Source organism: Arthrobacter sp. 05N425, assembly GCF_056397125.1.
This window is the reverse complement of the sequence record NZ_JBFTMU010000001.1, coordinates 283,670-399,012: the sequence shown is the minus strand read 5'-3', so window position 1 is coordinate 399,012 and position 115,343 is coordinate 283,670. Positions and strand designations below refer to the sequence as shown.

The 115,343-nt window shown below is 67.8% G+C and carries 104 protein-coding genes, 2 tRNA genes and 2 pseudogenes (2 of these 108 running past the window's edge); 65 read left to right on the top strand and 43 right to left on the bottom strand.

Going from position 1 to position 115,343, the window contains the following annotated elements:
* The 7 genes from AC1DGE_RS01820 to nusB all read left to right on the top strand — a co-directional run.
* A protein-coding gene (locus AC1DGE_RS01820) for a shikimate dehydrogenase (RefSeq protein WP_476916887.1) crosses the window boundary here: on the top strand, positions 1–188 show its 3' portion. Its footprint begins 697 nt before the window's first position; the window shows 188 of its 885 coding nt (coding positions 698–885); the start codon falls outside the window, past its left edge; it ends in the stop codon at positions 186–188.
* Between the two features lie 26 nt (positions 189–214).
* Positions 215–1,414 (top strand): chorismate synthase, encoded by a 1,200-nt coding sequence (aroC, locus tag AC1DGE_RS01815; RefSeq protein WP_441417708.1) that lies wholly within the window; start codon positions 215–217, stop codon positions 1,412–1,414.
* Entirely contained in the window at positions 1,414–2,013 is a 600-nt protein-coding gene (locus AC1DGE_RS01810) for a shikimate kinase (RefSeq protein ID WP_476916775.1), read from the top strand. The genes aroC and AC1DGE_RS01810 overlap by 1 nt, the downstream gene beginning before the upstream one ends.
* Positions 2,010–3,101: a 3-dehydroquinate synthase gene (aroB, locus tag AC1DGE_RS01805; protein WP_476916774.1), complete on the top strand. Its 1,092-nt coding sequence runs from the start codon at positions 2,010–2,012 to the stop codon at positions 3,099–3,101. Before AC1DGE_RS01810 ends, aroB begins: the two co-directional genes overlap by 4 nt.
* Positions 3,101–3,619 (top strand): tetratricopeptide repeat protein, encoded by a 519-nt coding sequence (locus AC1DGE_RS01800; RefSeq protein WP_476908790.1) that lies wholly within the window; start codon positions 3,101–3,103, stop codon positions 3,617–3,619. The genes aroB and AC1DGE_RS01800 overlap by 1 nt, the downstream gene beginning before the upstream one ends.
* Positions 3,620–3,774: 155 nt before the next feature.
* The gene (efp, locus tag AC1DGE_RS01795; RefSeq protein ID WP_018773146.1) at positions 3,775–4,338 is read left to right on the top strand and encodes an elongation factor P; all 564 of its coding nucleotides are present in this window, start codon (positions 3,775–3,777) and stop codon (positions 4,336–4,338) included.
* On the top strand, positions 4,338–4,748 hold the full coding sequence (gene nusB / locus AC1DGE_RS01790) for a transcription antitermination factor NusB (protein ID WP_441417711.1): 411 nt from the start codon (positions 4,338–4,340) through the stop codon (positions 4,746–4,748). The genes efp and nusB overlap by 1 nt, the downstream gene beginning before the upstream one ends.
* 94 nt (positions 4,749–4,842) lie before the next feature.
* On the opposite strand, the gene AC1DGE_RS01785 is transcribed toward nusB, so the two are convergent.
* Positions 4,843–6,132 carry a PrsW family intramembrane metalloprotease gene (locus tag AC1DGE_RS01785; RefSeq protein ID WP_476916773.1) on the bottom strand — a complete coding sequence of 430 codons (1,290 nt, stop codon included), beginning with the start codon at positions 6,130–6,132 and terminating at the stop codon, positions 4,843–4,845.
* Between the two features lie 168 nt (positions 6,133–6,300).
* On the opposite strand from AC1DGE_RS01785, the gene pyrR reads away from it, so the two are divergent.
* The 13 genes from pyrR (at position 6,301) to AC1DGE_RS01720 (ending at position 21,931) form a co-directional block, all read left to right on the top strand.
* Positions 6,301–6,900, top strand: coding sequence for a bifunctional pyr operon transcriptional regulator/uracil phosphoribosyltransferase PyrR (gene pyrR, locus AC1DGE_RS01780; protein ID WP_441417713.1), 600 nt, complete (start codon positions 6,301–6,303; stop codon positions 6,898–6,900).
* Complete coding sequence (locus AC1DGE_RS01775) at positions 6,897–7,904, top strand: aspartate carbamoyltransferase catalytic subunit (RefSeq protein WP_476892473.1); 1,008 nt, start codon at positions 6,897–6,899, stop codon at positions 7,902–7,904. Before pyrR ends, AC1DGE_RS01775 begins: the two co-directional genes overlap by 4 nt.
* Positions 7,904–9,277: a dihydroorotase gene (locus AC1DGE_RS01770; protein WP_476916772.1), complete on the top strand. Its 1,374-nt coding sequence runs from the start codon at positions 7,904–7,906 to the stop codon at positions 9,275–9,277. Before AC1DGE_RS01775 ends, AC1DGE_RS01770 begins: the two co-directional genes overlap by 1 nt.
* On the top strand, positions 9,277–9,795 hold the full coding sequence (locus tag AC1DGE_RS01765) for a PH-like domain-containing protein (protein WP_441417716.1): 519 nt from the start codon (positions 9,277–9,279) through the stop codon (positions 9,793–9,795). The genes AC1DGE_RS01770 and AC1DGE_RS01765 overlap by 1 nt, the downstream gene beginning before the upstream one ends.
* Positions 9,796–9,892: 97 nt before the next feature.
* Positions 9,893–11,131 carry a glutamine-hydrolyzing carbamoyl-phosphate synthase small subunit gene (carA, locus tag AC1DGE_RS01760; RefSeq protein ID WP_441417717.1) on the top strand — a complete coding sequence of 413 codons (1,239 nt, stop codon included), beginning with the start codon at positions 9,893–9,895 and terminating at the stop codon, positions 11,129–11,131.
* Positions 11,131–14,457 (top strand): carbamoyl-phosphate synthase large subunit, encoded by a 3,327-nt coding sequence (carB, locus tag AC1DGE_RS01755; RefSeq protein WP_441417718.1) that lies wholly within the window; start codon positions 11,131–11,133, stop codon positions 14,455–14,457. Before carA ends, carB begins: the two co-directional genes overlap by 1 nt.
* Positions 14,450–15,331: an orotidine-5'-phosphate decarboxylase gene (pyrF, locus tag AC1DGE_RS01750; protein WP_476916771.1), complete on the top strand. Its 882-nt coding sequence runs from the start codon at positions 14,450–14,452 to the stop codon at positions 15,329–15,331. The genes carB and pyrF overlap by 8 nt, the downstream gene beginning before the upstream one ends.
* A gap of 399 nt (positions 15,332–15,730) precedes the next feature.
* The gene (gene mihF, locus AC1DGE_RS01745; protein ID WP_441417720.1) at positions 15,731–16,048 is read left to right on the top strand and encodes an integration host factor, actinobacterial type; all 318 of its coding nucleotides are present in this window, start codon (positions 15,731–15,733) and stop codon (positions 16,046–16,048) included.
* A gap of 39 nt (positions 16,049–16,087) precedes the next feature.
* Positions 16,088–16,660, top strand: a complete 573-nt coding sequence (gmk, locus tag AC1DGE_RS01740) for a guanylate kinase (RefSeq protein ID WP_441417721.1) — start codon at positions 16,088–16,090, stop codon at positions 16,658–16,660.
* A 39-nt stretch (positions 16,661–16,699) separates the two neighbouring features.
* Positions 16,700–16,963, top strand: coding sequence for a DNA-directed RNA polymerase subunit omega (gene rpoZ / locus AC1DGE_RS01735; protein ID WP_138769242.1), 264 nt, complete (start codon positions 16,700–16,702; stop codon positions 16,961–16,963).
* A gap of 26 nt (positions 16,964–16,989) precedes the next feature.
* Positions 16,990–18,270 (top strand): bifunctional phosphopantothenoylcysteine decarboxylase/phosphopantothenate synthase, encoded by a 1,281-nt coding sequence (locus AC1DGE_RS01730; RefSeq protein WP_476916770.1) that lies wholly within the window; start codon positions 16,990–16,992, stop codon positions 18,268–18,270.
* Between the two features lie 79 nt (positions 18,271–18,349).
* A complete protein-coding gene (metK, locus tag AC1DGE_RS01725; protein WP_441417723.1) occupies positions 18,350–19,585 on the top strand; it encodes a methionine adenosyltransferase in 1,236 nt (411 codons plus the stop codon).
* 192 nt (positions 19,586–19,777) lie between these two features.
* Entirely contained in the window at positions 19,778–21,931 is a 2,154-nt protein-coding gene (locus AC1DGE_RS01720) for a primosomal protein N' (protein ID WP_476916769.1), read from the top strand.
* Between the two features lie 99 nt (positions 21,932–22,030).
* Here the strand turns inward: AC1DGE_RS01720 and AC1DGE_RS01715 are convergent, their stop codons facing one another.
* The 4 genes from AC1DGE_RS01715 to AC1DGE_RS01700 are packed head-to-tail and all read right to left on the bottom strand — an operon-like array spanning position 22,031 to position 25,934.
* Positions 22,031–23,116, bottom strand: a complete 1,086-nt coding sequence (locus AC1DGE_RS01715) for a glycosyltransferase family 4 protein (RefSeq protein WP_476916768.1) — start codon at positions 23,114–23,116, stop codon at positions 22,031–22,033.
* Positions 23,113–24,042, bottom strand: coding sequence for an alpha/beta fold hydrolase (locus tag AC1DGE_RS01710; RefSeq protein WP_476892480.1), 930 nt, complete (start codon positions 24,040–24,042; stop codon positions 23,113–23,115). Before AC1DGE_RS01710 ends, AC1DGE_RS01715 begins: the two co-directional genes overlap by 4 nt.
* 11 nt (positions 24,043–24,053) lie before the next feature.
* A complete protein-coding gene (locus AC1DGE_RS01705; protein WP_441417727.1) occupies positions 24,054–24,923 on the bottom strand; it encodes an aldo/keto reductase in 870 nt (289 codons plus the stop codon).
* Positions 24,924–24,971: 48 nt separating this feature from the next.
* On the bottom strand, positions 24,972–25,934 hold the full coding sequence (locus tag AC1DGE_RS01700; RefSeq protein ID WP_476916767.1) for a sugar-binding transcriptional regulator: 963 nt from the start codon (positions 25,932–25,934) through the stop codon (positions 24,972–24,974).
* 125 nt (positions 25,935–26,059) lie between these two features.
* Here AC1DGE_RS01700 and AC1DGE_RS01695 point away from each other — a divergent pair, with 125 nt between their 5' ends.
* The 6 genes from AC1DGE_RS01695 to AC1DGE_RS01670 all read left to right on the top strand — a co-directional run bounded on the left by AC1DGE_RS01695 (position 26,060) and on the right by AC1DGE_RS01670 (position 35,347).
* A complete protein-coding gene (locus AC1DGE_RS01695; protein ID WP_476916766.1) occupies positions 26,060–27,874 on the top strand; it encodes a glycerol-3-phosphate dehydrogenase/oxidase in 1,815 nt (604 codons plus the stop codon).
* 158 nt (positions 27,875–28,032) lie between these two features.
* On the top strand, positions 28,033–28,782 hold the full coding sequence (locus AC1DGE_RS01690; protein WP_441417730.1) for an MIP/aquaporin family protein: 750 nt from the start codon (positions 28,033–28,035) through the stop codon (positions 28,780–28,782).
* Positions 28,783–28,863: 81 nt separating this feature from the next.
* A complete protein-coding gene (gene glpK / locus AC1DGE_RS01685) occupies positions 28,864–30,378 on the top strand; it encodes a glycerol kinase GlpK (protein WP_476916765.1) in 1,515 nt (504 codons plus the stop codon).
* Positions 30,379–30,730: 352 nt separating this feature from the next.
* Positions 30,731–33,259: a leucine--tRNA ligase gene (leuS, locus tag AC1DGE_RS01680; protein WP_476916764.1), complete on the top strand. Its 2,529-nt coding sequence runs from the start codon at positions 30,731–30,733 to the stop codon at positions 33,257–33,259.
* 71 nt (positions 33,260–33,330) lie between these two features.
* The gene (locus AC1DGE_RS01675; RefSeq protein WP_441417733.1) at positions 33,331–34,374 is read left to right on the top strand and encodes a DegV family protein; all 1,044 of its coding nucleotides are present in this window, start codon (positions 33,331–33,333) and stop codon (positions 34,372–34,374) included.
* Between the two features lie 106 nt (positions 34,375–34,480).
* A complete protein-coding gene (locus AC1DGE_RS01670) occupies positions 34,481–35,347 on the top strand; it encodes a ComEA family DNA-binding protein (protein WP_476916763.1) in 867 nt (288 codons plus the stop codon).
* Between the two features lie 575 nt (positions 35,348–35,922).
* Here the strand turns inward: AC1DGE_RS01670 and AC1DGE_RS01665 are convergent.
* Positions 35,923–36,024, bottom strand: a tRNA-Val gene (locus AC1DGE_RS01665).
* Between AC1DGE_RS01665 and AC1DGE_RS01660 the strand changes: the two genes are divergently transcribed.
* Together AC1DGE_RS01660 and holA are read left to right on the top strand one after the other, a co-directional pair.
* Positions 36,009–37,367 (top strand): ComEC/Rec2 family competence protein, encoded by a 1,359-nt coding sequence (locus AC1DGE_RS01660; RefSeq protein ID WP_476916762.1) that lies wholly within the window; start codon positions 36,009–36,011, stop codon positions 37,365–37,367. The two genes, AC1DGE_RS01665 and AC1DGE_RS01660, sit on opposite strands and share 16 nt — an antisense overlap.
* Positions 37,301–38,314, top strand: coding sequence for a DNA polymerase III subunit delta (gene holA, locus AC1DGE_RS01655; protein WP_175321051.1), 1,014 nt, complete (start codon positions 37,301–37,303; stop codon positions 38,312–38,314). The genes AC1DGE_RS01660 and holA overlap by 67 nt, the downstream gene beginning before the upstream one ends.
* A gap of 186 nt (positions 38,315–38,500) precedes the next feature.
* On the opposite strand, the gene rpsT is transcribed toward holA, so the two are convergent.
* Together rpsT and AC1DGE_RS01645 are read right to left on the bottom strand one after the other, a co-directional pair.
* Positions 38,501–38,761, bottom strand: a complete 261-nt coding sequence (gene rpsT / locus AC1DGE_RS01650; RefSeq protein ID WP_056739236.1) for a 30S ribosomal protein S20 — start codon at positions 38,759–38,761, stop codon at positions 38,501–38,503.
* 222 nt (positions 38,762–38,983) lie between these two features.
* A complete protein-coding gene (locus tag AC1DGE_RS01645) occupies positions 38,984–39,535 on the bottom strand; it encodes a type II toxin-antitoxin system PemK/MazF family toxin (RefSeq protein WP_476916761.1) in 552 nt (183 codons plus the stop codon).
* A gap of 245 nt (positions 39,536–39,780) precedes the next feature.
* Here AC1DGE_RS01645 and lepA point away from each other — a divergent pair, with 245 nt between their 5' ends.
* Complete coding sequence (lepA, locus tag AC1DGE_RS01640; RefSeq protein ID WP_476908796.1) at positions 39,781–41,634, top strand: translation elongation factor 4; 1,854 nt, start codon at positions 39,781–39,783, stop codon at positions 41,632–41,634.
* 2 nt (positions 41,635–41,636) lie between these two features.
* A complete protein-coding gene (gene hemW / locus AC1DGE_RS01635) occupies positions 41,637–42,875 on the top strand; it encodes a radical SAM family heme chaperone HemW (protein WP_476908797.1) in 1,239 nt (412 codons plus the stop codon).
* A 69-nt stretch (positions 42,876–42,944) separates the two neighbouring features.
* Here hemW and AC1DGE_RS01630 read toward each other — a convergent pair whose 3' ends face one another.
* On the bottom strand, positions 42,945–43,364 hold the full coding sequence (locus tag AC1DGE_RS01630; RefSeq protein WP_441417740.1) for a DUF4870 domain-containing protein: 420 nt from the start codon (positions 43,362–43,364) through the stop codon (positions 42,945–42,947).
* Positions 43,365–43,486: 122 nt separating this feature from the next.
* Entirely contained in the window at positions 43,487–44,341 is an 855-nt protein-coding gene (locus AC1DGE_RS01625; RefSeq protein WP_476916760.1) for a DUF3097 domain-containing protein, read from the bottom strand.
* 232 nt (positions 44,342–44,573) lie between these two features.
* Here AC1DGE_RS01625 and hrcA point away from each other — a divergent pair, with 232 nt between their 5' ends.
* The 3 genes from hrcA to AC1DGE_RS01610 all read left to right on the top strand — a co-directional run bounded on the left by hrcA (position 44,574) and on the right by AC1DGE_RS01610 (position 47,568).
* Positions 44,574–45,587 (top strand): heat-inducible transcriptional repressor HrcA, encoded by a 1,014-nt coding sequence (gene hrcA, locus AC1DGE_RS01620; RefSeq protein ID WP_476892484.1) that lies wholly within the window; start codon positions 44,574–44,576, stop codon positions 45,585–45,587.
* A gap of 80 nt (positions 45,588–45,667) precedes the next feature.
* The gene (dnaJ, locus tag AC1DGE_RS01615; protein ID WP_476908799.1) at positions 45,668–46,795 is read left to right on the top strand and encodes a molecular chaperone DnaJ; all 1,128 of its coding nucleotides are present in this window, start codon (positions 45,668–45,670) and stop codon (positions 46,793–46,795) included.
* 2 nt (positions 46,796–46,797) lie between these two features.
* Positions 46,798–47,568: a 16S rRNA (uracil(1498)-N(3))-methyltransferase gene (locus AC1DGE_RS01610; RefSeq protein WP_476892485.1), complete on the top strand. Its 771-nt coding sequence runs from the start codon at positions 46,798–46,800 to the stop codon at positions 47,566–47,568.
* A gap of 74 nt (positions 47,569–47,642) precedes the next feature.
* On the opposite strand, the gene AC1DGE_RS01605 is transcribed toward AC1DGE_RS01610, so the two are convergent.
* Positions 47,643–48,578, bottom strand: a complete 936-nt coding sequence (locus tag AC1DGE_RS01605; RefSeq protein WP_476916759.1) for a GerMN domain-containing protein — start codon at positions 48,576–48,578, stop codon at positions 47,643–47,645.
* Positions 48,579–48,895: 317 nt separating this feature from the next.
* Here AC1DGE_RS01605 and AC1DGE_RS01600 point away from each other — a divergent pair, with 317 nt between their 5' ends.
* The 5 genes and pseudogenes from AC1DGE_RS01600 to AC1DGE_RS01580 form a co-directional block, all read left to right on the top strand.
* The gene (locus tag AC1DGE_RS01600) at positions 48,896–49,984 is read left to right on the top strand and encodes a PhoH family protein (RefSeq protein WP_476916758.1); all 1,089 of its coding nucleotides are present in this window, start codon (positions 48,896–48,898) and stop codon (positions 49,982–49,984) included.
* Complete coding sequence (gene ybeY, locus AC1DGE_RS01595) at positions 49,981–50,454, top strand: rRNA maturation RNase YbeY (protein WP_175321062.1); 474 nt, start codon at positions 49,981–49,983, stop codon at positions 50,452–50,454. Before AC1DGE_RS01600 ends, ybeY begins: the two co-directional genes overlap by 4 nt.
* Positions 50,451–51,782, top strand: a complete 1,332-nt coding sequence (locus tag AC1DGE_RS01590) for a hemolysin family protein (protein ID WP_476916757.1) — start codon at positions 50,451–50,453, stop codon at positions 51,780–51,782. Before ybeY ends, AC1DGE_RS01590 begins: the two co-directional genes overlap by 4 nt.
* Positions 51,766–52,725: a GTPase Era gene (gene era, locus AC1DGE_RS01585; RefSeq protein ID WP_175321064.1), complete on the top strand. Its 960-nt coding sequence runs from the start codon at positions 51,766–51,768 to the stop codon at positions 52,723–52,725. Before AC1DGE_RS01590 ends, era begins: the two co-directional genes overlap by 17 nt.
* Positions 52,726–52,868: 143 nt before the next feature.
* Positions 52,869–54,308, top strand: a pseudogene (locus AC1DGE_RS01580) (LCP family protein); the annotation flags it as partial.
* Between the two features lie 72 nt (positions 54,309–54,380).
* Here the strand turns inward: AC1DGE_RS01580 and AC1DGE_RS01575 are convergent.
* A complete protein-coding gene (locus tag AC1DGE_RS01575; RefSeq protein ID WP_476916756.1) occupies positions 54,381–56,333 on the bottom strand; it encodes a M13 family metallopeptidase in 1,953 nt (650 codons plus the stop codon).
* A gap of 252 nt (positions 56,334–56,585) precedes the next feature.
* On the opposite strand from AC1DGE_RS01575, the gene leuA reads away from it, so the two are divergent.
* The 3 genes from leuA (at position 56,586) to AC1DGE_RS01560 (ending at position 60,026) form a co-directional block, all read left to right on the top strand.
* On the top strand, positions 56,586–58,325 hold the full coding sequence (leuA, locus tag AC1DGE_RS01570) for a 2-isopropylmalate synthase (RefSeq protein WP_441417751.1): 1,740 nt from the start codon (positions 56,586–56,588) through the stop codon (positions 58,323–58,325).
* A gap of 97 nt (positions 58,326–58,422) precedes the next feature.
* Entirely contained in the window at positions 58,423–59,178 is a 756-nt protein-coding gene (gene recO, locus AC1DGE_RS01565) for a DNA repair protein RecO (protein WP_441417752.1), read from the top strand.
* A gap of 2 nt (positions 59,179–59,180) precedes the next feature.
* Positions 59,181–60,026 (top strand): isoprenyl transferase, encoded by an 846-nt coding sequence (locus tag AC1DGE_RS01560; RefSeq protein WP_441417753.1) that lies wholly within the window; start codon positions 59,181–59,183, stop codon positions 60,024–60,026.
* 61 nt (positions 60,027–60,087) lie between these two features.
* On the opposite strand, the gene AC1DGE_RS01555 is transcribed toward AC1DGE_RS01560, so the two are convergent.
* Genes AC1DGE_RS01555 through AC1DGE_RS01545 form a run of 3 tightly spaced genes read right to left on the bottom strand, consistent with a single transcriptional unit; the run spans position 60,088 to position 63,812 of the window.
* Positions 60,088–61,113 (bottom strand): alpha/beta hydrolase, encoded by a 1,026-nt coding sequence (locus AC1DGE_RS01555; protein ID WP_476916755.1) that lies wholly within the window; start codon positions 61,111–61,113, stop codon positions 60,088–60,090.
* Positions 61,110–62,096 (bottom strand): alpha/beta hydrolase, encoded by a 987-nt coding sequence (locus tag AC1DGE_RS01550; RefSeq protein WP_476916754.1) that lies wholly within the window; start codon positions 62,094–62,096, stop codon positions 61,110–61,112. The genes AC1DGE_RS01555 and AC1DGE_RS01550 overlap by 4 nt, the downstream gene beginning before the upstream one ends.
* Before the next feature lie 21 nt (positions 62,097–62,117).
* A complete protein-coding gene (locus AC1DGE_RS01545; RefSeq protein ID WP_476916753.1) occupies positions 62,118–63,812 on the bottom strand; it encodes an FAD-binding dehydrogenase in 1,695 nt (564 codons plus the stop codon).
* A gap of 78 nt (positions 63,813–63,890) precedes the next feature.
* Between AC1DGE_RS01545 and AC1DGE_RS01540 the strand changes: the two genes are divergently transcribed.
* Positions 63,891–64,964 (top strand): quinone-dependent dihydroorotate dehydrogenase, encoded by a 1,074-nt coding sequence (locus AC1DGE_RS01540; RefSeq protein WP_476916752.1) that lies wholly within the window; start codon positions 63,891–63,893, stop codon positions 64,962–64,964.
* 111 nt (positions 64,965–65,075) lie between these two features.
* On the opposite strand, the gene AC1DGE_RS01535 is transcribed toward AC1DGE_RS01540, so the two are convergent.
* Both AC1DGE_RS01535 and AC1DGE_RS01530 read right to left on the bottom strand, forming a co-directional pair.
* Positions 65,076–65,675: a DUF3043 domain-containing protein gene (locus AC1DGE_RS01535; protein ID WP_175323623.1), complete on the bottom strand. Its 600-nt coding sequence runs from the start codon at positions 65,673–65,675 to the stop codon at positions 65,076–65,078.
* Between the two features lie 220 nt (positions 65,676–65,895).
* Positions 65,896–66,315: a hypothetical protein gene (locus AC1DGE_RS01530; RefSeq protein ID WP_476916751.1), complete on the bottom strand. Its 420-nt coding sequence runs from the start codon at positions 66,313–66,315 to the stop codon at positions 65,896–65,898.
* Positions 66,316–66,333: 18 nt separating this feature from the next.
* Here AC1DGE_RS01530 and AC1DGE_RS01525 point away from each other — a divergent pair.
* From AC1DGE_RS01525 to AC1DGE_RS01495, 7 genes and pseudogenes are all read left to right on the top strand, one after another.
* Positions 66,334–66,900 (top strand): annotated as a pseudogene (locus AC1DGE_RS01525) (peptidase dimerization domain-containing protein); the annotation flags it as partial.
* A gap of 140 nt (positions 66,901–67,040) precedes the next feature.
* Positions 67,041–67,120, top strand: a tRNA-OTHER gene (locus tag AC1DGE_RS01520).
* Positions 67,121–67,143: 23 nt separating this feature from the next.
* Positions 67,144–67,287 (top strand): hypothetical protein, encoded by a 144-nt coding sequence (locus AC1DGE_RS01515; RefSeq protein ID WP_476916750.1) that lies wholly within the window; start codon positions 67,144–67,146, stop codon positions 67,285–67,287.
* A 208-nt stretch (positions 67,288–67,495) separates the two neighbouring features.
* Positions 67,496–67,885: a HesB/IscA family protein gene (locus AC1DGE_RS01510; RefSeq protein ID WP_138769282.1), complete on the top strand. Its 390-nt coding sequence runs from the start codon at positions 67,496–67,498 to the stop codon at positions 67,883–67,885.
* A gap of 205 nt (positions 67,886–68,090) precedes the next feature.
* Complete coding sequence (gene ctaC, locus AC1DGE_RS01505) at positions 68,091–68,963, top strand: aa3-type cytochrome oxidase subunit II (RefSeq protein WP_476916749.1); 873 nt, start codon at positions 68,091–68,093, stop codon at positions 68,961–68,963.
* Positions 68,964–68,975: 12 nt separating this feature from the next.
* Complete coding sequence (gene ctaD, locus AC1DGE_RS01500; RefSeq protein WP_441417761.1) at positions 68,976–70,700, top strand: aa3-type cytochrome oxidase subunit I; 1,725 nt, start codon at positions 68,976–68,978, stop codon at positions 70,698–70,700.
* Positions 70,697–71,098 (top strand): cytochrome c oxidase subunit 4, encoded by a 402-nt coding sequence (locus AC1DGE_RS01495; protein ID WP_441417762.1) that lies wholly within the window; start codon positions 70,697–70,699, stop codon positions 71,096–71,098. The genes ctaD and AC1DGE_RS01495 overlap by 4 nt, the downstream gene beginning before the upstream one ends.
* A 90-nt stretch (positions 71,099–71,188) precedes the next feature.
* On the opposite strand, the gene AC1DGE_RS01490 is transcribed toward AC1DGE_RS01495, so the two are convergent.
* Positions 71,189–71,479 carry an HPr family phosphocarrier protein gene (locus tag AC1DGE_RS01490; protein ID WP_441417763.1) on the bottom strand — a complete coding sequence of 97 codons (291 nt, stop codon included), beginning with the start codon at positions 71,477–71,479 and terminating at the stop codon, positions 71,189–71,191.
* A gap of 228 nt (positions 71,480–71,707) precedes the next feature.
* Here AC1DGE_RS01490 and AC1DGE_RS01485 point away from each other — a divergent pair, with 228 nt between their 5' ends.
* Entirely contained in the window at positions 71,708–72,475 is a 768-nt protein-coding gene (locus AC1DGE_RS01485) for a GntR family transcriptional regulator (RefSeq protein WP_441417882.1), read from the top strand.
* Positions 72,476–72,554: 79 nt separating this feature from the next.
* Here the strand turns inward: AC1DGE_RS01485 and qcrB are convergent, their stop codons facing one another.
* The 4 genes from qcrB to ctaE form a co-directional block, all read right to left on the bottom strand.
* The gene (gene qcrB / locus AC1DGE_RS01480) at positions 72,555–74,234 is read right to left on the bottom strand and encodes a cytochrome bc1 complex cytochrome b subunit (RefSeq protein WP_476916748.1); all 1,680 of its coding nucleotides are present in this window, start codon (positions 74,232–74,234) and stop codon (positions 72,555–72,557) included.
* The gene (qcrA, locus tag AC1DGE_RS01475; RefSeq protein WP_441417765.1) at positions 74,212–75,282 is read right to left on the bottom strand and encodes a cytochrome bc1 complex Rieske iron-sulfur subunit; all 1,071 of its coding nucleotides are present in this window, start codon (positions 75,280–75,282) and stop codon (positions 74,212–74,214) included. Before qcrA ends, qcrB begins: the two co-directional genes overlap by 23 nt.
* A gap of 101 nt (positions 75,283–75,383) precedes the next feature.
* Positions 75,384–76,172, bottom strand: coding sequence for a cytochrome bc1 complex diheme cytochrome c subunit (qcrC, locus tag AC1DGE_RS01470; protein ID WP_138769290.1), 789 nt, complete (start codon positions 76,170–76,172; stop codon positions 75,384–75,386).
* A gap of 86 nt (positions 76,173–76,258) precedes the next feature.
* A complete protein-coding gene (ctaE, locus tag AC1DGE_RS01465) occupies positions 76,259–76,933 on the bottom strand; it encodes an aa3-type cytochrome oxidase subunit III (protein WP_217500973.1) in 675 nt (224 codons plus the stop codon).
* Positions 76,934–77,045: 112 nt separating this feature from the next.
* Between ctaE and trpD the strand changes: the two genes are divergently transcribed.
* Positions 77,046–78,104: an anthranilate phosphoribosyltransferase gene (gene trpD / locus AC1DGE_RS01460; RefSeq protein WP_476892501.1), complete on the top strand. Its 1,059-nt coding sequence runs from the start codon at positions 77,046–77,048 to the stop codon at positions 78,102–78,104.
* A gap of 40 nt (positions 78,105–78,144) precedes the next feature.
* Here trpD and AC1DGE_RS01455 read toward each other — a convergent pair whose 3' ends face one another.
* A complete protein-coding gene (locus tag AC1DGE_RS01455) occupies positions 78,145–78,426 on the bottom strand; it encodes an Lrp/AsnC family transcriptional regulator (RefSeq protein WP_146337532.1) in 282 nt (93 codons plus the stop codon).
* 87 nt (positions 78,427–78,513) lie between these two features.
* On the bottom strand, positions 78,514–78,930 hold the full coding sequence (locus AC1DGE_RS01450; protein WP_476916747.1) for a DUF3054 domain-containing protein: 417 nt from the start codon (positions 78,928–78,930) through the stop codon (positions 78,514–78,516).
* Between the two features lie 89 nt (positions 78,931–79,019).
* On the opposite strand from AC1DGE_RS01450, the gene AC1DGE_RS01445 reads away from it, so the two are divergent.
* From AC1DGE_RS01445 to AC1DGE_RS01425, 5 genes are all read left to right on the top strand, one after another.
* Positions 79,020–79,571 (top strand): cysteine hydrolase family protein, encoded by a 552-nt coding sequence (locus AC1DGE_RS01445; RefSeq protein ID WP_476916746.1) that lies wholly within the window; start codon positions 79,020–79,022, stop codon positions 79,569–79,571.
* 22 nt (positions 79,572–79,593) lie between these two features.
* On the top strand, positions 79,594–80,136 hold the full coding sequence (locus AC1DGE_RS01440; RefSeq protein WP_476916745.1) for a GNAT family N-acetyltransferase: 543 nt from the start codon (positions 79,594–79,596) through the stop codon (positions 80,134–80,136).
* 233 nt (positions 80,137–80,369) lie between these two features.
* Entirely contained in the window at positions 80,370–81,032 is a 663-nt protein-coding gene (locus AC1DGE_RS01435; RefSeq protein WP_476916744.1) for a hypothetical protein, read from the top strand.
* Positions 81,033–81,167: 135 nt separating this feature from the next.
* Positions 81,168–82,154 carry a methyltransferase family protein gene (locus AC1DGE_RS01430; protein ID WP_476916743.1) on the top strand — a complete coding sequence of 329 codons (987 nt, stop codon included), beginning with the start codon at positions 81,168–81,170 and terminating at the stop codon, positions 82,152–82,154.
* A 580-nt stretch (positions 82,155–82,734) separates the two neighbouring features.
* Positions 82,735–83,148, top strand: coding sequence for a hypothetical protein (locus AC1DGE_RS01425; protein ID WP_476892507.1), 414 nt, complete (start codon positions 82,735–82,737; stop codon positions 83,146–83,148).
* A gap of 769 nt (positions 83,149–83,917) precedes the next feature.
* Here the strand turns inward: AC1DGE_RS01425 and AC1DGE_RS01420 are convergent.
* Positions 83,918–86,326: an ATP-binding cassette domain-containing protein gene (locus AC1DGE_RS01420; protein WP_476892508.1), complete on the bottom strand. Its 2,409-nt coding sequence runs from the start codon at positions 86,324–86,326 to the stop codon at positions 83,918–83,920.
* 161 nt (positions 86,327–86,487) lie between these two features.
* On the opposite strand from AC1DGE_RS01420, the gene AC1DGE_RS01415 reads away from it, so the two are divergent.
* From AC1DGE_RS01415 to AC1DGE_RS01405, 3 genes are read left to right on the top strand one after another with little or no spacing between them, the layout of a single operon-like run.
* Entirely contained in the window at positions 86,488–87,738 is a 1,251-nt protein-coding gene (locus AC1DGE_RS01415) for a type III polyketide synthase (RefSeq protein ID WP_476892509.1), read from the top strand.
* A gap of 11 nt (positions 87,739–87,749) precedes the next feature.
* Positions 87,750–88,466, top strand: a complete 717-nt coding sequence (locus AC1DGE_RS01410) for a class I SAM-dependent methyltransferase (protein ID WP_441417775.1) — start codon at positions 87,750–87,752, stop codon at positions 88,464–88,466.
* A complete protein-coding gene (locus tag AC1DGE_RS01405; RefSeq protein ID WP_476892510.1) occupies positions 88,463–89,614 on the top strand; it encodes an FAD-dependent oxidoreductase in 1,152 nt (383 codons plus the stop codon). The genes AC1DGE_RS01410 and AC1DGE_RS01405 overlap by 4 nt, the downstream gene beginning before the upstream one ends.
* 15 nt (positions 89,615–89,629) lie before the next feature.
* Here the strand turns inward: AC1DGE_RS01405 and AC1DGE_RS01400 are convergent, their stop codons facing one another.
* Complete coding sequence (locus tag AC1DGE_RS01400; protein WP_476892511.1) at positions 89,630–90,031, bottom strand: nuclear transport factor 2 family protein; 402 nt, start codon at positions 90,029–90,031, stop codon at positions 89,630–89,632.
* 66 nt (positions 90,032–90,097) lie between these two features.
* Here AC1DGE_RS01400 and AC1DGE_RS01395 point away from each other — a divergent pair, with 66 nt between their 5' ends.
* The gene (locus AC1DGE_RS01395; RefSeq protein WP_476892512.1) at positions 90,098–91,045 is read left to right on the top strand and encodes a hypothetical protein; all 948 of its coding nucleotides are present in this window, start codon (positions 90,098–90,100) and stop codon (positions 91,043–91,045) included.
* A gap of 9 nt (positions 91,046–91,054) precedes the next feature.
* Positions 91,055–91,750, top strand: coding sequence for a peptide deformylase (locus AC1DGE_RS01390; protein ID WP_476892513.1), 696 nt, complete (start codon positions 91,055–91,057; stop codon positions 91,748–91,750).
* On the opposite strand, the gene AC1DGE_RS01385 is transcribed toward AC1DGE_RS01390, so the two are convergent.
* A complete protein-coding gene (locus tag AC1DGE_RS01385; RefSeq protein ID WP_476892514.1) occupies positions 91,747–93,828 on the bottom strand; it encodes a S9 family peptidase in 2,082 nt (693 codons plus the stop codon). The genes AC1DGE_RS01390 and AC1DGE_RS01385 overlap by 4 nt on opposite strands.
* Positions 93,829–93,938: 110 nt before the next feature.
* Between AC1DGE_RS01385 and AC1DGE_RS01380 the strand changes: the two genes are divergently transcribed.
* The 4 genes from AC1DGE_RS01380 to AC1DGE_RS01365 all read left to right on the top strand — a co-directional run bounded on the left by AC1DGE_RS01380 (position 93,939) and on the right by AC1DGE_RS01365 (position 97,194).
* Positions 93,939–94,808, top strand: a complete 870-nt coding sequence (locus AC1DGE_RS01380) for a methyltransferase domain-containing protein (protein WP_476892515.1) — start codon at positions 93,939–93,941, stop codon at positions 94,806–94,808.
* Positions 94,809–94,933: 125 nt separating this feature from the next.
* Positions 94,934–95,419 carry an NfeD family protein gene (locus AC1DGE_RS01375; protein WP_441417883.1) on the top strand — a complete coding sequence of 162 codons (486 nt, stop codon included), beginning with the start codon at positions 94,934–94,936 and terminating at the stop codon, positions 95,417–95,419.
* Between the two features lie 124 nt (positions 95,420–95,543).
* The gene (locus AC1DGE_RS01370) at positions 95,544–96,515 is read left to right on the top strand and encodes an SPFH domain-containing protein (RefSeq protein ID WP_476892516.1); all 972 of its coding nucleotides are present in this window, start codon (positions 95,544–95,546) and stop codon (positions 96,513–96,515) included.
* A 331-nt stretch (positions 96,516–96,846) separates the two neighbouring features.
* Positions 96,847–97,194, top strand: a complete 348-nt coding sequence (locus AC1DGE_RS01365; RefSeq protein ID WP_026266329.1) for an RNA polymerase-binding protein RbpA — start codon at positions 96,847–96,849, stop codon at positions 97,192–97,194.
* 74 nt (positions 97,195–97,268) lie between these two features.
* Here AC1DGE_RS01365 and AC1DGE_RS01360 read toward each other — a convergent pair whose 3' ends face one another.
* The 16 genes from AC1DGE_RS01360 to AC1DGE_RS01285 all read right to left on the bottom strand — a co-directional run.
* Positions 97,269–98,006 carry a polyprenol monophosphomannose synthase gene (locus AC1DGE_RS01360; protein WP_441417783.1) on the bottom strand — a complete coding sequence of 246 codons (738 nt, stop codon included), beginning with the start codon at positions 98,004–98,006 and terminating at the stop codon, positions 97,269–97,271.
* A gap of 240 nt (positions 98,007–98,246) precedes the next feature.
* Positions 98,247–99,920 (bottom strand): amidohydrolase, encoded by a 1,674-nt coding sequence (locus tag AC1DGE_RS01355; RefSeq protein WP_476892517.1) that lies wholly within the window; start codon positions 99,918–99,920, stop codon positions 98,247–98,249.
* A 97-nt stretch (positions 99,921–100,017) separates the two neighbouring features.
* A complete protein-coding gene (locus AC1DGE_RS01350; RefSeq protein ID WP_476892518.1) occupies positions 100,018–102,918 on the bottom strand; it encodes a DEAD/DEAH box helicase in 2,901 nt (966 codons plus the stop codon).
* Between the two features lie 24 nt (positions 102,919–102,942).
* Entirely contained in the window at positions 102,943–103,737 is a 795-nt protein-coding gene (gene tatC / locus AC1DGE_RS01345; protein ID WP_441417884.1) for a twin-arginine translocase subunit TatC, read from the bottom strand.
* 48 nt (positions 103,738–103,785) lie between these two features.
* On the bottom strand, positions 103,786–104,055 hold the full coding sequence (gene tatA, locus AC1DGE_RS01340) for a Sec-independent protein translocase subunit TatA (RefSeq protein ID WP_441417786.1): 270 nt from the start codon (positions 104,053–104,055) through the stop codon (positions 103,786–103,788).
* A gap of 35 nt (positions 104,056–104,090) precedes the next feature.
* The gene (locus AC1DGE_RS01335; protein ID WP_476908818.1) at positions 104,091–104,489 is read right to left on the bottom strand and encodes a hypothetical protein; all 399 of its coding nucleotides are present in this window, start codon (positions 104,487–104,489) and stop codon (positions 104,091–104,093) included.
* Between the two features lie 5 nt (positions 104,490–104,494).
* Positions 104,495–106,522 carry a helix-turn-helix transcriptional regulator gene (locus AC1DGE_RS01330; RefSeq protein ID WP_441417788.1) on the bottom strand — a complete coding sequence of 676 codons (2,028 nt, stop codon included), beginning with the start codon at positions 106,520–106,522 and terminating at the stop codon, positions 104,495–104,497.
* 160 nt (positions 106,523–106,682) lie between these two features.
* On the bottom strand, positions 106,683–107,078 hold the full coding sequence (locus AC1DGE_RS01325; protein WP_441417789.1) for an FKBP-type peptidyl-prolyl cis-trans isomerase: 396 nt from the start codon (positions 107,076–107,078) through the stop codon (positions 106,683–106,685).
* A gap of 39 nt (positions 107,079–107,117) precedes the next feature.
* Positions 107,118–108,053, bottom strand: a complete 936-nt coding sequence (locus AC1DGE_RS01320) for an FKBP-type peptidyl-prolyl cis-trans isomerase (RefSeq protein WP_476908819.1) — start codon at positions 108,051–108,053, stop codon at positions 107,118–107,120.
* A 112-nt stretch (positions 108,054–108,165) separates the two neighbouring features.
* On the bottom strand, positions 108,166–109,530 hold the full coding sequence (gene pafA, locus AC1DGE_RS01315; protein WP_441417791.1) for a Pup--protein ligase: 1,365 nt from the start codon (positions 109,528–109,530) through the stop codon (positions 108,166–108,168).
* Position 109,531: 1 nt separating this feature from the next.
* Positions 109,532–110,239 (bottom strand): proteasome subunit alpha, encoded by a 708-nt coding sequence (prcA, locus tag AC1DGE_RS01310; protein ID WP_175323655.1) that lies wholly within the window; start codon positions 110,237–110,239, stop codon positions 109,532–109,534.
* A gap of 1 nt (position 110,240) precedes the next feature.
* Positions 110,241–111,068 carry a proteasome subunit beta gene (gene prcB, locus AC1DGE_RS01305; RefSeq protein ID WP_441417792.1) on the bottom strand — a complete coding sequence of 276 codons (828 nt, stop codon included), beginning with the start codon at positions 111,066–111,068 and terminating at the stop codon, positions 110,241–110,243.
* A 110-nt stretch (positions 111,069–111,178) separates the two neighbouring features.
* Positions 111,179–111,379: a ubiquitin-like protein Pup gene (locus AC1DGE_RS01300; RefSeq protein ID WP_146337557.1), complete on the bottom strand. Its 201-nt coding sequence runs from the start codon at positions 111,377–111,379 to the stop codon at positions 111,179–111,181.
* A gap of 111 nt (positions 111,380–111,490) precedes the next feature.
* A complete protein-coding gene (gene dop / locus AC1DGE_RS01295) occupies positions 111,491–113,101 on the bottom strand; it encodes a depupylase/deamidase Dop (RefSeq protein WP_476916886.1) in 1,611 nt (536 codons plus the stop codon).
* A gap of 47 nt (positions 113,102–113,148) precedes the next feature.
* On the bottom strand, positions 113,149–114,963 hold the full coding sequence (gene arc / locus AC1DGE_RS01290; protein ID WP_441417886.1) for a proteasome ATPase: 1,815 nt from the start codon (positions 114,961–114,963) through the stop codon (positions 113,149–113,151).
* A gap of 81 nt (positions 114,964–115,044) precedes the next feature.
* Positions 115,045–115,343, bottom strand: partial view of a tRNA (adenine-N1)-methyltransferase gene (locus AC1DGE_RS01285; RefSeq protein ID WP_441417793.1) — the final stretch only. It continues 841 nt past the right edge of the window; the window shows 299 of its 1,140 coding nt (coding positions 842–1,140); its start codon lies off the right edge, out of view; its stop codon occupies positions 115,045–115,047.

The window sequence follows — 115,343 nt, the reverse complement described above, 5'->3', positions numbered from 1 at the left end:
ACCCGTGGCCGAGCCGAATCGCCGCGGCCTGGGCGGACGCGGGCGGTCGGGTGGTCCCCGGCCTGGAAATGCTGCTGTACCAGGCGGTGGAGCAGGTCCGCCATTTCACCGGCCTCCAAGGACCCGTGCCGGAGGAGGTCATAGATGTGATGTGTGACGCAGTCGGGGTACCCCGACGGGTGTTCTAAGTGCCTTGCATGGCAGGATGGATTCTATGTTGCGTTGGTTGACTGCCGGAGAATCCCATGGTCCGGCCCTGGTCGGAATTATCGAAGGCGTCCCCGCAGGTGTTGAACTCACCAGCGACCGGATCGTCGAAGCGCTGGCCCGCCGGCGCCTCGGTTACGGCCGCGGCGCCCGGATGAAGTTCGAACAGGACGCGGTGACGGTCCTGGGCGGTGTGCGCCATGGCCTGACCCAGGGCGGCCCCGTCGCTATCCAGGTCGGCAACACCGAGTGGCCCAAATGGGAGCAGATCATGTCTGCGGACCCGGTGGACCCCGAGGCCCTCGCGGACCAGGCCCGCAACGCACCGCTGACCCGGCCTCGGCCGGGCCACGCCGACTTCACCGGCATGCAGAAGTACGGCTTTGACGAGGCCCGCCCGGTCCTGGAGCGCGCCAGCGCCCGGGAGACCGCCACCCGCGTGGCCCTGGGCGCCGTCGCTTCCGCGTTCCTCAATCAGCTCGGCATCGAACTCGTCTCCCACACGGTGTCCATTGCCAGCGTTTCCGTCCCGGAGGGCCGGCCGCTGCCGCTGCCGGACAACGTGCTGGCCCTCGACGCCGACCCGCTGCGCTGTTTCGACCGCGAGACCTCGGACGCCATGGTCGCGGAGGTGGACATGGCGCACAAGGAAGGCGAAACCCTCGGCGGCGTCGTCGAAGTCCTCGCCTACGGCCTGCCCCCCGGATTGGGCAGCTACGTCCACTGGGACCGGCGCCTCGACTCGCGCCTCGCTGCCGCCCTAATGGGCATCCAGGCAATCAAGGGCGTGGAGGTCGGCGACGGCTTCCTCACCGCTGCGCGCCGCGGCTCGGCTGCCCACGATGAAATCGTCAAGGACGCCGACGGCAGGATCATCCGCACGTCCAACCGGGCCGGCGGCATCGAAGGCGGCATGAGCATCGGCGACGTGCTCCGCGTCCGCGCCGCCATGAAGCCGATCGCGACGGTGCCGCGCGCGCTCAAGACTGTCGACATCAGCACCGGCGAGGCCGCCAAGGCACACCACCAGCGCTCGGACGTCTGTGCGGTCCCGGCCGCCGGCGTGGTGGCGGAGGCCATGGTGGCGCTGGTCCTCGCCGAAGCGGTCACGGAAAAGTTCGGCGGCGACTCCGTGCAGGAGACCGCCCGCAACATCAAGGGTTACCTGGACAACATTCCGGCGTCCCTGGACTCGATCGGGCACTAGTGCCGGGTCGTCACGCAGCGCGTAAGTCACTGGACCGCCCGGTCGCCCTGATCGGCCCGATGGCGGTCGGCAAGTCCGCTATCGGGCAGCAGCTCGCCCAGCAGCTCGGCGCCCGCTTCGTCGACACCGACGTCGAAGTGGTCGCCCAGCACGGCACCATCGCGGACATTTTCGCCTGCCGCGGCGAAAACGCGTTCCGCGAACTGGAAGCCCGGGCCGTCGCCAAGGCGATCGAGGAGGCCGCAGGCACCAACACCGTCATCTCCCTCGGCGGCGGGGCTGTGCTGGACTCCGGAACGCAGCAGCTGCTGGCCAGCTGCACCGTGGTCTACCTCGAATGCGATGCCGACACCGTCTCCGAGCGGATTGCCCGGAACTCCGGGCGTCCCCTCCTGGCAGGCGACGCGATGGAACGCTGGCGGACGCTGTTCGCCACCCGCCAGCCGGTCTATGAACGCCTCGCGGACCTGACCCTCGATGTCCGGAGCGGTTCCGTCCAGGAGCTCGCGCGCCGGCTTGAAGATGCGCTGGAGCAGCTCGCCGCCGCCCCAACCGCGGCAACGCGCACCCCCGCAGCCACAAGGAAAGTTGAAAAGTGAGCACCGAATCAACCGTCATCAAAGTCACCGGACACGCTCCGGCGGAGAACTACGACGTCGTCGTCGGCCGCGGATTGCTGGCTAAGCTGCCCGGGCTGCTGGGGGAGCGCGTCAAGCGCGTCCTCGTCGTCCACCCGCGCGCCCTGCGGCTCACCGGTGACGCCGTCCGCGAGGAGCTCGCCACCGCCGGCTTCACGGCGCTGACGGCCGAAATTCCGGACGCCGAAGAAGGCAAGCACATCGAGGTGGCGTCGTTCTGCTGGCAGGTGCTGGGCCAGAACGACTTCACCCGCTCGGACGCAATCGTCGCCGTCGGCGGGGGAGCGGTGACCGACCTCGCCGGCTTCGTCGCGGCGACCTGGCTGCGCGGCGTGAAGGTCATCCACATGCCCACGAGCCTGCTCGGCATGGTGGACGCCGCCGTCGGCGGCAAGACCGGCATCAATACCGCCGAGGGGAAGAACCTGGTGGGCGTCTTCCACCCGCCGGCGGGCGTCCTCGCCGACCTGGACACGCTGGACACGCTGCCGAAGAACGAGATGATCTCCGGCATGGCCGAGGTCATCAAGTGCGGCTTCATCGCCGACCCGGCCATCCTCGACCTGATTGAAAAGGACCCCGCCGCGGTCTCGGACCCGCGCTCCGAAACCGTGCGCGAACTGATCGAACGCGCCATCGCGGTCAAGGCCCGGGTCGTCTCCGAGGACCTGAAGGAAACCGGACAGCGCGAGATCCTCAACTACGGCCACACCCTGGGCCACGCGATTGAACTCGCCGAACGCTACTCCTGGCGGCACGGCGCCGCCGTCTCGGTGGGCATGATGTTCGCCGCGGAACTGGCCCGCAGCGTCGGCCGGCTCAGCGACGCCGACGCCGACCGGCATCGGAGCATCCTGGAGAGCCTCGGTCTGCCCATCACCTACCGGCGCGACCGCTGGCAGGCGTTGCTGGACGGCATGCGGCGGGACAAGAAGTCCCGCGGCGACCTGCTGCGCTTCGTGGTGCTCGACGGCGTCGGGCGCCCGGGCATCCTGGACGTGCCGGACACCTCGCTGCTCTTCGCGGCGTACCAGGAAATCGCGTCCTGATGATCAGCGACAGCGGTGGCACGAGCGAGTGGCCCGACGGCGGGTTCCCCGGCATCCGGATCAACCCGGAAACCCTCATGCCGCAGGTGGTCAACGGGGAAGCCTGCGCCGCGGCGCTGGCGGCCTCAACGGACGCCACGGACCTGATCTTCGTGCGCCTCGTGGAAGGGCACCCGGGCGAGGCCGCCGAGCTGCTCGCCGAGGCCCGGTACAAGGACCCGGATTCGTTCCGGCTGCGGATGTTCGAGGCGGAAGTCCTGCGGGTGTCGCACCGCTTCGACCGCGCCGTAGAGCTTTACCGCCAGCTCCTCGCCGAAGCCCAGGGCACTCCTGACGAGGCCGTGGTCCGGCAGCACCTTGGCCGGTCCTACTTCGCCGCCGGCAACATCGCGGCCGCCGTCGAGTCCTTCGCCAAGGCGCTGGACCTGCGGGTGGCGGGCTCGGCTGATGCCGCGCTGATCTACTCCTCGACCGTGGCGCTGCAGCGCGCCCGGGACGTGCTGGACCTGGCCTGCTAGGGGCCGTTCCTGGCCCGTCCGGCAGCGCACCGGCAAAACCGGTAGAATGGTTTTTGGATTTTTGATAAATACGCGCTGGCGGGCCGGATCGGCATGCCTGCCTGGCATAAGCGGCTGGCGGCTAGAACCAGTCAACAAAGAAACCTGAGGATACTGTGGCAACCACTAACGACATCAAGAACGGAACCGTGCTGAAGCTTGAGGGCCAGCTTTGGAACATCATCGAGTTCCAGCACGTCAAGCCCGGCAAGGGCGGCGCTTTCGTCCGCACCAAGATGCGCAACGTGATGTCCGGCAAGGTCGTCGACAAGACCTTCAACGCCGGGCTCAAGATCGAGACCGCCACGGTTGACCGCCGCGACTACCAGTACCTGTACCAGGACGGGGCCGACTTCGTGTTCATGGACACCTCGGACTTCGACCAGCTCACCGTGTCCGCCGCTACCGTCGGCGACGCCACCAACTTCATGCTCGAGAACCAGATGGTCAACATCGCCATCCACGAGGGCAACCCGCTTTACATCGAACTGCCGCCGAGCGTCGTGCTGGAAATCACCTACACCGAGCCGGGCCTGCAGGGCGACCGCTCCTCGGCCGGCACCAAGCCCGCGACCCTCGAGACCGGCTACGAGATCCAGGTGCCGCTGTTCGTCGAGAACAACACCAAGGTCAAGGTCGACACCCGCGACGGCAGCTACCTTGGCCGGGTCAACGACTAGTGAGTGCACGCGGTAAGGCCCGTAACCGGGCCCTGGATGTTCTCTTCGAGGCGGAGCAGCGCTCCGTCTCCGCATTCGATGTGCTGCGTTCCCGTCGTGAACAGACGGATCAGATCATCAACCCCTACACCCTGGAAATCGTTGAGGGGGTCGTGTCCCACCAGGCCGCGATCGACGAATTCCTCGAAACCTACTCGCAGGGCTGGTCGCTGGAGCGGATGCCCTCGGTTGACCGCATCATTCTGCGGATCGGGACCTGGGAACTGCTCTACAACGACGACGTTCCCGACGGCGTCGCCGTGAGCGAGGCCGTGGCGCTGGCCAAGACGCTCTCCACGGACGAGTCGCCGTCGTTTATCAACGGCCTGCTGGGCCGCCTGCAGCAGCTGAAGCCCTCGCTGCTGGCCTGATGGCCGTTCCATAAGGGCCGGTGCCCGCCCCACGGCGGACACCGGCCCTTGGCGTATCCCGGCCCGCTTTCCCTCTAGGCTTGCCCTCCGGGGGTTAGCGCAGGACGGCGTCGCGCAAGGCCAGGATCTCGCCGAGCTGGTGCTGTTCGTCAAGCTGATGCGCCGCCACGTCCCGGCCGCTGAGGATCCGCTGCCGGATGATGGCCAGCCGGGTGGCGGCCTGCAGGAAAGCCTTCATCTGCGGGGCCCGGCCGATCGTCCTGGCCCAGCGCAGGGCCGAGCGGCGCCCGGCGGGAGTCGCCAGCATGGCCACCTCCTGGCCGGTGAACCAGCCGGCCGCCGCGTACTCCTGCAGCCGTTGGCGGGTCAGCCGGCGTTCCGCCACGCGCAGCAGCACCACGACCAGGACGGCGAGCAGGAAGATCGGCACCTGGACCAGGATGTACTGCGCCAGGAAATTCTGGCCCATTGAGTTCCAGCCGCTATGCAGCAACATGGCGGGGACCAGGCCCACCGGGAAGGCGAGCAGCGTCAGGCCGGAGTGCCAGCGCCGCGCCGCGAAGCCCAGGATGAGCCCGGTCGTGCCGGTGAAAATGGCATGCGCGAACGGGGACATCACGCCGCGCAGGAAGAACACGACCGCCAGGTCCGTGCCCGGAGTGCTGGACTCGGCGATGGCCCGGCCGAAGTACAGGATGTTCTCGGTGAAAGCGAAACCGCCGGCAACCGTGAACGCAAAGACGACGCCGTCGACCGGACCGTCGAATTGTTTGCGCGCGAAGAGCAGGAGCAGCAAGAGACCGAGTGACTTCGCGAATTCCTCCACCACCGGGGCCTGTACCGTGACGGCGAACGTCCGGTAGTCCAGCCCGGACGCGGGACCCGCGGCGAGCGAGAAGAACGGTTGGATCAGCATCGTCACGGCAATCGAAACGAGCGCGCCCCACGCGAACGCGAAGAACAGCAGCCGTTTCGGTTCGGGCTCCCAGCGGTCAATGTAGCGGACGGCCAGCAGGACCGAGCTGAGCGGCAGCAGCGACGCGATGAAGCCCACGACGAAGCCGCCCGGCCCGGTGTTCTCCAGCACGAACGGCAGCACCAGGAACAGGCTCACAAAGGCGAGAACCGCGCCGCCCAGCACGAGGGCCGCCATACCCGCAGAGGCCCGCGCACGGGGTGCCGCGGCGTAGGCTGCCGGCAGTACCGGATGGCGCTGCGCCGGAGCCTGCGCTGACGTCTGCGCCGGCAGCGGTGCCTGCCCGAAGCCCGGCGCCGGACGGTAGTTCTCCGGCTGGACCTGGCCCATCCAGCTTGGGTTCGCCTGCTGCGGCTGCCGGGTCGCTCCGGGCGGCTGCCGGGCGGGGGGAGGATCGAAGCTCGTCATGCCATGAGCCTAAGCCGCGCGCCGCCGGGCGGCCCAATACGGCCCGTGCCGGTGTGACGCACGCCGCCTGCTCCGGGGCCGGGAGGCGGCGGCCCGTGTGGTAATTTGAAAGAGCAAATGATCCTTTTTTAATTCCGTCCCGTGAGGCGGGGAAAGGGGAGACGAGCGTTGACTTCTGTTCCAGAAGCACCGGTTCCGGCCAAGGTCCAGCTCAGCAGGGTTGTCCTCAACCAGGCTGACATCGACCGTGCACTCACTCGTATCGCCCATGAAATTCTTGAGTCCAACAAGGGCTCCCAGGACCTGGTCCTGCTGGGCATCCCGCGGCGGGGCTATCCGCTCGCCGTCCGGCTCGCCGCCAAGATTGCCGCCGCCGATCCCAACGTGGACCCGGCCGCGATCGTGGGCCAGTTGGACGTCACCATGTTCCGCGACGACCTCTCGCACCAGCCGACCCGGCCCCCGTACCCCACCCAGTTGCCCCGCACCGGGATCGACAACAAGGTAGTGGTGCTGATCGACGACGTCCTCTACTCCGGCCGTACCATCCGCGCCGCGCTGGACGCGATCATCGACCTGGGCCGTCCCCGGATCGTCCGGCTGGCCGTCCTGATCGACCGCGGCCACCGGGAGCTGCCCATCCGCGCCGACCACGTCGGCAAGAACCTCCCCACCTCCTCCGCGGAGAAGGTCCGCGTCCGGCTGGAAGAAACCGACTCAACCGACGGCGAAGCCGTGAACGAAGTTGTTATCGAGGCCACCGCATGAAGCACCTGCTCTCCACCGAAGACCTCAGCTACGCCAACGCCATCCGCATCCTCGACACCGCCGAAGAGATGGCCGCGGTGGGGGAGCGCGAGGTCAAGAAGCTGCCGGCGCTGCGCGGCCGCACCGTGGTCAACCTTTTCTTCGAGGACTCCACCCGCACCCGCATCTCCTTCGAAGCAGCCGCCAAACGGCTCTCCGCGGACGTCATCAACTTCGCCGCGAAGGGTTCCTCCGTCTCCAAGGGCGAATCCCTCAAGGACACCGCCCAGACGCTCGCCGCCATGGGCGCCGACGCCGTCGTCATCCGGCACTGGGCCTCCGGCGCCCCGCACCGGCTGGCGGCGACCGACTGGATCGACGCCGCCGTCATCAACGCCGGCGACGGCACCCACGAGCACCCCACCCAGGCGCTGCTGGACGCCTTCACCATGCGCCGGCACTGGTCGCAGCTCGCCGGCAGCCCGTCCGCCGGCGCGGACCTGAAAGGCATGCGCGTCGCGATCGCCGGCGACGTGCTGCACTCCCGCGTGGCCCGTTCCAACGTCTGGCTGCTGCGCACCCTGGGGGCGGAAGTCACCCTCGTGGCCCCGCCCACGCTGCTTCCCATCGGCGTCGAAGAGTGGCCCTGCACGGTCAGCTACGACCTCGACGAGACCCTCGCCCGGGGCGTTGACGCGATGATGATGCTGCGCGTACAGGGCGAGCGGATGAACGCCTCGTTCTTCCCGACCACCCGCGAGTACTCACGGCGCTGGGGCTTCGACGACAACCGCCTCCGCGCCCTCGACAGCCTGGGCCTGAAGGACACGATCATCATGCACCCCGGTCCGATGAACCGCGGGCTGGAAATTTCCTCGGCCGCCGCCGACTCGCCCCGCTCCACCGTGCTGGCACAGGTGCGCAACGGCGTGTCGATCCGGATGGCCGCACTGTACCTGCTGCTCTCCGGGGACACCCGCGAACCAGCAACCTCCACTGCCGCCTATTCCAAGGAGAGCCACTGATGGCATCACAGCAACAGGACACAGGCAGCACCGGCGCCTACCTCATCCGGGGAGCCTCGATCCTCGGCGGGGCCGCTGAAGACCTGCTGATCCGCGACGGCGTCATCGCAGCCCGCGGCCTGGACCTCGACGCCGGGAACGCAACAGTCATCGATGCCACCGGCCTCGTCGCCCTGCCCGGCATGGTGGACATCCACACCCACCTGCGCGAGCCCGGCCGCGAGGACGCCGAAACGGTCGAGACCGGCACCCGCGCCGCAGCCCTGGGCGGATACACCGCCGTGCACGCGATGGCCAACAGCACGCCCGTGGCGGACACCGCCGGTGTCGTCGAGCAGGTCCTCACCCTGGGCCGCACGGCCGGCTGGGTGGACGTCCGCCCGGTCGGTGCCGTCACCGTCGGCCTGGCCGGCGAGCAGCTCGCCGAGCTCGGCGCCATGGCCGACTCCCGCGCCCGGGTCCGGGTCTTTTCCGACGACGGCATCTGCGTCAGCGACCCAGTGCTGATGCGCCGTGCCCTCGAATACGTCAAGGCGTTCGACGGCGTCGTCGCCCAGCACGCGCAGGAGCCCCGCCTCACCGCGGGAGCGCAGATGAACGAGGGCGTCGTCTCCGCGGTCCTTGGCCTCACCGGCTGGCCCGCCGTCGCCGAGGAGAGCATCATCGCCCGCGACGTCCTGCTCGCCCAGCACGTCGGATCCCGGCTGCACGTCTGCCATGTCTCCACCGCGGGCTCGGTGGAAATCGTGCGCTGGGCCAAATCACGCGGCATCAACGTCACTGCCGAGGTCACGCCGCACCACCTGTGGCTGACCGACGAGCTGGTCCGGAGCTACGACCCGGTCTACAAGGTCAACCCGCCGCTGCGCACCGACGAGGACGTCCAGGCCCTGCGCGCCGCCCTGGCGGACGGCACGATCGACGTCGTCGGCACCGACCACGCCCCGCACCCGAGCGAACACAAGGAATGCGAATGGGCGCAGGCCGCGATGGGCATGACCGGGCTGGAAACCGCCCTGTCGGTGGTGCAGCACACCATGATCGAGACCGGGCTGATGACGTGGGCCGACTTCGCCCGCGTGACCTCCACCACGCCTGCCGCGATCGGCCGGCTGGAGGACCAGGGCCGGCCGCTGGAGACCGGTGAACCCGCCAACGTCATACTCGTGGACCCGGCTGCGCGCTGGACCGTGGACCCTTCTAAGATGGCAACCATGGGCCGTAACTCTCCGTTTGCCGGCCGGGAACTCCCGGGCAAGGTGGTGGCCACCTTCTTCAAGGGTCATCCGACCGTCCTGGACGGGGAACTCAACACCCCGTACCGGTGGCTCCCCGACAGCACAGACGTCTCGGACACGGCGGTCCGCCCCTGATGGTCAAGGAACTCTCCCTGCTCTTCACGCTGGTCCTGATCGGCGTCGCGCTGGTCCTGATCTGGATCGGCTGGCGCAATCGGCTGCGACGCCAGGCCGACGTCGATCCGCTCCCGGCCGTTCCCGCCGAGCTGGGCGGAACGCTGGCAGCCGCCGAGGGCCAGTACGTCGCCTCCACCACCGCCGGCGACTGGCTGGACCGGATCGCCGTCCACCAGTTGGGCCTGCGCACCAACGCCGAACTCAGCGTCCACCCCGAAGGCGTGTTGTTCGACCGCTCCGGCGCCGCCCCCGTGTTCATCCCGGCCGCCAGCCTCACCGGCGTCCGGCAGGAAAGCGGCATGGCCGGGAAGTTCGTCGAAAAGGACGGTCTTCTGGTGCTCAGCTGGATGCTCGGCGCCAAGGAGCTGGACACCGGCTTCCGCACCCGACGGGCCGAGGACAAGGCCCTGCTCCTGTCCACCCTCCAAGATTTGATCTCCGCAGCCCCTCAGGCAGAAGCCGATAGTGGAAAGTAACGACGTGACAGACTCCCACGCAGTGTCAGAGACAGCAGTGTCAGAAGCAGCAGTGTCAGGAACAGAAGTGTCAGCAACAGAAGTGATTGAAGAAACAGTGACAGCAAACGACTCTGCACCCGCTGCAGCAGCCTCCACGCCCGCCGTGCTCGTGCTCGAAGACGGCCGGATCTTCCGCGGCCGCAGCTACGGTGCCACCGGCACCGCGTTGGGCGAGGCGGTCTTCGCGACCGGCATGACCGGCTACCAGGAAACCATCACCGACCCGTCCTACGCCCGCCAGCTGGTGGTGCAGACCGCGCCGCACATCGGCAACACCGGTGTGAACAAGGACGACGCCGAATCCCGCCGCATCTGGGTGGCCGGCTACATCGTCCGCGACGCCGCACGCCGCGCGTCGAACTGGCGCTCGGAGCGCAGCCTCGACGAGGAACTCGTCGACCAGGGCATCGTGGGAATCCAGGGCGTCGACACCCGCGCCATCACCCGGCACCTGCGCGAACACAAGACCATGCGCGCCGGGATTTTCTCCGGCGAGGCCGCCGGCGCCACGGACAAGGAGCTGGTGGACACCGTGCTGGCCAGCGCGCCGATGGAAGGCTCCCGGCTGGCTGAGGAAGTCAGCGTCGACGAGGCGTACACCGTCGAGCCCGCCGACTGGGGCTGGGAGGGCGAGCCGCGGTTCAGCATCGCCGCGATCGACCTTGGCATCAAGCGCATGACCCCGATCCGCTTCGCCGAACGCGGCGTCCGGGTCCACGTCCTGCCGGCCACCGCCACGCTCGAAGACGTCAAAGCCGTCAACCCCGACGGCGTCTTCATGTCCAACGGCCCCGGCGACCCCGCCACCGCCGACAGCCAGGTAAACCTGCTGCGCTCCGTGCTGGACGCCAAGCTGCCCTACTTCGGCATCTGCTTCGGCAACCAGATCCTGGGCCGCGCCCTCGGCTTCGGCACCTACAAGCTCCGCTACGGCCACCGCGGCATCAACCAGCCCGTGATGGACCGCCGCACCGGCAAGGTCGAAATCACCTCGCAGAACCACGGCTTCGCCGTCGACGCCCCGCTCGAGGGCGCCACCCAGGCTCCGGAGGAGCGCTTCGGCCGCGTCGAGGTCAGCCACGTCAGCCTCAACGACGACGTCGTCGAGGGCCTGTACTGCCTCGACATTCCCGCCTTCTCGGTCCAGTACCACCCCGAGGCGGCTTCCGGCCCGCACGACGCCGCCTACCTCTTCGACCGCTTCATCGAGCTGATGGCGGACACCAAGAACGCCGACACCAAGACTGCCGACACCAAGACTGCCACCGACTCCAAGACTGAGGACAAGAAGTAATGCCCAAGAGAACTGACCTTAAGAGCGTCCTGGTCATCGGTTCCGGCCCGATCGTCATCGGCCAGGCGGCCGAATTCGACTACTCCGGCACCCAGGCACTGCGCGTCCTCAAGGAGGAAGGCCTGCGCGTCATCCTCGTCAACTCCAACCCGGCCACGATCATGACCGACCCGGAGTTCGCCGACGCCACGTACATCGAGCCGATCACGCCCGAGGTGGTCGAGAAGATCATCGCCAAGGAACGCCCGGACGCACTGCTGCCCACCCTGGGCGGCCAGACCGCACTGAACACGGCGATCGCCCTGGACAAGAACGGTGTGCTGGAGAAGTACAACGTCGAGCTGATCGGCGCCAACATCGCCGCGATCGAGCTCGGTGAGGACCGCGAGAAGTTCAAGGGCGTCGTGGAGCGCTGCGGCGCCGAGTCCGCGCGCAGCCACATCATCCACAGCATGGACGAGGCCCTCACCGCGGCCCAGGACCTGGGCTACCCGATGGTGGTCCGGCCCTCCTTCACGATGGGCGGCCTCGGCTCCGGCCTGGCCTACAACGAGCAGGACCTGCGCCGGATCGTCGGCCAGGGCCTGCAGTACAGCCCCACGTCCGAGGTGCTGCTCGAAGAGAGCATCCTCGGGTGGAAGGAATACGAACTCGAGATGATGCGGGACAAGAACGACAACGTCGTAGTGGTCTGCTCCATCGAGAACTTCGACCCGGTGGGCGTGCACACCGGCGACTCCATCACCGTCGCCCCGGCGCTGACCCTGACGGACCGTGAGTACCAGCGGCTGCGCGACATCTCGATCGCCGTCATCCGCGAAGTCGGCGTCGACACCGGAGGCTGCAACATCCAGTTCGCCGTCGAGCCGGACACCGGCCGCGTCGTGGTGATCGAGATGAACCCCCGCGTCTCCCGCTCCTCGGCCCTGGCCTCCAAGGCCACCGGCTTCGCGATCGCCAAGATCGCCACCAAGCTCTCGCTCGGCTACACCCTGGACGAGATCCCGAACGACATCACGCAGAAGACGCCGGCCTCCTTCGAGCCGACCCTCGACTACGTTGTCGTCAAGGTCCCGCGCTTCGCCTTCGAGAAGTTCCCCGCCGCGGACTCCACGCTGACCACCACCATGAAGTCGGTGGGCGAGGCCATGGCCATGGGCCGGAACTTCACCGAGGCGCTGCAGAAGGCGCTGCGGTCCCTGGAACAGAAGGGCTCCCAGCTGGACTTCAGCCCGGTCCCGGAATGGGAAGTCCCGGAACTGATCGAGAAGGCCAAGCGCCCCAGCACCGAACGCCTGCACCAGGTCCAGCGCGCGCTGCTCGGCGGCGCCACCCTGGAACAGCTGTTCGAGGCCACCAAGATCGACCCTTGGTACCTGGACCAGCTCCAGCTGCTGAACGAGATCTCGCAGGAAATCCGCCACTCCACCGCCCTGACCCAGGAGATGCTGCAGCGCGCCAAGCGGCACGGCTTCTCCGACGCGCAGATCGGGGCCCTGACGCACAACTCCGAGGACGTCGTCCGCGGCGTCCGGCAGGCCCTCGGCATCCGCCCGGTCTACAAGACCGTGGACACCTGCGCCGCGGAGTTCGCCGCGTACACGCCGTACCACTACTCGTCCTACGACGAGGAGGACGAGGTGGCGCTGCACGCCAAGCCGTCCATCATCATCCTCGGCTCCGGGCCGAACCGGATCGGCCAGGGCATCGAGTTTGACTACTCCTGCGTGCATGCCTCGATGGCGCTGCGCAAGGCCGGTTACGAGACCGTGATGGTCAACTGCAACCCGGAGACTGTCTCCACCGACTACGACGTCTCCACCCGGCTCTACTTCGAGCCGCTCACCCTCGAGGACGTCCTCGAGGTCATTGCAGCCGAAGAGCGGACCGGCGGTGTGATGGGCGTGTTCGTCCAGCTCGGCGGCCAGACCCCGCTCAAGCTCGCCCAGCAGCTCGCCGACGCCGGCGTGCCGATCCTCGGCACCTCCCCGGAGGCCATCGACCTGGCCGAGCACCGCGGCGCCTTCTCCCGAGTGCTTGATGAGGCCGGGCTGATCTCCCCGAAGAACGGCACCGCCGTCTCCTTCGAGGACGCCAAGAAGATCGCCGACGAGATCGGCTACCCGGTCCTGGTCCGCCCGTCCTACGTGCTCGGCGGCCGCGGCATGGAGATCGTCTACGACGAAGCGAACCTCTCCCGCTACATCGCCAACGCCACCGAAATCACCCCGGACCACCCGGTGCTGATTGACCGCTTCCTCGAGGACGCCGTCGAGATCGACGTCGACGCCCTCTACGACGGGAAGGACATGTACCTCGGCGGCATCATGGAACACATCGAGGAAGCTGGAATCCACTCCGGCGACTCCGCCTGCGTGCTGCCCCCGATCACCCTGGGCAACAACGTGATCGACCGGGTCCGGACCGCCACACGGGCCATCGCCGAGGGCGTCGGCGTCCGCGGCCTGATCAACATCCAGTTTGCCCTCGCCTCCGACGTGCTCTACGTGCTCGAGGCCAACCCGCGCGCCTCCCGCACCGTGCCCTTCGTCTCCAAGGCGACGGGTGTGCAGATGGCCAAGGCGGCAGCACTGATCGGCACCGGCGTCACCATCAACCAGCTCCGCACTGCCTACAAAATGCTGCCGGAATCCGGCGACGGCTCCACGCTGCCGCTGGACGCCCCGGTGGCGGTCAAGGAAGCGGTGCTGCCGTTCAGCCGCTTCCGCACCCTTGAGGGCAAGGTGGTGGACTCCCTGCTTGGCCCGGAAATGCGCTCCACCGGCGAGGTCATGGGCATCGACAAGCACTTCGACACGGCCTTCGCCAAGAGCCAGGCCGCGGCCAACAACGCGCTGCCCACCGAGGGCAAGGTCTTCGTCTCGGTCGCCAACCGGGACAAGCGCGCCGTCATCATGGCCGTCAAGCGCCTTTCCGACCTCGGCTTCGAGATCGTCTCCACCGGCGGCACCGCCGACGTGCTGCGGCGCAACGGCCTGCAGGCCACCACGGTCCGCAAGGTCGCCGAGGGCTCCAGCGCCGAGGGTGAAGGCACCATCGCGGACCTGATCATCGCCGGGGAAATCGACATGGTCTTCAACACCCCGTCCGGCGGCGAAGCCCGCGGCGACGGCTACGAAATCCGTGCCGCGGCCACTTCGATCGGCATCCCGTGCATCACCACGGTGGCCGAGTTCAACGCCGCCGTCCAGGCCATTGAGGCGATGCGGACCTACGAGTGGTCCGTTACCAGCCTGCAGGAGCACGCCGCGGCCCTGGCTGCTTCACAGGAGCGGGTCGCGCAGGAAGCGAAAGCGCATGCCTGAGGCTGCCACAGCTGAGACGTCCGGCCGGGAGTCCTTTGGCTCCCGGCTCGGCCGGGCCATGGCGGAGCGCGGCCCGCTCTGCGTGGGCATCGACCCGCATCCGGCGCTGTTGGAGCGCTGGGGCCTGAACGACGACGTCGCCGGGCTGGAGCGCTTCTCGCTCACAGTGCTCGAGGCCGTGGCCCCGCTCGCTGCCGCGGTGAAACCGCAGGTGGCGCTGTATGAACGCCACGGCTCGGCCGGGATGGCTGTGCTGGAACGAACCCTGGCAGGGTGCGCGGAGGCGGGCGTGCTCAGCATCGCCGACGCCAAGCGCGGCGACATCGGCTCCACCATGGCCGCCTACGCCGACGCCTGGCTGCGGGACGGCTCGGCCCTGGCCGCGGACTCGGTGACGTTGAGMCCCTACCTCGGCTTCGAATCGCTCCGGCCGGCGCTTGACCTCGCGGCGGAGTCCGGGCGCGGCGTCTTCGTCCTGGCGCTGACGTCCAACCCGGAGGGCGCCTCCGTGCAGCATGTCGGTGGCGCGGACTCGGTGGCGCGGCGGATTGCCCGGGCCGCCGCCGCGGAGAACCGGCGGTACGGTGTTGAGCAGGGCGACGGGAAACTGGGCTCCGTCGGACTCGTCGTGGGCGCGACCGTTGGCTCCGCGCTGGCGGACCTTGACCTGGACCTGGCGGCGGTACGCGGCCCGATCCTGGCGCCGGGGCTGGGCGCGCAGGGGGCCACGGCCGCCGATCTGCGGAGCACCTTCGGCAGCGCTTACGGTCAGGTGCTTGGCACCTCAAGCCGGGACATCCTCGGCGCCGGGCCGCAGCCTGCAGGGCTCCGGGACGCCGCGCAGCGCACGCTCGACGAACTCCGCGCAGCCTAGGCCTTCCCGGCTCGGCGGAAAACCGCCCGCGGGGCCGGCCCCGGGTTTGCTGCGTCGGTTGGTCACAGAAGGCCGCTGTGGCGACAGCATTGCGGCCGTCTGTGGCGAACGGAGGCGCTGCCGTCCCGCCAGCCTGTCCGCCAGGCCCCGCAGCCACACCTCCGGCGTGCTGGGCCCGGGCTGGAGCCCCACGTCCGCCGCCTGGCTCGAATGGCGTCGGCCGCAGGTTTAGCGCCGGACGCGATCCATTGCTTTCCGGCGACTTCAGACTGTAAGTTCAGGACAAGTCCGCGGTACCGGCCGGGGCGCTGTCTGCGGCCCGTCTCACGGTCACGTCTGACCAGGACGTTTGCGTGGGCCGTTTGCGTGGGCCCGGCTGACAATGCAGGGAGGACCTCAGTGAGCTTGCGACCCCTCACGCCGCAGGAGCGTGCCGACGCCCTGCACAAGGCCGCCGCGGCCAGGCTGGCCCGGGCGGCCGCGAAGGAGCGGCTGAAGTCGGGGGAACTGTCGATCGCGGAACTGCTCAGCGCGGGGGAGACGGACGAAGCGATCGCCCGGATGCGGGTCGTGGAGCTGCTGGAAGCGCTGCCGGGAATCGGGCGCGTACGGGCCGCGGCGATCATGGACCGGTTCGGCATCGCAGCCTCCCGGCGGGTTCGTGGCCTGGGAATCCACCAGCGCCGGGCGCTGGTAGATTTTATAGACGAGAAATAGCTTGGCCCGCCGAGCTTCCACCACCGCCCAAAGGAATACGTGAGCAAGAAACCCGGACTGACAGTCCTCGCCGGTCCGACGGCTGTCGGCAAAGGCACCGTGTCCACCTATATTCGGGACAACTATCCCGAGGTCTGGCTTTCAGTGTCGGCAACCACCCGCCCGCCGCGGCCCGGTGAGATCGATGGTGTGCATTACTACTTCAAGTCCAAGGAAGAGTTTGATGCCCTCATCGCGGCAGGGGAACTCCTGGAGTGGGCTGTGGTGCACGGACAAAATACTTACGGCACCCTCAAGAGCACTGTAGACGCGGCGATTGCTGAGGGTCGCTCGGTGCTTTTGGAGATTGACCTGCAGGGCGCACGCCAGGTGAAGCAGGCCGTCCCGGACGCGCAATTCGTCTTCCTCGCCCCGCCAAGCTGGGAAGAATTGGTGCGCCGCCTGGTGGGCCGCGGCACTGAATCCGCCGAGGAACAGCAGCGACGGCTGGAAACCGGTAAAGTAGAACTAGCCGCTGAACCGGAGTTCGATCACACAGTCATCAATGATGACGTACGTCGGGCAGCGGATGAGCTTGTTTCACTCATGGGGCTAACGCCGCACCCGCACTAACCGCAGGGTCGGATTGGCCCGTTAGAATTTGGAGAATTCGTGTCCACGAACCTTGAAGGCATCATCAACCCGCCGATCGACGAGCTGCTGAAGGCTGCCGATTCGAAGTACGGACTGGTGATTTTCGGTGCCAAGCGCGCCCGGCAGATCAACGCCTACTACGCCCAGCTGCACGAGGGCCTGTTCGAGTACGTCGGCCCGCTGGTCGACACCAAGCTGAACGAAAAGTCGCTTTCCATCGCCCTGCGCGAAATCAACGAAGGCAAGCTCGTTTCCACGCCGATCGAAGCCGCCGCAGAGTAATATCTCTGCTGCCTGACGGAGGTCACGTGCGCATAGTCCTCGGAGTCGGGGGAGGGATTGCCGCCTACAAGGTGGCGTCGCTCCTCCGGCTTTTTACTGAAGCCGGCCATGACGTCACCGTCATTCCCACCGAGGCCGCCACCCGGTTCGTCGGCGTGGCCACCTGGGAGGCCCTTTCCGGGCACCCGGTGAGCAACAGCGTCTTCGACGAGGTGCACACCGTCAACCATGTCCGGCTCGGCCACGAGGCTGAGCTGATCGTGGTGGCACCGGCCACGGCGGACCTGCTGGCCCGCGCCGCCACCGGCCAGGCCAACGACCTGCTAACCAACACGCTGCTGATGGCCGGCGGGCCGGTGCTGATGGCCCCGGCCATGCACACCGAAATGTGGCGGCACCCGGCTACCCAGGCCAACGTCGAAACCCTGCGCAGCCGTGGCATCACCGTGCTCGAACCCGCCACCGGCCGGCTGACCGGGGCGGATTCCGGCCCGGGCCGGCTGCCCGAACCCGAGGCAATCTTCGCTGCCGCGCTGGCCCTGGCCGGCGCTCCGGCCGCGCCCAACACCCCCGGCCTGTCGACGTCGGACGCGGCCCTTCCAGCCGCCGCAGCCAGGCCGCTGGCCGGACTCACTGTCACCATCAGCGCCGGCGGCACCCGCGAACCCCTGGACCCGGTCCGCTTCCTCGGCAACCGTTCCTCCGGCAAACAGGGCGTGGCGCTGGCCGTCGCCGCCCGCGAGGCCGGCGCCCGCGTTCGGCTGCTGGCAGCCCACATGGACGTCCCGGCCCCCGACGGCGTCGAGGTGGTGCAGGTTGAGACCGCACTGGAACTGCGCAAGGCGGCCCTGCACGCCGCCGCCGATTCCGACGTCGTCATCATGGCCGCCGCGGTGGCGGACTTCCGCCCGGCGGATGTCTCCGGAACCAAAATCAAGAAGCGCGACGACGTCGCCGATCCCGTGATTTCGTTGGTCCGCAACCCGGACATACTCCGGGAACTCGTCGAGGTCCGTGATGCTGCGTCCCGCAACCAGCTGATCGTGGGTTTCGCTGCCGAAACCGGCGACGCCGACGGGGACGTCCTCGAATACGCGCAGGCCAAGCTGCGCCGCAAGGCCTGCGACCTGCTGGTGGTCAATCAGGTGGGCCAGAACCAGGTCTTTGGCCAGGACAGCAACGCCGTAGTCATCCTTTCGCGGTCCGGCTCCGAACCCCAAGAGGCGTCGGGTTCCAAATCCGACGTCGCGGCTGCCCTCATTGACCGCATCAGCGCCGAGCTAAGCCGGGTTGTCCCGCCCGCATAAGCGCTGGCGTAATCAAGGTCTCCTTAGCAGGGGGACACACGCCGCCGGACGTCCGTTTCCCAACCAGTAAGGTAGTTGAGTGACTTTACCGCTGCACATCCCAGACTTCCATGGGTCCACGCCCGCCTCGCTCCGGCTCTTCACGTCCGAGTCGGTGACCGAAGGACACCCCGACAAGATCTGTGACCAGATCAGCGATGCGATCCTCGACGCCCTACTGGCCAAGGACCCGGAGTCCCGGGTCGCCGTCGAGACCCTGGCCACCACGGGCCTCGTGCACGTGGCCGGTGAAGTCACCACGGACGCCTACGTCGAAATCCCGCAGATCGTCCGCGAGACCATCCTCGGGATCGGCTACGACTCTTCCGCGAACGGCTTCGACGGCGCCCGCTGCGGCGTGTCGGTCTCCATCGGCCAGCAGTCCAACGACATCGCCGGCGGCGTATTCAACTCCCTCGAGGCACGCGAAGGCCGCCAGGAAGACGATTACGATCTCCAGGGCGCCGGCGACCAGGGCATCATGTTCGGCTACGCCAGCGACGAGACCCCGTCCTACATGCCGGTCCCGATCTGGCTCGCGCACCGGCTTTCCGAACGGCTCACCGAGGTCCGCAAGTCGGGCCAGCTGGGCTACCTGCGCCCCGACGGCAAGACCCAGGTCACGGTGGGCTACGACGGCGACCGTCCCGTCTCGGTCGAGACCGTCGTGATCTCCAGCCAGCACGCGGAAGGCGCCAGCCTGGACCAGCTCCGCGCCGACCTCGCCGAGCACGTCGTCGACCCGGTCATGGCGCTGTCCAACCTGGACATCTCCCGGTCCCGCAACATCCTCAACCCGGCCGGCGCCTTCGTGATCGGCGGTCCGGTGGGTGACGCCGGCCTGACCGGCCGCAAGATCATCGTCGACACCTACGGCGGCATGGCCCGGCACGGCGGCGGCGCCTTCTCCGGCAAGGATCCGTCCAAGGTGGACCGCTCCGCTGCTTACGCGATGCGCTGGGTTGCCAAGAACGTGGTGGCCGCCGGCCTCGCCAAGCGTGCGGAAATCCAGATCGCCTACGCGATCGGGCAGGCCCGCCCCGTGGGCACCTACGTGGAGACTTTCGGGACCGAAACCGTCGATCCCGCCCGGATCAGCGCCGCGATTGCCGAGATTTTCGACCTCCGCCCCCGCGCCATCATCGACGCGCTCGACCTCAAGCGTCCGATCTACGCGAAGACGGCCGCGCACGGCCACTTCGGACGCGAGGAGCCCGACTTCACCTGGGAGCGCCTGGACCGGGTCGACGAGCTGAAGGCCTTCTTCAACGCCTAGCAACCGGCCGAACCGCTGGATGGCAGAGCTCTTGAATGTCACAGCTCTTCAATGTCACAGCTCTGTGATGTGCTGTAGCCAGGCCGCCGAACGGCGGCCTGGCTACAGCTTTAATGTTGATCGTTAGCCTGATCGTCGAAGTTTCCAGGCTCTTTACTTGACCGATTCCAGCGCCGAAGGGAGGCAGGCACCATGACTCCAGATCGCCGCGCCGCCACGCCGGAGGAACCGCTTCAGCTCTCGCTGCTGCACGGCTTACCGGCCTCCGCGGCAGCCGCCGGGCCCGCCCTTGCCGCGGAACTGCCGGTGGCCCGGGTGCTGCTGGAATCCTCCCTCCCGCACCTGGACCGCCCGTTCGACTACAGCGTGCCGGCGGACCTCGACGCCGCGGCCCGGCCGGGCGTGCGGGTCAAGGTGAAATTCAGCGGCCAGGAGCTTGGCGGATACCTGCTCGAACGCACGGCGGCGTCCGACGCCGGCCACCCGCTGGTGCCGCTATTCAAGGTCGTGTCCCCGGTTCCCGTGCTCACCCCCGCCGTGTCCGAACTGGCCGGGAGGGTGGCGGCGCGCTACGCCGGAACTGTCAGCGACGTCCTGCGCGTCGCCATCCCGCCCCGGATGGCCAAAATGGAAAAAGACTACGCACCGGGAGGCCTGCTCGACCCGGCACTCTTCACCGCCGGCGACGACGCCCGGGCAGAGCCGCCTGCTGCCCCTCCGTCCGGCTGGGCGGAATATCACAACGGCCCGGCATTCCTCCAGCACCTGGGGGCGGGGGAGTCGCCGCGTGCCGTGCTGAGCGCCCTGCAGGGGTTTGGTCCGGGCGGCTGGCCCCGGATGGTTGCCGAGGCTGTTGCCGCCGTCCGCCGCTCCGGCCGGGGCGCCGTCGTCGTGGTGCCGGACTACCGCGACCTGGACCGGGTGGAGGCGGCCCTGCTGGAACAACTGCCGGCCGGCGACGTCGCCCGGCTCACGGCCGACGACGGCCAGACACCGCGGTACCGCAGCTTCCTGCGGGTCCTCAGCGGCGCCGCAGGGGTCGCCGTCGGCACCCRCTCCGCCGCCTACGCCCCGGTGCGGAACCTGGGCCTGGTGGTGTGCTGGGACGACGGCGACGACCTGCACATCGAGCAGCGTTCCCCCTACGCCCACGCCCGTGAAGTCCTGCTGCTCCGGGCCGCGCATGAAGGCGCCGCCTGCCTGCTCGCCGGGCACGCCCGCAGCACGGAGACGCAGCGGCTGGTGGAATCCGGCTGGGCCCGCCCGATCGAGGCGGGGCGCTCCGTGATGCGCCGCACCGTCCCGCGCGTCCAGAACACCGCGGACAGTTTCGAACAGGAGCGCGACCCGCTGGCGCGGATCGCGCGGTTGCCGGGCGCCGCATGGCGCGCCGCAAAGGAAGGCCTGGAACGCGGTCCCGTCCTCGTTCAGGTTGCCCGCGCAGGGTACGCGCCGTCTCTGGCCTGCGAACGCTGCCGCGAAGCCGCGCGCTGCACCGCCTGCAACGGACCGCTGGCCATCGCCGGGCCCGGCGGCAGCGCCGCGGTGCCGGTGTGCCGGTGGTGCTCCGCGGCGGCCCCGGACTGGCACTGCGTGCACTGCGACGGGGTCCGGCTCCGGCGGGGCGCCACCGGGGCACTTCGGACGGCCGAGGAACTGGGCCGGGCGTTTCCGGGCAAACCCGTCGTCACTTCCTCCGGCGACCGCGTGCTGGCCACCGTCCCGGACTCAAAGGCCCTCGTGGTCGCGACGGTCGGCGCCGAACCGGTCGCGGCGGGCGGGTATGCGGCCGCGCTGCTGCTCGACGGCGACTCGCTGCTGCGCCGCGAGAACCTCCGGGCGGGCGAGGACGCCGTGCGGCGCTGGTTCAACGCCGCGGCCCTGGTCCGTTCCGCGTCCGAGGGCGGCCTTGTGGTCATCACCGCCGAGGACACGGCGGGAGTCGGGGCACTCCTGCGTTGGGACCCCGCCGGCTACGCCGGACGCGAGCTCGCCCTGCGGCAGGAGCTGTCGCTGCCGCCAGCGGTCCGGATCGCGTCCGTCACCGGCGGCCGGACCGCCGTCGGGCACTTCACCGAGGCCGTCGAACGGGCGCTGGCCAAAAAGGGCATTGTGCTCCGGCAGGCCGGTCCGGCGCCGCTGCCGGGCGCCGGCGGATTCGTAGCCACGCCAACGGCTGCCGGTATGGAGCGGCGCGGTGGGGAGGACGTGCGGACGCTGCTGTTCATCCCGTACGCCGAAGCCACCGAGGCCACAAAGGCCATGCGTGCGGTCAAGGCCGCAGCCGCCGCCAAGCGCACCGACGATCCGGTGCAGCTGCGGCTCGACGGCGTCGACGTTCTCTAACGGTGCTTGCGCCGGCGTACGGGCGCCGCTTCGACGGTTCCCTGCGCACTCGACGTCCGCCCGCGTCGAATTGGCACGGAACCATCGAAACGGCCGAGGTTAGCGTCGCTTGCGCCGGCGCAGGGCCACGGCCTCTTCGGCGGCGGCCAGCAGGCGCTGTGCGGAGGCGTCCCAGCTGAACTCGGCCGCGCGCTGCACCGCACTGCTGGAGCGCTGCTTCCAGAGCTCGGGCTCCTCGAGCTCGCGGACCGCGGCGGCAAACGCGGACGGGGAGTCGGGGTCGACGTAGCTGACCGCGTCCCCGCCCACCTCGCGGAAGATCGGAATGTCGCTGGCGATGACCGGAGTGCCGTGTGACATCGCTTCCACGAGCGGCAAGCCGTAGCCCTCGGCCTTGGAGAGGCTGACCAAGGCCGTGGTGCGGGCCAGCAGCGCCTCGTACTCGGCATCGGTGACGCCGTTGTGGAACACGATGTTGGCGCCCGCCGGGGCCAGCGCCTCCAGCTCCGCCCTGCGTTCGGGCGTGATCCGGCTCAGCAGGTGCAAGGTTATCTCCGGCAGCTGGGCCATGCCCTTGACCATGGTTTCGACATTCTTGTAAGGCATGAAAGACCCCATGTAAAGCAGCGTCTTGTCGGCGCCGGCGCCGGGGTCCCGAGGAGTCAGCCCGGGCTGCGGGGCGTTGCCGACGATCCGGACCGGTCGCTTCGTCAGGCGGTACTTCGCCATCAGGGCCTCGGTGGTGGAGCTGATGGTCGCGACGACGTCGGCCCGGTTCAGCAGGACCCGTTGGGGCCAGAACGCCTTGTGATAGAGCCGCCAGAGGACCCGGACCGGGGCCGGGAGGAAGCCGGGAGGTGCCGGGTGCTCGTAGTAGATCAGGTCGTGCAGGGTCAGGACCAGGGCGTACTTCCGGCCCCAGCTGCCCATGGTCTGCATCGGGCACACCACCACGTCGGCCCCCAGTGGGTTGACCTTGGCCGCAACGAATAGCTCCGCGGGCGAGAGCGGGCTGTTGATCAGGGTGTAGGGGACGTCCGGGAGCAAGGCCAGCTGTCGCGTATCGCTGATCAGCATGGAGACGTCCGCGACCTTGGCGGTCGCGGCAATGAGGCTGGCGCCGTAACGGCTGATGCCATCGTGGTGGTCGAGCCTGGTGAAGCGGGCGTCAATAAGGATTTTCACGCGGCGTGTTCCTTCAGGAAGCGTCGGATGAAGCCCGCGGCGGGTTCCGGGGTTTCGTAGTGGATGAGGTGCCCGACGCCGGGAATGACTTCGAGGCTGGCGTTCGGCAGCAGCGGGAGCAGCTTGTGCTGGTCGGGCAGGGTGGCGATTTCGTCTCTTTCGCCCGCCACGAGCAAAACCGGAAGGGCCAGCCGTGGGGCCACCTCCGCGACGTTGCTGCTGACCGAGGCCTTGAAGGCTTCGAGCAGGCTGTCGCGGTCGGCGAAGGCGGAGAAGTACGCGCTGTGCTGGGCGTGGACGAACCTCCGCAGCGCCTTGTCCTGGGTCTTGGCCATGGTCTCGCTCATCACCCGGACGATCAGCTGGTTGCGCAACAGCGCGTTCCCGAGTCCGCGGGGGAGCCGGGCCGCCGCCTCGTAGTACAGCACCGCGGCCTTGGTCATGAGCCCTTTGGGCCCCTCCAGAGCGGGTGCGGCGATGGGGTTGATCAGGATCAGTTCGGCGACCGCGCCGGGATGGTCCGCCACGAAGTGGCTGGCGATGATCGAACCGAAGGAGTGGCCCAGCAGCACCGTGTCCTTGCCCAGCCCGAGGGCGGCCATGAAGTCGGCGATGAACCGGCCGTAGCCGCTAACGCTGTGCCCGCCGGTCCGGAACGCGGCGGAGGCGCCGAACCCCGGGAGGTCCGGCATGATGAGGCGCATTTCGGGGAGCTGGTCGACCACCCGGAGCAGGCCATGGTGATCGCCGCGGAAGCCGTGGATCACAAGGATGGTCCGGGTGTCGGCGGTCTCCCGGACCGGTTCGTAGCTCCAGTAGGCGACCCGGGTACCGTTGAGGTCCACCGCGGAGGCGCTGCTGCGCGTTTCCAGTTCGGCGCTGAGCAGGGGAGGCAGGGGGGAAGGCTCGGTGGCCACGTGTTCCATTCGTTCGGGTCCTAGTTGACGTCGTCGGGGTTCGAACCGGTGCGGAATCCCCGGTCCAGGCCGGCCAGGGCGTCCAGGTCCGTGGTGCTGAGGCTGAAACCGAAGATGTCGTGGTTCTCGCGGATCCGGGCGTAGGAGCTGGCCTTGGGGATGACGACGTTACCCAGTTCCAGGTGCCAGCGCAGGATGACCTGGGCCGCGGTCCGCCGGTGTGCCGCGGCGAGCTCCAGCACCACCGGGTCCTCCATCACCTGGCCGCGGCCCAGCGGGCTCCACGCCTCGGTGGTGATGCCCAGCGACGCGTGCAGGGATCTCAGCTCGGCTTGTTGCAGCCAGGGATGCAGTTCAATCTGGTTGACCGCGGGCACCACTTCGGCGGTCTGGAGCAGCCGCTCCAGATGTGCGGGCTGGAAGTTGGACACCCCGATGGCGCGGACCTTTCCCTCGCGGTAGAGCGATTCGAGCGCGCGGTAGCTCTCCGTGAAGAGCCCGCGCCGGGCGCACGGCCAGTGGATCAGGTAGAGGTCCACATATTCGAGGCCCAGCTTGGCGATCGAGGTGTCGAAGGCACGCAGGGTCGCGTCGTAGCCCTGGTCGTCATTCCAGAGCTTGGTAGTCACGAAAATGTCCTCCCGGGCGAGCGGGGAGTGCAGCTCGCCGGAGCCGCCGGCGGAGCCGTCGAAGGCGGACAGGGCGCCGATCGCTTTCCCGACGCCCGTCTCGTTCCCGTACATCGCCGCAGTGTCGAAATGACGGTAACCGGCCTCCAACGCCATGGTCACGAGCCCGGCGGCGTCCGCGGGGGGCACCTTGTAAAGCCCGAACCCGAGGCGGTCCATCATCACGCCGTTGTTCAAGGTCAGCCGGGGGGAGATTCTCATAGCAACGACTCTACCCATTCCGGGCACCCGGCCGCGGGTGTCCGGCCCTCAGGACAGGCCCTCGGCGCTGACCAGCCGCCGGGCGCTGGCCTCATCCAGGATCAGGTCCGTGGCCAGGCCGGCAGCGAGCGCCCCGCGCAACCCGTTGATCTTGGACGCGCCGGAGACCACACAGATCCGGCGGCGGACCTGCCGGAGCTGGGCCAGGTCCGGCCCGGTGGAGCGTTCGTTGAGGGTAATGCCGTCCGAGGAGCCGTCCGCGCGGAAGAAAACAGTGGCGACGTCGCCCACGACGTCGGACTCCGCCAGTACGCTCAGGTCGTCCTCGTCCAGGTAGCCGCCGGCGTACACGTGGCTGGGGTAGTCGGCGTCGACCGATCCCACCCCGAAAATGGCGATGCTCATCCGGGACTGCAGCTGCAGGATGCGTTGAACACTGCGTTCATTCCACATGGCCTTCTTGGTCGCGGCGTGGTCGAAGAACGCCGGCACCGGGAACTGTTCCACCCGCGCCCCGTAAGCGCTGCCGAAGCGCCGCATGATGTCCGAGGCGTAAGTGATGCCCGTGGTCTGCATGTTTCCGGCTCCATTAAGCTGCACGATGATGCTGTCATGGGTGATCTTCCGGGTCAGGTGCCGGCTCACGGCGCTCAGCGTGGAACCCCACGCCACCCCGATGATCGCGTTCGAGTCCACGAGCGGGCCGATGGTGCGCGCGGCCTGCATCGCCACGCGGTCCAGCGTTTCCGCCTCGTTGAGCGTGTCCACCACCGGCACGACGTGCACATCGACCTTGTATTCGGCGCGGATCATGCTGGCGAGCTCGGGTCCGGTGTCCAACGGGCTGCGGATCTGGATCTGCACGAGGCCCGATTCCCGGGCCGCCGACAGCAKCCGCGAGACGGTCGAGCGGGACGTTCGGAGCTCACGGGCGATGGCGTCCATCGTCAGGTCCTGGAGGTAATACAACTGGGCGGCCCGGAGGGCGTCGGACTGGCGGGTTGGCGACATTCCATTTCCAATCTGCACGTTTGTGCATAGTGCTTGACTCCATTTTCCATTAGTCCAAAGAATAGTGTTGAACGGCGACGTGCCCGGTGGGCGCGCCGCAGAGCACCGATCCCCAAGGAGCAGTTTTGGGAAACAAGGTTTCATCCGGCAATCCGGCGTCGAGCACACAGCGCACGTCCGTGCAGCAGTTGCGGAACCGGCCGCACGCGCAGGTGCTCATCATCGGCGGCGGCATCAACGGGGTCGGAACCTTCCGTGACCTTGCCCTGCAGGGCGTTGACGTTGCCCTCGTCGAACGGGGCGACTTCTGCCAGGGAGCCAGCGGCGCCTCCTCGCACATGATTCACGGCGGTATCCGGTACCTGGAAAACGGCGAGTTCCGCCTCGTCCAGGAGTCCGTGGTGGAACGCAACCGGCTCCTCCGGATCGCGCCGCACTACGTGAAGCCGCTGCAGACCACCATCCCGATCTTCAGCACCTTTTCGGGCATCCTGGCCGCGCCGTTGCGGTTCCTGACCCACAAGCAGGGGAAGCACACCGAGCGCGGTGCCTTCCTGATCAAGCTGGGCCTGAGCATGTACGACTCCTTCTCCCGCGACGGCGGCACCGTGCCGCGCCACCAGTTCCGCGGCCGCAAGCGCGCCCTGGCCGAGCTGCCCCGGCTGCACCCCGGCATCAAGTACGCCGCGACCTACTTCGACGCCTCCGTGCACAACCCGGAGCGCCTCACCCTGGACGTGCTCCAGGACGGCGAGAAGGCCGGCGAGGCGGCCGGCAACGGGGCCCGGGCCAGCAACTACCTCTCCCTGGTCTCCATGGACGGCGCAGCCGGTTCCGGCAATGGCACGGCAACCCCCGGAGCGAAGGGCGGAACCGTCCAGCTCCGGGACGAACTGACCGGCGACGTCTTCGACTTCAGCGCCGACGTCATTGTCAACACCACCGGCGCCTGGGTGGACCTGACCAACCAGGCCATGGGCGCGGCGTCCGCGTTTATGGGCGGCACCAAGGGTTCCCACATAGTGCTGGACCACCCCGGGCTGCTTGAGGCCTGCCAGGGCCGGGAGATCTTCTTCGAACACACCGACGGCCGGATCGTGTTGATCTACCCGATGGGCGACCGCGTGCTGGTCGGCACCACCGACATCGACGCCGACATGGCCGAGGACGCCGTCTGCACCGAGGCCGAGATCGACTACTTCTTCGACCTCATCGGGCACGTCTTCCCGGACGTGGCCGTGGACCGGGAACAGATCGTCTACACCTTCTCCGGCGTCCGTCCGCTGCCCCGGCACGACGCCACGCAGCCGGGCTTCGTCAGCCGCGACTACCGGATCGAGCGCCGCGGCCCCGCCAGGGGCGCCGGGCAGCTGGCCGACGGCGGCGCCGTCGTGCTCAGCCTGGTGGGCGGCAAGTGGACCACGTTCCGGGCCCTCGCCGAACACCTCAGCAACGACGTCCTCGCCGAACTCGGCATGGAACGGAAAGTCTCGACCGCCAAACTTGCCATCGGCGGCGGGGCAGGTTTCCCCGACACCGAGGACGGCGTCCAGCGCTGGATCAAGGCCCACATGGGGGCCGGCCGCGACGCGGACCGGACCGCTGGCCTGCTCACCCGCTACGGCACCCGCGCGGTGGACGTCATGGCCTACCTCGACGCCGGGACCGACCGGCTGCTGCACTCCACCCGGGAACTGAGCGTCCGGGAACTGGAGTTCATGGCGGCCAACGAGCAGATCGGACACCTGGTGGACGTGCTGATCCGCCGCACCTCCCTCGCGTTCCGCGGGCTCGTGACGGGGGAGCTGCTGAACGAGCTCGCCGAGATCCTTTCCGGACCGCTGGGCTGGGACGCGGCGACGCGGACCGCCGAGATCGACCACGCCCAGGAGGTGCTCCAGCGGTTCCACGGCGTCCAGGTACACAGCCTGGTCGCCTGACAACTTGAGTGTCCGGAGGCTGGAGCCTCCGGGCACAAGGGCTGCGGGGTTTCTCCCAGGGGAACCCGCAGTGGCCGGCCGGCAGCGCGAAACCGCTGCCGGCCCAACGGCCCTTCAAACTCGCGAAGGGCTGACAACAGAAAATAGAGGAGTCAAAGATGTCTCTTGGAATAGTTTTCCTGTCCGAAGTATTCGGCACCGCAATGCTGACCCTGCTGGGTTGCGGCGTTGTGGCCAACGTCGCGCTCAAAGGCACGAAGGGCAACAACGGCGGGTTCCTGATGGTCACCTGGGGATGGGGCATTGCCGTCTTCGCCGGTGTCTTTGTTGCGGCCAAGTCCGGGGCGCACCTGAACCCGGCCGTCACCTTCGGCCTGTTGCTTAACGGCAAGAAGGAGTACGCCCCGGGTGTCGCGGTCGATTTCGGCTCCACCCTGACCTACTTCGGCGGGGAACTGCTGGGCGCCTTCCTGGGTGCCGTCGTGATGTGGCTGGCCCACAAGCAGCACTTTGATGTCGAGCCCGAGCCCGCCAGCAAGCTGGGCGTTTTCTCCACCGGACCCGCCATCCGCTCCACCCCGTGGAACCTGATCACGGAGATCATCGGCACCTTCGTCCTCGTCTTCGTCATCCTGACCTTCGGCGGGACCCCGTCGGGACTTGGCCCGCTGGCCGTGGCGCTGCTGGTTGTCGGCATCGGTGTTTCCCTCGGCGGCCCCACCGGTTACGCCATCAACCCCGCCCGTGACCTTGGCCCGCGCATCGCCCACGCCCTGCTGCCCATCAAGGGCAAGGGTTCTTCGGACTGGAGCTACTCGTGGATCCCGGTCGTCGGACCGCTGATCGGCGGCGGACTCGCCGGCGTCGTAGCAGCCGTGGTGCCGATCATCGCCACCGCCGCCGCCTAATTCTGCCGCAGAGGACCCTGAACCAAACCCGCTCGAATCGCATCAATTCAACCGCCAGGCCCAAAAGACAAGGACGTCAGCATGAACCAGTATGTAATCGCCATTGACCAGGGAACCACGAGCACCCGCGCCATCGTGTTCGATCACAGCGGCAACATCGTTTCCTCCGGCCAGATGGAACACGAGCAGATCTTCCCGCAGGCAGGGTGGGTGGAGCACGACCCCGCCGAGATCTGGAACAATACCCGCGAGGTCATCGCCTCCGCACTGTCCAAGGCCAACCTGACCCGCCACGACATTGCCGCCGTCGGCATCACCAACCAGCGCGAAACCGCGGTGGTCTGGGACAAGACCACCGGCAAAGCCGTGTACAACGCGATCGTCTGGCAGGATACCCGCACCCAGTCGATCGTCGACGAGCTGGCCAAGGACGGCGGCCCGGAACGCTTTAAGCAGAAGGTGGGCCTGCCGCTGGCGACCTACTTCTCCGGCACGAAGATCAAGTGGATCCTGGACAACGTCGAGGGCGCCCGGGCCAAGGCAGAAGCCGGCGACCTCGTCTTCGGCAACACCGACAGCTGGGTGCTGTGGAACCTCACCGGCGGAACCGACGGCGGCGTACACGTCACCGATGTGACCAACGCGTCCCGGACCATGTTTATGGATCTCGACACGCTGTCGTGGGACCAGGAAATCCTGGACGCCTTCGGTGTCCCGGCCTCCATGATGCCCGCCATCAAGTCGTCCTCAGAGGTGTACGGCACCGTCCACACCTCCCAGCTGCTGCGCGAAGTTCCGGTCGCCGGCATCCTCGGCGACCAGCAGGCGGCAACCTTCGGCCAGGCCGCGTTCGACGCCGGCGAGGCAAAGAACACCTACGGCACGGGCTGCTTCCTCATCTTCAACACCGGCGAGGAAATCGTCCACTCCAAGAACGGGCTGCTGACCACGGTCGGCTACAAGCTTGGCGACGCCAAGCCGCACTACGCCCTGGAGGGTTCGATCGCTGTCACCGGTTCGCTGATCCAGTGGCTGCGCGACAACCTGGGCATGATCAGCAGCGCCCCGGAAGTCGAGACCCTGGCCGCTTCGGTGGAGGACAACGGCGGCGTGTACATCGTTCCGGCCTTCTCCGGCCTGTTCGCACCGTACTGGCGCTCCGACGCCCGCGGCGCGATCGTCGGCCTGACCCGGTTCGTGAACAAGAACCACATCGCCCGCGCAGCGCTGGAGGCCACCGCGTTCCAGACCCGCGAGGTGCTCGACGCCGTCAACGCCGACTCGGGGGTTCCGCTCACGGAACTCAAGGTCGACGGCGGCATGGTCGCCAACGACGCGCTGATGCAGTTCCAGGCCGACATCCTGGGCGTGCCGGTGATCCGGCCGAAGGTCGTCGAGACCACCTCGCTCGGCGCCGCCTACGCGGCCGGCCTCGCCGTCGGCTTCTGGAAGGATCTGGGCGAGTGCTCGGCCAACTGGTCCGAGGACAAGCGCTGGGAACCGAAGATGGACCAGGCGGAGCGCGAGCGCCAGATGCGTCTCTGGAAGAAGGCCGTCACCAAGTCCATGGACTGGGTCGACGAGGACGTGAAGTAGGCCGACGAGCCGATGCCTTCACTGTTGAGGGGGCCCCGCCCGCTTCGCGGACGCCCGAAGCCGCTCCCGGGCCCCCTCAACAGTTCGGCATTTCCGGGCCGGCCGATTCAGCCGCTCGTGGCGACTTACGTAGCGCTGGCAAGCCGTGCGCTAAAGTAGTCGTATGCGTGCGATCCTCCTGCTTAGTTAGCCGCCCGGCATCCCGGCGAAAACCCGGATTGCCGAGCGGCAGCCCCTCCGTGTCGAGGGGCTTTTGTGTGTCCGGGATATGTACCGGCCCGCAGCAGGGGACCAAGGGATCAGGCGGGACAGTCCTGATCCGACAAGATCGAAAGAACAGAAGAGGCCAGCAGTGAGCGTTCAGCCGGAGACAGAGACCGGAACAGCAGCAGCCGTCGCGAATGAAGGCCCCGAAGAGGGCGCCTACAGCTTCGCCGCCATGGAGGCCAAGTGGCCGCAGGTCTGGGAGGACCTCAAGGTCTTCACGCCCCTGGATGACGGCTCGAAGGAACGCCGCTACGTGCTGGACATGTTCCCGTACCCGTCCGGTGACCTGCACATGGGCCACGCCGAAGCGTTCGCGATGGGCGACGTCGTCGCCCGCTACCTGCGCCAGCAGGGCTACGACGTGCTGCACCCGATCGGCTGGGACTCCTTCGGACTGCCGGCGGAGAACGCCGCCATCAAGCGGAACGCGCACCCCAGCGAGTGGACGTACGCCAACATCGACACCCAGGCGGCGTCGTTCAAGCGTTACGCCATCTCCGCTGACTGGTCCCGCCGGCTGCACACCTCGGATCCGGGGTACTACCGCTGGACCCAGTGGCTGTTCAAGCGTTTTTACGAGCGCGGGCTGGCCTACCGCAAGAACTCTCCGGTCAACTGGTGCCCCAAGGACCAGACCGTGCTGGCCAACGAGCAGGTCGTCAACGGCGCCTGCGAACGGTGCGGCACCGCCGTGACGAAGAAGTCCCTGAACCAGTGGTACTTCAAGATCACCGACTACGCCGACCGGCTGCTCGATGACATGGACGAACTGCGCGGGCACTGGCCCGAGCGGGTCCTGGCCATGCAGAAGAACTGGATTGGCCGTTCCGAGGGCGCGCACGTCAACTTCGTGGTCGAGGCCGACGGCGGCAAGCCCGCCAAGAACGTCACGGTCTTCACCACCCGCCCGGACACCCTGTACGGCGCGACCTTCTTCGTGGTCGCCGCCGACGCCCCGCTGGCCGTCGAACTGGTCACCGAGGAACACGCCGCGGCCCTGGACGCCTACCGGGAACAGGTCAAGGCGCTGTCGGAGATTGAGCGCCAGTCCACCGAACGGGAAAAGACCGGCGTCTTCACCGGCCGCTACGCCATCAACCCGCTGAACGGGGAGAAGCTGCCCGTCTGGGCGGCCGACTACGTGCTGGCCGACTACGGCACCGGCGCCATCATGGCCGTCCCGGCCCACGACCAGCGCGACCTGGACTTCGCCAAGACCTTCGACCTGCCCGTCCGGGCGGTCCTGGACACCGGAGAGGAAGACCCCGCCGTGTCCGGCACGGCGACGACCGGCGAGGGCACCTTGATCAACTCCGGCGCCCTGGACGGGCTGCCCAAGGCCGAGGCCATCCCGGCCGCCATCGCGATCCTGGAGCAGCTGGGCACCGGCGAGAAGTTCGTGAACTTCCGCCTGCGCGACTGGCTGCTGAGCCGCCAGCGGTTCTGGGGCACCCCGATTCCGATCATCCACTGCCCGGCCTGCGGCGAGGTCCCGGTCCCGGACGACCAGCTGCCGGTGACCCTGCCGGAGGACCTGCGCGGCGAGGATCTGTCGCCAAAGGGCACCTCCCCGCTGGCCGCCGCCGAAGCCTGGGTCAACGTCGAGTGCCCCAGCTGCCACGGCCCGGCCAAGCGCGACACGGACACCATGGACACCTTCGTGGACTCCTCCTGGTACTTCCTGCGCTTCGTCTCGCCCGACTACACCGAGGGCCCATTCGATCCCGCCAAGATCAACGACTGGATGCCCGTGGGCCAGTACGTCGGCGGGGTGGAGCACGCCATCCTGCACCTGCTGTACGCCCGCTTCTTCACCAAGGTCATCCACGACCTGGGCCTGATCGAGGCCGACGAACCGTTCAAGGCGCTGCTGAACCAGGGCCAGGTGCTCAACGGCGGCAAGGCCATGAGCAAGTCACTCGGCAACGGCGTGGACCTGGGCGAGCAGCTGGACAAGTTCGGCGTCGACGCCGTGCGGCTCACCATGATCTTCGCCTCCCCGCCGGAGGACGACGTCGACTGGGCGGATGTCTCGCCGTCGGGCTCCGCTAAGTTCCTGGCCCGCGCCTGGCGGCTCGGCCAGGACGTCAGCAGCGAGCCCGGCGTCGACTTCGCCGCCGGGGACCGCGCCCTGCGCACCGTCACCCACCGCACCATCGCCGACGCGCAGGCACTGCTGGACCACAACAAGTTCAACGTGGTGGTGGCAAAGCTGATGGAACTGGTCAACGCGACCCGTAAGACCATTGATGCCGGCGCCGGCGGCGCGGACCCGGCCGTCCGCGAGGCCGTGGAGGCTGTAGCGGTGATCCTGAGCCTCTTCGCGCCCTACACCGCCGAGGACCTGTGGAACGTACTGGGACACCCGGCATCGGTAGCCAACGCCGGCTGGCCCACGCACGACGAGACGCTGCTGGTGCAGGATACGGTGACCGCCGTCGTCCAGGTGCAGGGCAAGGTGCGGGACCGGCTCGAGGTTTCCCCGGGCATCTCCGAGGACGAACTGCGCGAACTGGCGCTGGCCTCGGAAAACGTCCAGCGCGCGCTGGACGGCAGGGGGATCCGCACGGTCATTGTGCGGGCGCCTAAACTGGTCAACATCGTCCCGGCCTAGCCGGGCAAGGCCGTTCGTGAACCGGCCGCCGGCAGAAGCCGGCGGCCGGAACTCTTTTCAGGAGGTGCTTCGTGCCGGACCGTGAGCCCCCGGGCTGGCCGTGGCTGCGCGAGCGCCTCGTCAGGCTCCGCCAGGCTGCCCGCCCCGGGGCGGTGCCCGAACCAGTGCGCGCCATGGCGGCGCGGACTGCGGTGGTCACTGACTCCGCCGCCGCGCTGCCGGCAGAATGGGTGCGGGACTTCACCGCCGACGGCCGCCTGACCGTGGTACCGATGCCGGTCATGGTGGGCGCCGAGATCTACGGCGAGGGCGAGGACGACATCGCCGAGACCATCGCCGTGGCACTGGCCAGCGGCTTGCCGGTCCGGACCTCCAGGCCCTCACCCGGCCAGTTCGAACAGGCCTACCTCGCGGCGGCGGCACGCGGCTTCGAATCCGTAGTCTCGCTGCACATTTCGGGGGAGCTCTCCGGCACCGCCGACTCCGCCAGGCTCGCAGCCGCCAAAGTGGGAATCCCGGTGGTGGTCGTGGATTCGCGCACGGTCGGGATGGCGCAGGGCATGGGCGTGCAAAGCGCCGTCGTCGCGGCTGCTGACGGCCGGGGCGCGGACGAGGTCAGGGCCTTCGCCGAAGAACGGCTGGCCCGGACCAAGGTCTACTTCTATGTGCCGAGCCTGGAGCAGCTGCGCCGCGGTGGCCGGATCGGCGCAGCCGCCTCCCTCTGGGGCACCATGTTTTCGATCAAACCGATCCTGGCGGTCGACGGCGGCAAGGTCGTCCCGCTGGAAAAGGTCCGTTCTGCGCCCCGCGCCATCGGCCGGCTGGAGGAAATCGCCGCCGCTGATGCGCTGTCCCGCCCCAGCGGTGAGGCCAGGATCGCCGTGCACCACTTCGGCAACCGCGCCGAGGCCGAGCAGCTGGCATCGCGGCTGGCACAGCGGTTGCCTGACTGCCCGCCCGCCCAGATCAGTTCGCTGCCGGCCGTGCTGGCGGCCCATGCCGGACTGGGCGTGCTGGCCGTCATTGTGGGGGAGAGCAGCACCCCGCTTCCCGGGAGCGGCCCCACACCGGGGTCTGGCTCCACACCGGGGGCTGCCGGGGCGCTTTCCACATAGCCGTTGCCGCGCCTGTCGGCAGGTCCGGTCCCATCCCTAGGCTGGCTTCATGTCGCGCCGATACCCGGGGGCCGGAGCCCGCAGCGGACCCCACTCAGGATCCGGCGTGGCACGGCACCGCTGGGCCGCCAGCCTCGGCACTGCGCCGGAGGAGGGGCTGCTCGGCGATGTGCCGGCCCGGGGAGCCCCGGCTGACGGAGCCCCGGACCGGGCGGCGGCGGACCGGGCCTCTCCTGACGGGGCCGATGCTGCGGAGTCCCCAGTCCCCGCGGTGTTCAGGTGGCGCAGCGGTCGGAGTGCCGCAGCCTTGCTCGCCGTGATCTCTGTGCTGCTGGCCGGCTGGTTCTGGTGGCAGGCAGCCGACGGAGCGCCACGGGTCCGGTCGCTGGGCGAGCCACCCGGCTCGGAAGCGGCGGACGGGTCCGGACCGGCCGTAGCCGATGACGGTGGTCCCGACGGGGCGCCGTCGAGGGCGGACCCGGCTGCCGCGGAGATGCCCGGCGCGACGGCGGCCGGCACCATTGTCGTCCACGTTGCCGGTGCCGTGGCGAAGGCCGGGGTGGTGGTGCTGCCGCGCGGAAGCCGGATCCACGAGGCGATCAAAGCCGCGGGCGGAAACACCCGCGCAGCCGACCTTGACCGGCTCAACCTGGCCGCCGTCCTCGAAGACGGCCAGAAAGTCCTCGTCCCGGAGCGCGGCAGCCCGGACCCGGTTGAACTTCCCGGCCCCTCCACCGGTCCCGACGGCACCGGGACCTCCGGCGGCGCCGGAGCGCCAGCGGGGAAAGTCAACCTGAACACCGCCGGCGTCGAAGAGTTGGCGACGCTGCCGCGCGTCGGTCCGGTCTTGGCCCAGCGCATCGTCGACTGGCGCAAGCAGCACGGCAGTTTCGGCAGCGTCGAAGAACTCGACGCCGTGGAGGGTGTTGGTCCCAAGCTGCTCGAAGCCCTGTTGCCGCTGGTGCGGGTCTGACGTGGCTGGGGAACAGCGGCCCCGTTGGCAGGCTTTCCGCGCCGCCGCCGCCGATGCCGCCGATGCCGCCGATGCCATGGCCTGCAGCCGGGATCCGCTGGATCCTGCAACGACGCAAAAGAGACAGGCACCGGGCGTGCCCGCGGCGCCGGACAGCTCGTTCCGCGCAGGGGGAGCCGCGCGGATCGCCTTGGCCGGCCTGGGGCGCCATGTCCTTGAGGCACTGCGCAGACGCCGGGCCGGGGTCATGCCCGTGCCGCACGGCGTGCCGGGACGACGACGCCGGATCGACCTCCGCCTGGTGCCCGCCGCGCTGCTGGTTTGGGGCATTGCTCTGGCTGGCGGATGGCTGGAACCAGCCCCGCTTGCCGGGCTCTGCGCCGGGTTGGCGGCCGCCGCGGCTGCCCTGTTGCTGGGTCCCGGTGCGCATCGCCGGAGACCTGGACCCCGAAGCTTCCGGGCCACCTTGGCGGTAGCTTCGCTTCTCTCGTGCGCCGCCGGGGCGCATTCGGCGGCGGCATCGGCGCAGCGGAACGACGGTGCTGTCGCAGAGGCCGTCGCCGCCGGCGCGTCGGTGGTGGCCGAGATCGAAGTTGCCGGCATGCCAAGGCGGCTTTCCGCCCCGGGCCGCTCCGGTTTGTCAGACCGGTGGGCCGTGCCAGTGACCCTGCTCGTCCTGGTCTTCGACGGCCGACGCGTGGAAGCCTCCGTGAAGCTGCTTGCCCTCGGCGGGGAGGAGTGGGGACACTCAGCTCCGGGGCAGCGTTTCCGGGCCACAGGCAAGCTCAGGCAGGCCGGAGCAGGTGAGGCCGAAGCCGGCATCCTCTCTGCCTCCTCTGCGCCGCACCGTGTGCGGACCGCCTCCAGCTGGGTGCACCTCCCGGCAGGCCTGCGGCGCGGTTTCAGCGCCGCCGCCGCGGGGCTGCCTGGCGACGCGCGCGGACTCCTGCCAGGGATGGTGACCGGCGACACCGGTGAGCTGGACCCCGAACTCGCTGCGGCCATGAAAACCGTCGGAATGACCCACCTGACCGCGGTGAGCGGAGCCAACTGCAGCCTGGTCCTCGGGGTCCTGCTGCTGGCGGCCCGTAGCCTGCGGCTTCCGCGCCCGGCGGCTTCCGGAATCGCCGTGGCCGGGCTGGGGCTGTTTGTGCTGATGGTCGGGCCCGATGCCAGCGTGCTCCGGGCCGCCCTGATGGGGTCGATCGGGCTGTGGGCGCTAGGGTTTGGCCGTGCCGCCCGCGGCCTCAGCCTGCTGTGCGTGGCCGCGGCCGGCTTGCTGCTGGCGAATCCGGCCCTGGCTACCGACTTCGGCTTTGTGCTCTCCGTTTTGGCCACGCTTGGCATCGTCGTGGTGGGCAGGCCCCTCATGGGCTGGCTGGCCACCGTCGTGCCCCACTGGTTGGCTGCCGGACTCGCTGTTCCGTTGTCCGCCCAGTTGTTCTGCAGCCCGGTGATCGTGCTGCTCCAGCCGCAGTTCTCCAGCTACGCGCTGCCCGCGAATCTGGCAGCTGCCGTGCTGGTGCCGCCGGTTACGGTCTTCGGCACGGCAGCAGTGCCGCTCGTGCCCCTCGCCCCCGCGTTGTCGGCTATGCTCATCGCCGTTGCCGGCACCTTCGCAGCGGGTGTGGCCGGCATCGCCCGCTGCTTCGCGGCGCTTCCGGGGGCCGCGTTGCCCTGGCCGGAGGGCGCCCTCGGCTCGTCCACGATGGCGGCGCTCTCGGGGCTGACACTGACGGGCTTCTGGCTCGCCACCCACCCTGCCGCTGCGGTACGCCTGGTCCTGAAAATACATGACCGGACCACGCTGTGCCTCACCCGGACTCTGCGCCGTCATGAGCGGCCGCCGGGCACCGTCCGCGCCCTGCCGGGGTCCGTCGGCCGCGGCTTGGTGGACCGCCCACGCCGTGGCAGGCTTAGAGTCTGCAAACCAACTTCCCGGAGGAACCACGAGTGGCTGCTGCCCAGACCCAACGCACCAGGACCACGGCGACGAAGACCGCCACCTGGCGCGATGTGACGCCCGCGGCGGTGGTGCTGGTCGGCGGACCGGAGGACTACCTGGGTTCCCGGGCCATGGACCGGATCCGCTCCCAGGTCCGTGCCGCGGCCCCCGACGTCGAGGTCACCCGCCTCAACGCCGGCAGCTACGAACCGGGCACGCTGGCCATGAACGTCAGCCCGTCCCTTTTCGGCGAGCAGAAGCTGATCGAGGTGGAGGGCCTGGAAGCGATGAATGACGCCTTCCTCGCCGACGCCCTGAAGTACCTGGCCCAGCCCGAACCCGACGCCGTCCTGGTGCTCCGTCACGGCGGGGGAGTGCGCGGCAAGAAGCTCCTGGACGCGATCAAGGCGGGCGGTTGGCCCGTGGTCGACTGCCAACCTTTGAAGAAGGACGCGGACAAGGTGGCTTTTGTCACCACAGAGTTCAAGGCTGCCTCCCGGCGGATCGAGCCGGACGCCGTGCACGCCCTGGTCAACGCGGTCGGGGCCAACCTGGCCGAACTCGCGGCCGCCTGCAGCCAGCTGATCGCCGACGCCACCACCGGCGTGGATTCGGACATGGTTGACCGCTACTACGGCGGCAGGGTGGAGGCCACGGCATTCAAGGTCGCGGATGCCGCCATGGCCGGGAATGCGCCGCTGGCCCTCTCCACGCTCCGCCACGCACTGGATACCGGTGCCGACCCGGTGCCGATCGTCGCTGCGCTGGCCTCCAAGCTGCGGTCTCTGGCCAAGGTGGCCGGGGCACAGGGGTCTTCCGCCCAGATCGCCAAGCAGCTGGGCATGCAGCCGTGGCTCGTGGAGCAGGCGCAGCGCGATGTGCGGCGCTGGACTCCGGAAGGCCTGGTTAGGTCCATCCAGGTCACGGCCGAAGCCGACGCTCAGGTCAAGGGACTCTCCCGCGACCCGGTCTACGCCGTGGAACATGCCGTCACGGTGATTGCGGGCGCGGTCCGCCGCTGACGACCACGGCCCGCGCACGGCCGGTGCCCGACCGCACGTCCCGGGCCGCGGCTTGCCCGGGTCGCCGGGTCGCGTTGGCGGCTTGCCCGGGTCACGTTGCCGCGTCCGGTCCGGCGCTTTAACTGGCTGTGGCCGGCACCCTGGGGGTGCCGGCCACAATCATCAGTTCAGTTGAACTGGAAAACCTTAGAGTGCGTTGACCTTCTTGGAGATCGCGGACTTGCGGTTTGCAGCGTTGTTCTTGTGAAGAACACCCTTGCTGACAGCCTTGTCGAGCTTCCGGCTGGCAGTAACCAGTGCAGCAGCAGCGGCATCCTTGTCGGTGGACTCAACGGCGGTGTTGACGGCGCGGATGGCCGTCTTCAGCTCGGACTTGACTGCGTTGTTGCGCAGGCGAGCCTTTTCGTTGGTCAGGATGCGCTTCTTCTGGGACTTGATATTAGCCACGTGTGAACTCTCTTTTTCAATGCGGAAAATGGTCTAGAGGGCTTTCAGATTGGCCATTGACTGAGCGGCGTGGGGATACCTATGGCGACCAACCATCTGTGGCCGTCGACCTGCACGGACACACAGCTGTCAATAATAGCAGAGACGCGAACCCGGTGGCGATTCCCGGTGCGACCCGCGGGTCGGAGTTCCCCCGCGCGGCGTCGCCGAAGAACCCGGACTTCAGGACCAGCCGTGCCGCCTGCGCAGCGCAGAGGAAATGTCCCGGAACCGTCCGGCGTCCAGGATGGCGCCCTCGCGGCGCACGTCCTGGGGGTTGATTTGCAGGATGCGGTCCAGCCTGGCTTCGCTCGGGCGCCACTGCCGGTCCCAGGGCCCGGTGCCGATGTCGACGTAGTCGTCCGAGCGGCGCGCGTCGCCGTCGTGGTCCTTGCTGGTGAGCATCAGGCCAAGCAGGAAGCGGCCCTTGCTTCCCACGAGCAGCACCGGCCGGTCCTTGCCCCGGGAGTGGTCCTCTTCGAACGGGACCCAGGTCCAGACGATCTCACCGGGCTCGGCCCGGCCGTTCGCGGCGGGGCTGTACTGCACTTTGGCTTTGCCCTGGAAGTCGCCCGGGTAGGTCCCGGTCAGTCCGCCGGATGCGCGGGGCGGCTGCCGGGCGGGAGCCTTGCCGGCAGGACGGCGTGTGGCGGGAGGACCGCTGCCGCCGAGCCGGTCGAGGAAGCGCAGAGCGCCGCGGACGGCGTTGCCGAGGGAGCGAAGATTCAAGGCCATGGGGAAACCCTACCGGCCGCCGTGCACCGGCGTACGTTGACGGAGCGGCGACGACGGGCAGTGAGCGCCGGCGCTAATGCAGTGCCACGGTCCGGGACGTGGGAGACTATAGGAACGAGAAATGCGGCGTGCCGCAGCAGGTGGAACAAGCAACGTAGAACACCGGCTGCGCCCGCCCCTAGAACAGCCCAGCTGTGCAGCCCGCCAGTACAGCCCCCAAGTATTGCCAACAGTAAGGACCCTGCGTGTCTCCCATGGCCCGCACCGCCCCGGTGCCTGCCGCAACAGATCCGGCCCTCATCCGGAACTTCTGCATCATTGCGCATATTGACCACGGCAAGTCCACGCTGGCCGACCGGATGCTCCAGTACACCGGAGTCGTCCAGTCCCGCGACATGAAGGCCCAGTACCTGGACCGGATGGACATCGAGCGCGAACGCGGCATCACCATTAAGTCCCAGGCCGTCCGGATGCCATGGGAGCTGGACGGCACCAGCTACGCGCTGAACATGATCGACACTCCCGGCCACGTCGACTTCACCTATGAAGTCTCCCGGTCACTCGCCGCCTGCGAGGGCGCCGTGCTGCTCGTGGACGCCGCCCAGGGCATTGAGGCGCAGACCCTCGCCAACCTCTACCTGGCGATGGAGAACAACCTCACGATCATCCCGGTCCTGAACAAGATCGACCTGCCCGCGGCGCAGCCGGAGAAGTATGCCGAGGAGCTGGCCAACCTGATTGGCGGCGACCCGGACGAGGTGCTGCGCGTCTCCGGCAAGACCGGCGCCGGCGTCGAAGTCCTGCTGGACAAGATCGTCCGCGATCTCCCCGCCCCGGTGGGCGACCCGAACGCCCCCGCCCGGGCAATGATCTTCGACTCCGTCTACGACACCTACCGCGGCGTCGTCACGTACGTCCGCGTGGTGGACGGCATGCTGCACCCGCGTGAGCGCATCCAGATGATGTCCACCCGCGCCACCCACGAACTGCTCGAAATCGGCGTGAGCTCCCCGGAGCCCACCCCGTCCAAGGGCCTGGGCGTCGGCGAGGTCGGCTACCTGATCACCGGCGTGAAGGACGTCCGCCAGTCCAAGGTCGGCGACACCGTGACCAACCTGGCTAAGCCCGCCACCGACTCCCTGCCCGGCTACGCCGACGCCAAGCCGATGGTGTTCTCCGGCCTCTATCCGCTGGACGGCACCGACTACCCGGTGCTCCGTGACGCGCTGGAGAAGCTGATGCTCAACGACGCCGCCCTGGTCTACGAGCCGGAGACGTCCGCCGCGCTGGGCTTCGGCTTCCGCGTCGGCTTCCTGGGCCTGCTGCACCTGGAAATCACCCGCGAGCGGCTCGAACGGGAGTACAAGCTGGACCTGATCTCCACCGCCCCGAACGTGGAGTACGAGGTGACGCTGGAGGACAAGAAGGTCGTCCACGTGACCAACCCCAGCGAATACCCCACCGGTAAGGTCTCCGAGGTCCGCGAGCCGATGGTCTCCGCCACGATTCTGGCGCCCAACGAGTTCGTCGGCGCCATTATGGAGCTGTGCCAGAGCCGCCGCGGCGTCATGGGCGGCATGGACTACCTCTCCGAGGACCGGGTGGAGATCCGCTACCGCCTGCCGCTGGCCGAAATCGTCTTCGACTTCTTCGACATCCTGAAGTCCAAGACCCGCGGCTACGGCTCGCTGGACTGGAAGGCCGATGGCGACCAGGTCGCCGATCTGGTCAAGGTGGACATCATGCTCCAGGGCGAACAGGTCGACGCCTTCAGCGCCATCACCCACCGCGACAAGGCCTATGCCTACGGTGTAATGATGACCGGCAAGCTGCGCGAACTCATCCCGCGGCAGCAGTTCGAGGTGCCGATCCAGGCTGCCATCGGCTCCCGGATCATCGCCCGCGAAAGCATCCGGGCCATCCGCAAGGACGTCCTGGCCAAGTGCTACGGCGGCGACATCACCCGAAAGCGCAAGCTGCTGGAGAAGCAGAAGGAAGGCAAGAAGCGCATGAAGATGGTGGGCCGCGTCGAGGTCCCGCAGGAGGCCTTCATCGCCGCACTCACCACGGACGAGTCCAAGGACAAGGCCAAGAAGTAGCCATGCCAAGTGCGCTTCCCCTCGGTGACCCCGCGCCGTCGGACGGGCTGCTGCCCGGCCAGGCGCTGGAGGGCGCCGCGGACCGGGCCTTCGGGCTCTACGTCCACATTCCGTTCTGCGCCGTGCGCTGCGGCTACTGCGACTTCAACACGTACACCGCCACGGAACTCGGCGGCGGCGCCTCGCAGGACGCCTACGCGGACACCGCCGTCGCGGAAGTGGACTTCGCCGGGCGGGCGTTGAAAGCCTCCGGCCTCCCGGAGCGCCGGCTCAGCACGGTGTTCTTCGGCGGCGGCACCCCCACGCTTCTCCCGGCCGGGGACCTGGCCCGCATCCTGGCCGCCGCGATCGACACCTGGGGCCTCGAGCCCGGCGCCGAGGTCACCACGGAAGCCAACCCGGATTCGGTCACGCCCGAATCCCTGCAATTGCTCGCCGACGCCGGCTTCACCCGGGTCTCCTTCGGCATGCAGTCCGCGGTGCCCCACGTGCTCAAGGTCCTCGACCGCACCCACACGCCCAGCCGTGTGCCGCAGGTGGTCCAGTGGGCGCGTGAGGCGGGCCTCGCGGTCAGCCTGGACCTGATCTACGGCACCCCGGGGGAGTCGCTGGAGGACTGGCGCTCCTCCCTGGAGACCGCACTGTCCTACGGCCCGGACCACATCAGCGCCTACGCGCTGATCGTCGAGGAGGGCACGAAACTCGCCGCCCAGATCCGGCGCGGCGAGGTTCCGGGGATCGACGACGACGACCATGCCGCCAAATACGAACTGGCCGATGAACTGATCTCCGCGGCCGGGCTGGGCTGGTATGAAGTAAGCAACTGGGCGCGCACGCCGGACCAGGCCTGTCGCCATAACCTGGCCTACTGGCGCGGGGATGACTGGTGGGGCATCGGCCCCGGAGCGCATTCGCACGTCGGCGGGGTCCGCTGGTGGAACGTCAAGCACCCCACGGCCTACGCCGGTAGGCTCGCGGCAGGCGTCTCGCCCGCGGCCGGGCGGGAGACTCTCGACGCCGAGACCCGCAACGTGGAGCGCGTCATGCTCGAAGCCAGGCTGGTCACCGGCCTGGAAATCCCGAGTCTGGGCGGGCTGGGGGATACCGGACGGCACGCGGTCGCCGGACTGATCGCCGACGGGCTCGTTGAGCCTGCGGAAGCGTTCAAGGGCCGGCTGGTGCTCACGCTCAAGGGCCGGCTCCTAGCCGACGCCGTGGTCCGCCGGATCCTCCCGGACTAGGTAGTCAGCCCATGCGGGCCGGAAGTGTCCGATCGCGTTGGGCGCGCGGGCCGGAAATGTCCGTTCGCGCTACTTGATCCAGCGGAGGTTGTACTCGTAGCGGTGCGGCTGGCCGCGGTTGACGTGGATGCCGGCGGCCACCGAGAAGCAGGCGAGGGCAATCCAGATGGCGGTCGCCAGGACTGCGAACAGGTTGCCCACCACCGGGACGAAGACCAGCAGATTGGCTACCACCGCAGCGATGGTGGGCGGAAGCGTAAAGTTCAGCGCCTCCTTCGACTCCTGCGCCGTGAACGGGCCGCGGTCCTTGAAGATCAGGTAGATCAGCAGCGCGGGAATGCAACCCAGAATGCCGCCAAAGTGCGCCAGGGTGGCCCATTGCCGGTCCTCGCTTGCCGTCAACGGCAGAGCATTTGCGGGAACGCCATGGTACTGCGACTGGCCATGGCCGGCCTGGTGATCCGTGTGTTCGCGTGCGTCTTCTGCCACGTTTCGTCCTTTGGATTGCGGTGGAGCGTAGGTACCTGTACGAGCCGCGGCCGCAACAGAATGCAGCGGCCGCCCTACCAAGAATACTTGCTCGGACCGCGAACTAAAGCACGAGGAGGCGGCTACGGCACCGTGAGGAAGTCGATGACCTCTTCGACCCGGCCCAGCAGGGAGGGCTCCAGGTCCGCGTAGCTGCGGACCGCGCCGAGGAGTTTCTGCCAGCCCAGGCCGATGTCCTCCTTGGTGCTGTGCGGCCAGCCGAAGGCCGTCAGGATGCCGGTCTTCCAGTCCACCCCGCGCGGAATCACCGGCCACCGCTCAATGCCCAGGGCGGCAGGGCGGATGGCCTGCCAGACGTCGACGTACGGGTGCCCGACGATCAGCACGTTGCCGGCCGCGCCCGGGGAGGCCATCACCGCGTCGGCGATTCGCGACTCCTTCGAGTCTGGAACAACGTGGTCCACCAGGACGCCGAGGCGACGGCCGGGGCCGGGCCGGAACTCCTTCACGGCGGCAGCGAGGTCGTCGATGCCGTGCAGCGGCTCGACCACGATGCCCTCGACGCGGAGGTCGTCACCCCAGACTTTCTCGACGAGTTCGGCGTCGTGCTTGCCTTCCACCCAGATCCGGCTGGCCTTCGCGACCTGGGCACGCTGTCCCTCCACCCGGACCGAACCGGAGGCGGTGCGCGCGCCGACTCCGGCACCCGCCGCGGGAACCCGCGGGGCGGGCGGCATCAGCCGGATGGGCTGGCCCTCGAGCAGGAAGCCGAAGCCGAGGCGGAAGGATCGGGACTTGCCGCGCCGGTCCTCGAGGGCCACGACGTGCATGCCGCCGGACTTCTCCACCCGGGTTACGGCGCCCACCCAGCCGGACTGCACGTCCTCCAGCACCATGCCGCGCTCCACCGGGATCTCGGGCAGCTGGGCCTTGGCGGGCGCGGAGAGATCCTGCGGGCCCCAATTCTGGTACGACATCTGCTACACACTGCTTTGCACTCGGGAATTACGGGGGACAGAACGGCGGCGCGGCCTGTGGTGTGCCGGGAAACACCAGTCCCGGGGCTCACGCCCGCAGCGAATCCAATGCTAACAACGGCGCGACTCATATTAGACTGGTTAGCACTTAGGCATGTCGAGTGCTAACCCCGGGTGTTCCTGCACGCGCGGCGGCACCGGCGAACCGATACGGGTCGATTGGAGGTGGAGAGTGAGCGAGCCACGCAAACTCGAAGTGCTGCGCGCCATCGTGGAGGACTACGTCCATTCCCGCGAGCCGGTAGGATCCAAGGCCCTGGTGGAACGGCACCATCTGGGCGTGTCCAGCGCCACGATCCGCAATGACATGGCCGCCCTGGAAGACGAGGGCCTGATCACGGCGCCGCATACCAGCGCCGGCCGGATTCCCACGGACAAGGGCTACCGCCTGTTCGTGGACCAGATTTCGGCCGTCAAACCCCTCTCTCCGGCGGAGCGCCGCGCCATCCAGGCGCTGCTCGAGGGGTCCGATGACCTCGACGACGTGCTGGACCGGACAGTGCGGCTGCTATCGCAGCTGACGAACCAGGTCGCCGTCGTGCAGTACCCGCTGTTGAGCCGGGCCCGCGTCCGGCACATCGAATTCGTGCTCCTGGCGCCGCGCAAGGTACTCACGGTCCTGATCGCGGATACGGGCAAGGTGGAACAGCGGGTGATCGACGTCGGCCAGGACTTCGGCGACGACGCCCTCGCCGAACTCCGCACCCTGTTCCTGGCCAGGCTCTCCGGCACCCCGTTGAGCTTGCTGCCCCAGTCGCTGCAGGCCGTGGTGGACAGCTGTCCGCCGGTGCGGCGGGGACCCGCCCAGGCCCTGGCCCGCGGGCTTGAATCGCTTGCCGCGAGCAGCCGCGAGGAACGGATGGTCATGGCCGGGACCGCCAACCTGGCCAGGTCCAATGTGGATTTCCCGCTGAGCATCGGACCCGTGCTCGAAGCGCTTGAAGAGCAGGTGGTGATGCTGCGCCTGCTCAGCGACATGGCGGAGGACCCGCGCGGCGTCACGGTAAGCATCGGCCGGGAGAACCCCTACGACGGCCTGTCCGAAGCGTCCGTGGTGGCCACCGGCTACGGACCGGACGCCACGGCCAAGGTCGGAGTCCTTGGCCCCACCCGGATGGACTACCCCACCACCATGGCCGCCGTCCGTGCGGTGGCCCGCTACCTTTCGCGGATCCTCGGGCCCTGACGGGCCGGATCCGGAACCGGACTTCTTGCCAACTACAGGCAGTGCCCCACTGGCAGTACAAAAAGGAAGAGATACAGACTTTGAGCAGCCACTATGACGTTCTTGGAGTCTCCCGTGAAGCCACGGGGGAAGAGATCAAGAAGGCCTACCGCAAGCTTGCGCGGACCCTGCACCCGGATGTGAACCCCGGTGATGACGCTTCCGAGCGCTTCAAGGCGGTCACCCATGCCTACGAGGTGCTTTCCGACCCGCAAAAGCGCCGGGTCTACGACACGACGGGCAACGAGAACGGGAACGACAACGGCTTCGGCGGCGGCTACGCCGGCCAGGGCTTCGCCTTCCAGGACATCTTCGAAACCTTCTTCGGCGGCGCCGGCAGCCAGGGCGGCCCCGCCTCCCGGGTGCGGCGCGGCCAGGACGCCCTGATCAGCGTCCGGATCGACCTGCGCGACGCCGTCTTCGGGGTCAACAAGAAGCTCGAAGTGGACACCGCCGTCACCTGCCCCACCTGTGAGGGTTCCTGCTGCCGCGAAGGCAGCCACCCCGAGCGCTGCGACATTTGCGGCGGCAGCGGCCAGGTCCAGCGCGCCGTGCGTTCCATCCTCGGCCAGGTCATGACCACTGCCCCCTGCGGCAGCTGCGAGGGCTTCGGCACGGTGATCAAGGATCCCTGCAACGAATGCGCCGGCCAGGGCCGCATCCGCAGCCGCCGCTCGCTTACCGTCAAGGTTCCCGCCGGCGTCGCTACCGGCACCCGCATCCAGCTCTCCGGCCAGGGTGAGGCCGGTCCTGCCGGCGGCCCGTCCGGTGACCTGTACGTCGAGATCCGGGTCAACAACGACCCCACCTACGTGCGCGAAGGCGACGACCTGCACGCTAGCCTGAACATCCCGATGACGGCGGCCGCGCTCGGCACAGAGCTGACCCTTGAGACCTTTGACGGTCAACAGGAAATCGACGTCAAGGCCGGCACCCAGTCCGGCGAGGTCATCACGCTCCGTGGCCTGGGCGTGACGCACCTGCGCGGCTACGGCCGCGGAGACCTCAAGGTCCACCTGCAGGTGGATACCCCCGCGAAGCTCGACGCCGCCCAGGAAGACCTGCTGCGCCAGCTCGCCAAACTCCGCGGCGAGCAGTTCACCGAAGGGAAGCTTGCCGCCAGCGGCGGTGTCTTCGCGAAGCTGCGGGACCGGCTCGGTAACCTGTAGCGGTGAGCAACCCGGTCTTTTTCACCCCCGCAGGCACCCTGGACCAGCTGGTCCCCGGCGCGACGTTCGTCCTCGAAGGCGCCGAGGCGCGCCACGCGGTGACGGTCAAGCGCCTGGCCGTGGGGGAGCCGGTGGACATCGCCGACGGCGCCGGCAAGCGGATCACCGGCACCGTGACGGCCGCCGCGCCGCAGGAGCTGACGGTGGAGTGCGGCGAGGTCGTGACCGAGCCAAGGCCTGACGTTCGGCTGGTGCTGGTGCAGGCCCTGGCCAAGGGCGACCGCGACGAGCTGGCGGCTGAGACCGCGACCGAATTGGGGATTGACGCCGTCGTGCCCTGGCAGGCCGAACGCTCGATCGTCCGCTGGAAACCCGAACGCGCGGCGAAGGCGCACGCCAAATGGCAGTCCGTGGTGACGGCAGCCGCGAAGCAGGCACGCCGCGCCTGGATTCCGGAGGTCCGCGCCGCGGTGGACGGCAACGGCCTGCAGGCGGCCGTAGCCGCCGCGGACCTGGCCGTGATCCTGCACGAGGACGCGGTTCGGCCCCTGCGGCAGGTGCTGGAGGCCTGGCACCAGCAGGCCGGCGACGGCGGTGTGGCCCGCGAGGTGCTCCTGATCGTGGGCCCCGAGGGCGGCATCAGCCCCCGCGAGGTCACCCGGCTGTGCGATGCGGGAGCCGTCACCGCCCTGCTGGGCCACCACGTGCTGCGTTCTTCCACCGCCGGCCCCGCCGCTACGGTGCTGGCCAGCGACGTCCTGGGACGTTGGTAGGGGCAAGCAGTAGTAGGACAGGCCAGGCGCCGCGCCCGTGCGGGTCCGCCGGGTGCCTGCCTTAGCGGAATGCCTTAGCGGACAGTGAACCCGCGGGTATCTACGTTCAGGTCCTGGACCTTGCTGCCGGGATCGACCTGCGACACGCGGACCTCATACTCACCGGGACCGAGGTTCAACGAGAGGTTGAACAGGCCGGGCTTCGAGGCATCGGCGGAGGCCGTGATGTTGCCGTCCAGATAGGGCGTCTTGCTGGCGCCGTCGACCCGCAGGATCTCCCAGCGAAGCTTGCCGCCCGGGACCGTGCTCCGGCCGGAAATCTTGACCGCGCCGTCAGCCACCTCGGTGCCCTCCTGCGGATCGATGATCCACACGGGCGCCACCATTCCGGCGCTGCGCGAGGTCGGTGAACCGAGCCGGACCCGGTTGAAGGCGACGTAGTCGGTGTGCCCGTCGACGAGGATGACGACCTGGATCTGCTGCCCGGTATCGGTCAGCCCGGCGCTGGCACCGGCGGCCGTGGCCGTGTAGACGAGCTGCTGGATCGCGCGTTCGGCCATGTCGGCGTCGACGTTGCTGTTGAACGCATCGGCGGACACGTCCACCGTGATCACGTTCTTTCCGGAAATCGAGGTGGCCAGGAGCCTGGGGTTCTGCCACGGGGTGAAGAAATCAGGGTCCAGCGGCTTCTGCGACATCATCACCCGCAGCGCCCGGGTGATCGGATTGTCCTCTTCGGACACGTCCCGGAACTCGCGGTACAAAAAGACGTTGTTGTTGCTGCGCCCGATCCAGTAGACCGGAGCCTTGTTGGAGGCCTGGGTGGATTCCAGCGGTGCGCTGGTGGTGGCGACGCCGGCGGCCGGGCCGGGGACCGTGTGGGAGGGCGTGTCGGAGTTCGTGATGCCCGGCTGGGGCGTGGCCACGCAGCCGGACAGCGCCAGGGCAGCGGGCAGCACAAGGTGCAGCAAGCCGCGGCGCGTACGCCGCCCTGCTGCTGTCTTGTTCACTCCACGCTGGCTGATTGCCCCTGTCCCTTCGCTGTGTTGCTCGCTCCGCGGGCCCGGCAGGGCCGAATCCAGCATTGCACAAGGCGCCTGCGCTCCAGTGGGGATTCCGCGCTGTCCGGCGAACTGCAACGGGAACGATATGAGGACGATATGAAGTTGATACCTAATGCCCTCCGCTCCGGCACCGGGCCGCGCTGGCGTAAGATGGAAGGACCCGCTGAAACCCGGCGCGGACGGCCCGGAACGCCGTCGGCCGGCGCCGAGGCGGCGAGACCATTTCCGAACTGGAGGGGACCAGAGGCCCACGGGCCAACACCATGACTGAAGCAGCCAACGGCAAGGCCCGGATCAGCGCGAACGAGCGCACCGCAGGGGAATTTCCCCACTCCCTCCCAGGTCTGCGGACGGAGGTGGTCCTGTTCGACAATTCCGACCAGATGGTGCAATCCCTGGGGAGCCATGACGAAGCCCTGCGCTTTATCGAAACCCAGTTCCCCAGCGTCGACTTCCATGTCCGCGGGAACGAGCTCTCCATCAGCGGCCCTGCCGCCGACGTGCCCAGGATTATGCGGCTGCTCAACGAGGTGCGCGGCCTGGTGGCGCGCGGCACGGTGATTACGCCGGTTGTCCTGCAGCAGCTCGTGTCGCTGTTGCGCACCCAGTCACTGCAGAACCCGGTGGACGTGCTCACCCACAACATCCTCTCCAGCCGCGGCAAGACCATCCGGCCCAAGACCTTGAACCAGAAGAACTATGTGGATGCCATTGACGCGAACACGGTGATCTTCGGGATCGGCCCGGCCGGCACCGGCAAGACCTACCTGGCCATGGCCAAGGCGGTCCAGGCGCTGCAGCAGAAGGAAGTCAGCCGGATCATCCTGACCCGCCCGGCCGTCGAAGCGGGGGAGCGGCTCGGCTTCCTGCCCGGCACGCTCAGTGACAAGATCGATCCCTACCTGCGTCCGCTCTACGACGCCCTGCACGACATGATGGACCCCGAGTCGATCCCGCGGCTGATGGCCGCCGGCACCATCGAGGTGGCGCCGCTGGCCTACATGCGCGGACGCACGCTCAACCACGCGTTCATCATCCTGGACGAGGCCCAGAACACCACCCCCGAGCAGATGAAGATGTTCCTCACCCGGCTGGGCTTCGGCTCCAAAATGGTCGTCACCGGCGACGTCACCCAGGTGGACCTGCCGTTCGGCACCCGTTCCGGGCTGCGGATCGTCGAAGACATCCTGCAGGGGATCGAGGACGTCAATTTCTCGGTCCTGGACGCATCCGACGTCGTCCGGCACCGGCTGGTGGGCGACATCGTCAACGCGTACAGCGTCTGGGACGAGACACAAAGGAACCGAGTCAAGCATTCCGTCGCCCGGGAGAACCGGGGAGAACACGCATGAGCATCGAGGTCAACAACGAATCCGGCGTCACGGTGGACGAAGCCGAGCTGGTGGCGCTGGCCCGGTTCGTCTTTGAACGGCTCTTCATCCACCCGCAGGCGGAGCTGTCCATCCTGCTGGTCGACGAGCCCGCCATGGAGAAGCTGCACATCGAACTGATGGACGAGCCCGGGTCCACCGATGTGCTGTCCGTGCCGATGGATGAACTCACTCCCGGCACGCCGGACAAGCCCACACCGCAGGGCATGCTCGGCGACATCGCGATCTGCCCCCAGGTGGCGGAGGTGCAGGCTAAGAACGCCGGCCACTCCACCCAGGACGAGATGTTGCTGCTGACCACCCACGGCATCCTGCACCTGCTGGGCTTCGACCACGCGGAGCCGGAAGAGAAGGAAGAGATGTTCGGGCTGCAGCGCGAGCTGCTCTCCGGCTTCACCGGCAAGGACGCCCCGGCAGAGACGATTCAGTGACCCCACTGATCCTGGCCGGCATGGCGCTGGTCTTCCTCAGCTTTGCGGCTGTGTTGACCGCGGCAGAGGCCGCCTTCAATTACCTTCCCCGCCACGACGCCGAACACGCGATCCTGCAGAGTCGCGGCACGGCGCTGAAACGGATCATGGCCCAGCCGGTGGCGCACATGCGCGCGCTGCGGTTCTGGCGGGTCTGGTTCGAGATGGCCTCATCGGTGGCCGTGACCGTGCTGTTGAACAGCCTGCTCGGCAATGTCTGGCTCGCCGGGCTCGCCGCGACCGGCATCATGGCCCTCGTGGGCTTCGTGATCGTCGGCGTGTCTCCGCGCCAGCTGGGCCGGGTGCACTCCGCCGGCATGGTCCGTTTCTCCGCCCCGCTGATCCGCTGGCTCTGCTGGGTGCTTGGTCCGATCCCGGGCTGGCTGGTCACCCTGGGCAGCGCCGTGGCACCGGGGGCGCCTGCGGACAACGAGGCCTTTTTCAGCGAAGAGGAGTTCCGCGAACTCGTTGATCGCGCCAGCGAATCCGACGTGATCGAGGACAACGAGGCCGAGCTGATCCAGTCCGTCTTCGATTTCGGCGACACCCTGGTCCGCTCCGTGATGGTGCCCCGGACCGACATTCTCTGCATCGACTCCGGCTCCAGCCTGCACCGGGCCATGTCGCTGTTCCTCCGCTCCGGGTACTCGCGGATCCCCGTCATCGGCGAGAACACGGACCAGATCCTCGGCATCGTTTACCTCAAGGACGTCGCCGCCGTCGTCCACAACCTGGCCCCCGGCGAGGAACCCCCGGTCGTCGACGAACTGGCCCGCGAGGTCCGCTACGTGCCGGACTCCAAACCGGTCAGCGAGCTGCTCCGCGAGCTGCAGAAGGAATCCACGCACGTGGCGATCGTGATCGATGAGTACGGCGGCACCGCCGGGCTGGTCACACTCGAGGACCTGATCGAGGAAATCGTCGGTGAGATCGTGGACGAATACGACACCGAGGCCGCTGAAGCGGTCGAACTGGGCGACGGCAGCTACCGGGTCAGCGCCCGGATGAGCATCGACGACCTCGGCGAGCTCTTCGACCTGGAGCTCGACGACGATGAGGTGGACACCGTGGGCGGCCTGCTCGCCAAGGCGCTCGGCCGGGTGCCGATCGTCGGAAGCACCGTCAGCGTCGACGGCGTCACCCTCCGGGCCGACAGGCTGGAAGGCCGCCGGAACCGCGTCAGCCACATCATTGCGGCCGCGGTGCCAAAGGAAGAAACTGACCTTGAAGATCTTCTCGACGAGGCTGAACCAACGCAACAGGGAGTTCCACGTGAGCAAGCAGAATAAGTCCGACGGCGAAGCGCCTTTCGGCGGTTACCGGGCCGGGTTCGCGGTGCTGGTGGGACGGCCGAACGCAGGGAAATCCACCCTCACCAACGCCCTGGTGGGCCAGAAGGTCGCCATCACCTCGGCGAAGCCGCAGACCACCCGGCACACCATCCGCGGCATTGTGCACCGCGACGACGCGCAGCTGATCATGGTCGACACCCCGGGCCTGCACCGCCCGCGGACCCTGCTGGGCAAGCGGCTCAACGAACTGGTCGCGGACACCCTCGCCGAGGTCGACGCGATCGGCTTCTGCCTGCCCGCCAACGAGAAGATCGGCCCCGGCGACAAGTTCATCGCCGCACAGCTCGCCGCCATCGGCAACAAGCCGGTCATTGCGATCGTGACGAAAGCCGACACGGTGGACCGCCAGGCACTGACCGAGCAGCTGCTCGCCGTCGCCGCCCTGGGCCGCGAGGTGCTGGGGGAGGACGGCTGGAAGGATATCGTTCCCGTCTCCGCGACGGACGGCTTCCAGGTCGGCACCGTCGCCGACGTGCTGATCGGCCACATGCCGCCGTCGCCGCCGCTTTACCCGGACGGACACCTGACGGACGAGCCGGAAGCGGTGATGATCGCCGAACTCATCCGCGAGGCAGCCCTGGAAGGCGTCCGCGACGAACTTCCGCACTCCCTGGCGGTTGTGGTCGATGAGATTGTTCCTCGCGAGGGCCGGCCCGAGGACCGCCCGTTCCTGGATGTCCGGGTTAATCTCTATGTCGAACGGCCGTCGCAGAAGGCAATCATCATCGGCAAGGGCGGAGCGCGGCTCCGCGACGTCGGCACCACGGCCCGCAAGGCCATCGAGGCTCTCCTCGGCGCCCGCATCTACCTGGACCTGCACGTCAAGGTCGCGAAGGACTGGCAGCGGGATCCGAAGCAGCTGGTGAAGCTGGGCTTCTAGGCCTGGACTGAACCGGCGGCGGTTACCCGCCGGGACGGACCGCGCAACAACGCAGCGGCCCCGCTCGGGCATGCCCATCGGGATTTTCCCAGTTTCGGCCACTAAAATAGGGAAACTCCCGTTCGCAAAGGAAGGCTCCACCCGTGGTTCTACCCCGTGATAACCGTGCAGACGGAACCGGCCCCCCGGTTCGGTCCCATGCGGCTGCTCGGCACGCGGAAGATCCTTCCGTCGGCCCGGCGCGCCATCTTGGCGCCGCCCGGCATATCCCCGGCTGGCTGAAGGCCACCACGATCGTTGTCTCCGTGCTGCTCGTGGGGGTCATTGCGTTCGGGGCTTACTGGCTCATCCGGTTGCAGGGCAACATCAGCACGCAGGCCCTCGGCGCCGGCAACAGCCGGACGGAGGGCGCGCCCGACGATGCCACCGGGCGAATGCAGATCCTGATCCTGGGCACGGACACCCGCGACGGCAAGAACTCGCAGTACGGCTCCAAGGACGATTCCTCCGGCTACGGCCACTCGGATGTCATGATGCTGATGGACATCTCGGCGGACAACAAGCGCGTCAGCGTCATTAGTTTCCCGCGCGACCTGCTGGTGGACACCCCTAAGTGCAAGGACCCGAAGTCCAACAAGCAGTATCCCGCCCAGACAGGCGTCATGATCAATTCGGCGATGTCCGAAGCGGGCATCGGCTGTGCCGTGGACACCGTCAACAAGCTCACCGGCCTGGAGATCGACCACTTCATGATGGCGGACTTCAATGCCGTCAAGGAACTCTCCAACGCCGTCGGCGGTGTGGATGTCTGCATCAGCGACGCGGTCTTCGACCCGGACTCCGGGCTCCGGCTTCCCAAGGGCACGTCCAAGGTCAAGGGCGAGCAGGCTCTCTCGTTCGTTCGTACCCGCCATGCCTTCGGCGACGGCAGTGACCTCGGCCGGATCAAGGCGCAGCAGGGCTTCCTGTCCTCGCTGGTCCGCAAGATCAAGGACGACGGGACCCTGACCAACCCGGCCCGGATGCTCGGCATTGCGGACGCCATTACCAAGAACCTGACCATCGACGACGGCCTGGCCTCCGTACCGACGCTGTTGACGGTGGGGAACCGGCTGAAGAACATCGACGTCGGCAAGGTGGCGTTCGTTGCCGCCCCGACCGAGCCGGCGGTGTCCGACTCGAACCGCCTCCAACTGGCGGAACCCGCAGCCTCCGAGCTGTTTGCGGCGATGCGCAAGGACATCGACCTGACCGACCCGACAGCCAAGCCTGCGGCCACCCCCGATGCCTCCGCCAGCGCGTCGGCAAGTGCCACGCCGACGGCCAGCAAGGCCCCGGCCGCCCCGGCCTACGACAAGACGCTGCAGCCCATTGCCGTGGCCAACGGTTCCGGTAACCCGGCTCGGGGCCAGGAACTCGCGGCCGCCCTCAAGGCCGGCGGCTTCACCCAGACGAGCCAGTTCGACGCCCAGTCAGTGGCGGCCACCGCCGTCTACTACGGAGCAGATTTCGCCGACGTTGCAGCCGACGTCGCCAAACTGCTGGGCATCCGGGCGAAGCAGGTGCTCCCGGCGGCCGGTGTCATTAACGGGGGCGGGCCGGGTTATTTTTTCACCCGGCCCGCCCCTGTTGGCTCAGTTGCCGCCGAAGGCTGGCTACCAGATGCTGACGCGTTCCTCCGGCGCCAGCCACATGCCGTCCTGCTCGCCGGTTTCGAAGGCCGCATGGAAGGCGTCAAGGTTCTGGGCGATGTTGTTGGTGCGGAATTCGTTGGGGGAGTGCGGATCCGTGGCGAGCCGCCGGATGGCTTCCTCGCTCCGGATCACCTGCCGCCAGCTGGCCGCCCAGGAAGCGAAGAAGCGCTGGGCTCCGGTCAGCCCGTCCAGGACCGGCGCCTCCTGGCCGCCGAGGCTGATCAGGTACGCCTTGTAGGCGATGGTCAGGCCGCCAAGATCGCCGATGTTTTCGCCCAGCGTCAGCCTGCCGTTGACGTGGTGGCCTTCGGCTTCCGCGGGGGAGAGGGCATCGAACTGGGCCACCAGCCTGGAGGTCAGCGCCTCGAAGGCCGTCCGGTCGGCCTCGGTCCACCAGTTCCGGAGCAGGCCGCTGCCGTCGTACTGGGAGCCCTGGTCATCGAAGCCGTGGCCGATCTCGTGGCCGATCACGGCCCCGATGCCGCCGTAATTCACGGCGTCGTCGGCGTCGGCGGTGAAGAACGGCGGCTGCAGGATGGCTGCCGGGAACACGATCTCGTTCAGCAACGGATGGTAGTAGGCGTTCACGGTCTGCGGCGTCATGAGCCACTTCTCCCGGTCCACGGGCTTGCCCACCTCGTCCAGGTGCCGGTCGACGTCGGCGCTGTGGGCGCGCTCCACGTTCCCCAGCAGGTCCGCCTCGTCGATCACGACGGCGGAGTAGTCGATCCATTTGTCCGGGTAGCCGATCTTGGCCCGGAAGGAATCCAGCTTCTTCAGCGCCTCCAGCTTGGTCTCTTCGCCCATCCACGCCAGGCCGGTGATGGATTCGCGGTACGCCTCGATCAGGTTGCCGACCAGCGAACGCATGTGCGCCTTGTGGCTTTCCGGGAAGTGCCGGGCGACGTAGATCTGCCCGACGGCCTCACCCAGGGCGGCCTCGACGACGGCGACGCCACGCTTCCAGCGGTCCCGGTTGCGGGGCGTGCCGCTGAGCGTGGTGCCGTAAAAGGCGAAGTTCGCGTCCACGAACGCGGCGGACAGATACGGCGCCGCTGCGCTGACCACCTGCATGGCCAGCCATTCCTGCCAGGTGGCCAGCGGCACCGCCTGGAGCAGTTCCGCGGCTCCCGCGAAGAAGTCCGGCGTGCTGACGACGAGTTCGGAGCGCTTCTCCGGCACGATGGCGGCGGCATCGAACCAGGCGGACAGCAGCGGGAACAGCTGCGAGACCTCCTCGGCTGATTTCAAGTTGTACGTCTTCTGCGGATTGCGCAGCGTGACCTTGTCCCAGTGATGGGACGCGAGGGACGTCTCCAGGTCCACCACCCGGGCCGCGGCTGCCTCCGCGTCCGCTACGCCGGCCAGCCCGAACATGGTGCGGACATGTTCACGGTAGGCCTGGACCATCGGCGCGAACTTCTCTTCGCGGTAGTAGGACTCATCCGGCAGGCCCAGGCCGCCCTGGCCGGTGTAGAGCAGGATCCGGTCCGGGTTGCCCGCGTCCGGTGCCGGGTAAATGTAGAACAGTCCGGAGACGTCCGCGCGGAAGAGCCGTCCGGACAGCTGGACCAGTTCGGCCACCGAGCCGGTGGCGAAAACCTCGGCCAGCCGCTCCCGGATCGGCTCCGCGCCTTTGGCCTCCGCGGCGGCCTCGTCCATGAAGCTGTTGTACAGGTCGCCGATCTTGCGTTCGATACCGGTGGCTGCCTCGCCGCGGCCGGCCGCCTCCAGGATGATCTCCTTGACCGCCAGCTCCGAGCCGTCGCGCAGCGCCGTGAACGTTCCCTCCAGGGGCCGGTCGTCCGGAATGGCGGTTTTCTTCAGCCAGCCGCCATTGAAATGCCGGTACAGGTCGTCCTGGGGGCGGACGTCGTCGTCGATGGTGGACTTGTCGATCCCGGAAAGCGGCACTGATGCTCCTTCGAGTGGGAGGCTGAACCGGGCCTGGGACCGGCACAGCGTCTGCATGGTGGACGTTACGGAGGTATGGCTCCTTCATCTTACGCACCCGTGTTACTGTGAAAACGTGCGCGCAGAACTGCTCCTTCTTAGCTGCCGCGGCGGGGCCTCAGACGCGATCTAGCGCAAGGCCAAACCTCGCTGCGGAGTTTGTGTTGCCCGGCCACCCTTTCACCAAGAACCACAGAAAAGGCCCCGATAGTAATGCGAAACGCACAGCAGCCCTCAGGAATGCCGGTCCACCGCTACGTCCCGTTCCAGGACCTGATTACGGTCGAACTGCCGGACCGCACCTGGCCCGACAAGGTCATCACCAAGGCCCCGCGCTGGTGCGCGGTCGACCTGCGTGATGGCAACCAGGCCCTGATCGACCCGATGAGCCCGGCCCGCAAGATGAAGATGTTCGATCTGCTGGTCCGGATGGGCTACAAGGAGATCGAAGTCGGCTTCCCTTCGGCCTCGCAGACGGACTTCGACTTCGTTCGCCAGCTGATCGAGGGCAACCACATCCCGGACGACGTTACGATCCAGGTCCTGACCCAGGCCCGCGAGCATCTGATCGAGCGGACCTACGAGTCCCTGGTCGGCGCCAAGCAGGCCATCGTGCACCTCTACAATTCGACGTCGGTCCTGCAGCGCCGCGTCGTGTTCAACCAGGACGAGGACGGAATCCTCGACATCGCCCTGCAGGGTGCCCGGCTGTGCAAGAAGTACGAGGAAACCCTCGAAGACACCCACATCACCTACGAGTACTCCCCGGAGTCCTTCACGGGCACCGAGCTCGCCTACGCCGTGCGCGTCTGCAACGCCGTCGCCGACGTCTTCGAAGCATCCGCCGACCGCCAGGTGATCATCAACCTGCCGGCCACGGTGGAGATGGCCACCCCCAATGTGTACGCCGATTCGATCGAATGGATGAGCCGGCACCTGCACCCGCGCGAAGGAATCATCCTCTCCCTGCACCCGCACAACGACCGCGGTACCGGCGTCGCGGCGGCCGAGCTGGGCTACCTGGCCGGTGCCGACCGGATCGAGGGCTGCCTGTTCGGCAACGGCGAACGTACCGGCAACGTCGACCTGGTCACGCTGGGCCTGAACATGTTCGTCCAGGGCATCGACCCGATGATCGACTTCTCCGACATCGACGACGTCCGCCGCACGGTGGAGTACTGCAACCAGCTGCCCGTCGCGGAGCGTTCACCCTACGGCGGTGACCTGGTTTTCACAGCCTTCTCCGGCTCGCACCAGGACGCCATCAAGAAGGGCCTGGAAGCCCTGGAGAAGGACGCCGCAGCCGCCGGCAAGGACGTGGCGGACTACGCCTGGCAGGTGCCCTACCTGCCCGTCGATCCGAAGGACCTCGGCCGCAGCTACGAAGCCGTGATCCGGGTTAACTCGCAGTCCGGCAAGGGCGGCGTGGCCTACCTGCTCAAGAACGAGCACAACCTGGACCTGCCGCGCCGCGCGCAGATCGAGTTCTCCGGCGTCATCCAGCGCCGTACCGACATGGTGGGCGGCGAAGTCAGCGGCGCCCAGCTGTGGCAGCTGTTCCAGGACGAATACCTGCCTTCCGCCGCGGCCGAAGCCCAGTGGGGCCGCTATGCGCTCGGCGCGGTCAGCACCGAGTCCGACGAGGACGGCACCATGACGCTGACCGCCGCTCTCAAGGTGGACGGCAAGCAGCTCCGGCGCACCGGGGTGGGCAACGGACCGATCGCGGCCCTGCTGAGCATCCTGCGCGAGGACGGCGTTGACGTCCGCGTGCTGGACTACAGCGAGCACGCCCTGTCCGAGGGCGGCAGCGCCCAGGCCGCGGCCTACGTTGAATGCGCCGTGGGGGAGCGGGTGCTGTGGGGCGTCGGCATCGACGCCAACACGTCGATGGCCTCGCTCAAGGCCGTCATCTCCGCCGTCAACCGCGCCATCCGGGACGCCCGCGCCTAGGCCATTCGGGAACAGCACTGCGCCGTCGGAGTCTCCGGCGGCGCAGTGCTGTTTTCCCAATGGCGGAGATTCCCGAAAGTCAGTGCGAAGATTAACTGTGGCCCAACCTTCCTCCTTTGCTGCCCGCGCGTACCGCGACGACGCCGTGGTCCTGCGCACCCATAAGCTCGGCGAGGCGGACCGCATCATCACCCTGCTGACCAAGCACCACGGGCAGGTCCGTGCGGTCGCCAAGGGCGTGCGCCGCACCAGCAGCCGATTCGGCGCCAGGCTGGAGCCGTTCATGGTCGCGGACCTCCAGCTCATCTCCGGCCGCACCCTGGACGTGGTTACGCAGGCCGTCGCCAAGGGCGCCTACGGCTCCAGTATCGCGGCCGACTACGGCCGCTACACCGTCGCCGCCGCGATGACCGAAACCGCGGAAAAGCTCACCGACGTCGACGGCGAAGCGGGAACCGCCCAGTACAACCTGCTGGTCGGGGCGCTGGCTTCCTTGAGCCGCGGCGACCATGCCCCGGAACTCATCCTGGACTCCTACCTGCTCCGCGCCCTCTCCACCGGCGGTTGGGCACCCAGCTTCACCGAATGCGCCCGCTGCGGCGCTCCGGGCCCGCACACCGCGTTCTCCGCCCCGCTGGGCGGCATGGTATGCGGGGAGTGCCGGCCGCCGGGTTCACCCGCGCCGGCCACGGAGACTGTGCTGCTGCTGGGTGCGCTGCTGACCGGGAACTGGACGGCCGCGGATGCGTCCGCAACCATCCACCGCCGGGAGGCCGCCGGCCTGGTGGCGAGCTACCTGCAGTGGCATCTGGAACGTGTCCTGAAATCCCTCAAACATGTGGAGCGAACCTAACCGTGGCCCTAGGCAAGAAAACTCCAGGCAGCAAGAAGAACCCCGTCCGACAGCGCAGCTCCGAAGTGGTGGCGCCCTACCCGCATCCCTCCGGCGCCGTGCCGCCCGCTATCCCTGCCGAGTTCATTCCCCGGCACGTCGCGATCGTGATGGACGGAAACGGCCGCTGGGCGAACCAGCGTGGACTGCCCCGGATCGAAGGCCACAAGGCGGGGGAACCGGCCCTGCTGGACGTCATGGCCGGGGCAATCGAACTGGGCATTGAGCACGTCAGCGTCTATGCATTCTCCACCGAAAACTGGCGCCGTTCACCCGAGGAAGTCCGCTTCCTGATGGGATTTAACAAGGATGTGCTGCGACGGCAGCGCAACCAGCTGGATGAGTGGGGCGTGAGGATCCGCTGGTCCGGCCGGCGGCCCAAACTCTGGGGCTCGGTGATCCGGGAGCTAGAAGAGGCCGAGGAGTTCACCCGCGGCAACAGCACCTGCACTTTGAACATGTGTGTTAACTACGGCGGCCGGGCGGAGATCACCGACGCAGTCTCAGCCATCGCCGAGGAGGTGGCCGCAGGCCGGCTCAGGCCAGGCGCTATCACCGAACGGACCATCCAAAAGTATCTGGACGAACCGGACCTGCCGGACGTCGACCTGTTCCTGCGCAGCTCGGGTGAGCAGCGGCTCTCCAACTTCATGCTCTGGCAGTCGGCCTACGCCGAATTCGTCTTCCTGGACACGCTGTGGCCGGATGTGGACCGCCGCACCCTCTGGGACGCCGTGGAGATTTACGCGCAGCGGGACCGCCGCTACGGCGGCGCGGTGGACGCCGCCGCCCCCGTCACCCCAGCCTGACCCCGGTAGCCGGCGCGGCGGCCGGCCACGCCGCCTGCCACGCTGGCCCGTTCCAGCGCAGTCAGCCTGGGTAGAGGCTCAGCCAGAGCAGGAGGTCGTCGTAGGCCTCCTGCCGCACCGTGCGGCGGGAGAGAAAGACGTCGTGGATGGCGCCCGGGTAGCGGAAGACGGCAGCCCTGCGGCCCAGCCCCAGCGCCCGGCGGGCAGTTTCCTCGACGTCGATCACGGCGTCGACGTCCATCAGCACGTCGCTCCATTCGGCCTGGATGTGGGTGCGCCCGGAAAGCATCACCAGCATCGGCGAGGTGATGTGCAGCCGCCGCTGCACGGCCGCATGGCCGGCGAGGACAGCCTTCGTCCAACCCGGACGGATCGGGAAGGACGCCCGTGGCCGCCACTCGGGATCCACGTCCCATTCGCCGTGCGCTGAGCCGCTGACGCTGTCCCAGTAGCCGGGCATGCTGGGCAGCAGCAACGGCCGCCGCGGGTCGGTGCGCGCCAGTGGTTCCACCAACTGCATGGCGATGTTCCGGATCAGGCTGCTGCCCTGCAGTTCCAGCCATGGCGCGTTCAGGACCAGGGTGCCCAGTACTCCCGGATTCCGGTCAGCCCACAGTGCCGCGACGAGGCCGCCGAGGGAATGCGCGAGCAGGTGGACCGTCGGCCGCCCGGCGCTGCCGGTCCGGGTGGCCACATCGGCGGTGACGGCGGCAAGCGCAGCGGCGAGGTCCTCGTCATAGACCGCCAGGTCGGTGGTGTAGCCGGGGGTCTGCCAGCTGCGCAGGCTGCGCCCGAACTTCCGCAGGTCCAGGGCGTAGAAGTGGAACCCAGCAGCCACGATTTGCTCAGCGAGTTCCGCCTGCAGGAAGTAGTCGGCCCAGCCGTGCAGGTAGAGGACCACTTTCTCCGGCGCCCGGGTCCCGGGGGCGTCCGGCGGGCCATCAGCTGCACCGCCGCTGCTGGCATGGCGAACGAGGGTGGCGACGACGGGTCCTTCATCGTCCGGCGGCAGTTCCAGCTCCAGGGACTCGAAGCGGTGTCCCAGTACATCCCGGCGCCACCGCGGTGGCTGCGCTGGACCCCTCACGCGGGGCCGCCGTCGTCCAGAACGTAGGCGCGGATCCAGCGGGCGAGCCGCGCATACGCGTCCGCGCGGACCCGCGGCGCCGAGAGGAAGACGTCGTGCAGGGCACCGTCGATCCGTTCCAGGGTCACGGTGCGGCCCAGGCTCAGGGCGCGCAGGGCAATGGTGTTAACATCCAGGACGGCGTCGGTGCGCCGCATGGACTCCTTCCAGAACATTCCGTTGGCGCTGGCCCCGGAGATCATCACGAGGATGGGAACGTCGATGTTCAGCCCCCGGGCCACCTGGGACTGGCCGGCCAGCACGGCGCTGAGCCAGCCCGCCCGCACCGGGAAGGCCCGGGGCGGGCGGTAGTTGTCATCCAGCACCCATTCGCCCTCGGCGGCGCTGCTGATGCTGCGCCAGTAGAAGGCGCGCTCGGGAAGCCGGATCACGGATTCGGGCCGGAACCGGGCCAGCGGCTCCAGCATGGTCCGCGCGGCGCGGCGGACCGCCGGGCTGCCATGCATTTCCAGCCACGGGCTGTCGAGGACCAGTTGGGCGGCGCGGCCCGGATGCCGGCTCACCCAGAGCGCCGCGATGAGCCCGCCGGTGGAGTGTCCCATCAAGGTGACCCGCGGGGGAGAGGACCCCATGGGGGCCAGGGATTCGATGATGCCGATCGCCGCCGTGATCTCGGCGTCGTAGTCGGCAAGGTCGGCGACGTAGCCGCCGTGCGCACCGTACTGCAGGCTTCGGCCGTGGTTGTGCATGTCCAGTGCGAAGAACCCGAAGCCGTGGCCGGTCCAGAACTCGGCGAGCTCCTCGTTGAAGAAGTAGTCGCTCCAGCCGTGCAGGAAGAGGACGGCCCGCCGGGGAGCCTTGCCGGCTCCGGTCGAAGGGATGTGCCGGACCAGGGTGGCCGTGCGTTCGACCCCGTCCGGGCCGGCCGCCTTGAAAGCGCACGCCGCGAAGTCCTCACCCAGGATGTCGGTCTGCCAGTCCATCGGATCCTCCCGCTCTGCCGGCTACAGGGCCGAGGCCGCGGCGCGGCCTGCCGCGCGGCCAGAGAACAGGCACCCGCCCAGGAAGGTGCCCTCCAGGGAGCGGTACCCGTGGATGCCGCCACCGCCGAAGCCGGCCGCCTCGCCGGCCGCGTAGAGTCCGGCGACCGGCCGGCCGGCGGCGTCCAGGACCCGGGAATGCAGGTCGGTCTGGATCCCGCCGAGGCTTTTGCGGGTCAGGACGGAGAGGCGGACCGCCAGCAGGGGCCCGTGCCGGGGGTCCAGCATCCGGTGTGGCGGGGCCACCCGCATGATCCTGTCGGTGGTGAAGCGGCGGGCGGCGCGGATCGCGGCAAGCTGCGGGTCCTTGCCCAGCCCGCTCGCGAACTGCCGGTCCCGGGACCGGACCAGCCGCTCCAGCCCGGCGGCGTCGATGAGCGGGGTCCCGGTGAGCCCGTTCATTTTCGCGGCAAGCTCCGTCGGAGTGCCTGCCTGCAGGAAATCCACGCCCCGGTCCAGGAACCGCTGCAGCGGACTGTCCGCGGAAGGTTTCAGCCGGGCGGCGAGCAGGCGCACGTCCTTCCCGGTCAGGTCCGGGTTCTGCTCCGAGCCGGAGAGCGCGAACTCCTTCAGCGCGATGGTCTTGTTCAACACGAACCACGAGTGGGTGTGCCCGGTTCCGAGGATGTGCCGCAGCGCGCCGAGCGAGTCGAAGCCGGGGAACAGCGGTGCCGGGAGCATCTTGCCGGTGGCGTCGAGCCAGAGCGCCGAGGGCCCGGGCAGGATCCGGATGCCGTGCTGCGGCCAGACCGGGCTGTGGTTCTGGATGCCTTCCGGGTAGTGCCACATCCGGTCGCCGTTGATCAGCCGGCCGCCGGCACGGTCCACAGCGACCAGGAAGTCGCCGTCCACCGAGGCCGGCACGCCGCTCAGCATGGACGCCGGGGCGCCGCCGCCGGGCCACTGCCGCCGGACCGCGCCGTGGTTGCCGCCGATGCCGCCGCTGGTGACGATGACGGTTCCGGCGGAGGCCTCGAACGCGCCGGCGGCGATGCGGGAGGACTGCTCGCCCCGCGCAGCGCTGCTGGCCGCCAGGATCTCGCCCTGCACGCCGCTGAGCCGGCCCGCCGTCGTCGTCAACTCGGTGGCGCGGTGCCGGAAGTGGAACGAGACGCGCCCAGCAGCCACGCCCTCGCGGAGTTTGGCGAGGAAGGGCGCGACCAGTGCCGGGCCGGTGCCCCAGGCGACGTGGAAGCGCGGCACCGTGTTGCCGTGGCCGTCCGGGCCGTAGCCGCCGCGCTCGGCCCACTGCACGAGCGGAAAGAGCCGGACGCCGAGCGAGGCGAGCCAGGCGCGCTTCTCACCCGCCGCGAAGTTCACGTAGGCCTCGGCCCACTCCCGGGCGAGGGCGTCTTCGGGGCGGTCGAAGGCGGCGGAAGACAGCCAGTCGGCGAGGGCCAGCTCGGCACTGTCCCGGACGCCCAGCCGGCGCTGCTCCGGGGTGTTGACCAGGAACAGGCCGCCAAAGGACCAGTGCGCCTGCCCGCCGGCCGAAGCCTCCGGCTCCTGGTCCAGGACAGCCACCCGGCGGCCAGCCGCGTACGCTTCCGCCGCGGCCACCAGGCCGGCGAGGCCTGCCCCGACAACGACGACGTCGGCCTCGATCCGGGTGCCGGGCGTCGCCGGCACGCTGCTGTGGACTGCACCCTCGCTGGTCATGGCTTCATGCTAGCGCCCGCGGGGGTACGGTTTGCCCAGCATTTTGGTTTGCGCGGCCGGAACCGGAAAACTAGGGGTATGCGCGTATATCCCACCTTCTTCCGGCTCGCCTTCTCCTGGATGGACGCCGAGCGCGCCCACAAGATCGGTTTTCTAGGCATCCGGCTGGCCAACCGCTGCGGCGCCGGCCGCGTGCTGCAACGGTTCACGGCGCCGTCCGCAGCGCTGCGGACCGAGGCATTCGGCTTGACCTTCCCCTCGCCCTTCGGGCTGGCCGCGGGTTTCGACAAGGAGGGCCACGGGATCGAAGCGCTGACCGACCTTGGCTTCGGGCACATCGAAGTGGGCACCATCACCGGGCAGGCCCAGCCGGGCAACCCGGCGCCGCGGCTGTTCCGCCTGATCGAGGACCGCGCCGTGATCAACCGGATGGGCTTCAACAACGACGGTGCCGCGGCCGTGGCGCCCAGGCTCCGTTCCGCCCGGGCTGCCCTGCAGCGCCGCTATCCCGGGGTCCGCCCGGTGATCGGTGTGAACATCGGCAAGAGCAAGGTGGTGGAGCTTGAGGATGCCGTGGAGGACTACCTGATCAGTGCCCGCAGCCTGGCCCCGGCCGCCGACTACCTGGTGGTCAACGTCAGTTCCCCGAACACCCCGGGCCTGCGGTTGCTGCAGGATGTCAGCACCCTGCGCCCGCTGCTGGCCGCGGTGGGGGAGGCTGCGGACAACGCCGCCGGCCGGCACGTGCCTCTGCTGGTGAAGATCGCCCCGGATCTCAGCGACGAGGACATCGACGACGTCGCCAGGCTGGCGCTGGACCTGAAGCTGGACGGCATCATCGCCACCAACACCACCATCGCCCGCGCCGGACTGGTCTCCAGCCCGGAACAGATTGAGGCGTGCGGCGCCGGCGGCCTCTCCGGTGCCCCGCTCCGGAAGCGATCGCTGGAAGTCCTGGCCCGGCTCAAGGCCGCGACCGGCGGGGCCATCACGCTGGTTTCGGTCGGCGGGGTCGAGACCGCACAGGACGTCCGGGAGCGGCTTGAGGCCGGCGCCACCCTGGTGCAGGGCTACACCGCGTTCCTGTACKAAGGTCCCTTCTGGGCGGCGAAGATCAACCGCGAGCTGGCGAAGCGGCCGGCCCGCCGCTAACCGGCGGTCTCCTCCCGCCAGGGCGGGCTCCCACCCAGCACGCCCGCGCGGATCCCGGAAACGCGAAAGCCCCCGGCAGTCCAACTGCCGGGGGCCTTTCGATGGCCGGATTCAGGCGGGGAAGTCGCCGCGCTTGACCTGGGGCTTGGGAAGGCGAAGGCGGCGGAACTGCAGGGATCGCATGGAGCCGTACCAGACGGTGCCCCGCTCCACCTCGCCGAACTTCTCGGCCAGACGCTTTTTGAGCTTCCGGGACAGGATGAAGACGTCCACGAAGACGGCAAGGAACATGACCCAGAAACCGCCGAGGACGTAGATCATCTGTTCGCTGCTCGCCGGGACCAGCAGGGAGATGATCACGAAGACCAGGGCGCCGAACATCAGGTATTCGCCAAGGCTGAAACGGGCGTCCACGTAGTCGCGGGCGAAGCGCTTCTGCGGGCCCTTGTCACGCAGCGGCAGGAACTTCTCGTCACCGGTATCCATGGCCTGGCGCATCTTGAGGCGCTGGTCCGCGATCGCCGTGCGCTCGGCCGCCCGGGAGGCCTTGCGGTCCTCCGGAACCAAGGGGCGCTTGCGGGCAGCCACCTGGGCGCTCCGCTTGGGCGTGGGTGCGCCCTTTCCGATGGCGGCGTCCCGGGCTGCTGCCTCGGCCACCTGCTGGTCAACTACGTCCTGCGCCAGGGGCGCTTCCTTTTTACGTCCAAACACCCCTACAGAATACCCTGCGGCGGCTCGCCCGAGACCCAGCCCACACCGGGCCGGGGCGGCGGTGATCCCAGCCGCAAATCGCGCCGGTATCAGCGCCGGGGGAAACGTCTCCCAGGCCGCCGCAGAGCCGCCGTGGGAGCGCCGTGGCGCATTTGTCGTGATGCCGGACACGGGTAGTGTTTTGGCCATGACTTCATCACCCGCGGGGACCCCGCAGCCCTCAGCCGTCGGCTCCATCGATGCCGCCGCCCTCCGTCAGGCCGTTACCGAGTCCTTTGACGCCACCGTCGAGCAGTTGAAGGCGCTCGTGGCGATCCCGGGCATCGCCTGGCCCAGCTTCGATCCTGCTCCGCTGAATGCCAGCGCCGACGCCGTCGCCGAACTGGTCCGCGGCAGCGGCTTCGAGGACGTCCGGATCCTGCGCTGCGACAAGGAGGATGGAACCCCGGGCGGGCCGGCCGTCGTCGCACGCCGCCCCGCCGCAGCCGGCAAGCCCACCATCCTGCTCTACGCCCACCACGACGTCCAGCCGACCGGCGACCTCGCGCTCTGGGAGACCGAGCCGTTCACCGCCGTCGAACGCGACGGCCGCCTCTACGGCCGCGGTGCCGCGGATGACAAGGCAGGGATCCTGGCCCACGTCGCCGCCTACTCCGCGGTGACCCGGGTGCTGGGGGAGGAGCTGGGCCTGGGCGTGACCTTCTTCTTCGAAGGTGAGGAAGAAGCAGGCTCACCCACCTTCCGTTCGTTCCTCGAAACCCACCAGGAACTGCTGCGCTCCGACGTGATCGTCGTCGCCGACTCGTCCAACTGGAAGGTCGGCATCCCGGCCCTCACCACCAGCCTGCGCGGCCTGGTGGACGGCACCATCGAGGTCAAGGTGCTGGACCACGCGGTCCACTCCGGGATGTTCGGCGGCCCGGTCCTTGACGCCCCGACGCTGCTGGCGCGGCTGATTGCCACCCTGCACGACGACGAAGGCAGCGTGGCGATCGAGGGCCTTGTCAGCCGCGACGACGCCGAAGTGGACCTCACCGAGGAGGAGTACCGCAAGGATGCTTCCGTGCTCGACGGCGTCAAGCTCGCCGGCACCGGGAGCATCGCCTCGCGCATGTGGACCAAGCCCGCGCTGTCCATCATCGGTTTCGACGCCCCAGCCGTGGACGTTGCCTCCAACACCCTGCTGCCGCGGGCCCGCGCCAAGTTCAGCCTGCGGCTGGCCCCCGGCCAGGACCCGGCCGAGGCCATGGAAGCGGTCCGCCGGCACGTTGAATCCCACGCGCCGTTCGGCGCCGAGGTGGTGTTCACCCCGGGGGAGAGCGGCAACGCCTTCCTTACGGACACGTCCTCCACCGCCGCCACCATGGCGATGTGGGCGCTGGGTGAGGCGTGGGGCGTGCCGGCTGTCGAGACCGGGATCGGCGGTTCAATCCCGTTCATCGCCGACCTGACCGAGCTGTACCCGGACGTGCAGATCCTGGTCACCGGCGTTGAGGATCCCGATTCGCGGGCGCACAGCGCCAACGAGTCGCTCCACCTCGACGACTTCCGCAACGCAATCGTGGCCGAGGCGTTCCTGCTGGCCCGGTTGAACGCGGAAGGCCTGGCCTAAGCGGAACGCCTGCAACTGGGTCGCCGGCTGGATCTCCGGCTCTGCCGGGTGGGCATTTCCGGGGAACATCCAGCCGGCGTTGACGGTTACGTCAGGAGTTAGAGCTACACGTCTGATCGACGTAGCATGTAGCTATAGCCCATACCGTTTAAGTAGGGGCGGGCACCGCGCAGGCGGAGCCGCCACGACCGTCGTAAGAAGGTAGGCCATGAGCACTACAACCAATGAAAACAGCGCCGACACCACCGTCCAGGCGGACCAGGAACTGGCCAGCCACGAGGTCCAGCTGACCGATGTGGCCGCCGGGAAGGTCCGCAGCCTGCTGGAACAGGAAGGCCGCACTGATCTTCGGCTCCGCGTTGCCGTGCAGCCGGGCGGTTGTTCCGGGCTGATCTACCAGCTGTACTTCGATGAGCGGCTCCTCGAGGGTGACGCCGTCCGCGACTACGACGGCGTCGAGGTCGTTGTGGACAAGATGAGCGTCCCTTACCTCAGCGGCGCGAGCATCGACTTCGAGGACACCATCTCGAAGCAGGGCTTCACCATTGACAACCCGAATGCGGGCGGATCCTGCGCTTGCGGGGACTCCTTCCACTAAGGCCTAAGGCCGGGCAATCCGCCCGGCCTTAGTGCCGTCCAGGGGATGGCCGCCGGAACCGCCAAAAACTCCATCGAGGCGCGGCGCGGACATGTGGGCGAAAACTCGCGGGGAGCGGTAAGCTCTACACCGAGTAGTAAAACTTTTAGTGTGCCCGGAACGCCGACGGCGGCCGGGCGACAGCAACAAGTAGGAAGGGCCGTCTGTGAGTTCGCAGAACCGAACCGGCAGCCGACGCAAACAGATCACTACGATCACTGGCTTGGCACTAGCCGGCGCGTTGGCTTTGACTGGATGTTCACCAGAGGTACAGAAAGGGTGGCTGCCCACTGAGCGTGGCACCACCAACCACACTGACCGCATCATGGACCTCTGGGTCAACTCATGGATTGCCGCGCTGGTCGTCGGCATCATCACCTGGGGCTTGATGATTTGGGTCATCGTCGCGTACCGGCGGCGGAAGGGCACGGTCGGTTTCCCGCGCCAGAACAGCTTCAACCTGCCCCTCGAGGTCTTCTACCTGACGATTCCGCTGTTTATGGTCCTGGTGTTCTTCTACTTCACCGACCGCGACCAGCAAGCGATCGACAACCGTGACCAGCCGGCCGACGTCGTCGTCGACGTCCGCGCCAAGCAGTGGGCCTGGGACTTCAACTACAAGAAGGGCGACGTCGTTACCGACGACGTCCACGAGGCCGGCGTCCAGGCGCACCTCACCGGCAACGACGTGGACAAGGAAAAGCTGCCTACGCTTTACTTGCCGGTCAACAAGTCGGTTGACCTCGAGCTGAACGCCCGCGACGTCATCCACTCCTTCTGGGTTCCCGCCTTCCTGCAGAAGCGCGACATGATCCCGGGCAAGACCAACTACATCCGGTTCACCCCCACCAAAGAGGGAACCTACGACGGCAAATGTGCCGAACTCTGTGGTGAGTACCACTCCGAAATGCTGTTCCGCGTGAAGGTTGTCTCCGATTCGGAGTTCAAGGCCCACCTGGACCAGCTCCGCCAGGACGGCAACACCGGACTGCTCGGCGAAGAGTACGACCGCAACCCGGCCCCGACCGAGAACAAGTAAGGGGAGCGCGAAGTGGCAACGACCTACTCTCAGCCCTCAGGGATCCTTGAGGCTCCCGTAGTACCCAAATCCAAGGGGCGCATCGTCGTCAACTGGATCACCTCCACCGACCACAAGACCATCGGGTACATGTACCTGATCTCGTCCTTCGTGTTCTTCTGCTTCGGCGGCGTTATGGCGCTGCTGATCCGTGCGGAGCTTTTCGAGCCCGGCATGCAGATCCTGCAGACCAAAGAGCAGTACAACCAGCTCTTCACCATGCACGGCACCGTCATGCTGCTGATGTTCGCGACGCCGCTGTTCGCCGGCTTCGCCAACGTGATCATGCCGCTGCAGATCGGTGCCCCCGACGTCGCTTTCCCGCGGCTGAACGCGCTGGCCTTCTGGTTCTTCCTGTTCGGCTCCACGATCGCCGTGTCCGGCTTCATCACCCCGCAGGGTGCGGCGTCGTTCGGCTGGTTCGCCTACGCGCCGCTGTCCAACACGACCTTCAGCCCCGGCGTGGGCGGTGACCTCTGGGTCTTCGGCCTGGCGCTCTCCGGCTTCGGCACCATTCTCGGCGCGGTCAACTTCATCACCACCATCATCTGCATGCGCGCCCCGGGCATGACGATGTGGCGGATGCCGATCTTCACCTGGAACGTTCTGGTCACGGCGATTCTGGTGCTCATGGCGTTCCCGCCGCTGGCCGCCGCCCTCTTCGCCCTCGGCGCGGACCGCCGCTTCGGCGCCCACATCTTCGACCCGGAGAACGGCGGCGCCGTCCTCTGGCAGCACCTGTTCTGGTTCTTCGGCCACCCCGAGGTGTACATCATCGCGCTGCCGTTCTTCGGCATCGTCTCCGAGATCTTCCCGGTCTTTAGCCGCAAGCCGATCTTCGGCTACAAGGGCCTCGTCTACGCGACGATCTCGATTGCCGCACTGTCCGTGACCGTGTGGGCGCACCACATGTACGTCACCGGCTCGGTCCTGCTGCCGTTCTTCTCCTTCATGACGATGCTGATCGCGGTCCCCACCGGCGTGAAGTTCTTCAACTGGATCGGCACCATGTGGCGGGGTTCCATCACCTTCGAAACCCCCATGCTGTGGAGCATCGGCTTCCTGGCCACCTTCCTCTTCGGCGGCCTGACCGGAATCATCCTGGCCTCACCGCCGCTGGACTTCCACGTCTCCGACTCCTACTTCGTCGTGGCGCACTTCCACTACGTGGTCTTCGGCACCGTGGTGTTCGCGATGTTCGCAGGCTTCTACTTCTGGTGGCCGAAGTGGACCGGCAAGATGCTCAACGAGCGTCTCGGCAAGATCCACTTCTGGATGCTCTTCCTGGGCTTCCACGGCACCTTCCTCATCCAGCACTGGCTCGGCGTCGAGGGCATGCCCCGCCGCTACGCGGACTACATGCCGCAGGACAACTTCACCTGGATGAACCAGTTCTCCACCTACTCGTCCTTCCTCCTCGGCGCCTCGCTGATTCCGTTCTTCTGGAACGTGTACATCACCTGGCGCAGCAACGAGAAGGTCACGGTCGATGACCCCTGGGGCTTCGGCGCCTCGCTCGAATGGGCGACGTCTTGCCCGCCGCCGCGTCACAACTTCACCTCGCTGCCGCGGATCCGCTCGGAGCGTCCTGCCCTGGACCTGCACCACCCCGAGCTCTCCCAGTACTACACCGTCGACTCGCCTGCTCCGGCAGCAGCGACGCTCGGTAACGCCGACCAGAAGGATCAGGCCCAGTGAAAATCGAATCAAGGATTTTTGGACTGGGAGTCTTCTTCTTCGTCCCAGTTGCCATCGTCTACGGCTTCATGACGCACTGGTCCGAATGGGTCGGCATCCTGGGTGTCCTGCTGGTTGCAGGCCTGGCCGGTATGATCGGCGCCTACCTGGGCTTCACCGGCCGTCGGGTCGGCATGCGCCCCGAGGACCGCAGCGACGCTGAGATCCACGAAGGCGCGGGCGAGCAGGGCCACTTCAGCCCCTGGAGCTGGTGGCCTCTGGTTCTCGGCCTGGCATGCGCGGGCGGTTTCCTCGGCCTGGCCGTGGGCTTCTGGATCACGTTCATCGCCGGCGGCCTCGCCGTGGTGGCGCTCGTGGGCTGGGTCTATGAGTACAGCCGCGGTGACCACGCGCACTAGCGCCGGACACTGACAGCAACGACGGCGGGCCCCCACCTTGTGGTGGGGGCCCGCCGTCGTTTGCCTGTGCCCAGCGGGCGTGGCGGCCGGTCAGCCGGACTGGGACTCGAGCAGGGCGCAGAGCTCGGTGAGGGCGCGCTCAGCGTCGGCGAGACTTGCATTGTCGGGGACCGTCTCCGGCCGTACCGCCAGCTCCACTTCGCAACCGCAGGCGAAGTCCTCGGTCATGACCTCCAGCAGGGACCGTGCATCCACGCCCGGCCTGCCGTCCTTGCTGATCGTGACGGCGAATCCGGTCTGCGTCACGGCCCGGACAAACGCGGCCGCGGGGCGGGCGTGCAGTCCGATCGAGGCCTGGACGACCGCCTTGCGTGCTGGCAATGGAACTCCTTCAATCGTGACGCGCCGGGCGGTGCCGGCCGGTGCTGGGGCCCCCGGCCAACTGGTCCGGAAACGACAGGCCTGCGGGGCGCATATCCAGCGTAGCCGGGGGAGAGGTCCCGGGCGAACCGGGCAGACCTGGGTGGTCTAGACCTGCTGGGAAAGTGCCTTAGGCTTAAGGGATGAACGATTGCAGCAGGCGCCTCCGTGGGCTCTAACGCGGCCCGGATGGCCGGTGACATTGACCGGACCAGCGGCACCCCCATCTACGTCCAGCTCCGCGAAATCCTCCGCGCCCACATTGCCAGCTCCTGCCCGCCGGGTTCGGCGCTTCCCTCCGAACGGGACCTCTCCGAACGCTTCGGGCTGGCCAGGATGACCGTGCGCCAGGCCATCGACGCGCTCGTGGGCGAAGAAGTGATCGAGCGCGTGGTGGGCCTCGGCACCTTCGTCCGCAAGCCCAAGCTGGACCTCCAGGTCAAACTGACCTCGTATAGCGAGGAGATGCAGCGACGCGGCATGGTCCCGGCCGCCAAGGTGCTCAGCTTTGAACAGATCAACGCCAGCGCCTTTCTGGCCCGCGAACTGCAGCTCGAGGAGGGAACACCCCTCGTGCGGTTCCGGCGACTCCTGCTTGCGGACAGTGAGCCAATGAGCGTGGACGAGAACTTCATCCCCGCGCACCGCGTGCCCGGACTGCTCGACGGCGAGCCGCCGACGTCGCTCTACAACGTCCTGAGCGAGCGGTACGGCTTGGTGATGGAGTGGGGCGAGGACATGATCGAGGCGACGGCTGCGTCTCCGTCCACGGCGCGCCTGCTCAACGTGGAGGTCGGCTCACCGCTGCTGAAGATCCAGCGCCACGCCTTCGTGGCCCGGGCCATGGTCGACTACTCGGTCTCCTACTACCGGGCGGACCGCTACAAGCTCTGGGTGCCGCTGCAGCGCCCCGGCGTCCGTCCCACACGGAACTACGCCTCCGGCTACCGCCCCTGACAACCAGCGCGGAGTCCTTGGAAACGCAGAAAGGCCCGGTCCTGGTGGACCGGGCCTTTCTGTGGACTAATGCCGTGTCTTAGTGGCTGAGGCTCTTCTGCTCCGCAGCCGGTTCGATCGACTCGTGCTCGCCGTGGTGGCCGTGGGCCGCCGCGAGTTCGGCCGGGGTTGCCGGAGCGACCCGGTCCTCGAAGAACCACTTGGAAAGCATCGCGCGACGCTTTTCCTTGCGGTCCACGACGCCGTGGCTGTTCGGCTCGGCCGGAAGCGGCGACGGGGATTCGAAGCCGACCAGCTTGTAGCGCTTGTATTCGTTCAGCGGGGCGTGGACCTCGATGAACTCACCGTGCGGCAGCCGCACGATGCGGCCTGTCTCGCGGCCGTGGAGGGCGATTTCGCGGTCCTTGCGCTGCAGGGCCAGGGCGACGCGCTTCGTGATGATGAAGGCGAGTACCGGGCCAATGAAGAACAGGGCGCGCAGCCAGTAGGTGACGTCGTTCAAGGCCACGTGGAAGTGGGTGGCGATGAGGTCGGAACCAGCAGCAGCCCACATCACGCAGTACCAGACGAAGCCGGCCATGCCGATGGCGGTGCGGGTCGGCGCGTTCCGGGGACGGTCCAGGACGTGGTGCTCGCGGTCGTCCTTGGTGATCCAGCGTTCGATCCACGGGTAGGTGAACATCACGGTGAACAGGATGCCCGCAGGGACCAGCGCCGGCAGCAGCACGTTGAACGTGAAGACGTGGCCGAACCAGACCTGCTCGACGTGCCAGTTCCCGAAGGTGCCCGGCATCAGGCGCAGGGCGCCGTCAACGAAGCCGATGTACCAGTCAGGCTGGGTGCCGGCCGAGACGGGGGAGGGGTCGTACGGGCCGTAGTTCCAGATCGGGTTGATGGTGAAGAAACCGGCCATCAGCGCGATGACGCCGAACACGATGAAGAAGAAGCCGCCGGCCTTCGCCGCATAAACCGGGCCGAGGGGGTAGCCGACGACGTTGCCGTCGTTGCGGCCCGGGCCGGGGTACTGGGTGTGCTTGTGCACGACCACCATAAAGAGGTGCACGACGATCATCAGCAGGATGAGCGCGGGAACCAGCAGGATGTGGAGCATGTACAGGCGCCCGATAATAGCCGTGCCCGGGAATTCGCCGCCGAAGAGGAAGAACGAGATGTAGGTGCCGATCACCGGGATGGACTTGATGACGCCGTCGATGATGCGCAGGCCGTTGCCGGAGAGCAGGTCATCGGGGAGGGAGTAGCCGGTGAAGCCGGCGGCCATGGCGAGGATGAGCAGCACGCTGCCCACCACCCAGTTCATTTCGCGCGGCTTGCGGAAGGCGCCGGTGAAGAAGACCCGAAGCATGTGCACCGAAACCGAGGCTACGAAGAGCAGCGCGGACCAGTGGTGGACCTGGCGCATGAACAGGCCGCCGCGGACATCGAAGGAGATGTTCAGGGACGAGCTGTAGGCCACCGACATTTCGACGTTCTTCAACGGCAGATAGGAACCCTGGTAGTGGGTTTCCGCCATCGACGGGTCGAAGAAGAAGGTCAGGAAGGTGCCGGAGAGCAGCAGAATGACGAAAGAGTACAGGGCCACTTCGCCGAACATGAAGGACCAGTGGTCCGGGAAGACCTTGCGGCCGAATTCCCGGAGCATTCCGGAACCGCCCACGCGCTGGTCAACAAAATCGGTAATGCGGCCGCCCTTGGTCTTGGCGACGAAGGKGGAGGCGTTAGGGGTTGATGTTGCGCTCATGCTCAGCACGCTCCCAATAGCTAGGTCCAACGGGTTCATGGAAGTCGCTCGTAGCGTAAAGGTAGCCCTCGTCGTCTACGGCGATGGGCAGCTGCGGGAGCGGCCGGCTGGCCGGGCCGAAGATAACCTTGCATTCCTGGGTCAGGTCGAAGGTTGACTGGTGGCACGGGCACAGCAGGTGGTGGGTCTGCTGCTCGTAGAGGGCAACAGGGCAACCAACGTGGGTGCAGATCTTGGAGTAGGCAACGATTCCGTTGTAGCTCCAGTCCTCGCGGCCCGGGGAGGGCTTGAGGGACTCGGGGTTAAGGCGCATGAGCAGGACGACGGACTTCGCCTTCTCGTTCAACTTGCCTTCTTCGAGCTCGTTGAGCCCTTCCGGGATGACGTGGAAAGCCGAGCCGATGGTGACGTCCGAGGCCTTGATGGGGGTGCCATCGGGGTCGCGGGTGAGACGCTTGGTCTTGCCGCCAACCGGGGCCCACATGGTGTGCGCCAGCTTGTTGTCCGGGCGGGGACCGAGGTCGCCGAAGACGGCCAGGGCCGGCAGCGGCGCCAGGGCGACGGCCCCAAGCAGGGTGTTGCGGATCAGCGGGCGGCGCTTGATGCCGGTTTCCTCGACGATGTCGTCGACAATCCGGACAGCGGCCAGGCGGTCCTCTTCGGTGCGGATGGCGTGGCGCTCTTCCGACACTTCGTGGTCCGGCATAAGGGCCTTGGCCCAGTGCACGATGCCGGTGCCGATACCCAGCATGGCAAAGGCGGTGCCGATACCCAACAGCATGTTCTGCAGCCGGATAGTGGCGATCGAGGAGTCATTTCCAAGATCGATGGCGAAGTACGCCACCAGGAATATCAGGGTGCCAACGACCGAGGCGCCGAACAGAATGGCCACCTGCCGTTCCGCTCGCTTGGCGGCCCTCGGGTCCGTGTCAGCCAGGCGCAAACGATGCGGAGGAATTCCAGGATCCTGGAACTTCTCCACCTCATTCTGACCAGCCGTAGCTACGGTGCCCGAGTGGTTCGGACTGCCGTCACTATGGTTGCCCATAATTCGCCTCATCCTTCTCTCGTCTCGACCAGTGTCGAGTTAGTTTTCAATTCAAACTGCTGACGGATCAGCAGAAAATTCTTACAGGTGCCGCGGTCCGTCTAGGACGTCCGCGAAGTCAGCCAGATGGTGAAGGCGATGATGACGCCCAGGCCGGCAATCCAAACAAACAGGCCTTCGGAGACGGGACCCAGGGCGCCCAGGTCGTTGCCGCCGGGGGAGCCGTTGGCTTCGATCTGCTTCAGGAAGGTGATGATGTCACGCTTGCCTTCGGGGGAGACGTTGGCGTCGGAGAAGACCGGCATGTTCTGCGGGCCGGTGACCATGGCTTCGTAGATGTGCTTGCCGGAGACGTCAGCGAGAGCCGGGGCGAACTTGCCCCGGGTCAGCGCGCCGCCGGCTGCAGCAGCGTTGTGGCACATGGCGCAGTTGGTGCGGAACAGCTCGCCACCCTTGGCGGCGTCGCCCTTCTCATCGAGAACACCTGCCTCGGGGATGGACGGGCCGGGGCCGAGCGAAGCGACGTAAGCCGCGAGCTGGTGGGTCTGCTCCTCGTTGAACTGGGCGGGCTTCTTGTAAGCCTGCGGGCCGTTCATCTGCATGGGCATACGGCCGGTGCCAACCTGGAAGTCAACGGCGGCGGCGCCGACGCCGACGAGCGACGGTCCGGCCTGCGAGCCACTGGCACCCATGCCGTGGCAGGTGGCGCAGTTGGCGGCGAACAGCTTGCCGCCCTCTTCTGCGTCGCTTGCACTGAAGCTCGTGGTGTCGGCCTTGGCCTGGTTGACGGTGGTGGCGACGGCGTACAGCCCACCAGTGATGAGGAGGCCCATCAGCAACAGTGCAACTGCTGCCAGTGGGTGACGTCGCTTCTGCGAGAGTGCCTTCACGTGGTGGTTCCTTTATTCGATCCTGCGTTGGCTCCGGGAGCCGCTTCTTGAAATTCTATCTCTTGTAGAAAGAGAGACAAGTGGGGCTACTTGAGGACGTAGATGACCAGGAAGAGGCCAATCCATACGACGTCGACGAAGTGCCAGTAGTACGAGGTGACGATCGCGGAGGTTGCCTCAAAGTGTCCGAACTTCTTCGCTGCGAAGGAGCGTCCGATGATGAGCAGGAAGGCAATCAGGCCGCCGATGACGTGCAGGCCGTGGAAGCCGGTGGTCATGTAGAACGCGGAACCGTAGGCGTTGGAAGAGAGCGAGACGTGCTCGGAGACGAGCATGGCGTACTCGGTCGCCTGGCCGGCCACGAAGAACGCACCCATGATGAATGTGAGTGTGAACCACTCGTTCATTCCCCAGCGGGTGAAGCTCAGGGGCCCGCCGAGCCTGCGCGGCTGGAGCCGTTCGGCGGCGAAGACGCCCATCTGGCAAGTAAAGGAACTGGCCACGAGGACGATCGTGTTTACGAGCGCAAAGGGGAAGTTGAGCTTGGCTGTCTCTTCGGCCCACATCTGTCCGGAAGTCGAACGGAGTGTGAAGTACATGGCAAAGAGACCGGCGAAGAACATCAACTCACTGGACAGCCAGACGACGGTTCCAACGGAAACCATGTTCGGGCGATTCAGCGTCGGGTGCGCCGGGGTACTGGGGGCATGGGTCGCAGATGTCACATAGACATTATGTCTGTAAAAGTCCGTCCTGCCCAACGCAACCCGCGTTTTGGGGGGACTTTTTCTACAAAGACGCGAAATCGCGGGGAAAAGTTCCGGGACCCCTTCGCATTGGGCATTGCAGCCCCCGGCTCGATAGCATCAGAACGTGACTTCTCAGGCATCTGCACAGGCTGTAGGCAAGACTTGGCCGCGCCTCATTGGCGCCCTCATCCTCGGCACGAACCTCAGCGCCGGCGATACTGAGTGGGCGATGAACTCCATCATGTCCGGCGAAGCTACGCCGGCCCAGGTGGCCGGCTTCCTGGTGGCGCTGCGCGCCAAGGGTGAGACGGTGGAAGAACTCACGGGCCTCGTCGAGGCGATGATCGACTCCGCCAACCCGATCGAGATCGCGGGTCAAAAGCTGGACATCGTCGGCACCGGCGGAGACCAGCTGAATACTGTCAACATCTCCACCATGGCCGCTCTCGTCTCGGCCGGAGCGGGCGCCAAGGTGGTCAAGCACGGTGGCCGGGCGGCGTCGTCGAGCTCGGGCTCCGCCGACGTGCTGGAGGCGCTGGGTGTCCGGCTGGACCTTCCCATCCCGCGGGTAGCCCGGAACGCCGAAGAGGCTGGAATCACCTTTTGCTTTGCGCAGGTCTTCCACCCCTCAATGCGGTATGCCGCCGTCGCGCGCCGCGAGCTGGGTGTCCCCACGGCCTTCAACTTCCTGGGACCGATGACCAACCCGGCGCACGTCCAGGCGTCCGCCGTCGGCGTCGCTAATGAACGGATGGCGCCGCTGGTGGCCGGCGTGCTTGCCAAGCGCGGCAGCCGAGGCCTGGTGTTCCGCGGCAACGACGGGCTGGACGAGCTGACCACCACGGGTCCGTCGCGGATCTGGGAAATCCGCGACGGCAAGGTTATTGAGCAGGAATTCGACCCCCGCGATCTTGGTATCCGCCAGGCGACTGTCGAGGAACTGCGCGGCGGCGACGCTGCCGCCAACGCCGCCGTCGTCCGCTCGGTGCTTGCCGGAAAGCCTGGCCCGGCACGGGATGCCACGCTGCTCAACGCCGCTGCCGGTCTGGTGTCGTTCGACCTGGACGCCTCGGGTCCGCTGACCGAACGGATGGCAGCTGCGATGAAGCGGGCCGAGGAGTCCGTCGATTCGGGCGCGGCAGCCGCGGTGCTGGACCGCTGGGTCGCACTCTCCCGCGACTAATTTCCCTCCGGCTGGCGGCGCTCCGTGCCCGCTGGGCCGGCTACTGTTCGAAGCCCAAGGCGAACGCCGCGTCGAGGTCGTGCTGCGAGTAGGCGCGGAAGGCGATGTGCGTGGTGGTGTGCACCACGGCCGGGACCTTGGAGAGCTTGTCCGCGATGACGTCGGCGAGCTCCTCGTGCTTGGCGACGCGTGCGATTGCGATCAGGTCCCATTCGCCGGTCACGGAATAGACCTCGCTAATGCCGGGAATCGCGGAGATTTTTTCAGCCGTCTCCGGGATGGCGGAAGCGTCTGTCTTGATCAGGACGAAAGCGGTGATCACGTGGGGGCCTTTCGGATCTGGTGCGCCGTTGCTGGCTTGTTGATTGGCCCCATTGAGGCCGTGCCATCTGCTTGCAAGCCTAGTGCATCAGCTCCGCCGGCGCCCTGCCCGGAGCCGCCGTGTGGCCGCGAACAAAAGGCGGTAGCCGAGCAGGAAAACGGCCAGGCTGAGCAGCGCCACGATCACGAACGGCAGCACCACAACCTGCCCGGTGAGGGCCCGGAGCAGCATGCCGACCGCCACCGTGCCGAGCCAGACCGCGACGCCGGCCGGCCAGAGCGCCAGGGGACCCCGCCACAGGCGCAGGGCGAGCCATGCCACGGCGGCGCCGGCGAGGAACGGCCAGGCCGTCGCCAGGACCCCGGTGATGATCTCGCCACGCTGATGGGCGTCGCGTCCGATCGCGGCGAAGAGCAGGATCAGGACGGCGTCGCCGGCGGCGGCCAGCAGGGCGCCTCGTGCGGTCGACGGCGGTTGGGCGACTGGGGGAGTGTTGGCTGGCATACCTCCAGCCTAGCTGCGGCCATTGCGGGACGCCGTCGCGGCCTAGCATGATGACCTGAGGAACCACAGCTGCGAGCAAGGAGATGATCATGACAACGCTGTCGGATCGGCCCAACACGGCCTTGATGGTGATCGATGTGCAGAACGGGGTGGTGGAAGGCGCCCACGAGCGCGATTCCGTCGTTGCGAACATCGCCGAACTCGTCGACAAGGCTCGTGCAGCCGCCGTCCCGATCATCTGGGTCCAGCATTCGGATGCGCAGCTGGAGCGGGGGAGCGAGGCCTGGCAGTATGTTCCTGAGCTGTCCCGGGCGGAGCACGAACCTCTGGTGCACAAGTCCTACGGTGATTCCTTCGAGGCTACGGACCTCGAAGATGTGCTCGCCGCTGGCGGCGTCGGGCGAATCCTCGTTGCGGGAGCGCAAACGGACGAGTGCATCCGATCCACCATCCACGGGGCGTTTGTGCGTGGCTACGACGTGACCCTGGTGGGTGACGCGCACACCACAGAGGATCTTTCGGCTTGGGGCGCACCGCCGCCGGAGCTGGTGATCGCCCACACAAACCTCTACTGGCAAAACCAGTCGGCGCCGGGGCGTGCGGCGGGCGTCGTGGCGACCAATACAGTGATGTTCGACTGATCCCGGAGCATAGGATCGTCTGATGGCCCGCCTCATTGTTCCAGACATCCGTTACCACTCCTCCTGGCTGGAGGGAGCAGCAGAGTTCGACGGTGCCCACAGGGACGGCGGCGGCGCCGAGGACTGGCCGCTGGATGATCTCAAGGACACCGCCACCTTCCGCCCCTTCGTCGGTGCGCTCGTCAACAACGCGTTACCGGAGACCCCCCGGAAGCCCGGATACGTCCCGTGCACCTACCTGTGGATTGTGGACGGCGACACCTTCCTGGGCTCGCTGGCCATTAGGCATGAGCTGAACAGTTTCCTCCTCAACGAGGGCGGCCACATCGGCTACAGCGTCAGGCCGTCCGCACGGCGCCGCGGCCACGCAGCCAAGGCACTGGCCGACGCCCTGCCGGTGGCGAAGGAACTCGGAATTTCCCGGGTCCTGATCACTTGCGACGAGGACAACGCCGGATCCAGGGCGACCATCGAACGCAACGGCGGCGTCTACGAAGACACCCGCAACGGCAAGCGGCGCTACTGGGTCGAGACAGACGAGCAGGGCGCGCCGGCACTGCCCTGAGGCCTGGCTTTAGAGATTTTTGGCGGCTCCGTAATTTCTGGCCACGCCCGGGAAACCTTATATCTAGCGGGACGTTTAGCCCGCCTTCACAGATATTGGGGGTAACAAAAATGAAATCCAATCGTGCCGGGTACATCACCGCAGTAACAATGGCCGGTCTTGCCGCCAGCCTCGTCCTGGCCGGCTGTGGGCCACAGCCAGGGGCTGCTCCCGCAGCCGCGCCGAATGTGGCAGTGACAGACGCCACCACTTCCTCCACGGTGCTGGCCGCTTCGCCGCTGTCCACTACGCGGACCGCAAACTCTGCGACCTCGCCTGCCGCTTCGCCCACCAGAGCGGGCGGGGCCGCACCGACTCACGCGCCGGCGGCAAAGCCCGCGCCCAGCAGCCTCAAGACGTTCACCTTCCCTGACGGGCATATCTCCTTCGACTACCCGGTGTCGTGGACGGTGCGGACAGCGCTTCCTCCGGCGGGGCCTCCCGGTGTCGAAGCTGTTGTTTCGGACGGCGCCGGCAACGATCTGCTTCTCATGGCCAACGGCGTTCCCGTGGGCTGTGCCGGGGGCCCGGTGTCGCGGCGGGTGTTGGATCAGGCGGAGGTCGCGGGCATGGCGGCACCGAATGGTTCCGCCCCGGTCTTCGGGTTCTCCGTTGAATCCTATGGTGCCGGTGCCGGCGACGCCTACTTCATGGGCCTGGTCGATCCTCGGTCGCTGAAGCAGGGCGACGGGGTGCCCTCCTGGTGCAACGTTGTGTCGACTGACAACGGCGGCTTGGTCACCCGTGTGCTCTTCGACGACCCCGCATTCAAGAACCGGGGAGCGGCTAAGGCGTGGATGGCCACGGAACAATATGCACAACTCAAAGCGCTGCTGGTCAGCCTGAACTACCACTAGCTCCCGAGCTGGGGCGGCCCGCCGGTTGGGGGACCGGCGGGCAGTCCGCATCCCGGACGCTGCAGCGTCCATGGGTAGGCTTTTCCCACCATCGTTCTCGACGAAACCCCGGCGCGCCGGGTCGACGGTCAGACGTTGAATGAATTCGAACCGCATGAGGACAAGGGGACCAGTGCTGGGGTTAGTGCTGTGACGCGTCTCGTTTGGTGGGGGCGGACGTATTTCGCCTTCCAGGCTTTCGCCGGTGCGTCCTGGTGGATTGCGGTTCTGGTGTCCCCGGCCATCCGCCTGGCGACCCTCGGCAATCTTGATGCCGCCGCCGTCGCGGTCTTCGACATTCCCCTATTTGTCGTGGCTTCAGCCCTCGCCGCTTTTGGTATCCGGGCCGCCGCAGTGGTGAGGGTCTGCTGGACCGGACTGGTCGCCTTCGTGCTGGCGGCATATGCCACCATAACGGCCGAGGCCGGCTGGGGTGTGGTGACCATGGGTGCGGCCTTCGCTGGTTCAGTGATCGCGCTTTGCGCGGTGCTTCTGGGGCGCATACCGACCGCATGGATCATCCGCGGGCCCTTCGCATTGCGCCCGGCCGCCCGCCGCCCGGCAGCAGTAAGCCATGTCGCCGCAACATTCGGGCAGATCGTCATATTTTGGGGCTTCTTCCTGGCCATCGTTCCTTTTGCCCTCGCGTTCCTCGAACAACGGTGGGCGGTGGCCCTTCCATTTCCGCCGGTTGCATATCCAGTCGGCGCCATGGTCCTGCTACTTGCCAGCGCTCTTGGCATCTGGTCGGCCATCGTCATGTCCACGTTGGGGCACGGCACGCCGCTGCCGTCGGCGATGCCCAACCGGCTGGTCATCGTGGGCCCGTATCGCTGGATCCGCAATCCGATGGCGGTCGCAGGGATTGTCCAGGGCGCCGCGGTAGGCGTGATGGTGCAGTCGTGGCTGGTTATTGCCTACGCAGTCGCCGGCTCGCTTGTGTGGAATTACGCCGTCAGGCCGCTGGAGGAAGCAGACCTGCTGGAACGGTACGGTGATGAATTTCAGCAGTATTGCGACACGGTCCGCTGCTGGATCCCGCACATGACGACGGCGAGACGCACCCAGCCGGGCACGCCGTAGCTGTCGGCGCGAACCAGGCGCCGGGGGAGAGGGCTACTGGGACCCGGCGTAGGCTGTGCCCATGATTTCCCTCCGCCGGCGCCGCTTGGACACTGGCATGTGGGCGACTGGAGTCCAGGTCTCCGTTGGCCTGACAGCATGGGGACTCTGGCTGACCGCTTTCCTCTTCGGATATTGCGATGGTTTTGAACGCGAAAGGTCCGGCCATACGCTGATCTTCCTGGGCGCTGTTGCGTCCGCTGCGGCGGCGGGCTGGGCACGGTTTCGGGGTCTTGGCTGGCCAGGGACGCTCGCCGTCGGCGCCACGGCACTGCTGGTTGGCTGGACCGATCTCGCGGCACCGGACGGCCTGCTGCCTCATCTTGCTGGAGTCATTGCGGTGCCCGCCACAGTAATCAGGTTGGTTGTTGGCCTGCCGGCTATCCGGCAGGGGAGAGGGCCGCAGGACCGAACCCCTTAGCGGCATTGCCCACATTCACGAAGGCTTGGTTCTGCGCGCGGCGCCGAAAACATCAACGGTGGTTCCCAATGAGTCAGGTTCGTGAGAGCTGCCATTCGGCCGTCATCGTACTATTCATTCATGACGAACCAGGAGGAGGGAAGCTCCAGCCCGTTCGTTCGCCGCGGCCTGCGGGGTTTTGTCTGGGTGGCCGTGGTGGTCGCCGCTGGAGCGTATGCCCTTAGTCTCGTTCCCGACTTCGTTGTGACCTCCATGGCCGTGGGCCTCCTGGTGGGCCAATTCGTATCCAAAGATGAACGGGCGCCGTCCGATGTCAGCGACAGTTGTTCCTGGTGGAGACGGAGGGCGCGCGGCGCCTTCTACACAGCCTGGTCGGTATTGATACTTCTACTCGGCGTGCTCATCAACGTGATCTCCCGGGCCGGCTTCGGCTGGGAGGCATTCGGCGTTCTGGCCGTTATGGCGTGGCCGCTATGGGTTGTCGTGCGAAATCCGCCTGAGCGGCCTTGGGATCCATGGCGTCTCACGCCGTAACCAGGCGAAGCCCCTCCTGGCAACTTTCTGTTTACTTGACATAATGTTGATTATCGGCGTTACGTTAAGGGCCGGAAGAGGGCTTCCATAGTGCCGGCCGCGGTTGCTGTCCGTCGCCTGGTGCACCGGCTGCGCCGGGATGAAGCAGCCGGGACATTTCCGCCGGGGAGGAAGCAGTCGGGATGCTGCTGCACGGTGCGACCTTGGAGCCGCCGGAGACATTCCAGCGCCGATGCGCGAAGCCAGTGCCACAGGCTGCGAATTTGCTGCCTCTGCGCTGGTTGGTTGCAAATTTGCATTTCTTGTCCATGGTCACTTCATTAGCCGACCTCGTGTCAATTCAGCGGACAACGTCGCCACCTGACGTGCCAGGAAGATCCCGGGCAATTAGCGGATATCAAAACAACAATGTCGTCCTAACRCGGAAATTGCGCTGTCCGACCACGCGGCTTGGGCGGCAGTTCGCCACAGCCCTCAGCCGGACACCGGACTAGTTGAAAGCCAGGGAGCGCCGGGAAGCCAGGTGAAAGCAGGGTGCCGGCCGCGGAGACATCCATGTCAGAAGAACGTGCCGGCAAACAGGCTGGAGTGACTTCAGGGGGCTACTCCCCCGGACTATTTGATAAATTATCAATTGCTAATGCATTAGCATAAACCCGACATAAAGAAATCGAAAACCCTCTGCAATGTTTGATTTTCACATATAGGTAAGATCCGGATCTCATCGAGTATCCATGCCGCGCTTAAATGACCCAGGCAGAGCCCGCGCTCACTCTCCGACGTAGGCCGCCAGATGTTCCCCGGTCAACGTGGACTTCGCGGCAACCAGCTCGGCGGGCGTGCCCTCGAAGACGATCCGGCCGCCGTCGTGTCCGGCGCCGGGGCCCAGGTCGATGATCCAGTCGGCGTGTGCCATGACCGCCTGGTGGTGCTCGATGACGATCACCGACTTGCCGGAATCGACCAGCCGGTCCAGCAGCCCGAGCAGGTTCGCGACGTCGGCCAGGTGCAGGCCCGTTGTCGGTTCGTCGAGGACGTAGACGTCCCCCTTCTCCGCCATCTGGGTGGCCAGCTTGAGCCGCTGCCGTTCGCCGCCGGACAGGGTGGTGAGCGGCTGGCCGAGGCTGAGGTAGCCGAGTCCGACGTCCACGAGCCGGTCGAGGATCTTGTGCGCCGCCGGCGTGCGGGCCTCGCCGTCGCCAAAGAACAGCTCCGCCTCGGTCATCGACATCGCCAGGACTTCAGCGATGTTGCGGCCGGCCAGCTTGTATTCCAGCACTGATGCCAGGAACCTGCGGCCCTCGCAGTCCTCGCAGGTGGACTCGACAGTGGCCATAACGCCAAGCTCCGTGAAGATCACGCCCGCGCCGTTGCAGGTGGGGCAGGCGCCTTCGGAGTTGGAGCTGAACAGCGCCGGCTTCACGCCGTTGGCCTTTGCGAACGCCTTGCGGATCGGTTCAAGCAGGCCCGTGTACGTCGCAGGGTTGCTGCGCCGTGAACCCTTGATGGCGCTCTGGTCGATCAGCACCACGCCGTCCCGGCCGGCCACCGAGCCCTGGATCAGCGAGCTTTTGCCGGATCCGGCGACCCCCGTGAGCACGCAAAGCACCCCGAGCGGGAGGTCGACGTCGACGTCCCGGAGGTTGTTCGTCGACGCGCCGCGCACCTCAAGCGAGCCTGACGGAGTACGCGCCGCATCCTTGACCGTCGCCCGGTCGTCGAGGTGGTGGCCGGTGATGGTGTCACTGCGCCGCAGGCCCTCCACACTTCCTTCGAAGCAGACACTGCCGCCCCCGGTGCCCGCCCCGGGACCGAGGTCAACGACGTGGTCGGCGATCGCGATCGTCTCCGGCTTGTGCTCGACGACGAGCACGGTGTTGCCCTTGTCACGGAGCTGCAGCAGTAGCTGGTTCATCCGCTCGATGTCATGCGGGTGCAGGCCGATCGTCGGCTCGTCGAAGACGTACGTGATGTCGGTCAGCGAGGACCCCAGGTGCCGGATCATCTTGGTCCGCTGGGCCTCTCCCCCGGACAAAGTCCCCGCCGGCCGATCCAGCGAAAGGTAGCCCAGCCCGATTTCCGCAAACGAATCGAGCAGGTGCCGCAGGCCCTTAAGGAGCGGCTCGACCGAGGGCTCGTCGAGCTCGCGGACCCACACGGCCAGGTCACTGATCTGCATCTCGCACAATTCGGCGATGTTCTTCCCCCGGATCTTCGAGGACCGCGCCTCCTTGCTGAGACGGGTGCCGTTGCACTCCGGGCAGGCCTGGAAGGTAATGGCACGCTCCACGAAGGCCCGGACGTGCGGCTGCATCGCCTCGACATCCTTGGAAAGCATCGATTTTTGGATCTTCGGGATCAGGCCCTCATAGGTGAGGTTGATGCCCTCGACCTTGATCTTGGTCGGCTCCGTGTAGAGCAGGTCGTTCATTTCCTTCTTGGTGTATTTCGCGATCGGCTTGTCCATGTCGAAACCGGCGCCGCTGAAGATGCGGCCGTACCAGCCGTCCATGCTGTACCCGGGGATCGTCAGCGCGCCCTCGGCCAGCGACTTGGTCTCGTCATAGAGCGCCGTGAGGTCGAAGTCGGAGACCGAGCCCATCCCCTCGCACCGCGGGCACATGCCGCCCAGGTAGACGGCGCCGTGCACCACACTCTTCTCAACCCTCCCCCCGGCTTTTTCGGTGCTCATCACCCCGCTGGCCTTCCTCGTCGGGACGTTGAAGGAGAACGCCGTGGGCGGCCCCACGTGCGGTGTCCCGAGCCGGCTGAAGAGGATGCGGAGCATGGCGTTGGCGTCGGTGGCGGTGCCGACGGTGGACCGCGGGTTCGCGCCCATCCGTTCCTGGTCGACGATAATCGCCGTCGTCAGCCCCTCCATCAGGTCGACGTCGGGCCGCGCCAGGTTGGGCATGAAGCCCTGCACAAAGGCGCTGTAAGTTTCGTTGATCATCCGTTGCGACTCGGCGGCGATCGTGGCGAACACCAGCGAGCTCTTACCCGAGCCGGAAACACCGGTGAACACGGTCAACCGGCGCTTCGGAATTTCAACGCTGATGTCCTTGAGGTTGTTCTCCCGGGCGCCCTGCACACGGATGAGGTCGTGGGTGTCGGCGACGTGCGGCGCCAGCCGCGGGTCCGTCTCCGTGTCCGCGTTCGTGTTGGTCGCCATGCTCATCGTGTCTCCCTCTGTTCGGCCTGGCCGCCCCCGCGCATCCGACGGCGCCGCCTCGCTCGATGTGAACAGCTTAGAACAGACGATGGGGTTATCCTCCGCCGCGCTGGCCGCACGCCCCCGGCATGCATTGTCTTATCCGCCGCCCTCACTGAGAATGAACCATGACGGTCTACCTGAGGTCCCTGGAAACTGCTGTCCCGCCCACCGTATTGATTCAGTCCGAGGCCCGCGACGTGTTTGCCGCCCAGCCGGGGCTCAGCCGGCTCGGCTCCCGGCTGGTGAGCACCTGCTTCGACTCCGCCGCCATCGACACCCGCTACACCGCCGTCGGGGAGCTCACCACCGGCAGCCGGTCGGAGAATCCGCAGTTCTTCGACCCCGCCACCGGCCTGCTGCTGAGCCCCAGCACCAAAGTCAGGAACGACATCTTCGCGGCCGAAGCCAGCAAGCTCTTCATCGAGGCGGCGGACAAGGCGCTGGCGGCCTGCCAGGGCATCGAAGCCCGCGAGATCACCCACCTCGTCACAGTGTCCTGCACCGGCTTCTTCAACCCCGGCCCCGACTACAAGATTGTCCGTGCGCTCGGGCTGAACCCCTCGGTCCAGCGCTACCACCTCGGCTTCATGGGCTGCTACGCCGCCTTCCCGGCACTGCGCGCGGCCAAATCGTTTTGCGACGCGGACCCGGAGGCCGTGGTGCTGGTGGTCTGCGCCGAACTTTGTTCCCTCCACGTCCGGACCTCCAACGACCCGGACACGATTATGGGATCCGCGCTGTTTGCCGACGGCGCGGCGGCCGCCATCATCAGTGCCCGCGACATCCCGGACCAGCCGGCCCTGCTGACCCTTGACCACTTCGAAACGGTCCTGACCCCGGTGGGCGAGGAAGCGATGGCGTGGAACATCGGCGACGAAGGATTCGAAATGGTCCTCGGCACCTACGTCCCGCACATCATCGACGACCACATCATCGACGCCCTCGAACCGCTCCTGTCCCGGGATGCCTCGCTCCTCGGACTCCCCTACCGCGACATCCGGCACTGGGCCATCCATCCCGGCGGCCGCAGCATCCTGGACAAGGTGCAGTCCAGGCTGGAGCTCAGCGACGAACAGCTGATCCCGGCGCGCGAAACGCTGCGGAACTACGGCAACATGAGCAGCGCCACCGTGCTCTTCGTGATCCGGCACATCCTCGACCTTCCCGCGCCCGGCGCTGGCACCGACGGCGCCGACACCGGCGGTGCGCTGGCAGCCGACGACGATGGCGGGGAACGCATCTGCTCGATGGCATTCGGCCCGGGCCTGACGGTGGAGACCGCGCTCTTCACCAAGATCACGGCACCACGGGCGGCCAGCGGTGAGGCCGACCTGCAGCGCCCCGGCGTGCCCCGGCCGGCATCGGCTCTGGCCTGAGCACCGGCGCCATGGTGCTGCTGCGCACGCGTGCCCTGGATGCCGTTGAGGAGATGGACCGGCCCGACTGCGATCCTGCCAGGCTGGAACGGACCTACGCCCAGTTCGCCCTGGTGAACCGCGCTGTGTCCGGCTGGAGGGGCATCTACCGGCAGCAGATCAAGCCGCTGCTCTCCGCGGAGTCGGCCACCACGTTGCTGGACATCGGTTGCGGCGGCGGCGACGTCCCGGTGCTGTTGTCCCGCTGGGCGGCCCGGGACGGGCTGCGACTGGAGATCACTGCGATCGATCCGGACCCACGGGCCGCTGCGTTTGCGGCCGCCCGGCGCACCCGGGGCGGCGTGACGTTCCGGCGGCAGACAGCGGCGGAACTGCTCGGCGAAGGTGAGCGCTACGACGTCGTCGTCTCCAACCATGTGCTGCACCACCTGGACGCCGGCGCGCTGGCCGGCTTCCTTGCCGAATCGGCCGCACTGAGTGCCGGGACGGTGATCCACAACGACCTCCGCCGCAGCCCGGCCGCCTATTCGCTGTTCTATGCGGGCGCCTTGCCGTTCCGGGGCTCCTACATCCGGCAGGACGGCCTGACGTCGATCCGGCGCAGCTACACCTCGGCGGAACTGCGCGCTGCGGCTCCCCCGGGCTGGGCCGTGGTGGCCCGCGCCCCGTTCCGCAACCTGCTGATCCTGGACAGGGCGCGGGGGCGGAGTGCCGGGGCGGGACCATGACCGACGCCGCGACGGACGTCGTGATCATCGGCGGCGGTCCGGTGGGGCTGTTCATGGCTGCTTTGCTGCTGCAGCGGGGGCTGCGGGTCGCGGTGCTCGAACAGCGGACCGGGCCGGAACCGCACTCGCGGGCCATTGGCATCCATCCGCCGGCACTCGATGCCCTGCGGCACGTCGGCGTGGATCAGGAGCTCATCCGCCGGGGCGTCCAGATCCGGCGCGGCATTGCCCTCAACCGCGGCACCATGCTGGCCGAAATGTCCTTCGCCCGGGTGTCCGAGCTGTTCCCGTTTGTGCTCTCCCTGCCGCAGGGTCGCACCGAGGCGGTGCTGGAGGGGCGGCTGCAGGAGCTCGACCCGGACGCGCTGCGCCGGGGCGTGCGGGTGGAGGGGCTGCACGACGACGGCCGGCAGGTCACGGTACAGGCCTGCCTGGGCGGACGGTCGGTGAGCTTCGCGGCTCCCCTCGTGATCGCCGCGGACGGGGTCCGCTCCGCGGCCCGGGCTGCGCTCGGCGTGCCCCTGCGGCGCCGGGACTACCCGGACCGCTACCTCATGGGCGACTTCGCCGACGGCACCGGACTTGGTCCGGATGCGGCGCTGTTCCTGGCCAGCGGCGGGATCGTCGAGTCGTTCCCGCTGCCGGGGAAGCTGCGCCGCTGGGTGGTTCGCCTCGGTCCGGCCGGGGCTCCGGCGGGGAGCTCGGCCGACGCCGTTTGGCTGGCACGGGAGGTCCGGCGACGGACCGGCGTCGACGTCGACCCCGGCAGCAACAGCATGCTCAGCGGCTTCGGCGTGCGTGCCCGGCTGGCCCGCCGACTGGTGGTTGACCGCTGCATTCTGATCGGGGACGCGGCACACGAGATCAGCCCGATTGGAGGTCAGGGCATGAGCCTGGGCTGGCTCGACGCCCTGGCGCTGGCACCCCTCGTGCCGGAGCTCATGGCTGGCAACCGCAACGGCCTGCCGGCGTTCGAACGGCAGCGGATGCGCCAGGCCGCCAGAGCGGCGCGGCAGTCGGAGATCAACATGGCGCTGGGCCGGCCGCTCCGCGAAGGCCCGCTGACCGCACGCAACAGTGTCTTGGCCGCCGCGGCGGCCGTCCCGGCCGTCAACAGCTTCGTGGCCCGCCGGTTCACCATGCAGTAGCCGGGGCGGGAGCCCTCAGTGCGGCGTGTAGTAGCAGTCGTAGCTGTGCTGGCTGATGATCCGGCCGTCGCGCACCTCGAACACCGAGGCGGTCCGGGCCCGGATTTCGTCGCCCTTGTCCCAATGCGGTAGATCCATCAGCACCGTCGCGGACCACTCGGCCTCCAGGACCACCCGGCCTCCCTCGCACGTGCTGCGCTGGACTTCGAAGCGCTGCCCGGAAACGATTTCGCCGCTGTGCTCGGCACCGTCGAGGACCTGGTCCCGGTTGCGGGTGGACCCCCCCGGAGCGAGCAGGTGGGGTGCCTCGGTCAGGACGTAGTCTTCGGCCAGGAAGGGGCCGAGCGCCTCCGCGCCGCCGCCGGCTTCAATGGCCCGGAGCAGGCCGAGCACGCAGTCCAGGGGTGTCGGTGTCATGGACCGAGACTAGCCGAACTGCGCCCCAGGCGTGCCGGCTGCGGTGCCGCGGCCTAGACTGACCGCATGGGTAGCCTTCCCCCGACGCTCCGGTGGTCCGCCGCAGTGCTGGTCGTCCTGGCGGCGGCATCGTGCAGTCCGGGCACGGGCCCGGCAGCAACCGGAAGCGGAGCGACGCCGGCGGCTTCCGGAAGCGGACCGCTGACCGCGGAGATCAGCCAGTTCCGCGACAACTACAGCAAGCGGATCGTAGAGATCCAGCTGACCAACACCACCGGCGAGGCGGTCACCGTGCTCGCAGCCGGTCTGCGGAGTCCGCTTTTTGCTGACGGAATCCACTGGACCTCGGCGGCAGCGGGGACGGAGCTGCCGCCCGGCCAGACAAAGAGCCTGCCGGCCCGGTTGCCGGCCGCCGCCTGCCCCGATCCGGCGCCGCGATCCGGCCAGGCCGCGCCGTCCGGTTCAAAACCTGCAGAGCCGGGCGCAGTCGTCGAGGTCCGGGTGGCGGCCGCCGCCGGAACACCGGAAAAGACGCTCACCGCAACAGCGGCCGATCCTTTCGGAGTCCTGCCTCGGAACAACGCCGAAATGTGCGTTGCCCAGGCCGCCGCCTCGGTGGCCGGCTTCCGGCTCAGCCCCAGCCTCGAGGTGTCCGCAGATGCCCGAGCTGCCGTCCTGCACCTGGTCATCACCCCGCGAACCTCGGCGGCAGCCGGTGGCGGCGGGACCCTTACGATCGACAGCATCGGCGGGACCACCTTGCTGGAAGAAGACACGAGTGCGCCCTGGCCCAGCGGCCTCCGGGTGGATGCGGCCGGGCCGGTGCACGAAGTGCGGCTCGGCATCCGCCCGGCCCGGTGCGACCCGCACGCCGTGGCGGAGGACAAGGTGGGGACGCTGATTCCGGTGCAGGTCACCGTCGGCGGCCGTCGGGGAACCCTGAAGATCGACGCCGGGTCACAACTGCGGGGACGCATTTACGATTTCGTCACCTCAGCGTGCGGTCGCCAGTAGTCTGTTCCCATGTCTTCAGACACGACGAACGACGCAAACACCATCGCCCCCACCGCCGAGATCAGCACCGAGAGCATCCAGGAGGCTGTTGAGGAGATCCTGAACGCAGGCGTGCTTCCGCCCATCGTCCAGGTGGGCCACCCGGTGCTCCGGCAGCAGGCGGTGCCCTTCACCGGCCAGCTGGACGACGCCGAACTCAGCCGGCTGATCGATCTGATGCGCAGGGTCATGCACAAAGCACCGGGCGTCGGGCTCGCCGCACCGCAGCTGGGAATCCCCCTGCAGATAGCCGTCCTGGAGGACCGGTTCGACGTCGACCCGGAGGTAGCCGCGGCCCGGGGGCGGGAGCCCCTGCCGTTCTTTGCCATGCTCAACCCGAGCTACGTGCCGCTGGGCTCGGCCAAGAAGGCCTTCTACGAGGGCTGCCTGTCCCTCAACGGCCTGCAGGCGGCGGTGCTGCGGCCTGAATCGGTGCGGTTGGACTTCACCGCGGTGGACGGCACAGCGCAACAGCGGGACTTCACCGGGTGGCAGGCCCGCATTGTCCAGCACGAGACCGACCACCTGCACGGGATCATCTACCTGGACCGGGCCGAGCTGCGCTCCCTGAGCAGCAACGCCGAATACGCCGCCCGCTGGGCCCAGCCGGACATCGAACACGCCCGGCAGGAACTGGGGTTCCTGCCGGACGAGCCGGCCGGTTAGTTTCCCGAGCTTCCTGCCGCGTTGTTCGCTGCGCCGCGCGCCGGCGCCGGATTGGCCGCCGTCGGAAGGTGCCGTGACCACCACTGCAGGATCTGCTCGAAGCGCTGCCGGCGGTGATGCGGCGTTCCGGACCGGGACAGCTCGTGGTTCTCGCCCGGGAAGACCAGGAAGGCAGCCTCCACGCCCTGCTGCTTGAGGGCAGTGAAGTAGCGCTGGCCCTGTTCCACCGGGCAGCGCAGGTCCTCCTCGCTGTGGATGACCAGGGTGGGAGTGCGCACCTGCTCCACCCGGGCCATCGGGCTTTGCGCCGCCATCTGCTCCGCGGTGCGGCCGGTGTACTCGCCGCCGAAGAACCAGCCGATGTCCGAGGATCCGGTGAAGCTCACGGGATCGAGGAAGCCGCGCTCCACAATGGAGGCCTTGAAGCGGTGGTCGTGGCTGATGGTCCAGGCCGTCAGGTAGCCGCCGTAGGATCCGCCCATGATGCCGAGGGCCGCGCCGTCGAGTTCCTCGAACTTCTGCAGCGCCCCGTCCAGGAAGGCCAGGACGTCCTGCATGTCGACGGTGCCCATGCGCTCTTTGATCGAGCGTCCGTGGGCCTGGCCGTAGCCGGCCGAGCCGCGCGGATTGCACATCAGGACGGCATACCCGGCCGCCGCGTAGACCTGGGCCTCATCGAACAGCGCCCCGGTGAACTGCGCGAACGGGCCGCCGTGGATGTTGAGCAGCACCGGGTGCGGACCGTCGCCCGCCGGCCGGACCAGCCAGCCGTGCACCGGGTAGCCGTCCCCTGACGCGAAGGTGAGTTCCTGTGGGGCGATGATCCCGGCTTCGTCACGCAGCGGCGCCGAGAAGTCGCTCACGACGCGGAGCCGGCCGCTTCCCTCAAGGACCGCCGCGTCTCCGGCAGTTTCCGCATCGGCGAAGCTTAGGACCAGTGTTCCCCCGCCGTCGGCCGCGCCGCTAACCACGCGCTCGCCATCGAGCAGAACGCCGCGTTGCCCGGTGGGGCCGAACTCCAATAGTTGTACGGTGCCCCGTGCGTTATTCAGGACCAGGGCGCCGTCTGCGCCGCGCAGCTCAATCCCGCCGCCGCTCAGATCCGTGGTCTCCGGATCGCTGAGCAGGACAGCGTCCCCGCCGCCGGCTGGCAGGACGTAGAGCGCCGTGTTGCGGGCCACGAAGTCCTTGCCCTCGGCGCCGAGGTCCTGCGCCGAGAAGTACAGCCACCGGCCGTCCCGGCTTTGCCGGACGGCGGTGACGGACAGCCGTCCGGTGTCGCCGAGGGGCACGGACTCGGGGCCCTCTCCCCCGGCTTGGGGATCAGCCGGAACCCGGTAAATTCCGCTCACCAGGTCCTCGTCGCTGCCATCGTGCAGGGCGGCGGTGAAGTACACGGCTTCGCCGTCGGTGCTGAAGGTGGCACCGTTGTGGTCCGTCGCGGCTGTGGTGAGCTGACGCGCCTCCGGCAGGCCCGCGGCAGCCGTGCCTTCTTCTGCGGCCTTGGCGGCCTTGAGTGCCCGGCCGGACGGGGCCACCCTCGGTTCCTCGTCCAGGTCCGGGACCGGGATGACGAAGAGCTGCAGGGGTTTATCCGCCGTGTAGCCGACGCCATTCATCCGGTACTGGTAGTCCGTGATCAGCCGGGCATCCTCGCCGCCGGCCGAGACTCCGTCGACCGTGCCGTAGCGGCCGTCCTCGGGCGTCCTGGCGCTAAAAACGATGCTGCGCGAATCCGGGGACCAGGTGAAGGCGCTGACACCCAGCGGCGCATCCGTCAGCACCACGGGCTCGCCGCCCGAGGCCTCGACCACGTGCAGCTGCGGTTTGCCGCCGGCTTCGGCGCGGAGGAACCCCAGCACCTGCCCGTCCGGGGAAAAATCCGGTGCCGTGTCACGGAAGCCGCGGGTCAGCCGGCGCGGTCGCAGTGCCGGATCCACCGGCACGTTCCACAACTGGCCCACGTAGGCGTCGGCGTCGAAATCGGGGCGGACCACGGCCACGACGGCACGGGAGCCGTCAGGGTGCACCGCGGGAGCCGAAACGGACTTGAGCAGGGGAAGATGTTCGGATTTCACGAGTGCGAGCCTAACCGCTGGCGTCCGTGAGGTGAAATACCTCACATCCGCGCGGCGCCGCCGGGAGTTCAGGGCGGCCGCCGGAGCGTGCCGGCCCTACGATTGACTTTATGCCCGCCGCTTCCCTCGCCGCCCTCGTGTGCCCCGTGTGCCGGGGGCCGTTCACGGCAGGCAGCGGTGGGCGCTCCCTGATATGCGCCGCCGGGCACAGCTTCGACGCCGCCAAGCAGGGATACTTCAACTTCCTGACGGGCAAGGGCACCGTCTTCGAAGCGGACTCCGCGGCGATGGTCGCGGCCCGCTTCGACTTCCTGTCCGCCGGCCACTACCGTCCCCTGGCCGAGGCGGTCGCCGGACTTGCCGCCCCGTTCCTCGCCGAAGCCGGGTCCGCGGTGCTGGACTCCGGCACCGGCACCGGGCACTACCTTCGCGCCCTGCTGGACCGTGTGGCGGCTGCGGCCATCGGCATCGACATCTCAAAATTCGCGCTTCGCCGGGCGGCCCGGCTGAACCCGGAGGCGGTCAACCTCGTCGGCGACGTGTGGCAGCCGCTCCCTGTGGCGGACGACGCCGTAGACGTCGTCACCGTGGTCTTCGCGCCGCGCAACGCGGCTGAGTTTGCCCGGGTGCTCCGGCCCGGCGGCCGACTGATCGTGGTGACCCCCCGGCCCGGGCACCTGGCCGAGATCGCCGGACAGACCGGCATGCTGGGAATCGAGCCGGCCAAGGAGGAGCGCCTCGCGGCGACACTCGCCGGGCACTTCCACGCGCACGAAGGACGGGACCTGGACCTGGACCTGCGCCTGGCGCCCGCCGACGTCGCCAATCTCGCCCTGATGGGGCCCGCCGGGCACCACCTTGACCCTGCCTCCCTGGCCGCCAGGGTGGCAGGACTGCCGGCCCGCACAGCAGTGTCCGCCCGCTTCCGGATCGGTGTTTTCGCACCGTTGCAGTCTCCGCAACAGGCCGCTGAACGATAACGACTTGGCCACGTTCCCGGGCTGATCCTGGCACCCTGCCCGCGTCCTTGCCGTCCGGCTTAGGATGGAACCACGTTAGGGAGGGCCTGTGCCTGCAGGCCCGGCTGCGTGGCTAAGGGGGAATGATGTTCGACTGGCTGGCCGAAAACTGGTGGGCGTTGTGGCTCACGGTCTTCCTGGTGTTTGCCGTGGTGGAGATGCTCACCCTCGATCTGTTCTTCATCATGCTCGGCGGCGGTGCCCTGGCCGGGCTGGTCGCCGCCTTCGCCGGCGCGGACTTCTGGCTCCAGATCGTTGTCTTCAGCGTCGTCTCGCTGCTCATGATCGGCTTCGTGCGGCCGGTGGCGCTCAAGCACCTTCGCAGCAGCCCGGCCGACCAGCGGAGCAACGTCGAACGCCTGATCGGCGAATCCGCGCTCGTCATGGAACCCGTGAGCGCCAACGGCGGCCTGGTCAAGATCGGCGGCGACATCTGGAGCGCCCGCTCGGAGTCCGGCGTGCTGACTCCCGGGCAGCACGCCGTCGTCAGGTCCATTGACGGTGCCACCGCCGTCGTCGACCCGCAGCCTGAGCCGCAACCGAACCCGTCGCCGGAACCGGAGGCGCTGTAAGGCTGCGACCGTTCCGAGCCGCCTCTCGGGGCACAATCTTCCTGTTGCCGCCACCGGCCGCAGGATCAGCGGCAGCCGGACTGCCGCGCACAGCAAAACCACATAACTGGGGAAAAGGTGATGTATGGATATCGCAGTCGCAATAGTGCTGCTGGTACTCGTTGCGTTCGTAATAATCGTGCTGGTGCGCTCGGTGCGGATTGTCCCGCAAGCGCGCGCCGGCGTCGTGGAACGCCTGGGAAAGTACCAGCGGACGTTGAACCCGGGCCTCACCATCCTGATTCCCTTCGTTGACCGGCTCCTGCCCCTCCTCGACCTGCGCGAACAGGTGGTGTCCTTCCCGCCGCAGCCGGTGATCACCGAGGACAACCTCGTGGTGTCCATCGACACCGTCGTCTACTTCCAAGTGACCGACGCGCGGGCCGCTACCTACGAGATTGCCAACTACATCCAGGCCGTCGAGCAGCTCACCACCACCACACTGCGCAACGTGGTCGGCGGGCTGAACCTTGAAGAGGCGCTGACCTCGCGCGACCAGATCAATGGCCAGTTGCGCGGCGTCCTGGACGAAGCGACCGGACGCTGGGGCATCCGGGTCTCCCGGGTGGAGCTCAAGGCGATTGATCCGCCCCACTCCATCCAGGACTCGATGGAGAAGCAGATGCGCGCCGAGCGGGACCGCCGTGCCGCCATCCTGACGGCCGAAGGCACCAAGCAGTCCGCCATTCTTACCGCCGAGGGCCAGCGCCAGTCCTCGATCCTGAAGGCGGAAGGCGATGCCCAGGCAGCCATTCTGCGGGCCGACGGCGAGGCGCAGGCCATCCAGAAGGTCTTCGACGCCATCCACAAGGGCAACCCGGACCAGAAGCTCCTGGCCTACCAGTACCTGCAGACGCTGCCGAAGCTCGCCGAGGGAAGTTCCAACAAGCTGTGGATCATCCCCAGCGAGGTGGGCGAGGCGCTCAAGGGGATCGGCAGCGCCCTTGGCGGCACCAACCCCGACCCGCGCTCGGACGGGCCGTTCGGGACCGCGGCTGCCTCTGCCGCAACGTCGACGGAGCCCGCGACGGCCGCGGGTTCCGCACCGGAGGCCTAGTCGGGACGCTACAACCGTAGTTACAGGGAGGCACCCGCTCGGGCGGGTGTCTCCCTTTTTTCTGCCGCTTGTCCCTGCCGCTTTTCCCGCAGCTGCTTTCGGTCGCTTCACCCGACGCGGGAGCGGCTTTACCTGAGGTGCCGCTCCCGCGTATACTTGAGTATTTGTCCGGACGGTTCAGCTTGCCGGAACAATTACGCTTCGCGCGGCGTTATATCTACTGACGATTCCTGCAGTGGGGAACGCCACGCAACAAGTAGTCCGGCGAGGTCCCAGTGGCCCCCGGCTAGCGCAGGGCCCGGCCCTGCGAACCGATCATAAGGGAGAAAAGATGAGCGATCGCAGCCTGCGGGGTATGCGCCTTGGCGCACAGAGCATGGAGACCGAATCCGGCGTCGAACCGGCTCCGCGCCAGCGGGTCGAGTACCGCTGCGAGGACGGCGAGCAGGTGTTCGTGACCTTCTCCTCCGAAGCGGAGATCCCCCCGGTTTGGGTTTCTAAGACCGGCAAGGAGGCCCTGCTGGTCGACGGCGAACGCCCCGTGAACAGCAACGAGAAGGCCGTCCGCACGCACTGGGACATGCTGCTGGAACGCCGCTCCCTGCCCGAGCTGGAGCAGATCCTGGAAGACCGGCTCACCATCCTGCGCGAACGCCGCGGCGAACGCCGCTCGGCCTAGCAACCGCGCCCACGCACAAAAGGCCGGGCCGGCACCTCGTTGAGGTGCCGGCCCGGCCTTTTGCGCGTCTGAGTCTATTTGCGGCCGAGCTTGCGGCTTAGGGTGTTCCAGCGGGCGGTGAGGCCCCACTTGGTGACGTTGATCATGGCTTCGACCACGATGTTGCCGCTCATCTTCGACGCGCCCAGTTCGCGCTCGACGAAGGTGATGGGACGCTCCACGATGTTCAGGCCCAGCTTGGCCACACGCCAGGCGAGGTCCACCTGGAAGCCGTAGCCCACCGAGTCCACGGAGTCGAGGTTGAGCTTCTCCAGCGTGCTCCGGCGGAAGGCACGGAAGCCGCCGGTGACGTCCTTGATCTTGACGCCCAGCATGATGCGGGCGTAGGTGCTGCCAACGCGGGAGATGGCCTGCCGGTACAGCGGCCAGTTCACGACGCTGCCGCCCGGTACCCAGCGGGAACCCATGGCCAGGTCTGCACCCTGCTCGACTGCTTCTATCAGCTGGGGCAGCTGCTCCGGCTTGTGCGAACCGTCGGCGTCCATCTCGACAAGGATGTCGTAGCCGGCGTCGAGGCCCCACTTGAAGCCGGCGATGTATGCCGCGCCGAGTCCGGCCTTGCCCTCCCGGTGCAGGACGTGGACCTGGCCATCCTCAGCCGCGATTCGATCCGCCAGCTGGCCCGTGCCGTCGGGGCTGTTGTCGTCAACCACCAGGACGTCGGAGGCCGGCACAGCGGTGCGGAGACGCCCGAGGGTCTTGGGCAACGATTCCAGCTCGTTGTAGGTCGGGATGATCGTGAGGACACGCACAGCGGGGCCTTTCCTTGGAGGGAGCGGTCGGAGGGCCGGGGCTGTCGGCAGTTAGCCGACGACAGGCACAGCTCCCCATTATAGTCAGTCAGCACGCCGAGGCCGGGCGGCCGGCCCGGCAGGCGTGGTCCGGCGCGGACCGGCCGGTCTGGACCGCCCGGGCGTGCCGGCGTGGTCCGGCGCGGACCGGCCGGTGTGGACCGCCCGGGCGTGCCGGCGTGGTCCGGCCCGGCAGGGCGCTTATCGTCCGAGTGAGCCGTTGGAGAAGAGTTCGACGCCGTCCCGCACGGTCTGCAGGCAGACCGGGGAGGTGCCGGTGTCCAGTGCCGGGAGCAACGGTGTCCGGGCGCGCGGGTCCGTGCTCCAGGACTGGACCCGGCCGTCGGCCACCTGCACCATGAGTTCTTCGACTTCCCAGACCGCGAAACTCGCCGGAGCGCCGGGGACAAGCTGGCCCGCCATTGGGTTCCGGTACCGGGCCGCCCGCCAGCCGGCCCGGGTGTGGCCCAGGAAGGCTGCGCGGGCAGAAATCCGCTCATCGGCGTTGTGGTGTTCGAGGCAGGCGCGGACGCTGGACCAGGGCCGCAGCGGCGTGACCGGGCTGTCGCTGCCGAAGCACACCGGCACGCCGGCGGAGTAGAACGAGCCAAAGGGGTTCATGGCGGCGTGGCGGGCGCCAAGCCGCTGGGCGTAGAGGCTCTCCCCGCCGCCCCAGAGGGCGTCGAAGACGGGCTGCGCGCTGACGGTCACCGAGTACTTGGCCAGCCGTTGGATGGCGTCCACGTCGGCGATTTCGACGTGCTCCAGGCGGTGGCCGGCGGCACGGACGCGCTGTTCCCCGACTTCGGCGGCGGCCTGGTCCAGGGCGTCCAGCGCGGCGTCGAGCCCGGCGTCGCCGATCACATGGAAGCCTGCCTGGATCCCGAGCACTGAGCAGGCCGCGAGGTGCGCTGCGGCCTCATCGACCGAGAGGTAGCGGGTGCCCCGCTCCCCCGGCGCGTCGCTGTAGTCGCCGCGGAGCGCGGCGGTCCGTGAACCGATGGAACCGTCCATGTTCAGGTCGCCGGCCAGGCCCAGGACAGAAACGCCAAGGCTGTCCAGGATGGACCGGGCCTGTTCGGCGGAAACGGCAAGCTGGCCCCAATAGGGCAGGATCTCCGGAACGGCGTGTCCTGGCCGGTCGGCGGCGTTCCAGCCGGCCGCGAGCTGCAGGTCCTCGATGCTGCCGATGTGCGGTGCCGCCATTTCGGCGAGAGCGACATAGCCGTTGGCGGCCGCCTCCGCCAGCGCGGCCTCCTGGTAGCGGCGCAGGGCACCGGCGGGCAGGTTCCGGGCGGCGCGCCGCGCGGCGGTGTGGGCGGCCCGTTTGACCTGCCCGTCGGCGGCGTAGCCGTCGAGGCTCTCAAGGCCGGACGCGGCGGCCAGGGAAGCGGAGACAAGGGCCGAGTGCACGTCCACCCGCGACAGGTATACCGGCCGGCCGCCGGCGGCGCGGTCCAGTTCTTCGCGGCTGGGCAGGACCGGGTCGGCCCAGAGCGTTTCGTCCCAGCCGTGCCCCAGCACCGTGCCGCCCGCGCCGGAAGCGGAGACGGCGGCGCCGGCGACGGCGTCAAGCAGTTCGGCTGCGGAGCGGACCCCGCCGAGCTGGAGCGAGTCCAGGGCGATGCCGGTCTCTGTCAGGTGCACGTGGGAGTCCACGAAGCCGGGGGCAAGGAGCGCGCCCTGCAGGTCGATGACCTCCATGGAGGAGTCCGCGATGGACGTGGCGGCCTGTTCAGAGCCGACCCAGGCCACGGTGTCACCGTCGACCAGCATGGCCGTAGCGAAGGGATCCGCCGCGGTGTAGACGGAACCGTTGCGGTACAGCGTCACCTTGCGCTGTTCCTTGGAAGCCTCGGACGGTGAAGCGGTCATGGTGTGGAACTCCTTGTAGCTGGGGGCCGGTGTGCCGGGCCTGCGGCATCGGGGCATGGTGGAGGAAAGGCAGGGGCGGAGGGCCGCTAGGGGCCGGTCACACGACGGCCGAGTAAGCGACGACGCCGCGTTTGACCAGGGTGATCGCGTCGCCGCACAGCCGTGCGACGCGCGGGTCCAGTCCGGGAATCTTGGCGAGCTGGTCCAGCAGGTCGATGACCTGTTTCACCCAGCGGACGAAGTCGCCGGCGGCGAGGTCCGTGCCGCTGAGCACCTCCTGGAGGTGTCGGCCCTTGGCCCACTTGAAGATCGGCCAGACCAGGCCGAGCTCGGGCTCCCCCGTCAGTGGCAGCTTGTTGGCCTCCTCCACGTCCTCCAGGGCGGACCACTCCCGCACCACGGTGTCGACGGCGGACTCCAGCGAGACGCTGGGCATCTTGGGCCGCAGACCGCGGTCCTCGCGCTTGGCCTGGTAGACCAGAACGCTGGCCAGTGCCGCGATTTCCGCGGCGTCGAGGTCGCTGAAGGCGCCCATCCGCAGCGCCTGGGAGATCAGCAGGTCCTTTTCCCCGTAGATCCGGCGCAGCCGCTGCCCGTCCGGGCTGATGGAAAGCGTGCCCGAGTCGGAGGTTTCCAGGTAGCCGTAGCCGGAGAGGACTCCGCAGACCCGGTCGAAGGTCTTGGCGATGGTGTTGGTGCGTCCCTGGATTTGGCGGATCAGGCCGTCGGTTTCCTGCCGGAGCTTCCACCAGCGCTCGGACCAGCGGGCGTGGTCCTCGCGTTCGCTGCAGCCGTGGCAGGGGTGGGCCCGGAGCTCGCGGCGCAGTTCCGCGATCTTCTTCTCCATGTTCGGCAGGGCGGCGGCACGGCCGAAGTCCTCGTTCCGGTTCGGCGGTGCCGGCGGCCGGCTCTCCCGGATGGCGTTGCGGACCGATGAGGCCAGGTCGCGCCGCGACTTCGGCACTTTGGCGTTGAAGGACTTGGGGATCCTGACCCGCGTGATCGGGGCCAGCGGTCCCTCCACATCGTGAAGGCCGATCCGGCGAAGCTGGTTGTCCAGGGTCATTACCGCCGGCCGCGGCTCGCGGGAGTGATGGTCCGAGCTGAGCACGACGGCGAGGCCGGGGGCCCGGCCGGACGGCACATCGACGACGTCGCCGGGCAGCAGCCGGCTCAGGGAGTCTTCGGTGAGCGACTTCCGGGCCCGCGACGTGCCTTTGGAAGCTGCGTTTTCGGCGTCCGACAGGGCCCGGCGCAGTCTGGAGTACTCGGTGAAGTCGCCCAGATGGCAGCTCATTGCCTTGCTGAACCCGGCCAGGGATTCCTCCCGGCTGCGGACCTGCTTGGCCAGTCCGACCACGGAGCGGTCCGCTTGGAACTGGGCGAAGGAGGACTCAAGGATTTCGCGGGCGCGCGGCCGGCCGAACTGGGCCACGAGGTTAATGGACATGTTGTAGGTGGGCCGGAAGCTGGAGTTCAGCGGGTAGGTCCGGCGGGAGGCGAGACCCGCGACGGCTGCCGGATCGGTGCCCGGCTGCCAGAGCACGACGGCGTGCCCCTCGATGTCGATCCCGCGGCGGCCCGCCCGGCCGGTCAGCTGGGTGTACTCCCCCGCCGTGATGTTCACGTGCGCTTCGCCGTTGAACTTATCCAGCTTCTCCAGCACCACGCAGCGCGCGGGCATATTGACCCCCAGCGCGAGGGTCTCGGTGGCGAACACCGCCTTGACCAGTCCGTCCACGAAGAGCTTCTCGACGACCTCCTTGAAGGTCGGCAACATGCCGGCATGGTGCGCGGCCAGGCCACGCAGCAGCCCGTCCCGCCAGCTCCAGAAGCCCAGGACGTCCAGATCGTCGGAGGGGATGTCCTGGGCCGCTTCGTCGACCCGCTGGGCGATGATGAGCTGTTCCTTCTCGGTGGTCAGCCAGAGCCCGGCGGAGACGCACTGCGCCACGGCGGCATCGCAGCCGGCGCGCGAGAAGATGAAGGTGATGGCCGGCAGCAGGTCCATCCGGTCCAGGCTGGCGATGACCTGCGGGCGGCTGGCCTTCCGGACCGGGCTGCGCGGGGCGCCCTGCGGTGCCGCCTCCCGCTGGCCGCGCTGCTGGCGGCGCTGGTTGCGGCCGCCGTGCCCGAAGCGGCCGCGGAAGTTCATCTGGCTCTCGGCCCGGGCCATCGACAGCAGTTCCGGGTTGACCTCGTAGCCGGCGCGTGCGGTGATCGCGGCGCTGGAGCCTGCGGTATCCGCGGTAGCGGCCACATTGTCCTCACCGGCGGGCGCAATTTCGTCGAAGCTGGTGTCGCCGGCGAACAGGTCCACGATCTTGCGTCCCACCATGACGTGCTGCCACAGCGGTACGGGACGGTGCTCGGAGACGATCACGTCAGTCTGGCCGCGGACGGTGTCCAGCCAGGCGCCGAACTCCTCGGCGTTGGAGACCGTGGCGCTGAGCGAGGCCACCTGCACCTCGCTGGGCAGGTGGATGATGACTTCCTCCCAGACGGCGCCGCGGAACCGGTCGGCGAGGTAGTGCACCTCGTCCATCACGACGAAGCCGAGGTCATCCAGGGTCTCCGAGCCGGCATAGAGCATGTTGCGGAGCACCTCGGTGGTCATCACCACTACCGGGGCTTCGCCGTTGATGCTGGTGTCACCGGTCAGCAGGCCCACCTGCGCCGCGCCGTACTTCTCGGCCAGCTCGGTGTACTTCTGGTTGCTTAGCGCCTTGATCGGCGTCGTGTAGAAGGCTTTCAGGCCGCGCTGGAGCGCCAGGTAAATGGCGAACTCCCCGACAATCGTCTTTCCGGCCCCGGTCGGGGCGGCCACCAGCACGCCCCGGCCCGCTTGCAGGGACAGGCACGCCTCGCGCTGGAAGGGATCGAGGTCGAACGCGAGCGAACGGGTGAAACCGCCCAGATAGGTCTTGGCTTCTGCGGCCCGCTCGGCGCTGGCACGGTAACGCTCGGACGGCGACTCCGGCCCGGGTAGTGAGGACATGCTTCCAGCCTAGTGGGCGGACGGCTAGAGATTCTCCAGCTCGGAGCTGGGAGTCGCCTGGTCCGCGGTGGCTTCGGTCTCGGCGGCCACCTTGGCCGCCCGCTTCTCCCGCCGGCGGTCGTTGAGCAGGCACAGCCCGATGGCGGTGAAGAACAGCACCAGCATGGGCACGGCAAGGTAGAACATGCTCATCGCGTCGGCGCCGGGGGCGGCCATGGCAGCGAAGAGGCAGACCAGGAACACGGTGATCCGCCAGCTCTTGAGCAGCTGCTGGCCCTTGATCAGCCCGGCCAGGTTGAGCCCGAACAGCACCACCGGCAGCAGGAAGGCAATGCCGAAGGCGAGCAACAGGCGCAGCACGAAGGACAGGTAGACCTGGGCGCTGATGAAGTTGGAGCCGCCGGAGGGGGTGAAGTCGGTCAGCACCCGCACCGCGTTGGGGAGCACCAGCCAGGCGAGCAGGACGCCGCCGACGAAGAGCGGCACGGCGGCGGCGACGAAGGAGAGCGCCAGGCGCCGTTCCTTCTTGTGCAGCCCGGGGACAATGAACGCCCAGAGCTGGTAGAGCCAGACCGGGCTGGCGACGATCAGGCCCAGGAACACGGACACCTGGATCATCAGGTCAAAGGAGCTCGCCACGCCGTCGAAGTTCAGCGACGCCTGCCGGCCTTCATGTTCGTTCAGGTCGCGGATCGGCTTGATCAGCGCCGCCAGCATGGGCTGGTAGACGAGGAATCCGACGACGGTCCCGAGGACGACGGCGATCGCCGACTTAAAGAGCCGGTTCCGCAGCTCTTTGAGGTGATCGAGGAGGGCCATCCGGCCTTCGGGGTTCGATCGGCGGCTCATGGTTACTGCCATGTGGTTCTAGGCGCGGTTCGGCGGCGGAACGTCGGTTCCCTCGCCCGGGCGGCTCTCGGTGCCGGCGGACCGGGGGTGGTTCACGACTTTGCCTTCGACGGCGTCGGAGTCAGCCTTGGCCTCCGGCGTGCCGTCCTTTTTCATTTCGCGGACCTCGGATTTGAAAATCCGCATCGACTGGCCCAGGCTGCGGGCCATTCCGGGCAGCTTCGGTGCAGCGAAAAGCACCAGGGCCAGGACGATGATGATGATGAGATGCCAGCCTTCAAGCCTCATGCTGGGTGGTCCTTTCGTTTGAGTACATCCTATGTCTAACGCAGATCGATGTCGCGCAGCGCCTGGGGCTGGCCTCGCTCCGCTTTGCGCCGGATCCGGCGCAACCGCCGGGCTTCCTGACGCGCGATTTTGGATGCATGGTAATCATGTCGCATCAACGCGGGCGGGGCAAAAACGGCTGCCCCGGGCTCCGCGTACGGGCCGGCTCCGTCCCCCGCGTCGTCGCCGTTCGAGCCTACGGCACCCACATGAACAGCGGCTGAACCGGAGGTAAGCGGGGAGGAAGCGAACGTGGAGAAGCGCTCCCCCGCCTCACCGAGTTCCTTGACCGTGGCCATGAACTGCCGGAAGAGCCGGACGCCGAGCACGCCAAAGAACAGCAGCGACAGCGCGACGAGCGCTATCCAGATTACGATCCAGGACCACCAAGGCATGCTGATCAGTCTAGCTGGCGTGCGGGGTGGTCCTCGTATCGGGCGAGGGCGGCGTCGAGCCATTCCCGGGCGGCCGCGGCCAGCGCAGGAGGCTGCAGGATGCGGACGGCGCCGCCGTGCTGGGCCACGAACATCGGCAGCCAGCCGGCACTGCCGAAGCGGATTTCGGCCAGGACGTGGCCGTCCGCAAGCGCGGCGGTCCGTTCGGCGTAGTAGTCATCCGCGAGCCCGGCGCCCTGCCTGGTCAGCTCGACCACCACCACGGCGTCATCGTCGTTGGGCGTGAACAGCTTGACCGGGAACCCGCCTGCCGGGTTGGCGGCCGAGGACACCGGGCGTCCGTTGGGTTCCAGGCTTTGGATCCGGTCCAGCCGGAAGTTCCGCAGGCCCTGCGCGGAATGGCAGTACGCCTCGAGGTACCAGGTGCTGTCCATTGAGTAGAGCCGCTGCGGGTCGATGTCGCGTTCGGTGACGGCATCGCGTTGCGGGGAGAGATAGCTCAGCCGCAACTGCGCGCCGGTGCGGATGGCGTTGCGTGCCGTTTCGAGGGTGCCGGAATCCTCCGGCGCCACCTCGGGACCGGACACGGCCGCCGCCTTCAGCCCCTCCTCGCCGGCCGCGGCCATGAGCTTGAGCGTCACGGACTCCAGGGTGCCGCCCTCGGCGAGTCCGGGCAGGCCGTTGAGCGCTTCGAGGCCGGTGAGCAGCGCGCAGGCCTCGTCCACGGTGAAACGCACCGGCCGCTTAAGGTCGAGGTCCTCGATGATGTAGACGTGGTCGTCGTCCCACTGGATGTCCAACAGATCGTCCGGGTAGCCCTCGGGCAGGCCGGAGCAGATCAGGATCCGCAGGTCGTCCTCGAGTTCCTTGCGGGTGATGCCGAACCGGTCGGCAACTTCGCTGATGTGCAGGCCCTGGTTGTGTACCAGGAACGGGACCAGCTGGAGCATCCGCTTGAGCTGGTCCTCGGACGTGCGTTTCCGGCTCCGTTTGGCCGGAGCCAAACGCGGGAATTCGATCGGCGGGACCGGCGCCGCAGCGAAGGCTGCGGCTGCCGCCAGTCGCCGGCGCACGGCGGTGTGCAGCTCGGGCGGCGCGACGACGACGGCCTTCGGGCCGTAGGAGGCGAGTTCCTCGGCGAGCGTCTCAATGTCCCGGTATGGCACCTTGAGGCGGTCGAAACCGGGGCGAGGCGCTGCCGCGACGGCATCGGTGATGTCACCCTCGGTGCCGGCGGCGGGTCCGGCATGCTTGCGAAGCCCCAGCAGCGCGCCGTCGGCGACGTCGACGAGGGCGTGCCGCACGGGCAGTTCGGGCAGCGCGGCAAGTTGTTGGCGGACGTTGAAGGACGACGGCGGGGTGAAGGACTCCTGGTCCAGCACGGTGACGGCGGAGGTGAACCGCGACAGCCGGTAGAACCGTTTGTCCCCGCGGGCGCGGTCGTGGCCAACGAGGTACCACTGCCCGAAGCGGCTGCCGAGGCCCCAGGGCTCGACGGTGCGGGTCTCCTCCTGTCCGGTGCTGCCGGCCAGATAGTTGAAGCTCACGGGGTGCTGGGTGTGGACGGCGGCGACGAGGTCCTCGAACGCCTGCCCGGCAGGGCGGATGCGGGGCTGGACCCCCGGGGGAAGTTCGGCGTCCGGCAGGCCGCCGGCGGCCTGCAGTTTGCGCACGGCGTCGCGCGCGGCGGAGCCCAGGGCAGCCTGTTCCCAAAGCTGCGCGGCGAGGATCAGCACGGTGCACTCTGCGGGGGTCAGGCTGACGTCCGGCAGCCGGTTGGATTCCTTGCCGATCCGGTACCGCGTGGTCGCCGGGTCATCGGAGCCCCAGCCCTTGTCCGTCACGGTCTCGACGTCGAAGCCGAACTGGCGCAGCTCGCCTTTGTCCCGTTCGAACATCCGGCCGAAGGCCGCCTCGGAGCTGGTGGTGTCGTGATAGACCTTCTCGCGCAGCTCGCTGCGGCGTAGCCCGTATTGGGTGTTGAGCAGGGCGATGAGCAGGTTCAGGAGGCGTTCAGTACGTGAGGCGGACACTCCGCAAGGGTACTAAAGTGTCCGCCCCGAAAACCGCGAAAGCGCGGCAACAACCGGAAGAACTTTCCGATTGTTACCGCGCTTTCGCGGTGGCCGGTGGGTGGGCCCACGCCGGCGAGGGCCCCGGCCCGAGCTTGCGAGGGCAGGGAGCCGGTGGGGATTAGCGGACGGCGACGAGGTCGACGACGAAGATCAGGGCCTCGTTGGGGCCGATCGCTCCGCCGGCGCCGCGGGCGCCGTAAGCCATTTCGGAGGGGATTTCGAGCCGGCGGCGGCCGCCGACCTTCATGCCCAGCAGGCCCTGGTCCCAGCCCTGGATGACCTGGCCGACGCCGACCCGGAAGTCCAGGGGTGCGCCCCGGCCCCAGGAGGCGTCGAACTCTTCGCCGGTGGACCAGGCCACGCCGACGTAGTGGGTGGAGACGGTGTCGCCGGCCTTGGCCTCGGCACCGTCACCCTCGATCAGGTCGGTGATGACGAGCTCGGTGGGTACGTCGCCCTCCGGGAAGTCAATTTCCGGCTTCTGGCGGTCGATGTTGCGCTGTCCAAATGACATGGTTGCTCCTTCTTGGGTGGCTTGCTTAAGCGGGGTTGTTTACTTGACGCCGAGGATGTCAACGACGAAGACGAGGTCGCCCTTGGCGTCGCCCTGGCCCTTGTCGCCGTAGGCGAGGGCCTTCGGGATGACCAGGAGGACGCGGGAGCCGACGGTCTTGCCGGCGAGGCCCTGCGTCCAGCCCTTGATGACGCCATTGAGCGGGAACGTGGCCTTCTTACCGCTGGTGAAGCTGGAGTCGAAGACCTTGCCCGAGGCCAGCGCCACGCCAACGTAGTTGACGGTGACGGTGTCGGATTCCTTGACCGCCTGGCCCTTGCCCTTGATCAGGTCCTGGGAAATGAGGGCCTTGGGAGCGGCCACGCCCTTGACCGAGATCTCCGGAACGCCCTTGTCGTTTTCCTTCACGGTGGGCAGGCCGGCCGGCGGGGTCACGGCGTCGCCCTCGGGCTTGTCCAGGACCTTGGGAGCGTCCTTCGCGGCGAGGATTTTGATGACCAGCAGCTGCGACGGCTGGGCCGCGCCGCCTTCGGCGCTGGCTGCCTTGCCCGGCACGGCCAGGGCCAGATGGGAGCCGACCTTGGCGCCGACGAAGGCGTTGTAGATGACCGCGCTGCCGGCCTTGAGTTCATCGTTCAGCTCGAGCTTCTCGGGGTCCTTCGGGAAGGTGTCCTCAAGGGTGGAGCCGTCCTTGCCGTTGAAGGCGACGATGGAAATGTCCGCGACCTGGTTGGCCTTGACGCGTTCGCCGTCGCCGTCCTTGACCACCTTGATGGTCGGGTCCTTGACCTCAAGCGGCTTGGTGAACTCGACGCCGGGGGCCTTCTTGTCGCCGTTCTCGGTCAGTTTCAGGGAGTCCAGCTTCGCGGTCTCGCCGGCGGACTGGCTGGTGGGCTCCGGGGCGGCAGGCTGGCCGCCACCACAAGCGGTGAGCAGCAGCAGTCCGGGGAGGAGAATTGCTAATAGTCGGCGCACGTAAGAACTTTCGTCGGGGCAGGATGGACGCTTCGCCGGACGGTTGCCAGCGGCAAAGCATGCGGTGGCCGTGAAACGGCACCTTCCCCAGAATAACGCGGAAAGCTGGGTATCAGCCCATAGAGTCCAGCAGGGCGTCCACCCGGTCGTCCACGCTGCGGAAGGGATCCTTGCACAAAATGGTCTGGTGGGCGCGGTCGTTCAGCTTCAAATGGACCCAGTCCACCGTGTAGTCACGGCCCAGTTCCTGCGCCCGGCGGACGAAGTCGCCGCGCAGTTTGGCCCGGGTGGTCTGCGGCGGCGCGTCGACGGCATCCTTCACTGCGGTGTCATCGACGACCCGCCGTGCCGCGCCGCGGGCCTGGAGCAGGTAGAAGAGACCGCGGCTGCGTGAAATGTCGTGGTAGGTGAGGTCCAACTGGGCGATCCGCGGCGCGTCGAGTTCCAGGCCGTGCCGCTCCCGGTAGTTGTCCATCAGCTTCTTCTTGATGGCCCAGTCAACTTCGGTGTCGATCGTGCTCGTGTTTCCGCTTTCGATCGCGTCAAGGGTCCGTTCCCACAGGTCCAGGATGAGCGGGACGTGCGGGTTGTGGGCGCCGCGGTCCGCCACGAATTCGGTCACCTTGTTCAGGTACTCGCGCTGGATCTCAAGGGCCGTGAGCTGCCGGCCGTTAGCGAGGCGCACCACCGCGCGGCCGCTGAGGTCGTGGGAGATCTCCCGGATGCTGCGGATCGGGTTTTCCATCCGCATGTCACGCATGATCACGCCGGCCTCGATCATCCGCAGGATCAGGTCCACGGTGCCGACTTTGAGCAGGGCCGTGGTCTCGGACATGTTCGAGTCCCCGACGATCACATGCAGCCGCCGGTAGAACTCCGCGTCGGCGTGCGGCTCGTCGCGGGTGTTGATGATCGGCCGGGACCGGGTCGTGGCGGAGGAGACCCCCTCCCAGATGTGGTCCGCGCGCTGGGAGAAGGCGTACGTGGCGCCGTGCGGGGTCTTCAGGATCTTTCCCGCGCCGGCGATCAACTGGCGGGTCACGAGGAACGGGATCAGGATTTCCGCCAGCCGGGAAAACTCCCCGCGGCGGGGAATCAGGTAATTCTCGTGGCTGCCGTAGGAGTTGCCCGCCGAGTCGGTGTTGTTCTTGAACAGGTACACGGTGCCATTGAACCCCTCGGCCGCAAGGCGCTCCTGCGCCTCGTCCACGAGGTCGTCCAGGATCAGCTCGCCCGCCCGGTCATGGGCGATGAGCTGGGCCAGGTCGTCGCACTCGGCGGTCGCGTACTCAGGGTGCGAACCGACGTCGAGGTAGAGCCGTGAGCCGTTGGTGAGGAACACATTGGAGGACCTCCCCCAGCTGACCACCTTGCGGAAGAGGTACCGGGCCACTTCCTCCGGCGCGAGCGGGCGGGACTCCGGGCTCGAATAGGAAATTCCGAATTCGGTTTCGATACCGAAGATGCGCTTGTCCATTTCAGTTCTCCTCAGCCAGCAGTGCCACGACGTCGGCGTCGTCGAGGCGGCGGAAAGCGCGGCGGGTGCCGCGGCTGCTCTCGGAGCCGCGGTCCAGCACGGCCACCTCCACGGCCGACGCCGGCAGTGCGTCGGTTTCCTTGTCCGCTACCAGTCCGGCCAGGGCCAGCCGGATGGCGCCGGCGAAGTCGAGTTCGCTGCGCCAGCCGGCCGCAACGGCTTCGGACACCTTGTCGGCCTGGCCGCCCATCACGATGAATCCCTGTTCGTCGGCGATGGACCCGTCGAAGGTCAGCCGGTAGAGGTGGTCCAGGTCCTGGCTGTCCCCGACCTCCGTCACGGCCAGTTCCACTTCAAAGGGCTTCTGCTCGGCGGTGAAGACGGCGCCGAGGCTTTGCGCATAGACGCTCGCCAGGCCCCGGGCCGTGACGTCCTCGCGGTCGTAGGAGTAGCCGCGGACGTCCGCGTAGCGCACCCCGGCCTGGCGCAGGCTTTCGAACTCGTTGTACTTGCCGACGGCGGCGAAGGCGATTTTGTCGTAGATTTCGCCGATCTTGTGCAGCGACGGCGAGGGGTTTTCCGCGACCAGGGCGATCCCGTCCCGGCAACTGATGACCACCACAGAACGTCCCCGCGCGATGCCTTTCCGGGCGAAGTCCGCCCGGTCCTTCATCAGCTGTTCGGGCGAGACATAGAACTGCTGGGTCATCTCAGGCCTCCCGCTGGGCTACGGCCCGTGACTCGATGATGGCGCCGGCCACCGCCGCAAGTTCGCGCTCCGGGACGCGCACTGCACCGGAGCGGCTGACGGTGTAGACCACGGGCCAGAGTTGCCGGACGGGGTCCGGACCGCCCGTGGCGGAGTCGTCGTCGGCCGCGTCGTACAGGGCTTCGACCGCCACCTGGACGGCGTCGGCTTCGGAGAGGTTGGGCCGCCAGAGCTTCTTCAGCGCGCCGCGGGCGAACATGGAGCCCGAACCGACGGTGTGGTGCTCCTGCTCCTCGTAGCGGCCGCCGGTGACGTCGTAGGAGAACAGGCGGCCGACGCCGGCGGGCCGGTCGAAGCCGGCAAACAGCGGGACCACGGCGAGGCCCTGCATCGCCATGGGAAGGTTTCCGCGGATCATGGCACCGAGCCGGTTGGCCTTGCCGTCCAGGCTCAGCTGCGTTCCTTCGATTTTTTCGTAATGTTCCAGCTCTACCTGGAACAGCCGGGTGATATCGAGCGCGATGCCGGCAGTGCCGGCGATGCCGAGCACGGAATACTGGTCCGCGGGGAACACCTTCTCGATGTGCCGGCTGGCGATCACGTTGCCCATCGTCGCGCGGCGGTCACCGGCCATCAGCACTCCCCCGGCGTAGGTCAGGGCCACGATCGTGGTTGCGTGCGGGGTCTGGAGCGGCGCGGTTGCAGGTCCAGCTGGTAAGCCGTGTTGGAGGGCGTTGTAGGGCAGCAGTTCGGGCCGTGAACGCTGCAGGTGCTCCGTGAATGAGGACGTCGCGTTCGCTGCTACCTGGTTGGCTGATGTTTCCTGCACTGGTGCACTCCCTCAACGTAGTGGATCAACGACTTCCGGCCCTCAGCCCTGTGTCTCCTCAGTTCCGGTTCTCCTCCAGTAGTGTCCGCGACCAGCCGTCGGCCGGGGGGCTACTGGCCGCCCTTCTGGACGAAGGCCCTGACGAACTCCTCGGCGTTTGACTCCAGCACGCCGTCGATCTCATCGAGCAGATCGTCCACGCCCTGGGTCGCGGCAGAGGCCTGGGCCTCGGGTGCCGCGGGAGGTGCGGGTATGTCCTCCTCGACCTCAGTGTCGCGGGACTGCGGCTGCTGCTGCTCCTGGCCTGCCATCGTTTTCTCCTTCTGATCCCACTGTTTAATCCCACCGGCTGCCCCATCCTGCACAGGACATCCTGTAAGCAATCTTGCCACGCCCTGGTCCCCTGCGGGGGGTCTTTGGGCCTACGAACCCGGGGGCAACCCGAGCAACTCCGCAAGGAACGGCGCGGCCTCGCGGTGCCGGGCGAAGAGTCCTCCGGTCAGGGCCTCCGTGCCGCGCAGCGGTTCGCGGGTGGGGACCCGCTGCAGCTTGCCGCGCCCCGGCAGGTCGAAGATCACCGAGTCCCAGCTGGCGCCGACCAGGTCGGTGCCGAAGCGGCTGACGCAGCGGCCGCGGAAGAAAGCCCGGGTGTCCGACGGCGGCTCCGTCACCGCACGGGCGATCGCTTCGTCGTCGACGATCCGCTGCATCCGGTCGCGGGCCAGCAGCCGGTGGTAGAGCCCCTTCTCGGGGCGGATGTCCGCCCACTGCAGGTCCACGAGCCCCAGCCGGGCGTCCGACCATTCCAGCCCGTCACGCTGGCGGTAGCCCTCCAGCAGCGAGAGCTTGGCCAGCCATTCGACTGTCGACGCGGCGGCGGCCCGGTCGCTGTCCAGCGCGGTAAGGGTCGCCGACCAGCGCTCGAGCACGGCGTGGGTGTGGCCGTCGCCGTCGACGGCGTCCGCCACACCGGTATCCTGGGCGAGCTTGGCGGCAGCCTCGAAGTACATCCACTGCAGGTCCAGGGCAGTGACGCGGCGTCCGTCGAGCAAGCGCAGGGTCGCGGTCAGGGAGGTGTCGTGGCTGACGGCCTGCAGGGCCGCCACCGGTTCGTGGACCTCGATGCGGGGCGCCAGGCCAGCCTCGATGAGGCTCAGGACCATGGCGGTGCTGCCGAACTTCAGGAAGTTGGCTCCCTGGCTGAGGTTCGCATCGCCGATGATGACGTGCAGCCGGCGGTATTTGTCCGCGGTCGCGTGCGGTTCATCCCGGGTGTTGATGATGGGTCGCCGGATGGTGGTTTCGAGGCCGACCTCGGTCTCGAAAAAGTCCGCCCGCTGGCTGATTTGGTAGCCGGGCCGGGAGCTGTCCTGGCCCAGGCCGACGCGGCCGGCGCCGCACATGATCTGCCGGGTGACAAAGAACGGTGTCAGCCCCCGGGCTATTTCGCCGAACGGGACCGAACGGGGCATCAGGTAGTTTTCGTGCGAGCCGTACGATACGGATTTGTTGTCCGTGTTGTTCTTGTACAGGTTGATCGGCGGCAGTTCCGGGTCCGCGGCCAGCCGGCGGACCGCGGCCAGAGCCACGAGGTCCCCGGCGGCGTCCCAGGTGACGGCATCGCGGGGGTTGGTGACTTCCGGGCTCGAGTATTCCGGGTGGGCGTGGTCCACGTAGAGCCGCGCGCCGTTGCCCAGCACCATGTTCATGAGCAGCGAACCGGACTCGTCCCCGCCGTCGTGGTCCAGCTCCGCGCGGCCGTAGGCAAGCGCGATCGCCTCCGCGTCCAGGGCCGGTGGCCGGTCGGTGAGTTGTTCCGGTTCCGCCTCGCTGCGCTCCAGGGTCCAGCCCCGGGCGTCGTGCAGCGGCTCTTCGTCGGTGTAGTCCCAGCGGGTTTCGGCGCCGCCAGCTGCGCGTTGCCGGGTCACCAGGGCGTAGGCTTGGATGACCCGGGCGGACATCATAGTGGCGTTGGCCCCCGGGGCGGAGGGCGCGTGGATACCGTATTCGGTCTCGGAGCCCATCACCCGCATGGCGCCGCCGGCGGGCAGCCCCCCTGAAACCGCTGAAGGTCCGGCGGTCACAGGTATTGGCCCGTGCTCGGCATCGTCTCGATGGATTTGCCGGGTTCCTGGCCGGCCTTGCCTTGGACGATGGTGCGGATGTATGTGATGCGTTCGCCCTTCTTGCCGGAAATCCTGGCCCAGTCGTCCGGGTTGGTGGTGTTGGGCATGTCCTCATGCTCGCGGAACTCATCAATGACGGCGCGGAGCAGGTGGTCGATGCGCAGGCCCTTCTGCCCGGAGGTGAGCAGGTCCTTGATCGCGGACTTCTTGGCGCGGTCCACGACGTTCTGCACCACGGCGCCGGAGTTGAAGTCCTTGAAGTACAGCATTTCGGTGTCCCCGTTGGCGTAGGTCACCTCGAGGTACTCGTTGGACTTCTCGGTGGAGTACATGGCCTCTACCGTGCGCTGGATCATGGCATCCACCGTCGCCTGCACGTCGCCGTTGTGCTCGGCGAGGTCCTGCTCGTGGAAGGGCAGGTCCGTGGTGATGTATTTGTTGAAGATGTCCGCGGCGGCCTCGGCATCGGGACGCTGGATCTTGACCTTCACGTCCAGCCTGCCCGGGCGCAGGATCGCCGGATCGATCATGTCCTCGCGGTTGGAGGCGCCGATCACGATCACGTTGTCCAGCCGCTCCACGCCGTCGATCTCGCTGAGCAGCTGCGGCACGATGGTCGTCTCGACGTCCGAGGAGATGCCGGTGCCACGGGTGCGGAACAGCGAATCCATCTCGTCGAAGAACACCACCACGGGGCTGCCCTCGGAGGCCTTCTCGCGGGCCCGGGCGAAGATCAGCCGGATGTGCCGTTCGGTCTCACCGACGTACTTGTCCAGCAGTTCCGGTCCCTTGATGTTCAGGAAGTAGCTCTTCATGTCCGTCTTGCCGGCGCGTTCGGCGGCCCGGGCGGCCAGCGAGTTGGCCACGGCCTTGGCGATGAGGGTCTTGCCGCAGCCCGGCGGCCCGTAGAGCAGGATGCCCTTGGGTGCCTTGAGCCCGTGCTCCCGGTACAGGTCCGGGTGCAGGAACGGCAGTTCGACGGCGTCGCGGATCTGTTCGATCTGCGGGCCCAGTCCGCCGATGTCCTGGTAGGTGATGTCCGGGACTTCTTCGAGGACGAGGTTTTCCACTTCGGAACGGGGAATCTTCTCCAGGGCGTAGCCGGTGCGGCTGTCGATCGAGAGGGCGTCGCCGACCCGGAGCTTCTGCGCCAGCAGGGCGCCGGAGAGCCGGATGACCCGTTCCTCGTCCGCGCGGCCCACAACGAGGGCGCGGTCCGATCCCAGCAGTTCCTTGAGCGTGACCAGGTCTCCGGCCCGCTCGTAGCCAAGCCCGGCCACCACCAGCAGCGCCTCGTTGAGCAGGACTTCCTGCCCGACGGCAAGTTGGTTGATGTTCACAAGCGGGCTGATGCCCACCCGCATCTTGCGGCCGGCGTTGAAGATGTCCACGGACTCCTCCGTGTCGGCCTGCCCGCTGCTGCCGGGTTCGGGGCGTCGCTTCGGGTTTAGCTGCAGGACGGTGCCGAAGCTGTAGGGCGGCTGGCCCTCCTGGTCCAGGGCGTTCTTCAACCGCAGGATCTCGGCCTTGGCCGTTTCCAGCATGCCCACGAGCTTGGAGTTGTTCTGCGTGGCGGCCGCGAGCTGGCGGTCGATGTGGCGGAGCTTGTCCCGCAGGATATTGACCTGGCGTTCGGCAACCGATAGCTCATTGGCTGCATACCGGTCGACGTCGGATGCCCCCGCCGGTTCAGTCCCTCCGGCAGCGGCAGCCGCCTGGGCCTCGTCCTCCGCCGGCGTCCGGCCGTGGTCGTTGTTGGGAGTCTCCATCATGCATCAGCCCCTTCCGTACTTCTATTAAGACCATAGCCCCAACTCGGCGGGTGCTGCTGAAGACTTCCGAAATACGGACTAGTTCGTAACCTCGGGGGTGTCCTTGACGTTAGTTCCGGCGATCGCGTCGCGGGCGGCCCGGCGCAGCTTCTTGTCCGAGACCGCGCGTTCGCCGACTGCCCCGGGGGTCCAGGCGTTGACATCCTCGGCGTCGAACTCGGTCTTGGACGGCCGGCGCTTCACGGAGATGCCGGTGACGCCGTCGGCCAGCCGGCGGGTGACCAGCAGGAAGCCGGTGTGGGCTACCATCCGGTGGTCCGGGCGCACGGCGAGGCCCTCGAGGTGCCAGCCGCGGACCATGGATTCCCAGGCATCCG

Excerpts from the sequence above, each read along its gene's own strand:
- AC1DGE_RS01425 (WP_476892507.1), top strand. The coding sequence starts at position 82,735 with ATGACGAACCAGGAGGAGGGAAGCTCCAGCCCGTTCGTTCGCCGCGGC.
- AC1DGE_RS01355 (WP_476892517.1), bottom strand. The coding sequence starts at position 99,920 with ATGACCGCTTCACCGTCCGAGGCTTCCAAGGAACAGCGCAAGGTGACG.
- ybeY (WP_175321062.1), top strand. The coding sequence starts at position 49,981 with ATGAGCATCGAGGTCAACAACGAATCCGGCGTCACGGTGGACGAAGCC.
- pafA (WP_441417791.1), bottom strand. The coding sequence starts at position 109,530 with ATGGACAAGCGCATCTTCGGTATCGAAACCGAATTCGGAATTTCCTAT.
- AC1DGE_RS01800 (WP_476908790.1), top strand. The coding sequence starts at position 3,101 with ATGATCAGCGACAGCGGTGGCACGAGCGAGTGGCCCGACGGCGGGTTC.
- AC1DGE_RS01545 (WP_476916753.1), bottom strand. The coding sequence starts at position 63,812 with ATGACCAGCGAGGGTGCAGTCCACAGCAGCGTGCCGGCGACGCCCGGC.
- glpK (WP_476916765.1), top strand. The coding sequence starts at position 28,864 with ATGAACCAGTATGTAATCGCCATTGACCAGGGAACCACGAGCACCCGC.
- AC1DGE_RS01335 (WP_476908818.1), bottom strand. The coding sequence starts at position 104,489 with ATGCCTTGGTGGTCCTGGATCGTAATCTGGATAGCGCTCGTCGCGCTG.
- AC1DGE_RS01325 (WP_441417789.1), bottom strand. The coding sequence starts at position 107,078 with ATGTCATTTGGACAGCGCAACATCGACCGCCAGAAGCCGGAAATTGAC.
- qcrA (WP_441417765.1), bottom strand. The coding sequence starts at position 75,282 with ATGGGCAACCATAGTGACGGCAGTCCGAACCACTCGGGCACCGTAGCT.
- AC1DGE_RS01370 (WP_476892516.1), top strand. The coding sequence starts at position 95,544 with ATGGATATCGCAGTCGCAATAGTGCTGCTGGTACTCGTTGCGTTCGTA.
- AC1DGE_RS01395 (WP_476892512.1), top strand. The coding sequence starts at position 90,098 with ATGGGTAGCCTTCCCCCGACGCTCCGGTGGTCCGCCGCAGTGCTGGTC.
- AC1DGE_RS01775 (WP_476892473.1), top strand. The coding sequence starts at position 6,897 with ATGAAGCACCTGCTCTCCACCGAAGACCTCAGCTACGCCAACGCCATC.
- AC1DGE_RS01600 (WP_476916758.1), top strand. The coding sequence starts at position 48,896 with ATGACTGAAGCAGCCAACGGCAAGGCCCGGATCAGCGCGAACGAGCGC.
- AC1DGE_RS01710 (WP_476892480.1), bottom strand. The coding sequence starts at position 24,042 with ATGGAACACGTGGCCACCGAGCCTTCCCCCCTGCCTCCCCTGCTCAGC.
- arc (WP_441417886.1), bottom strand. The coding sequence starts at position 114,963 with ATGGAGACTCCCAACAACGACCACGGCCGGACGCCGGCGGAGGACGAG.
- AC1DGE_RS01705 (WP_441417727.1), bottom strand. The coding sequence starts at position 24,923 with ATGAGAATCTCCCCCCGGCTGACCTTGAACAACGGCGTGATGATGGAC.
- tatA (WP_441417786.1), bottom strand. The coding sequence starts at position 104,055 with ATGAGGCTTGAAGGCTGGCATCTCATCATCATCATCGTCCTGGCCCTG.
- AC1DGE_RS01420 (WP_476892508.1), bottom strand. The coding sequence starts at position 86,326 with ATGAGCATGGCGACCAACACGAACGCGGACACGGAGACGGACCCGCGG.
- AC1DGE_RS01510 (WP_138769282.1), top strand. The coding sequence starts at position 67,496 with ATGAGCACTACAACCAATGAAAACAGCGCCGACACCACCGTCCAGGCG.
- AC1DGE_RS01550 (WP_476916754.1), bottom strand. The coding sequence starts at position 62,096 with ATGGACTGGCAGACCGACATCCTGGGTGAGGACTTCGCGGCGTGCGCT.
- aroC (WP_441417708.1), top strand. The coding sequence starts at position 215 with ATGTTGCGTTGGTTGACTGCCGGAGAATCCCATGGTCCGGCCCTGGTC.
- leuA (WP_441417751.1), top strand. The coding sequence starts at position 56,586 with ATGCGAAACGCACAGCAGCCCTCAGGAATGCCGGTCCACCGCTACGTC.
- hemW (WP_476908797.1), top strand. The coding sequence starts at position 41,637 with ATGCCAAGTGCGCTTCCCCTCGGTGACCCCGCGCCGTCGGACGGGCTG.
- AC1DGE_RS01765 (WP_441417716.1), top strand. The coding sequence starts at position 9,277 with ATGGTCAAGGAACTCTCCCTGCTCTTCACGCTGGTCCTGATCGGCGTC.
- AC1DGE_RS01645 (WP_476916761.1), bottom strand. The coding sequence starts at position 39,535 with ATGGCCTTGAATCTTCGCTCCCTCGGCAACGCCGTCCGCGGCGCTCTG.
- AC1DGE_RS01415 (WP_476892509.1), top strand. The coding sequence starts at position 86,488 with ATGACGGTCTACCTGAGGTCCCTGGAAACTGCTGTCCCGCCCACCGTA.
- AC1DGE_RS01440 (WP_476916745.1), top strand. The coding sequence starts at position 79,594 with ATGGCCCGCCTCATTGTTCCAGACATCCGTTACCACTCCTCCTGGCTG.
- AC1DGE_RS01405 (WP_476892510.1), top strand. The coding sequence starts at position 88,463 with ATGACCGACGCCGCGACGGACGTCGTGATCATCGGCGGCGGTCCGGTG.
- AC1DGE_RS01410 (WP_441417775.1), top strand. The coding sequence starts at position 87,750 with ATGGTGCTGCTGCGCACGCGTGCCCTGGATGCCGTTGAGGAGATGGAC.
- AC1DGE_RS01625 (WP_476916760.1), bottom strand. The coding sequence starts at position 44,341 with ATGTCGTACCAGAATTGGGGCCCGCAGGATCTCTCCGCGCCCGCCAAG.
- AC1DGE_RS01350 (WP_476892518.1), bottom strand. The coding sequence starts at position 102,918 with ATGTCCTCACTACCCGGGCCGGAGTCGCCGTCCGAGCGTTACCGTGCC.
- dop (WP_476916886.1), bottom strand. The coding sequence starts at position 113,101 with ATGCGGGTGATGGGCTCCGAGACCGAATACGGTATCCACGCGCCCTCC.
- AC1DGE_RS01485 (WP_441417882.1), top strand. The coding sequence starts at position 71,708 with ATGGCCGGTGACATTGACCGGACCAGCGGCACCCCCATCTACGTCCAG.
- tatC (WP_441417884.1), bottom strand. The coding sequence starts at position 103,737 with ATGGCCCTCCTCGATCACCTCAAAGAGCTGCGGAACCGGCTCTTTAAG.
- AC1DGE_RS01365 (WP_026266329.1), top strand. The coding sequence starts at position 96,847 with ATGAGCGATCGCAGCCTGCGGGGTATGCGCCTTGGCGCACAGAGCATG.
- AC1DGE_RS01690 (WP_441417730.1), top strand. The coding sequence starts at position 28,033 with ATGTCTCTTGGAATAGTTTTCCTGTCCGAAGTATTCGGCACCGCAATG.
- AC1DGE_RS01390 (WP_476892513.1), top strand. The coding sequence starts at position 91,055 with ATGTCTTCAGACACGACGAACGACGCAAACACCATCGCCCCCACCGCC.
- AC1DGE_RS01300 (WP_146337557.1), bottom strand. The coding sequence starts at position 111,379 with ATGGCAGGCCAGGAGCAGCAGCAGCCGCAGTCCCGCGACACTGAGGTC.
- carB (WP_441417718.1), top strand. The coding sequence starts at position 11,131 with ATGCCCAAGAGAACTGACCTTAAGAGCGTCCTGGTCATCGGTTCCGGC.
- AC1DGE_RS01785 (WP_476916773.1), bottom strand. The coding sequence starts at position 6,132 with ATGACGAGCTTCGATCCTCCCCCCGCCCGGCAGCCGCCCGGAGCGACC.
- AC1DGE_RS01380 (WP_476892515.1), top strand. The coding sequence starts at position 93,939 with ATGCCCGCCGCTTCCCTCGCCGCCCTCGTGTGCCCCGTGTGCCGGGGG.
- AC1DGE_RS01375 (WP_441417883.1), top strand. The coding sequence starts at position 94,934 with ATGTTCGACTGGCTGGCCGAAAACTGGTGGGCGTTGTGGCTCACGGTC.
- AC1DGE_RS01400 (WP_476892511.1), bottom strand. The coding sequence starts at position 90,031 with ATGACACCGACACCCCTGGACTGCGTGCTCGGCCTGCTCCGGGCCATT.
- AC1DGE_RS01770 (WP_476916772.1), top strand. The coding sequence starts at position 7,904 with ATGGCATCACAGCAACAGGACACAGGCAGCACCGGCGCCTACCTCATC.
- AC1DGE_RS01450 (WP_476916747.1), bottom strand. The coding sequence starts at position 78,930 with ATGCCAGCCAACACTCCCCCAGTCGCCCAACCGCCGTCGACCGCACGA.
- AC1DGE_RS01445 (WP_476916746.1), top strand. The coding sequence starts at position 79,020 with ATGACAACGCTGTCGGATCGGCCCAACACGGCCTTGATGGTGATCGAT.
- prcA (WP_175323655.1), bottom strand. The coding sequence starts at position 110,239 with ATGACCCAGCAGTTCTATGTCTCGCCCGAACAGCTGATGAAGGACCGG.